Source organism: Streptomyces monticola (assembly GCF_042665355.1).
Taxonomy (GTDB): Bacteria; Actinomycetota; Actinomycetes; order Streptomycetales; family Streptomycetaceae; genus Streptomyces; species Streptomyces monticola.
Genome location: NZ_JBHTCF010000003.1, coordinates 1 through 113,525, shown reverse-complemented (window position 1 = coordinate 113,525; position 113,525 = coordinate 1). Strand labels below are relative to the sequence as shown.

Here is a 113,525-nt window from a genome sequence, read left to right as displayed (position 1 = left end):
CTGGCCGGGCTGGGCGTTCATGTGCGCCCCGGCGTCCCAGGCGCCGCTGAGCCGGGCGAGCACACGGCCCGCGGCGACATGGGCGTTGGCCTCCTGGCTGTTCGCCGCGTACGCGGGCAGCGCGTCGCCGTCGAGCAACCGCTGCCAGTACGCGGCCACTCGGCGGGTCGGCGCGTCCGTGAGCGAGACGTTCCAGGCCCCCTTGCGGGTCTCGAACCACTGGGCCCCTGCCTGCCAGGCCCAGGCGGAGAACTGGGTCCCGCCGTCGGTGGGGAAGTACGCGAGCCGGCGCCCCGGGGCCCTGCGGCGCACCGTCCTCGCGGTCTCGGCGAACTCCTCCCAGGTGGTGGGTACGTCGAGTCCGTAGCGGCGGAAGAGGTCGGCGCGGTAGTGCAGGACCATCGGCTCGATGTCGAGGGGCACCGTGTAGGTCCGGCCCTCGAAGGTCGTCAGGCCGAGAGCCTCCGGCAGGAGCCTGGCGCGCAGCCGGTCGCTCACGAGGCCGGTGAGGTCGCGGGCGACACCGTCGATGGCGAACTCCGGCACCTGCGGGTACTCGATGGTCGCGACGTCCGGCGCGTTGCCCGCACGGGCGGCGTTGCTGAGCTTGGCGTAGCCGCCCTGGAGCCCGGAGGGCACCTGCTCGAAGTCGACCTGGATCCGGTCATGGGTCCTGTTGAACGCGTCGACGACCTCCTGGCTGCCGCGCAGGGCGGACCAGAACGTGATGCGCGTGGTGCCGCCGTCCGCGGTGCGTGAGGCCGCGCCGCCGCTGCAGGCGCCGACCGCACCCGTCAGCGGCAGTGCCGCGAGCGCGGCGAGCACGGTACGACGGCTGCGTGAACGGTCGACTGAACGACCGCTTCGACTGCTGCGACTGCTGCGTTGACGGCTGCTTCGACGGCTGCTTCGACGTCGATCAGGCATGGAAGCCTCCCGGGGCTCTGGCCGAGACACGGGGAATCCTGATCGGCTGACCGGTCCGGGTCAATAGACCGATCAGAAGAAAGTGAAACGTTCAAACGCTCATGACTGTGAGGGAGTTGGCGGGGCGGGCGGAGTGAGGGGTCAGGGCTCCTCCGGCGGCGCGGGCGATGCGGCCGGGGCGGCCTCGGGTGAGGCGGGCTTCAAGGGTCGGGCCGAGCCCCGCACCTTCAGGCAGGGAAGCAGCTCGACCCGCCGCACCGGCGCCGGCTCCGCAGCATGGCGCGACGCGGACGCCGTCAGACGCCGCAGCAGCAACTCGGCGGCAGCCCGGCCTATTTCGGCCCGCGGCGGGGCCACGGCGGTCAGCGGCGGGCTGCCCAGGGCGGCGAGCACATCGTCGTACGCCACCACCGAGCAGTCCTGCGGCACGCGCACCCCGCCCTGCCGCAGCTCCTGCACCATCATCAGCGCGTCCACGTCCGCGTGCAGGACCGCGCCGGTGGCCCTGCGTTCGCGCAGCAGCGCCGCGAGGTCGAGTGGCGCGCCGCCCGGTGCCCCGTGCGCGCTGAGCGCCACGGTCCAGTCCTCGACCTCCGCCCGTGCGGCCGCGATCTCGGCGAACGCCGCCCGGATCGTGCGCCCCGTGGGGCTGTCGTCCCGGGCCGCGAGCACGATCCGCCGGTGCCCGAGCGACACCAGGTGCTCCACCGCCAGATGCGTGCCGTACCAGTGGTCGGTGCACACCGAGTCCACCGCGTGCAGCGCGCCGCCGCGCCGCGGCCGCCGCTCCATCAGGACGGTCGGCACATCGAGCCGCGCCAGCCAGTCGTAGTCCGCCTCCTCGGTCGCCGCCGTACGCCACCGGGGGGCGATGATCAGGCCACGCGCGCCGGCCGCCAACGCCCGCTCCACCAACGGCAGTTCGGCCCCCTTCACCTGCGGTGCGATATGCAGCGCGACCCGCATCCCGGCCTCTTCGAGCGCGATGCGCGCCCCGTGCAGCGTGTCGTAGAGATAGGTGTGCCGCTCCGGTACGACCAGGGCGACCGGATCGCCGTCCGTGGCCGTGCCGTCGGGCACGGCCCGTTCCCGGACCTGGTCGACCGGGCGGACCACGCCGTGGCCGCGCCGCACCTTGCCGTCCAGCGTGAGCTGTTCGACGTCGCGGCGCATCGTGACCGCCGAGACATCCAGTTCGGCGGAGAGATCGGACAGCCGGACCTCACCCCGCGTCTGCACCGCCGCCAGAATCCGCTGCCGCCTGAGCTCACCGGGCTCCCGCACGCTGCCGCCCCCTCACTTGGTCCCGCCCCGCACTGCCCACGGTGTGCGTTTGACCGCTTCGTATGAACGGTTCGGCCGCAGCTTAGCCAGGGGTGGAACGGGGGTCAGCCCAATTGCTCAAGCAGGACCGGGTTCCAGGGCGGCTTGAGGGGCACGACGAGCCGCACCGGACTTCCCCGAGCCGCCCGGCCACTGGCCATTTGCCGCTGGCCACTTGCCACTGCCGAAGAGATCAACTCCCTTCCCCCGTGGTCTTGTCCAGCCTTCCGCTCCCGCCTAAGGTCGTTCGGGAAAGCGCTTTCTACGTCTGCCTTCCACGCAGCGCGTGCCACGCAACGCGTCCCACGTACCGCGTTCCCCATCGCACAGAGGCCAAGGAGCGACCCTCATGCCCTCAGCGCCCCCGCCCCGCCTGCGTGCCGCCGTCGTCGGCACGGGTGCCATCGTCACCGGGAGCCATCTGCCCGCCCTGAGAGCGCACGCGGACGACATCGAACTCGTCGCCGCCGTCGACGTGGACGAGCAGCGGCTCGACGCCTTCCGCGCCGAGGCCGGCGAGGACGTCACCGGGTACCGGGACCTCGACGCCATGCTCACGACGGAGCGCCCCGACCTGGTCCTCATCGGCACCCCGCCCGCCCTGCACCGCAGCCAGACCGTGGCCGCCCTGGAGGCCGGCGCCTGGGTGCTGTGCGAGAAGCCGCTGTGCCTCTCGCTCGCCGAGTTCGACGAGATCGCCGCCGCTGAGGGCGCCGGAGGCGACGGCGCCGGGGGTGACGGCGACCGGGGCCCGTACGCCGCCGTCGTCTTCCAGCACCGCTACGGCTCCGGCGCCGTGCACGCCCGCCGGATGCTCACCGAGGAACTCGGCGCCCCGCTGGTCGCGCACTGCCAGACCACCTGGTACCGCGACAGCACCTATTACGCCGTGCCGTGGCGCGGCAAGTGGGCCACCGAGGGCGGCGGTCCCGCCATGGGACACGGCATCCACCAGATGGACCTGCTGCTGCATCTGCTCGGCGACTGGAGCGAGATCAGGGCCATGGCCGGGCGCCTGGTGCACGACGTCGAGAGCGAGGACGTGTCCACCGCGCTCGTCCGGTTCGCGGGCGGCACCCTCGCCACCGTCGTCAACAGCGTCGTCTCGCCCGACGAAGTGAGCCGTATCCGGATCGACTGCGCCGACGCCACCGTCGAGCTGACCCACCTCTACGGCCACACCAACGACGACTGGATCTACACCCCGGCCCCGCACACCGCTGCCGACGACGCCCGCACGCGCGCGTGGCGCACCCCGGCAGCCGATCTGCCCAGCTCGCACGCGGCCCAGCTCACCGGTCTCATCGCCGCGATGCGCGAGGGCGTACGTCCGCCGGGCAGCGGCCAGGACGCCCGCCGCACCCTGGAGTTGATCGCCGCGATGTACAAGTCCGCCTTCACCGGGCTGCCCGTACGCGCGGGTGAGATCGGGCCCGGCGACCCCTACTACACCGCGATGCACGGCGACCACCCCGACTGGGCACCCCGCACCCTCACCAAGGAGAGCCGATGAGCGCGCCCCTCACCGTCACGCACACCCACGGCGAGCGGATCGCGGTGGAAGCGGGCGGCGTGCAGCTGATGAGCTATGTCTACCGGCCCGACCCGGAGGCCTTCGAGGCGCGCAAGCCGTACGTCCACCCGCTGCGCACCCTCTCCGGCCACCTCGTCTCCGGCTACCGGCCGAACGACCACCGCTGGCACAAGGGCCTGCAGATGACGGCCAGTCATCTCTCGGGCCAGAACTTCTGGGGCGGCAACTGCTACCTCGGCCCCGAGCAGGGTTACCGGAAGGTGCCCGAGCGGGTCGGGTCGATGCGCCACGACGGCTTCGACACCATCGACACCGCCGCGGACCGGCTGCGCTTCGCCGAGCGGCTGACCTGGCTGGAGAACGGCGGCGCCGAATGGGCCCGCGAGCTGCGCACCGTCGAGGTGCACTCGGTGGACCCGGAGGAGGGCTCCTGGGCGCTCGACTGGTCCATCGAGCTGACCAACACCCGTGATCAGCCACTGCACTTCGGCTCGCCCACCACTGCGGGCCGTGAGATGGCCGGCTATACGGGGCTCCAGTGGCGCGGGCCGCGCGACTTCACCGGCGGCGATGTGTTCGGGCCCGACGGGCGCGGCGGTACGGCCGAGGCGGGCGCGGCGCAGCTGATGGGCACCCAGGCGCCCTGGCTGGCGTTCACCGCCGAGCACGACGACATCGACGCGCACAGCACCCTGCTGTTCGCGCACGCGCCCGAGAACTCCGGCGCCATCCATGACTCGCACTGGTTCGTGCGCTCCGAACCCATCCCGACCGTGGCGTTCTCCTGGGCCTTCTTCGAGGAGTTCGCGCTCGCGCCGGGGGAGAGCTTCGCGTACCGCTACCGGATCACGGTCGCCGACGGAGCCTGGGACCGCGACCGTGTCGAGACGTACCTCAAGTCGCACGGGTGGTGAGCCGCGGATGCCACAGGAGCGGCCGATGACGGGTGAGGGGCCGATGACGGGTGAGGGATCGACGACGGGTGAGGGGCCGGCGACGGGTGAGGGGCCGGCGACGGAGGAGGGGCCGATGACGGACGAATGGACGCCGGCACAGGAAAGCCTGCCCACCCCGCTGCCCGGCGCGGTCGGCCTGTCCCACATCAGCGCCTACGAATGGGAGGCGGCCGACGGCGTGTGCGGCGGCAGCCCGCACATCCACCTGGTCTGTACGGAGGCGTATGTCGTCACGGCCGGCCGCGGCGCCGTGCAGACCCTGACCCCTGACGGCTTCCGCGAGACGGACCTGGAGGCGGGCTCGGTGGCCTGGTTCACGCCCGGCACCGTGCACCGCATGATCCAGCGCGGCGGCCTGCGGATCACCGTCCTGATGCAGAACAGCGGCCTGCCCGAGGCCGGCGACGCGGTGTTCACCTTCCCTGCGCGGGTCCTCGAGGACCCGGGACGGTACGCCGCGGCGGCCACCCTGCCCGCGAAAGAGGGACCTGCCGCCGAAGCGGCCGCGCGGCGCCGCCGTGACCTCGCGGTGGAGGGATACATGGAGCTGCGCGAGGCCCTGGAGAAGGGCGACCCGCAGCCGCTGCACGCCTTCCACCGCGCAGCCGCCCGCCTCGTCGGGCCCAAGGTCGCGCAGTGGCAGGCCCTTTGGGAGGCGGGCGCCCTCGCCACGGCCCGCCGCACCGGGGCGCAGCTGACGGCGCTCGCGGCGGGCGACGCCGGGCATCTGGCCGGGGCCCGGGTCGAGACCGCGGCCCCGACCCGGCACGGCGGCTACGGCATGTGCGGGCGTCGCGAGGAGTACGAGATCCCGGGCGCGACGGTCCCCCTCGGGAGCTCCAAATAGGGGCGCCGTGTCAGTAGTTGTTGTCGCGCAGCGTCCTGCGCAGCGCCGCGTCGATGAGGCGTGCCGGGATCCTGCTGCCGCTCTGGCTGCGGGCGAGCTGTCCGGCCGTGGGGACCGTGTCCCGGTCCGGCCACGAGTCGGGCTCCCACAGCCTCGACCGGGAGAAGGCCCGCGAGCAGTGCGAGAAGAGTTCCTCCACCCTTACCTCGACGGCGAGTTGGGGGACCACGTCCTGCTGCGCGAGCCGGGGCAGGTAGGGGGCTTCGGTGACGATCCGTGCGCTGCCGTTGACGCGCACCGTGTCGCCGTAGCCCGGCACGACGAACAGCATTCCCACCCGGGGCCGTTGGAGGATGTTGCGGAACGCGTCGAGCCGCCGGTTGCCCTTGCGGTCGCCGAAGACGAGGGTCTGCTCGTCAAGGACGAGGACGCTGCCCGGGGGATCGCCGCGCGGCGACACATCGCAGGTGCCGTCGGCCGCGGAGGTGGCCAGGAGGAAGAACGGGCTGGCCTCGATGAAGCGCCTGGACTCCGGGTCGATACGGTCGATGTCCTTCTCGGCGACGACGCGCATGGGGGCGCGGACGATCTCCCGTAGCTCTGCCTCGCTGCGTATTTCTCTCGTCACAGGGGTTCCTCGGTTCGTGTGTCTCGCTGTCCACGGCCGGGCCTTGTCGTCGGCCGGGCGTTGTCCTCAGCCGGACCTTGTCCCCGGCCGGGCCCTGCCCTCAGCCGGGGCTCGGCCGGCCGTGGCGCCAGTAGCCGATGAAGGCGATGTCCGACTTCGGCACCTGGTGTTCGCGCACCAGGTGTCGGCGTATCCCGGTGGGGAGCGCGGCCTCTCCCGCCGCCCAGGTGTAGAAGGGCCGGCCGGTGGGCAGATCCGCCGCCTTCACAGCCGCCAGGGCGCGGGTGCCCGGTACCGACCCGTCCCCGTCGCGGGCCAGCCAGTGAATCCGCACGCCCTCCGGGCAGTTGACGTCCTCGCGGATGTCGGCGGTCTCCGGCACTTCGAGGAAGACCTCCGCGACGAGGGAGTCGGGGGCGTCGTCGAGGATGGACAGGATCGCGGGAACGGCGCTCTCCTCACCGACGAGCAGCTGCCAGGTGGCGTGCGGCGGCGGCAGATACATGGTGCCCAGGTCGAAGATCCCGGCCGGATCGCCCGGCTTGGCGCGGGCCGCCCAGGCCGAGGCCGGGCCCGCCGCGCCGTGCAGCGCGAACTCGATGTCCAGCTCGCACTGTTGGGGCCGAAGGCGGCGGACGGTGTAGTTGCGCACCCATGGCCTGCGCGACTTCGGCAGCAGCAACAGCTCCGCCATCCAGGCGTTGTTGGAGACGCTGGGCATCCGCAAGGTCTCCTGGCCCTCGCGCGGGAAGAACAGCCGTACGCCCTGGTCGTTGCCGGAATGCTCCAGCAGAGCGAGGTCGGGGCCGCCCAGGGTGATACGGGTGAAGTGCGGGCTGAGGGGCGTGGTGGCCCGCACTTCCAGGGTGATCATTCGCCGGGATTCCGGCAGCTTCACTTTGGGCAGCACGACGATGCCCTTCCGCTCGTTGTAGGCCGGGGGCTGGCTCATCAGCCCAGGTCACGGCACAATTATGAGCAATTACTCGCTTCGAGCGGTACTCGCTTTTGCCGCCTCGCACCAGGAGCCGCGATGACCTCGTCGAGACCGCCGCTGCACCCCCGTAAGCAGCCGAAACAGGTCCGCGCCGAACTCACCCGGCAGCGCATCCTCACCGCGGCTGCTCACGTTTTCGCGGACCACGGTTACGCCGCCGGCACCACCAACCGGATCGCCGAGCGCGCGGGAGTGTCCATCGGGTCGCTGTACCAGTACTACCCGAACAAGGACGCCATCCTCGTCGAGCTGGTGACCGCGCACCTCAGCGCCGGGATCTCCGTCACCGAACGCCACCGGGCCGGTGAACTCCCCTCCGCGGTGGGGGACATCATGCGCCTGTTCGTACGCGCCGCCATCGACAACCACCGGGACCACCCGGAGCTGCTGCGGGTACTCCTGGAGCAGGCGCCGCGAACTCCCCGCCTCCTGGAGATGATCCGTGAGTACGAGGAGGTGAGCGTGGCCTTCGTGCAGGAACTGATCGAGCAGCACCCAGGCATCCACGTCGGCGATCCCCGCACGGCCGCCCGTATCGTCGTCAGCTCGATCGAATTCCTCGTGCACGGCCTCATCGCCGCCCCCGACCCGGTCGATCTGCCGAGCTTCGAGGACGAGCTGGTCACGATGCTGACGCGCTATCTGACCGCGGGCCCCCTCTGACCGCGGGCCTTTCTGACCGCGGGCCCCCTCTGACCGCGGGTCCCGCCTGACCGCGGGCCCCGGGCGGCGGTCGCCCGGGGCCCGGTGGTCAGTTCGCCGCGTTGCCGCCGAACACCGGCTGGCCGGACGTCGATACGCCCACCGCCGTCGTCGACAGGGAACGCGCGCCGGCCGTCGTGATCCGCGTACCGTCCGAAGGCAGATAGGTGAGCGCGCCGTTGAAGCCGTTCTCACCGATGGCGCCGACGGTGAGGTCCGCCCTGCCGTCACCGGTGAGGTCGGTGAGCTTCATCTCCGCGCCGAAGTAGTCGTCCTTCTCGTCCGAGCCGGGCACGCCGGGCGTCGACTGGGCGAAGAACTGGGCGCCGGTGGTCGCCACGCCGCTCTCGGAGCCGTAAAGGACGCTCACCGAGCCGGTGTTGGTGACACCCGCCAGGTTCTCGCCCTCGCTGCCGACCACGATGTCCGTCCTGCCGTCGCCGTTGATGTCGCCGAGAGACAGCTCGCCTCCGAACCAGTCGCCGCGCTCGGAGCTGCCGGGGACGCCCGGGGAGTTCTGGTCGATGGCGGTCGCGGCGGCGGGCCCTGCCGCCGAGCCGTAGATGACATGGATCTTGCCGCCGGTGCCCGCCTCGGGGATGGACGGCGAGCCGTCTGTCGTCGGGTCCCAGTTCTGGCCGGTCACGATGTCGCCGTAGCCGTCGCCGTTGATGTCGCCGATCCCGGTGATGACGCCGCGCTTGAGCTCCTGCGCGCCGGAGACAGCGAGGCCGTTGTCCGTGCCGGGCACGTAGTAGTTGGTGTTCCAGCCGTATTCGCTGTCGGTCTCGTAGCCGTCCACGACGAGGTCCGTGCGCTTGTCGCCGTTGACGTCGCCCGCGGTGAGATTGAGGGGGCCCGTGGGGTCGCCGGACTGGATGTCGGGTGTGATGGTGTAGCGGCCGCCCGCGGTGCCGGAGGTGGAGATGCCGTCCTTGAAGACATGGATCCTGCTGGACGTGGAGCCGACGGCGAGATCCTCCGTTCCGTCCCCGTCGAAGTCACCGGCGGCCAGCGCGCGGCCCCACTTGTCGTGCGAGGAGGCGGCCGGGTCCTTCAGGGTGGTGCCGCCCCGCAGTCCGTTCGCCGAACCCCACATGAGGGTGACGGCGCCGCCGTCCTTGTCGCCGGACACGTCCTCGAGCTGGGCCGAGACCGCCAGGTCGTCGAAGCCGTCCCCGTTGAAGTCGCCGTACGCGCTCACCCAGCCGAAGGCGTCGTTGGTCTCGGCCGACCCGGGTATCCCGGCGCTCTCCTGGCTGACCGTCTTGCGGTGGGCGGAGTCGGCCCCGCTCGCCGAGCCGTACAGCGCGACGATCTGCCCGGCGCCCGTCTTGCCCGCGACGGTGGCGTTGCCCGCGGAGTAGGCGACATCGCCCATGCCGTCGTTGTTGAAGTCGGCGTCGCTGTGATGGACGGAGTCGGCGGCCGTCGCCGTCGAGGCGGCCGAGACGAACAGCCCGCCGGTCAGCGCGGCCACGGCCGCTGTGGCACCCGCGAGGCGGATACGTCTGGGGGACGGAGCGGGAACGCGCTTGTGCTTGGCCATGCTGAGGTCTCCTGCGGCAGGCGGTCACTGGGCTGCGAGTTGCCCGTGTTCACCCGGAGTTGTCCCGGGCGTCATGGGGCGGTCGGCGAACAGGAGACCCACAGGGCTGCGGCAGGGTTGTATGTGCCGTGAAGATTTCTTGTGCCTGCGGTGCCTTAGAGGTGCATCTGCGGTGCACTTGGTGTGCGCCGCGTGGATGCCTGACCCGGGTGCGTCCATACCCCGGGTCAGTCGCCGCCGCCCCCTCCGCAACTGCCGCAGCCGTGACCGTTTCCGCCTCCGGAGGCGATGTCGCAGCCTGAGTCGGCGTAGTGCTCGTCGAGTGCCTTGCCCATCCGTTCCAGGCTGCGGCCGAGCCGGGCCTGGGCGGGGACGGCGTCCGTGACATTGCGGCGCAGGGAACCGTCGGGGAGAGCGGGAGGGCCGTCGAAGACGTAGCCGGGAAGCGTGCCCGGGAACGGACGAGCAGCCCGTCGGTGAAGAGCCGGTCCCCGATCTCCTCGACCTCGGGACGGACGACCAGTTCGGCGATCACCGCGGTCACATGCCTGCTTCGCGGACACAGCTCGTTGAGCGCGTGCTCGACGGGGTGCCCGGCCCGGTTGTCGGCCCGAACCGGGGACACCGGGGACACCCGCGACACCCGCGACACCCGGACGGTGATGACGGCGCGCTCGTGCAGGGCGATCAGCGCGGCCTCGGCCACGCGCTGCGGCCCGCCTGCCAGATAGGCAGCGTCGTAAAGGGAGCGCCCAAGAATGTCCCGCATGAGAAATCCCCCCGCCTTCGGTATCCCCGGTACCTGTAGGGGAAGTTTCGGCCGCGTACGTGATCGTGAACCGTCGCAGGCTTCTTTCAGAGGAAGAATTGAGCTTCGGCGGCAAGTGGAATGTGCCCCACGAAATTCGGTGGGCCTGCGCCGCGGCGGCTGTTAGCGTGGACGACATGAAGGTCATGACGCATCCGAGCACCGCAGCCGCGCGAGCGACCAGCTCCCCGGTTGCCGCTGCCGCCTGACCTCATCCCTCCCGCCGGCGACCGGAAACGGATCGCCGGTGCCTGCGCCATACGAATTCTTCGTACCCCCCTCTGCGCCGGCGGTGCTTTCCGGTCCCCATGCGACCGAACCCGAAAGGCCACCGCCGTGAATTCCCTCACGAACTCGCACACCACCCCCTTCATGAGCACCGAGCAGACGATGCGTACCTTCACGGAGTTCTTCCGTGAGCGCGGACACCGTCCGCTCACCGGTACTTCGCTGCTGCTGCCGCCGCACGATCCGGTGCTGTTCACGACCTCAGGGATGCACCCGCTCACGCCCTACTTGGAGGGCCGGACTCATCCGCTCGGCCGCCGCCTCGTCAACGTGCAGCGCTGTCTGCGCACCACCGATCTCGACGAGGTCGGCGATTCCAGTCATCTGACCGTCTTCGAGATGCTCGGCTCCTGGTCCCTCGGCGACTACGGCCACCAGCAGAGCCTTCGCTGGGGATACGAACTGCTCCGTGACGGCTTCGGCATCCCGCAGCGGAAGCTGTACGTCACCGTCTTCGGCGGGGACGGCCAGGTCGGCCCCGACACCGAATCCCTGGACACATGGCGGGAGTCGGGCCTGCCCGTGGAGTGCACCCAGGAGGACAACTGGTGGTCCAACGGACCGACAGGACCGTGCGGCCCCGACTCCGAGATCTTCGTATGGACCAGGGACGGCACCCCGCGAGGCACCCCGACCACCGACCCGGGGTGGGTCGAGGTGTGGAACCACGTCAGCATGCGCTACCTCCGCCACGAGGACGGCTCCCTCGAAACCCTGGACCGGCCGAGCGTCGACACCGGCATGGGACTGGAACGGCTCGTCACCGTCCTGCAGCACCGCGAATCGGTCTACGGCACCGACCTGTTCGAGCCGTGGCTCCGGCACATCCCGCATCTGTGGGGGCCCCTCGACGAGCCCTCGCTGCGCCTTGTCTGCGACCACCTGAGGTCCGCCGTGGTCGTCACCGGCGACGGCATCCGCCCCTCCAACACCCGCAGGGGCTACGTCCTGCGCCGGCTCCTGCGCCGACTGCTCACCACCCTGTGGCGCGACGACCCCACGCGCACCCTGGGCGACTTCCCCGACGAGCTCATCACGCACACCCTGGACCACTTCCGCCAGCCAGGTGAGACCGGCACCGTGCGTGACGTACTCCTCCAAGAGGAGCGGCGTTTCTCCCAACTCCTCGACCGGGGGCGGCGCGTGCTGTCCCGGCGGCAGGGGCACGGTCCGCTGAGCGAGGACGAGTACGCCTATCTGCACGACACCCACGGTCTGCCGCGTGAGCTCGTGGCGGGACTGCTCGATGAGCGCCCGCGGTAGGTGCCGGGCGCGGGCCGTCTGCCGCCAGTGGTCGTGGGCCATGATCCGCCAGTAGCAGGGCCGGGGCCCGCTCGTAATACTCCGTTGCGAGCGGGTGCCAGGGCCCGGACAGTGGACCCATGACCGCGCCGAGCACCCCGGGCACCCCGCCACCGGGCCCGCCACCCTCGGGCCCGCCACCGAGCACGCCGTCACCGGGCAGCGCGCCGCCGCCCGGACTCACCGTGCGCCCGGCGGTGTTCGGCGACGCGCAGGCGGTGTGTGCGCTGATCAACGAGGTCGATCTGCTGGAAACCGGGCGCGCCGACACCGAACCGGCCGAGATCCAGGGTGACTTGAAGCATCCCGAGGTCGACCTGGAGCGCGACTCCTGGCTTCTGTACGACGGCGGCCGGCTGATCGCGTACGGCCTGGTGTGGGACGACTCGGGCGGCGAGCGCATCGACATGGACCACTACACGCTGCCCGGACACACTCAAGGCGTCCGCTACTTGTTCGACCTGATGGAGGCACGGGCGGGGGAGCGGGCGGCCGCCAACGGCGCGGCGCGGGCCGTCATCCATCTGCACCTCAACGCCGCACCCACCGTGGACCTGGACGTGCTGCGCGCCCGCGGCTGGCACCCGGTCCGCCGCTACAACGTGATGGACCGTCATATAGCGCCTGCCGACGACCCGTTGCCGCCGCCCCCGGCCGGTGTACGGCTGCGCACCTGCCTGGAAGAACCGGACCGCCGCCGCGCCCACGCCCTGCTCCAGGAGTCCTTCGCCGACCACTTCGACTTCCAGGCGCGCACCTACGAGCAGTGGCTGCACGACATCGACGGCGACCGTGTCGACTGGACACTGATCTGGATCGCCGCCGTGGCCGGACTCGGTGACGCCGCCGTCCTGCGGACGCACAACGACCGCCCCTCCATGGCCTGGATCAGCAACATCGGCGTGCTGCGCGAGGCCCGGGGCCGCGGCCTCGGCAGCTATCTGCTGCGGCACGCCTTCGGGCACCACGCGGCGCTCGGCCGCCACCGGATCGGTCTCGGCGTGGACACCGACAACAGCAGCGGCGCGCTCGCCCTGTACGAACGCCACGGCCTGACCCTCGACTACGCGGTCAGCACCTGGGAGTTGACCCGCCCCGTGTGACGGCGAGGGCGGGGGATGGGGGGACGGCGCCGGTCCTCAGTCCTTCGCCGGCCCCTGGAACGCCTTGTTCACACTGAGCAGCCCGCCGTCCACCCGCAGCGTCGTGCCCGTGATCCACGCCGCGTCCCGTGACGCGAGGAAGGCCACCGCTGCGGCGATGTCCTCGGGCTCACCGACCCGCCCCAGCGGATACAGGGCACTCACGGCGGCGAGTTGGTCCTCGCGCCCGGCCCAGGCGCCGGTGCGGACGGTGCCGGGGGCGACGAGATTGACGCGGACACCACGGGGTGCGGCGTGGTCGGCGAGCGTGCGGGTGAGCGAGGCGAGGCCCGCCTTGGCCGCGCTGTAGGCATGGTTGCTGAAGGACATCTCGCCGTTGACCGAGCCGACGCTCACGATGGCGCCGCGGCCCGAAGCGGCCAGATGCGGAAGTGCGGCGCGGGCGCACCGGAAGGCGCCGTTGAGGGTGATGTCGAGGTCGTGCTCCCAGACCTCGTCCGGCTCGTCCTCGAAGAGCGGGGTGTCGGGCGTGCAGGAGAAGGCGTTGTTCACGAGCACGTCGAGACAGCCGAAACGCTCCACGGCGTAGGCGACGGCCGCCTCCACCGCCGCGCGGGAAGCCACGTCGCACACCAGGCCCTCGGCTTCCGCGCCCCCGTCGCGCAGCTCGGCCGCCGTCCGTTCGGCCGCCGGGCCGTCCACATCGGTGAGCAGGACCCGCGCGCCCTCCTGCGCCAGCCGGCGGGCGGTGGCCGCGCCGATGCCGCGGGCCGCCCCGGTGATCAGTACCGCATGTCCTTCGAAGCGTCTCATCGCACCGAACGTAGTGGTCGTACGAGAAGTGGCGCCGGGCAATGCTGAAGAAGACGTACGACGCAGACGCCGCCCACGCTCACAGGCCGGACGCTCGGCAACAGGCCAGCCCCTCCGCGACAGGCCAGCCCCTCCGCGACAGGCCAGCCCCTCCGCGACAGGGCGGCCCCTCCGCGACAGGGCGGCCCCTCCGCGACAGGGCGGGCCCTCGGCAACAAGTCGGGCCCTCCGCAATAGGGCGGACCCTCGCTAAGGCGCGTCGTCGTCCTCCCAGGCGGACAGGTGGGCACGGACGTCGACGGCCACCTCGGGCAGGGGCCGCCCCAGGACGAAGGCGCGGGCCCGCATCCGGGCCAGGGCCTCCTCGATGGTGATCTCCAAGTGCTCGGCGAGCATGCCCACGGCCTGGTGGGTCGCGCCCCAGTGGGTGTCGAGGATGTCGGCGGGCTCCCAGGGCGGCAGCTCACCGTGGGACTGCGTGGCCTGGTAGACGTGCAGGAGTGCCATTCCCGCGGCACGCGCGGCCGCGAGCCCCTGCTGAACGGTCTCCTCGTCCGGTTCCAGCGGCTCAAGAAGCAGCAGATCGGTGGAGCCGACGGCGCGACGCGTGCCGAACTGCAGCGGGAACGCGTAGACCGCGCCGACCTCCGGCAGCTGCTCACGAGCGCTGATGCCGAACAGCGGCCAGCGGGACAGATCCCGGCTCATATCACCGACGATCACGGGGGAGTTGGTCTCCGCCGCAGTGACACACGGACCTTCGCCGAGGCCGAACTGCAGCTCTTCCAGCTTCAGGGCCGACGCGTCGGTGGCGCACAGCAGCTGACGGTGCGAGGTCTGCGTGAAGAGGGAGAGCGAGGCCCCGTCCACGGACAGCGCCTCGCACATGGCCCGGCACAGCCGCTGCGGCAGCTCGGCCGGATCACCCTCGGCAGCCTCGAGGACCGTCTGTGCGGCGGTGAATCCATCCACCATGAGGAGTGGACCCTCCTCTCGGCTCGTGCTCCGGGCACAAGCCGTGTATCCCGCCGCTGTCCAGGCAAACCGGGCCGCGCGAGGTCGGTGATGTCCGGTGCGTGGGCGGGTGATGTCAGGCCCGCGGGCCGGTGATGTTTGGTCCGCGAGCAGGGGGAGACGCGTTCCGGTGTCCCGGCCCTGGCCACGTCGTGGCGTCCCGCGCCGCCCGCCTTGCGGGCCCCTCAGGAGCGCGTCAGGGTCGAAGCACAGGACCCGAGGAGGAAGCCATGCCCATCGCGACGGTCAACCCGGCCACAGGCGAGAGGCTGCGGACATTCGATGCGCTGGGAGCCGCGGACGTCGAGCGGTGCGTGGCGGCGGCCGACGCCGCGTTCCAGACGTACCGCAGCACGTCCTACGCCGAGCGGAGCCGGCTCCTGAACCGCGCCGCGGACCTCCTCGACGAGGACACGCCGGACATCGCCCGCACCATGACCACCGAGATGGGCAAGCCCGTCAAGGCCGCCCGCGCGGAGGCGGCGAAGTGCGCCAAGACGATGCGGTGGTACGCGAAGCACGCCGAGGCCCTGCTCGCCGACGAGTCCCCCGACGCCGCCGACATCGAGGACGCCGGCGCCTCCCGGGCGTACGTCCGCTACCGCCCCCTCGGCCCGGTCCTCGCGGTGATGCCCTGGAACTTCCCGCTCTGGCAGGTGGTCCGCTTCGCCGCCCCCGCCCTGATGGCGGGCAACACCGCCCTCCTGAAGCACGCCTCCAACGTGCCGCAGACCGCCCTGTACCTGGAGGACCTCTTCCGCCGGGCCGGCTATCCGCAGGGCTGCTTCCAGACCCTGCTGATCGGCTCGGACGCCGTCGAGTCCCTCCTGCGCGACCGCCGGGTGGCCGCGGCCACCCTCACCGGCAGCGAGCCCGCGGGCCGCTCCGTGGCGTCGATCGCGGCCGACGAGATGAAGAAGACCGTCCTCGAACTGGGCGGCAGCGATCCCTATCTCGTCCTGCCGAGCGCCGACATCGAGCGGGCCGCCGCGACCGCGGTGACCGCCCGCGTCCAGAACGCCGGGCAGTCCTGTATCGCCGCCAAGCGCTTCATCGTCCACACGGACGTGTACGAGGAGTTCCGCGACCGCTTCGTCACGGGCATGCGCGGGCTCACGATCGGCGACCCGATGGAGGAGTCCACCGACGTGGGCCCGCTCTCCAGCGAACAGGGCCGCAGCGACCTGGAGGAACTCGTCGAGGACGCACTGAGCCAGGGCGCGACGGCACTGTGCGGCGGACAGCGGCCCAAGGACCTGGAGCGCGGCTGGTACTACGAGCCGACCGTGATCGCCGACGTCACCGACGCCATGCGGATCCACCGCGAGGAGACCTTCGGCCCCGTGGCCACCCTCTACCGCGTGGAGAGCCTCGACGAGGCCGTGACGCTCGCCAACGACACATCGTTCGGCCTGAGCTCGAACGTGTGGACCCGCAGCGACGAGGACGTGCGGCGGTGCGTGAGCGACCTGCAGGCGGGCGGTGTCTTCTTCAACGGCATGACGGCCTCCCACCCCGCGCTGCCCTTCGGCGGCGTCAAGCGGTCCGGCTACGGCCGGGAGCTGGCGGGCCACGGCATCAAGGAGTTCTGCAACGCCACGACCATCTGGCACGGCCCGGCCGACGGGAGCTGACGGGGCGGACAGACGCGCGCCCCGGCGCCCGGCCGCCAGGCCGGACACCGGGGCGGGGACCGTCGCCGCGGCCGGTCACCAGATGTGCACGCGCTCCTCGGGAGCGAGCCAGAGCCCGTCACCCTCCTTGGTGCCGAACGCCATGTGGAACTCGTCGAGATTGCGCACGATGTTGGCGCGGAACTCCGGCGGCGAGTGCGGGTCGATCGTGAGGTACTGCTGCTCCTGCTCCTTGCGCCGCTTGGTGCGCCAGCAGTACGCCCAGTTCATGAAGAGCCGCTGCGTACCGGTGAGGCCGCCGTGCTCGGGCAGCGGCTCACCGCCGAGGGAGATCAGGTACGCGGTGTGGCCGATGGTCAGGCCGCCCAGGTCACCGATGTTCTCGCCGACGGTGAGCGAGCCGTTGACGAACTCGCCCGGCAGATTGCGCGGCGAGAACGCGTCGTACTGCCTCACCAGAGCCTTGGACTTGGCCTCGAAGGCGCTCTTGTCGTCGGCCGTCCACCAGTCGTTGAGATTGCCCTGGCCGTCGTACTGCGCGCCCTGGTCGTCGAAGCCGTGCCCGATCTCGTGACCGATGACCGAGCCGATGCCGCCGTAGTTCTCGGCGGCGTCGGCGTCGGGGGAGAAGAACGGCTTCTGCAGGATGCCGGCGGGGAAGCAGATCTCGTTGGTGCCCGGGTTGTAGTACGCGTTGACGGTCTGCGGCAGCATCAGCCACTCGTCACGGTCGACCGGTGAACCGATCTTGGCGAGCTGCCGGTCGGACTCGAAGGCGGCCGCCGCGTGCGCGTTGCCGAGGAGATCGCCGGGGTCGGCCTCGAGCGCGGAGTAGTCCCGGAAGGTGTCCGGGTAGCCGATCTTGGGCCGGAACGTGGCGAGCTTCTCGTACGCCCGCTCCTTGGTCCCGTCGGTCATCCAGTCGAGACGGGCGATCGACTGCCGGTAGGCCTCCAGGAGGTTGTCGACCAGCTCGTCCATCATCGCCTTGGAGCTCGGCGGGAAGTGCCGCGCGACGTACTCCTTGCCCACGGCCTCGCCCATGGACCCCTCCACGAACGCGACGGCACGCTTCCAGCGCGGCCGCAGCTCGGGAGTGCCGTTGAGGATACGGCCGTAGAAGTCGAAGTTGTTCTGCACGAACTTGTCGTCCAGATACGGCGCACAGGACTGCAGGACCTGCACGAGCGCCCAGTCGCGCCACTGCTCGACCGGCGTCTCGGCCAGGACCGTGGACAGATGGGCGAGGTAGGACGGCTGGCGGACACAGGTCTGCGCGATGGTGGCGTCCGAACCGCCGAGCGCCGCCACATAGCCGTGCCAGTCGAACTCCGGGGCCAGCGCGACCAGATCGCCGAGGTCGGTGAGGTTGTACGTCTTCTGTACGTCCCGGGTCTCGGCGCGCTCCCAGTGGCCCTCGGCGAGGCGGGTCTCCAGGGCGAGCACGGACCGCGCGGCGGCCCCGGCCCCGGCGTGCTGGCCGAGGGTGAGCAGCTCGGTGAGGTAGCCCACGTACTTCTCACGGATCTCGGCGAACTTCTCGTCGCGGTAGTACGACTCGTCGGGCAGGCCGAGACCGCCCTGCACGATGTTGTAGAGGTAGCGGTCGGAATCACGGTCATCGGTGTCGATGTAGCTGCCGAAGAGCCCGGATCCGCCGATGCGCTCGAAGCGGCCGAGGAACGCCGCGAGCTCGCGGGTGTCCCGCAGGCCGAGGGCGGCGTCGATGAGGGGCCGCGCGGGGGCGAGCCCGTGCGCGGCGACGGCCGCCTCGTCCATGAACGAGGCGTACAGCGCGGCGATCTTCCGGGTGTCATCGGACACCGCGCCCTCCTCGGCCCCGGCCTCGGCCTGCGCCGTCAGGTCCTGGATGATCTCCCTGACCTGCTGCTCGGCCGTGTCGACCAGCTGCACGAAGGGGCCCCAGCTGGAGCGGTCGTCGGGGATCTTCTCGGTATCGAGCCAGCGGCCGTTCATATGGCCGAACAGGTCGTCCTGCGGCCGGATGTCAGGGTTCATGCCCGCACGGGCGTCGTCCAGAGTGCTCATCCCTGCACTTTAAGCCGGTACGTGGGCTGTATGCCGCCCCGGTGCGGGCCGCCCCTGAATCTCAGTCCCGGCCCGCCGCACCGCGGGCGTTCACGGGGTCGAAGGTGTCCCAGAACCGGCACTGGTGATCCGCGGCGAAGTCGGCCGACGCCACGGCGCCGGGCACGAAGCGCAGGACACGGTCACCCGCTGCTCCCGCTGCTCCCGCTGCTCCCGCCGCTCCGGGGGTCGCCTTCGGCATCGACGGCCAGTGCGGGGCCCCGTCGTGATTCGGGTTGCCGGTGTGGGCGAACCGCGTCCAGTAGCCGGTCAGCTGCCGGGACAGCTCCCGCTGCGGCCCGCCCCGCAGCAGATCCACGCCGTGCAGATCGAACAGCGACGGCAGCTCGGTGGCGTGGGCCGCGCCCTGCGGGACCTCGGGAACGCGCAACTGGTTGACGTCAGGGGCGTCCGGGTCGGCGAACTCGTACGGGTACACCGTCGTATGCGCGGCGAACTGCCGGTTGCCCGCCAGCGTCCGGCAGGCCCAGGACCGGTCCGTCGTCACCGTCGCCCAGGCAAGGCCCGCCGAGGGGTACTTCGACAGCGGGTACCGGGCCCCGACCTCGTCCGCCCTGTCCCCGAAGGCACGCCGCAGGAGCTCCGGGTAGGTCCGTGCCGTGATCAGCTTCGGGTCGAACGCCATGGCTCCGGCCACGAACGAACGCGCCTCGTCATGGTTGCCGCCGGAGATCACCGGCACCTTGGCGAACGCGCCCGTACGCAGCGCGGTGGCCGGATGCACCGGCAGCAGAGCGGTGCCGTGGGCGAGATGATCGGCGAACTGCTGTGTCTTCGGCAGCAGTTCGGCGACCGGCTTGGACCGCAGACAGGCCAGCTCCTCGCCCTCGGCGCACCCCAGCTCCCTGGCGGCCGCGAGCCCGTCGCCCTGCCCGCGCCGCAGCGGAACGTAGGGCGAGTGGGCCGGTGCGCCGGGGAACAGTCCGCCGGTGGGCCAGTCCAGACGGCAGGAGCCCGAGGAGATGACCGCCTTGTCGACGAGGCCTTCCGCCGCGGGCGACGTCAGCAGGGCACACGCGGACATGGCGCCGGCGGACTGGCCGAACACCGTGAGGTTGTCCGGGTCGCCCCCGAACGCTGCGGCGTTGCGCCGGGCCCACTTCAGGGTCGCGATCTGGTCGGCGAACCCGAAGTTGCCCGACCCCGGCAGACCGGGAAGCCCCAGATAGCCGAGGATCCCGAGGCGGTAGTTGACCGTGACGACGATGACGTCGCCCTGCTCGGCCATCCGCTCGGCGTTGTAGTCGCTGCCGCTGTCCCGGGTGAAGCCGCCGCCGTGCCACCACACCATCACCGGCAGCTTGGTGCCCGGCGCCTGTCTGCGCGGTGTCGTCACATCGAGAAAGAGACAGTCCTCGTTCGTCGACGGCTTCGCGCCCGGGGTGCTCTGCGGGCACTTGCTGCCGGACGCGGTCGCCTCGCGGACGCCGTCCCAGGGCTCCGGCGGCTGTGGCGGCGCCCAGCGCAGGGCACCGGTCGGCGGTTTCGCGTAGGGAACACCGAGGAACCGGCGGGCTTTGCCGGTGGCGACGCCGTGCAGCCGGCCGGAGTCGACGCGGACCGTCAGCGGCGCATCCGCGGGCCGCTCCCGCGCCGGCACCGCCGAGGAGGCGGTCGCGCAACCGGTCATGAGGAGAAGCGCGAGGACCGCGGCGGCGTACCTGGCTGTCGTGTTCACCCCGACACCGTCGGCGCCGCGCCCCCCGGGGCCGGGTCGACACGCCGTCCGGGCCCTCGAAGGGGCGAGCGCTCCTGGGTATCCGGGCGGGGTGTCCAGAATGCGTCCAGGAATCAACAGCGCAATATGTCACGGGAGTTGAGAGGATTGAACGGGCCATCAGTTGGTACTCACCTTTTGTGGGAACTCCAACTCCGGGATATGGCAACTCCAACTCCGGGATACCTGTGATGGCGGCGCCGCCGGCCCGGCCGACGCGGCCGACCACGAAGGAGACCGAGGCGGGACCGCTCGTTTCGCCGGTCAACTCGCACAATGAGTGGGACCCCCTGGAGGAGGTCGTCGTCGGGCGCCTGGACGGCGCGACGATTCCCTCCAGCCATCCGGTCGTGACCTGCAATATCCCGCCCTGGGCGGCGCGGCTGCAGGGGCTCGCCACCGGCCTTCGGTATCCGCGCAGGGTGATCGAGCCGGCCCAGCGCGAACTCGACGGATTCATCGGCCTCCTGCGGTCGCTCGGCATCACGGTCACACGCCCCGAGCCGGCCGAGCACCGGCAGCGTTTCAGCACCCCGGACTGGTCGTCACGGGGTTTCTGCAACACCTGCCCGCGGGACAGCATGCTCGTGATCGGCGACGAGATCATCGAAACGCCGATGGCATGGCCGTGCCGGTATTTCGAGACGCACTCCTATCGCCCGCTCCTGAAGGACTACTTCCGGCGTGGCGCCCGCTGGACGTCGGCACCGAAACCCCAGCTCACCGACGCGCTGTTCGAGAAGGATTTCCGTGTCCCCGAGGACGGCGAGCCCATGCGCTACGTCCTCACCGAGTTCGAGCCGGTATTCGACGCGGCGGATTTCGTACGCGCGGGACGCGACCTGTTCGTCACGCGGAGCAACGTCACCAACCGTATGGGTATCGAGTGGCTGCGCCGCCATCTCGGACGCGGCTATCGCATCCACGAGATCGAGAGCCGTTGCCGTACGCCGATGCACATCGACACGACTTTCGTCCTCCTAGCGCCCGGCAAGGTTCTGGTCAACCCGGAATACATCGACGTCGACCGCCTGCCTCAGGTCCTTGACTCCTGGGACGTACTGATCGCCCCCGAGCCCACTCCCATCGACGAGCGCCTGCTCAAGCTGACCTCGTTGTGCGGCAAGTGGCTCAGCATGAACATCCTGATGATCGACGAAACCCGGGTGATCGCGGAGCGGCACCACACCAACATGCTCCGGGCGCTGGAGAGTTGGGGTTTCGAACCGATCCCGTGCGACCTGCTGCACTACGCGCCTTTCGGTGGCTCGTTCCACTGCGCGACGCTCGACATCAGGCGTCGCGGCCCGCTCGAGTCGTACTTCCCGTGATCCGGCCTCCCGTGATCCGACCGGTTTCCCCGCCTTTCCCCGGACCTGACCGGCCCCCGTTCGCGGCCCCCGCTCCCGCTCCCGCGCCGCGGCCACCGCACCGCCCCGCCGGCGGTGTCAAGGGTGCGTGGAGCCGTCGGGTCCGAAGAAATCTCGGAGCCGAAAGCCACTGGCCAGGACCGCTCTTGCCGTCGTGAGCCCTTGTGTATACGAAAGGGGGTGGCATGGATCCGCCGATCCTGGATAGCGATCGGAGCAACCCAAGTGGCTCCGGCAGGCAGGGGTGGAGCCGGAGCCGACGTCAGAGCGCGATTCCCACCATGGAAGGGTTCCCCACCATCGTGCAATCGGTCCAAGAGTTCGGAGACAACCCCGTCGAGGTTCGCGAAACCGGGCACTACACAGAGGAGTACATACCCAGCTTCGTCGAGAAGTGGGACTCGCTCATCGATTGGGGGAAGAGGGCGGAGAGCGAGGGCACCTTCTTTATCGACCTGCTGCGCAAACGCGGAGTGAAAAGCGTGCTCGATGTGGCAACGGGCACCGGCTTCCACTCGGTGGGTCTCCTGGCGGCGGGATTCGAAACCGTCAGTGCCGACGGCAGCGCGGACATGCTGGCCATGGCCTTCGAGAACGGCATGGCACGGGGCGGTCACATCATGCGCGTCGTCCAGGCGGACTGGCGCTGGCTGAACCGGGATGTCCACGGTGAATACGACGCCATCGTCTGCCTCGGAAACTCCTTCACCCATCTCTTCTCGGAGCGAGACCGGCGCAAGGCACTTGCCGAGTTCTACGCGATGCTCAAGCACGACGGAATCCTCGTACTCGACCAGCGCAATTACGATGCGATTCTGGATGACGGCTACACGAGCAAGCACAGGTACTACTACTGCGGTGAAGATGTCACCGTGGAGCCGGAATACGTCGACGAGGGTCTGTGCCGTATGCGGTACGAATTCCCGGACGAGTCGATCTATCACCTCAACATGTTTCCGCTGCGGAAGGACTACACCCGGCGCCTCATGGCCGAGGTGGGATTCCAGCGGATTGACACCTACGGCGATTTCCAGCACACCTACCGCGGGGAACAGCCGGACTTCTTCGTGCATGTGGCGGAGAAGGAGTACCGCATCGAGGACGAGGAGGATACGCAGTACAGCGGCGCGGTCGGTACCGCCCGCAGCTACTACAACTCCTCCGACGCCGACACCTTCTACTCCACGGTGTGGGGCGGCGAGGACATCCACATCGGTCTCTACGAGCGGCCCGGCGAGCCCATCGCCGACGCCAGCCGCCGTACGGTCGAGCGGATGGCGGGCAAGCTCGACCTGACCGCGGAATCGGTCGTCGTCGACCTCGGCTCGGGATTCGGCGGCTCCGCCCGGCACCTGGCCGAGGCATACGGCTGCCGGGTGTTCGCCCTCAACCTCAGCGAAGTGGAGAACCGACGCCACCGGGAGCTCAACGCGGCGCGCGGGCTCAGCGACCGGATCGAGGTGGTGGACGGCTCCTTCGAGGACATCCCGTTCGCCGACGGCAAGGCCGATGTGGTCTGGTCCCAGGACGCCTTCCTGCACAGCGGCAACCGGGTGCGGGTCCTGGAGGAGGCCGCGCGGGTGCTGAAGCCCGGCGGCCGGCTGATCTTCACCGACCCGATGGCGGCGGACGGCTGCGATCCCGCGGTGCTGCAGCCGATCCTCGACCGCATCCACCTGGACGACATGGGCTCACCCGGCTTCTACACTGAAGCTCTCGCCCGGCTCGGCTTCACGCCCGCCGATCCCGCCGACGGCGGATTCGAAGAGCTCAGGGAGCACCTGGTGACCCACTACGCGCGGGTCCTCGAGGAGACCGAACACCAGGAGAGCAACGGCCTGGCCCGCAAGGTCAGTCACGACTACCTGATCCAGATGAAGAAGGGCCTCCGCCACTGGGTCGACGGCGGCCAGGACCGCCAACTCACCTGGGGCATCTTCCAGTTCGTACGCGACGGCAACAGCTGACCCCCGGCTGAGCCGCACGCCCCGGGGGCCGTTCGGGCCTCCGGGGCGCCGTCGTGCCGTCGCCTCGTCGCGAGTGTGGTGCAGGTCACACTGGTGGGTCGATGAGTGTCGTCGTCCTGCGCCGTCTACAGCTGTGACCGCCCCGCACGGGGGCGCGGACACGATGAGGTTGATGATGAGCGCGCACACCACCCCCGGATTCTCGTACACGATCACCCGCACACTGCAGGCCCCGGCCGACGCCGTCTGGGCCGCGTGGACGAACGCCGAGCAGTACGCCGAGTGGGCCTGGGCGAAGGAGGGTTCGGTTGAGATCGACGCCAGGACCGGCGGCGCATGGAAGTCCACGGTCGTCACCCCGGAAGGGGAATTCCCGCTGACCGGCAGCTACTTGGAGGTGGTGGACGGCGAACGCCTCGTCATGGGGATGGACATACCCGGCCGGGCCGAGCCCGAGGTCATGACCCTCACCCTCGACCGCCACGAGGGCGGCGGCACCGGCGTCACGGTCTCCCAGACCTGCGACACCGCGGAGGCGCGCGACCAGGCGGAGGAGGGCACGAACATGCTCCTCGACAGCCTGACGGAGTTCCTGGCCAAGCGCGTGTGACGGCGACGGGGCACCGTGGCGGGGAGCCGCGGCACGGCGGGGCGGCGGCGGTCCGCGCCGTGCCCGTGCGATCACCTAGGCTTCCACCCGGCATCGGCCCCGACCCAGGAGCGCACACTGTGTTCGACCTCGCACCGGAACACCCGTACCCCGACGGCCACCGTCCGGACGAGGCGCCCGCACCACACCCGCTCCTCGCGCCCGTGCTCGGCCTCCTGGGGGTCTGGCAGGGGCGAGGCGAGGGCGAGTACCCGACGATCGACGGGGACTTCACGTACGCACAAGAAGTCACCTTCAGCCATGACGGCCGCCCCTTCCTCCGCTACGAGGCGCGCGCCTGGCTGCTCGACGCCGACGACGCGCCGCTGCGCCCCTCGGCCCGGGAGAGCGGCTGGTGGCGGCTCCAGGCCGACGGCCGCGTGGAGGCGCTGATCACCCAGCCCACCGGCATCGCGGAGATCGCGGTCGGCCGGGCGGCCGAGGGCGCCGTCGACCTCTCCACCCACGAAGTGGCGCTCGCCCCGACGGCCAAGCAGGTCGACGCCACCCGCCGCCGCTACACCCTGGCCGAGGACGGAACCCTCACGTTCCTGCACGACCTCGCGGCGGTCGGTCAGCCGCTGCAGCACCATCTCGCGGCCCGGCTGCAACGCAAGCCCTAGCCGAGCCGCAAGGCCTAGACGGGCGGCAAGCCCCAGCCGAGCCGCAAGGCCTAGACGGGCGGCAAGCCCCAGCCGAGCCGCAAGGCCTAGACGGGCCGCCGGTCCGGCTGTTCGGCGGCAGGAGCGTCCGCGCCTGCCGCCGCCGCGCCGAGGTTCTGCGCTCCGCCTTCGATGGTCCACCCGCCGGCGAGGGGCATGAGGTCCCTGATGCGGACGCTCCTCAAGCCCTCGGGTGTGGGCAGGATGACCCGGATGTCCGGGTGGTAGTCGAAGAGCACCTGACGGTCGCGGCCGCACGGGTCGAAGACACCCCGGTCGCAGTTCCCCACGGCGACGATCGCCGAGAGCTCCCTGGCGCCGGACGCGCGCGCGTGGCCGAGCGCGACGAGCTCCGCGCAGGGGCCACCGGTGAAGTGGTAGACGTTGATGCCGCCGTAGATCCTGCCGTCGGCCGCTCTGACGGCTGCGCCCATGGTGTGTGCGCCGTCCTCCCCGTCGGTGTTCGCGTCGACAAGACGCTTGGCGAAGTCGATGAGTTCCAGGTCCTCGGATGTCAGTTCGCGACTCGGGATGTTCATGCGGCGCATGGTACGGCGCAGTCGAGCGGGTGGGATCGATGCCGGCCCGGTGCCCGTGCCGTTAAAGGCGTGCGGTGGCGGAAGAGGCGTAGTAGTGGTGGGGAGTCCGGAGATACAGCAGTTCTCAACGCCTTTTGGAGTCGCCCCGTGACCGTCCGCCGCGTCGTGCCCAACATCCAGTCGTCGGCCACGAAGGAGAGCCGCGCGTTCTACGACCTGCTCGGGTTCGAGGAGGCCATGAACCTCGGCTGGATCATCACGCTCGCCTCTCCGTCCACCCCGGGCGCGCAGATCAGCGTCATGACCGAGGACATGACGGGGCCGGTCGTCCCCGACATCAGCGTGGAAGTGGACGACGTGGACACGGTCTACACGGCCGTGCGGGACAGCGGCGCGGAGATCGTCCATCCCCTGCAGGACGAGGAGTGGGGAGTACGTCGCTTCTTCGTCCGCGACCCCAACGGCCGTGTGATCAACGTCTTGGGCCACCACTGACATGTCGGTGCCGTGCGGCGATCAGTAGCCGTAGATCATCCGGTAGGCGACCTCGGGAAGGAACTGGCCCGCCACGGAACCCGAGCCCACGCCGCAGTTCCCGTCGGACTCACCCGGTGTCTTCACCCACAGCAACATCTCGGCGCCGCCCCCGAGTCGGGATGGCGTGCCGATCTTCCTGCCCGCCGGGTTGCACCATTGCCCGTTGGATCCGTTGCCGTTGCGGCTGGTGTCGATCGTGTAGGGCTTGGTGTAGCCGTAGGCGGCCTTCAGCCTGGTGTTGATCGAGTCGCCGTAGGCGGTGTTCACGCCCGTCGTGTGGTAATTCGAGACGTTCAGCGAAAAGCCGTGGGCCCGGCTCGCACCGGCGTCGTTGAGATGCCGCGCCATCGTGTCGGCGCTGAGCCAGGCCGGGTTGCCGGCGTCCAAGTAGACCCAGGTGTTGGGAGCCTTCTGGTTGAACTGGGTGATGGCGTTGTTGAGCAGCGCGTTGCGTTCGGCGATCTGGGCCTGGGTCATACAGCTTGTGTCGCCGAGCGCGTCCGGCTCCAGGATGACGAGGGCGGGGCGGGCGCCGATGCCGTCGGCGAACGCGGCTATCCATGTGTTGTACGCACTGGGGGAACCGGCACCTCCACCGGAGTGCCCGCCGCAGATATCGCGGTTGGGGATGTTGTACGCGACCAGGACCGGAAGCTTGTCCACGGCGTCGGCGGAACCGACGAAGGCGCCGGTGGCTGTGCCTATGGTGCCGCTCCAGCTGCCGAACCAGCGGGCCATGGGCTTGTTGGCGATGTCGTCCTTGATGGCTGCGGCGCGCCCGTCGGAGGGATTGGCGGCGACCCAGGACGCGGGACTGGAACCGGGGTCGACATAGAACCCGCTGGTCATGGCCACGGGACTGTCGGCGTGGGCGACAGCCGGGGCTCCGAGCACCAGGGGAACTGCGAGCAGTAACGACAAGAGGGCACGGCGGTACCTGGGCATGGCGGACCTCGTCTCGGAGAGGGTGGGGGCAGACATGCGCCCGAGCCGGTCTAGCTGAAAGCGGCTCCGTTTGGGAGCGCTCCCAAATTGAAGCGGAATGCCGCGCGGTTGTGGGACATCGTGAAACCGGACCTCGAAGCTGTCAATACATGACGCGTGACTCGGAGTTCACAGCTTGTTGCCTTGAAGCGATGAAGGCTCAGTGGTCGGCTGTCGTGACCGCGGGTACGGGTTCTCGTTGAAAGAGCCGCAGCGACCGGCCCGCCGCGGCGGCACCATGAAACGAGCACAGCACCATGACCGCACAAGCCGCACAAGCCGCACAAGCCGCACCTCCGCAGCCGCGCAGCCTCGACGACGTTCCCGGCTGGTTCCACCCCGTCGACCAGGGGCTGTTCGCGGTGTTCCTCGAAGCCGCCGCGGCACAGCCGGGCGATGTCCTGGAGATGGGCTGCTATCTCGGCAAGTCGGCCATCGTCATGGGCCGCCATGTGTGCGCGGGCGAGGAGTTCACCGTGTGCGATCTCTTCGGTGACGAATCGTGCGGCCGCTACAGCCGGCGGGGCACTCACACGTACTACAGCAAGCGGCTGACCCGTGATGCGTTCGGCCAACTACCGTGCCTTTCACCGGCGTCCGCCCGCCATCGTGCAGGTCCGCACCACGGCCCTGGGTGATCTTCTCGAGCCGTCCTCGCACCGGTTCGTCCATATCGACGCTTCTCACATGTACGACGACGTGCGGGGCGATATCGACATCACGCGCCGGATCCTGCGCCCGGGCGGTGTCGTCGCGCTCGACGACTACCGCACCGAACGTGTGCCGGGTGTGGCCGCCGCCGTCCGGGAGGCGGTGTTCACCAAAGGGCTGCACCCCGTGTGCGTATCGGCGAACAATCTGTACGCCACCTGGGGAGCCGGTGACCCCTTGCGCGAGGCGGTCCGGCAGTGGGCCGATGGCCAGGAGGGCATGAAGGCCGTCAACGAGCGGATCGCCGGCGAGGTGATGGTGCGTGTCGCGGGTGGGCACACCGAACGCCGGTGCTTGGCACGGCAGTTGGCGCGCGAGCTGCTGCCCCGGCGCTCACCCATGCGCACAGCCGCCTGAGGCAACGTCGCTGAAGCGACGTCGGTGATGCAGTGCCGTTGATACAGAGAGGTTGGTGAAGAGAAGTTGATGCGGAGAAGTTGATGCAGCGACTCGGGTGGTCGTGCTCCCGTCACAGTTGCGCCGGGAGCACGAACAGCGCCCAAGTGGCGAGCGGTGCGACGACGGCCATCGACATGCCCCACTTCATCAGGGCGCCGAACACCCGGGGCCGTAGCTCCTCGGGGGCGTTGGCCGTGACCAGCGCGCCGCTGGTCGACAGTGGTGAGGAGTCCACCACGGACAAGGAGACGGCGAGAGCGATGATCAGACCCACCGCGGTCACCTGACCATCCATCAAGAACGGTACGGTCAGCGGGATCAGCGCCCCGAGGATGCCGGTCGTGGACGCGAACGCGGAGACCACGGCCCCGATCAGACAGATCAGCAGGGCACCCAGGAGCGGCGATCGGATGCTCGCGACGCTTTCGCCGAGCCAGTCGATCGTGCCCATGCGTTCCATGACACCGACGAAGGTGACGACTCCGCAGACGAGCAGCACGGTGGACCACGCGCACCGGTCGACGGCGCCTTTTGCCGTATCGGGGTCGACGAGCGTGAGCACGACGACCACGGCCGACCGCGCGGGGCGTATCACCCTCGACGGCCGGATCCACCGCGAACTGCCCCAGCTTGTCGCCGCGCACACCGAGGCCATCGCGGACGGGTTCCCCCGGCACTGGCGCCGCGCCGGCGGATACCGTCTGGACCGGCTCGCCCGCCCGGACGCGCCCTTCGACCTGGCGAAGTTCGTGGTCGGCTCCGAAGGCACCCTGGCCGTCACGACCAGGGCCCTCGTCGACCTCGTGCCGAAACCCGCCCGTACCGTCTTCGCCGTCGGCCACTTCACCTCGGTCGCCGGAGCCATCGAGGCCACGCAGGACGCGCTCGCCCTCGACCCGGCCGCCGTCGAGCTGATGGACCGTACGATCCTCGATCTGTCCCGGCAGAAAATCGAGTACGCCGCGCTGTCCACGGTCCTCGAAGGCGACCCCGACGCCCTCCTGTTCGTGTCGTTCACCGGCGATGACCAACGCGAACTCAGCGGCCGGTTCGAGCAGTTGGCTGCCCTGTGGCGGCGGCACGGACACGGCTACCACACTCTCAAGGCCGTCACCCCCGCCGACCGGGCCGCACTCCTCAAGGTCCGCAATTCGAGCCTCGGCCTGCCGATGGCGGCGAGCGAGGGCACCAAGCGGCCGCTCGCGTTCATCGAGGACACCGCCGTGGACCCGGCCCAGCTGCCCGCGTACACAGGGAAGTTGAAGAAAGTGCTCGACCGGCACGGCCTCACGGCGGGCTTCTACGGGCACTGCTCGGTGGGCTGTCTGCACATCCGCCCCTTCCTCGACGTCACCGACCCCGCGCAACGCGCGACGATGCGCGAAGTCGCCGACCCCGCGCAACGCGCGACGATGCGCGAAGTCGCCGGCGAGATCAAGGACCTGGTCGCGGAGTTCGGCGGCGCCAACTCCAGCGAGCACGGCGACGGACTGGCCCGCAGCGAGTTCAACCGGGAACTCTTCGGCGACGAGCTCTACGACGCCATGCGACGCGTGAAGGGCCTCTTCGACCCGGAGAACCGCCTCAACCCCGGCAAGATCGTCGACGCGCCCGCCATGACCGACCACCTGCGCGACGCGGCGCTGCCGCCCGCGCCCGGACTGCGGACCCGCCTTGACTTCCAGGTGGCTGATCCACCACCTCACCGCGACCACACCCCCGGACGCCCCCGTCACCGGCTGCGAACCCTCCTGCCTGATGACCCTGCGCGACGAACACCGTGCCCTCCTCCCGCACGACCCGGCCGGCCGGTCCGTCACCGACCGGGTCAGGCAGCTGGAGGAACTCCTCACCGAAGCCATCGACGAGCAACGCCTGCGACTGCGCCCCGACTCCTGGCTCAACGGCCGCACCCTGCTCTTCCACGGCCACTGCCACCAGAAGGCGGAGGTCGGCACCGCGGCGACGGTCGCGCTCCTTCGCCGGATCCCCGGCGTGGAGGTCGTCGAGCTGGACGCGGGGTGCTGCGGCATGGCGGGCTCGTTCGGCTTCGAGTCGGAGCACTACGACGTATCGATGACGGTGGGCGAGGACCGCCTCTTCCCCGCCGTACGAGCGGCCCCCGGCGACACCGTCGTCGTCGCCACCGGCGCCTCCTGCCGCCAGCAGATCCAGCACGGGACCGCCCGGTCCGCGTGGCATCCGGTGCGGCCGGTGCGCGAGGCGCTGCACTCCGCCTGAGGAGCGCAGGAGCAGCGGGGCCGCCAAGCAGCCTTGAGGAAGTCCGGTGGCCTTGGTCGTGCCCCAAAGGGGCGTGGGGAACTGCGCGACCAGCCACGACGCACCCGCAGATGACGCACCGGACTTCCCGCGGAGCGCTCACCCGTCGGCCAGTGGAAGCGCCGGGAACGTGTGGTTCTCCCAGAGCAGCCGGGAGGTCTCCTCCGGGTACGGGATGACAGCGGGCCGGGTACCGAGAGTGTCGAAGAGGCGGACGAGCCGCCGCTCGGTGTCGTACGCGGGCCAGCCGGGGTCACCGTGAGCGGCGAACGCCGTCCACGCGGTGCGGATCTGCGCGGACAGCGCCTCCGCCTCCGACGAATCTGCCTCGCCGATCAGCAGGGCGGGCTGCCCGCTGCCCAGGGTGCCGAAGACGAGCGGCACGTCGAGACCGTGGCAGGCGCCGAGGACGCCGCCCATCCCTGGGGCGGGCCAGGCCAGTTCGTAGACATGGGCCCGGCCGCCGCCGGCGAGCTGCGCCAGCGCGAGATGGAGGGACGGCATCCGGAACAGCCAGTCGGCATGGACCAGTTCGTACAGCTCCTCCGGGCTCGCGGCCGGGAAGGCGTCGCGGTAGCGCCGTTCGCCGTCCGGGCCGGGAGCGAGGGCGCGCAGCGCGGTCGTCGTCTGCTCCTGTGTCACCTGGCCGAGCAGACCGTCGATCAGGCTGAAGAGGCGGTGCTCGTCACGGGTGTGACCGACGAGGAGCCCGATGTCCCGGCCCGCCCCTGCGGCCAGCGCCTGCCAAGGGGTGACCGGCAGGACATCGCCGTCGACGACGGGGGAGAACGGGATCGGCCGATGCGTGATCCGGCCCCAACGTCCCTGCCACCGGCTCATGTTCGCGGCGACCGCGTCCCCGGCGGCCGGCAGCCGGGACGGGGCCACGGTGGACAAGTCGGCGACTGTGGGCCGTAGGTGCACCTCGCGGGCGCAGGCGGTGGCGATGTCGGCGGCCAGCTCGGGGGAGAAGAACGTACCCTGCACGCTCTGCGTGACGGCCCGGCGGAAGAGCCCCGCCGCCCGTGGCATGGCCGTCAGGGCGGCGACCGATCCGGCGCCCGCCGACTGGCCGAAGACCGTGACGTTGTCCGGGTCGCCGCCGAACGCCCGGATGTTGTCGCGCACCCACTGCAGAGCGGCGACCTGGTCGAGCAGGCCGCGGTTCGCGGGGGCACCTTCGATCTGCGCGAAACCCTCCACGCCGAGGCGGTAGTTGAACGTTACGAGGACCACGCGGTGCCCGGCCAGGCGGCCGCCGTCGTACTCCGGGAGGCCGGACATGCCGAAGACGTAGGCGCCACCGCAGATCCACACCAGCACGGGAAGCCCCGCTCCAGGGCCTGGCTCGGGCGACCAGACGTTGACCGTCAGCCAGTCGTCACCCGCCGCATCCCGCGCCAGCGTGTCCATGCCGAACGCGGCGGACTGCGGCGGCGGCGGTCCGTACGCCACCGCGGGCCGCACTCCGTCCCAGGCGTCCACCGGTCGCGGCGCCGCGAAACGCAGCGCACCGACCGGCGGCCCGGCGAACGGGATCCCCCGGAAGACCGCCCGCTCCGACTCCCAGCCGCCGCGCACGATCCCGGCCGCGGTACGGACTTCCGGCCCTGGCGAGCCTGCCTCGGTGACGGTCACCACAGCTTCCCCCTGGACGCATGACGGGACACCGCGCATCCTCCCGCCGCCCCCGGAAGCCGGGCCAACCCTTTTCCGGGCCACGGTCGGCATCCGGCCACGGTCGGCATCCGGCCACGGTCGGCATCCGGCCGCGCCGACATCCCGCCCAGGGCCGCCCCCGGGACGGCCGCATCCCGCCAGGGCCGGTCCCGGGACGGCCCGGATCCTGCCAAGGCCGGCCTCCGGCCACGGGCCCATGGGCCACGCCATGCGGCCCGCCGTAGGGACGTAGGTCCTTCGTATCGGGACCAAAGCGCGAAAGCCGATCTTGAAAGGCGTGTTGGGATCGGTGCTCCGCCCTTGTCCCCTCCCGAAGACGAGCCGCAGTTGAACAGCAGCGCCCCCACTCCGTCCACCGCGCCGTCGGCGGACACCGGCGACCACCGCAGGACCCGAAGCCGCGGCAGGTCCCGTCGCCGGGGTCTGTCACCGGCCGACCTGAGGGTGCCCGAGCGGATGGCCGTGGTGGTCCTCGTCCCGCTGATCGCCGCGCTCGTCCTCGCCGGTCTGCGCATCCACGACTCGTGGGCGACGGCGGGCCGCTACGGCGACATCCGCGGGATCGCCGACGCCAGCCGTTCCGCCTCGCACTTCACCCGCGCCCTCGCCGCCGAACGCGATCTGACGACCGACCCGCGCATGCGGGCCGCCGAGGGCGAGGACAAGCTCAGCCAGGCCCGCGCCACCACCGACACCCGCGCCGACGAGTTCCAGGAGCGGCTCGCCGCCCTGCCCGAGGGCACGGGCATGGACCGCCACCGCAGCGCCATCAAGGAGTCGCTCGGCGCCCTGCCCACTCTGCGTGCCGCCGCCGACAAGGGCGCCCCCGACCCGGAGATCGAAAAGGGCTACGGCGCACTGCTCGTCTCCGTCAGCGGTGTGCACAACCAGGTCGGCGGCATCGGCGAGAACGCCCAGTCCGCGGGCTGGACGCTGTACTCCATCGGCCTCAACAGCATGATGCTGACCAGCCAGCGCTCGATCATCGCCGGCGCCGAGAAGGCCGGCAAGGTGGATGCCGCGCAGCTCGGCGACATCGTGGCCTCACAGCTCGTACGCGACATCACCGGCAACGAGTTCTCGCTCTTCGCCGACGACGCCGAACGCACCCGCTACGAGAAGATCGCCGCCTCACCCCAGGCGCAGACCGTGCACAAGACCGTCGCGGCCCTGCAGGAGAACGGCGGCCAGAACCTCGCCAAGTCCCTGCCCAAGGGCTGGTACGGGGCCATGACCCAGGTCAGCGAGGAACTCGCCGCGGTACAGGACGCGGTCGAGCACCGGGTCATCAGCACCGCGGAGCACCAGCGCGACGAGGCCCGCGAGCAGATGTGGATCGACGCCGCGATCGCCGCCGCCATCCTCTTCGCCGCGGCCACCCTCGCCTACCTCACCTCGCGCCGCCTGGTGCGCGGCCTGCGCTCGCTGCGCTCCGCCGCCACCACCGTCGCGGACGAGCATCTGCCCGAGGTCACCCGGCATCTCACGCAGGGCACCGCGCTCCCCGCCGAGCTGGAGGGCCGGGTGCTCGGCGTCCGCTCGCGCGAGGAGATCGGCGACGTGGCGCGGGCGTTCGACCGCGTGTACCTGGAGGCGGTACGCCTCGGCCGCGCCCAGGCCGAGCTGCGCGAGGACGTCAACGCCATCTTCCGCAACCTCTCGCGCCGCAACCAGAACCTGGTCCAGCGCCAGCTGGCGCTGCTCACCCGGCTCGAATCGGACGAGCCCGACCCCCAGCAGCTGTCCCGCCTCTTCCATCTGGACCATCTCTCCACCCGCATCCGGCGCAACAGCGAGAACCTCCTCGTCCTCGCGGGCGCGGAGATCGGCAACCACCGCTCCGCGCCCCTGGACGCGCTCGCCCTGGTGCGCACGGCGGCATCCGAGATCGAGCAGTACGAACGGGTCGTGCACCGCTCGTTGCCCGATATCGCCGTCGCCGGCTACGCCGCCAACGACCTGGTGCACCTGACCGCCGAACTCCTCGACAACGCCGTGTCGTTCTCCAGTCCCGACACCCAGGTCACCGTGAGCGGCCAGCGGGTGCCCGACGGGCGCTTCCTCCTGGAGATCCGTGACCTCGGCATCGGCATGAACGAGGACCAGCTGCGCGCCGCGGACGACGTACTGCGGGCCGCCGACGGCACCGGTGTCGACGTCTCGGAGACCATGGGGCTCTACGTGGTCGGCACCCTGGCCCGCAAGCACGGCGTCGAGGTCCGCCTCCACCCCAACGCACCCTCGGGCCTGGTGGCCGCGGTCATCGTTCCGGCGGAGCTGCTCGCCGCACCCGAGCCGCGTCCGACGGCCGTCGCCGGCGCCACTGCCGTCGCCGGTGCCACTGCGGTGGTCGGCGATGACGGGCGGCACGCGAGGCGGGGACTGGCCGGACCGGCCCCGGCCGGACTGCCGCGCGGCGCCGAGGAGCCCGAGCCGTCACCCTCCCTTTCGCAGCAGCACCCGCAGCAGCACCTGGAGCCGCAGCCGGTGACGCAGCCGCACCAGCAGCCCCAGCCGCAGCCGGAGACGCTGCCACACCGGCAGCCGGAGCCGCAGGTACAGGTGCAGCCGCAGGCACAGCCGCAGTCAACTCCCCTCACCCACTCGGGACTTCCCGTCCGTACCCCGAAGGCCCGCAGTGGCCGGGTGGCGCAGTGGCCCGAGGGCGAGGCGCCCGCCAAGGAGTACGCCGGCGCTCCCGCGGGCCGGCCGAGCCCCGAGGAACTGCGCGAGCGCCTCAGCGGACTGCACGCGGGCATCGCCCACGCCTCGGGCCACGGCCACGGCCACGGTCGCGGCGACGGCGCCGCCTCGGGCTCCGGCTCCGGCTCCGGCTCCGGCGGTACGCAGGAGGAGAGCGCCCATGCATGAGCAGTACGCCCTGCCCCCGGCCGCGCCCGCCGCCCTGCCCCAGTCCGGCCGCGCCGTCGGTGAGTTCCGCTGGCTGCTGCAGCGCTTCCTGGACCAGACGCCCGGTCTGCTCGACGTGGCCGTGGTCTCGGCGGACGGGGTGCTCCTGGCCAGAGCGGCTCTGCCCGAGGCCCTCGCACCCGAGCTGACCTCGCCGATCGCCAGCGGCGTCGCGGCCCTCGCGTACACCGGCTCCGAACTGCTCGGCTCGACTCCCGTCCAGCGCACGGTCATCGAGATGCAGCACTGCGTCCTCATCGTCATGGCGGTGGGCGACGGATCCCTGCTCGCCGTGTCCGCCGACGCCGCCGTGGACCGGGCCGTACTCGGCTACGAAATGACGCGCCTGGTACGCCGCGTGGGCCAGGTCCTCACTCCCGCGCTGCGCACCACCCTGCGCGGCCAGGCCGACCGCACCACCGCCGGGACGGCTCCCGGGCTTCCCGCCGGATGAGCCCGATGCACTCCACGCCCCCCGCATCCCGGCACGGTGCGACCGCTGCGCCCGCGCACGGCGCCACCGCCGCCGCGGACGCCGTGCCGCTCGGTCCGCGCCCGTACACCCTGACCGGCGGCCGCACCGAAGGGCATGTCGCCCTGGCCGTCGAGGCCCTGGTCACCACGGCCGCCGGGCGCCCCGCGCACAGTGCCGCGCTGGCGCCCGAACACCATCTGATCCTGCACCGGTGCGCGGCGCCGGCCTCGGTGGCCGAGATCTCGGCGGCCCTGCGCGTGCCGCTCGGCGTGGCCCGGGTCCTCGTCTCCGACCTGGCCGTGCAGGGCCTGGTCGACGTCAACAACCCCGTGCCCGGGCAGCCCGGCACGGCACTTCTGGAAAGGGTCCTCGGTGGCCTCCGCCGTCTCTAGCGCCCCCGCCCGCAACGACTCCACGACCTCGGCGAAGATCGTCGTGGCAGGGGGCTTCGGGGTGGGCAAGACCACCCTGATCGGGGCGATATCCGAGATCACACCGCTGCGCACGGAGGCCGTGCTCACCTCCGCGTCCGAGGGCGTGGACGACCTGGCGCAGATCCCGGGCAAGCGCACCACCACGGTCGCCATGGACTTCGGGCGCATCGGCCTGGAAGGTGGCGGCCTGATCCTCTATCTCTTCGGTACGCCGGGCCAGGACCGTTTCTGGTTCATGTGGGACGACCTCGTACGCGGGGCACTCGGCGCCGTCGTCCTCGTCGACACCCGCCGGCTCGCCGACTCGTTCCCCGCCGTGGACTACTTCGAGAACAAGGGGCTGCCGTTCGTCGTGGCCCTCAACGCCTTCGACGGCCGCCAGGCCTACGAGGCCGCCGAGGTCCGCGAGGCGCTGCAGCTCGCTCCTCATGTGCCCGTCGTCACGGTGGACGCGCGCACGCGGCCCGGCGTGCAGGACACGCTGATCACCCTCGTCGAACACGCCCTGACCCGCTACTGCGAGGCCTGAGCGCCACCCCGGCCGCACCGGCCCGCCGTATCAACACCCCCGAGAAATCCGGAGGTTGCCCCGTGCTCTCTGTACCCCACCGGTCCGCGTCCCCTTCGACTTCCGCCGCGCGTCCCGTCGAGACGGCCACCCGCCTCGTCACCGACTTCTGCGCCCGTACCCCCGGAGCCGCCTTCGCCGTACTGCACTCGACGGAGGGACTCGTCCTGTCCGCGTCGGACGGAGTGCGCACCGACGACGCGGAGCGGCTGGCCGCACTCGCCGCCGGCCTCGGCGCCCTGACGCGCAGCGCGGCCGAGGCGTACGGCGGCGGCTGGGTGAACGCCACGACCGTCGACATGGGCCGCCACCACCTGTGCCTGATCCCGGTCGACGCGCGCGCGAGCCTGGTGTTCCTCGCGAACGAGCGGGGCGAGCCCGCACACGTCATGTACGAAGCGGCGCGCACCGCCCACGAATTGGCCCGACTCCTCGACGGCCCGGGGCAGGGCGACCTGTGCCGCCTGTTCCTCGGCACGTACTGAGTAACGTACGACTACGGGCGGGCGCATGATCCGTAGCGCGCGGCTAATGGCGTCTTAAGGCCGCCTTAGCAGGGTTCTCCGGGCTGGTACACGGCCCCGCCGGATCACTACGTTGACCGGCATGCCCCACCACGACACGAAGACCGGCACCCCAGCCGTACCCGCCACGTCCAGCCACCGGAAGAAGCGCAACCGGCTCGCTCTCACCGCGGCCGCCGCCGCCGTCGCGGCAGCCGGCTCCGCCGTCCTCATGTCCGCGGCGAGCGCGGAACGCGCAGGCGACGCCCCCGGGGCGGCCGCACCCACCGGCGGGGGAGAGGAGATCTGGCGGGGTGAACCCGAGCGTGGCACCGACGTGTTCGCGGGTCTCGACTGCGTACGGCCGGGAAAGGTCACCGCGCAGGACGACGCGTTTCTCTTCGACCGGCCCGCGGGCGTCAAACGCTGCGAGGCGCGCAGCGTCGCCGCCGACGGTGGCGACGACGAGGGCCGCCCCGAACTCGGCTACGGCTTCCACGAGGGCAGGACGTACCACCTGCACTGGAAGGTGAAGACCGACACCGCTGACGCGGGCACGGTCTTCCAGTGGAAGTCGCACCCCAACGCCCAGCAGAACTACCCGGTGCTGCTGAAGGTCGAGGACGGCCGGCTCAAGTTGTTCAAGGTGGCGCCGGGGGAGCAGTGGAACCTGGCGTGGAGCGCCCCGATGCCCGAGAACCAGTACAAGACCGTCGACCTGACCCTCACGACCGCACGCTCCGCCGACAAGGGCCGGGTCGCCCTGTCCGTCGACGGCACGCAGGTGGCCGCCTTCCCCTGGCGCACCTGGGACAGCCTCAACCGCCCCCAGTGGGGCACCTACGGCGCCGAGGTACAGGACAAGGCGGCGCGCGTGTGGCTCACGGATCTGCGCATCACGGAGAAGTAGCGCTGCCGCAGACGCCGCCAGGGGCCGGTTCGGACGCCGCCCGAAGCCGTCGCCCGGTGCTGCCTACCGGCCCTGACCAGGCACGGGTGGAACGATGGGGCGGCCGTCCCGCGGGCGGTTCCGGTTCCCCGAGCACCTCCAGGAGTCATGCAGTTGAGCGTCACCGTCCCCGCCCCGGGCTCCGTCTCCATCTGTCTGTTCACCGCCGATCTGAGGCTGCACGACAACCCGGTGCTGCACGCCGCACTGCGCTCCGGCGCCCAGGTGGTCCCGCTGTTCGTCCGGGACGACGGCGTCCGGGCGGCCGGGTTCGATGTGCCCAACCGGCGTGCGTTCCTCGCCGACTGTCTGGCCGACCTCGACGCCGGCCTTCGCGAACGCGGCGGCCGGCTCGTGCTGCGCTCCGGCGATGTGGTGGCCGAGGTCTGCTCGGTGGCCGCCGCGACCGGGGCCCGTGCGGTGCATCTGGCCGCGGGCGTCAGCGCGTACGCACGGCGACGGGAGGAGCGGCTGCGGACCGCGCTCGCCGCCGCCGGATGCGCGCTGGAAGTGCATGACGCGGTGGTCACCGTCGTGCCGCCCGGGGCCCAAGTGCCGCAGAAGAGCGATCACTTCGCGGTCTTCGCACCGTACTTCCGGCGCTGGCAGGACACGGGCGTACGGGAGGTGCTGCGCGCCCCGCGGGCCGTGTCCGTGCCCGAGGGCCTCGGCTCCGACGCCCTTCCCGACCGCCGGAAGACGGCGGGACTCTCGCCGGGCCTCGCGACGGGCGGTGAGCGCGAGGGCCGGCGCCGCCTCACCTCCTGGCTGCGCGGCGGCCTGGACGCCTACGAGGACGACGCCTCCGCGTTGGCGGGCGACGCCACCTCACGGCTTTCCCCGCATCTGCACTTCGGCACGCTGTCCGCGACGGAACTGTGCCACCGGGCCCGTGCGCACCCGGGCCCCGGCGGCGACGCCTTCGTGCGCCAGCTGGCCTGGCGGGACTTCCACCACCAGGTACTCGCCGCCCGCCCGCGGACGGCGAGCGCCGACTACCGCCCCCGCCACGACCGCTGGCGCCGCGACGAGAAGGAGGCACAGGCCTGGCGGGAGGGACGCACCGGCTATCCGGTGATCGACGCGGCGATGCGCCAGCTGGCGCACGAGGGCTGGATGCACGGGCGGGCCCGGATGCTGGCCGCGAGTTTCCTCTCCAAGACGCTCTATCTGGACTGGCGGATCGGCGCCCGGCACTTCCTCGATCTGCTGGTCGACGGAGACGTGGCCAACAACCAGCTCAACTGGCAGTGGGTGGCGGGCACCGGAACCGACACCCGCCCCAACCGGGTTCTCAACCCCGTCCTGCAGGGCAAGCGGCACGACCCGCAGGGCGCGTACGTACGCAGGTGGCTGCCCGAACTCGCCGGTCTTGGGGGATCCGCGGTCCACGAACCGTGGAAGCTCCCCGGCCCGGAGCGGGCCCGCTACGACTATCCGGACCCGCTCATCGAACTGCCCGACGCCGCTGCCCGGTTCAAACAGGCCCGCGGCCTCGCGTGACGGCTCGGGAGCGGCCCCGCACGGTCCCGCACTGCTCCGCTCTAGTCCGCGATATCGACATGCATGTTGAACTTCACCCCGCCGATTTTCACCAGGAGATCGCCCTGCACCTTGCGGGTGTCGAGGGTGTCGCCCTTGTTGCCCTTGCCCACGAGGGCCTTGTTCTGCGGAGGGAAGCTGTGGAAGCCGGTGAAGACGCTGTCGTCGTCGGCGAGCAGCGCCGCCTTGGCCCACTGCCTGCGCAGCTCGTTGTACGGCTCGGGGTCCATGGGCTTGCCGCCCAGGCCCAGATTGACCCGCTGCCCGGCGACGTACGCGTCGGCGCACTGCTGAAGGATGCTCTGGGTCAGCGACCCCTTGAACTCCTTGTCGGCGTCGAGTAACGCGAGGACACCGCTGGGATCGTCCTCGACTCTCTGCCGGCGCGCCTTTCTGGCGGCGGCCCGGCCGATCTCCTCCTGGTCGGAGTCGATGGTTTTGTGGGCCTGTTCGTACCCGTATTCCTTGTCCTGGGCGATCCGCAGCGTCGCGGCCCACTGGGACGGACTGATCCACTCCGGATCGAAGCCGATGGCCTCGCAGTACTCGTTGAGGTCGGCCTCGGCCTCTTCTTCGCTCTTGGCACAGGTGGACTTGGGCATCCGAACCCCCCTGATTCGAGCCGGCGGTGCCGCCGGGCCCATAACGTCCCATCCGCCACCGCCTCTGTCATCCGCGTACGACTGATCTACGCCCGCGCCTACGCCGGGAACTCGCCCGCGCCTACGCCGACAAGAGGTCCGCATACGAACACGAGGGCTGTGAGCGCCGCGTCGCCCTCACGCCGTCCAAGGCCGCAGCTTCTCGGGGTTGCGTACCGCCCAGAAGTGTCTGATCCGGTCGCCCGCGATATCGAACGCGATCACCGCCGTGGTGGTGCCGTCCAGCTGGAGCACCAGACCGGGCTGACCGTTGACCGTGCGCTCCAGGAGTGCCAGGTCCGGTGCCTGCCCGATGAGAGTGACCAGGTAGTGCGCGATCTGCTCGCCGCCCGCGATGGGGGGCGAGGCGCTGACCAGGCCGCCGCCGTCGGCGATACCTGTCGCGTCGGGGTCGAGGAGGCCGATGAGGGCGTCGATGTCCTTGGCCTCCCAGGCCTGTTTGAAGTGCCGGACGACGTCCGCGCGTTGGGCCGCCGGAGTCACGGGCGCGTCCGAGGCGCGCATCCGGCGGCGAGCCGATGACGCCAGCTGCCGGCATGCGGCGGGGGTCCGGCCGACGACCCCGGCCACTTCGGCGAACGAGTAGCGGAAGACATCGTGGAGGATGAACGCGACGCGCTCGGCCGGGGTCATGGACTCCAGCACGACGAGGAATGCCATGTTGACCGACTCGTCGAGAGTGACACGGTCGGCCGGGTCGGCCGTCATACCGCCGGACCGTCCGCCGGCCCACTCCGCTTGTGCAGGCAGCGGCTCCGGGATCCATTCGCCCACGTAACTCTCGCGCCGGGCCCGCGCCGAGCGGAGCAGGTCCAGGCAGATCCGGCCGGCGACCCGCGTCAGCCAGCCGCCGGGGGATGTAATGGCCTCACGCTGCTCGGGCGACATGGCGTACCAGCGGACGTAGGCCTCCTGCACGACGTCCTCGGCGTCGGCGAGGGAGCCGAGGAGCCGGTATGCGAGATTGATCAGCTGACGCCGCTCGCTCATGATCGCGCCCAGGGCTGGATCGAGCCTGCCGTCCACGTGCTCGGATGGGCTTTCCATGGTGTCGCCGCTCCCTTGGCCGCCGGCCGTGTCCGCCGGATCTCCCGTACCGGATCTCCCGTACCGGATCTCCCGTACCGGATCTGCCGTACCGGACCTTCCGTGACTGCTGTCACCAGTACGACGACACAGCCCCGCGGAATGTGACGTCGGCGCCCCGCCTCACATTTCTGAGCGCTGTCTCGTCGAACTGCCGGGACACAAACGATCCCGCGGACACCCGCCCCGCCAACGGGGCGCGTGCCCGCCGAGCGCACAAGGAGCACAGCATGGACGCGCGATTCGACTTCCACGGCAACCCGGTCGGGGCCGGGGCCCTCAAGCACATCGTCTCGGCGAGCAGGGTCATCAGGGACTCGCCGCTGCCGGCCACCACGCAGGAGCTGGTGGCGCTCCGCGTCAGCCAGATCAACGGCTGCGGATTCTGCGTCGACATGCACACCAAGGACGCCACGCACGCCGGGGAGAGCGCCCAGCGTCTCCACCTGGTCGCGGTCTGGCGGGAGGCCAAGGTCTTCACCGACGCCGAGCGGGCAGCCCTGGAGCTGGCGGAGGAGGGCACTCGGATCGCCGACGCGGCCGGTGGCGTCTCCGACGAGGTCTGGGCGAACGCGGCCAAGCACTACGACGAGGACCAGCTCGCCGCGCTGGTGTCGGTCATCGCCCTCCTCAACGCACTCAACCGCGTGAACGTCCTCGTCCAGCAGCCCGCGGGCGACTACAAGCCCGGCCAGTTCGGGTGACCGCGGCGCGATGGACGAAGGAAAGGACAAACGAAGGAAAGGGCATCCGAATGGTGACGCGAGTGCGCGTCCTGACCTTGAACGTATGGAACACGCGCGGTCCCGCCGCGGCCCGGCTCGCAGTGATCAACGCCGGGCTGCGGCGCCTTGAGCCGGATCTCGTCGCCTTCCAGGAAGTCCTGCCGGAGCAGCTGCCCGAGCTGACCGCGGGGACCGGCCTGCACGGCACCCACCAGTCACAGACGGCCGCGACGGCACCGCCGCACGCGGAGCGGTACGGCGGGACCGCGATCGCGACGCGATGGCCGCACCGCATCGTCGAAGTCCTCGACCAGCGCGCCATGGACGCCCCCGACCTCCCGTGGCTCACGCTGGCCGCACGGGTGTCGCTGCCCGGTCTCGGCGACGTACTCTTCCTTGCGCCCACGACGTCGTTCCGGCTCGACATGGAAGCGCAACGGGAGCGTCAGGTAAGGGCGTTGAGCGATCTTGACGCCCGGCACCGCACGGACCTGCCCACGGTCATGGCCGGTGATTTCAACGCGGCACCCGACTCTGCCGGTATCCGGTATCTCACCGGTCGGCAGTCGCTGTCGGGGCGCAGTACACACTTCCACGACGTATGGGAGGTCGCCGGGACAGGTCCCGGGTACACCTGGTGCGCCGACAATCCCAACGCCACCGAGGACATTGACTACTTGGTCCGCCAGCCCGGCTATCATCGGCGGTTCGACTACATCTTCGTCGGCTCACCGCATGCCCATCCCCGTGCCTTCGCCCGCGTCCGCCGCGCCGGACTCGCCTTCGACAAGCCGGTCGACGGCGTCTGGGCGAGCGACCACTACGGTGTCGTCGCCGATTTGGAGGTGGGGCTGCTCAGTACCGGGTAGCAGTGTGCGGGGGGCGGCCTCATAGGGTCGGGTCATGGTGACAGAATTCAGCGACGCGTTTCTCCTGGAGGCCGAACGGCACGCGGCTTGGGGCGCGGCCCAACTCGACTCCCTGACCGGGTTCCTGCCCGAAGGGCCGTGGACCGCCGACCTGCCGTCCTGCCTGTACCGGCAGGGAGAACTCGAGCTGCGCGTGGCCGTGCTCGGCACCTACGACATGGACGAGCAGTCCTGGATGTGGGGCTGGGCGAACCCGGGGCTGCAGGGCAGCGAAGTGGTCGCCCTGTCCGCCGCGGTCGAGCGGTACGGACGCTCGCACGGCATCGCCGAACTGACCGAGGGGGCGCTGCGGCTCTCCGGCTTCGAAGACCCGCGGCGTGCGGCGGAGATGCTCGCCTTCACCGGGATGGGGGTGGTCGATGCCCCCGGGTACATAGGGGTCCCCGCGGGACCGGCGACGCAGGTCTACTTCCTGCCCGACGACCCGCGGGTGCCGCGCTCCGGCCTCGATCCGGTCGCGCTGCCCCGGACGCTGCTCACCGGCGCGGGCCTGATCGGCCGCTCGGCGCGGCACGCGGTCGCCGGGTACTTCGACCACCACGGCGTGCCCCATCGCGTCGAGGGCGACCGGATCGTCGCCGATCTGCCGTACGGCAACACGGTCGAGGTGGCCTTCGACGCCGCCGGCCGGATCGCGAACGTGTCGGGCACGGCACGCCCCTGACAGCGAACTCCTCAGCCCCTCAGCCCTTCCCGGCTTCTCGGCGGGTGGCGTCGAGGAAGTCCAGGACCAGAGGTGAGGCGATGGCGCGGAACTCCTCGAAGTAGGCGTGCCGCGCACCCGGGATGAGATGCAGCCGGGCGCCGGGGATGCGCTCGGCGAGCAGCGGCGCGTTCGCTGCGGGATTGAGCAGGTCGTCGCTGCCGTGCAGCACCAGAGTGGGGGCCTGGACCCTGGGCAGCGCGTCCCAGGCGTCGTGCCCGTTGCTCGCGGTGAGATGGCCGCGCCGGGCATGAGGCAGCATGGCCGGATCGCCCACCGTGTTGTACGGGCCGGGGTGTCCGGCCAGCCAGGCGGGGGTGTACATCAGCTCGAGCAGCGCCTGGCGGACCTTGGCGGGCTCGGCCTGCGCCAGCGAGCGGCGTACGGCGTCGCTGCGCTCGACGCCGTGCCGGCCACCGGGTGAGGTGCAGCCGAGCACCAGCGCACGGACCCGCTCCGGATGGTGGGCGGCGAGTTCCTGTGCGACCCGCCCTCCCATCGACGTTCCGTACACATCCGCTCGTTCGATGCCGAGGCCGTCGAGTACGCAGACGACGTCCCGGGCGAACCGGCCCACGCTGTACGGGGTTTGTGGAGCGTCACTGTCACCCGTGCCGCGGTAGTCGAGCGTGATGGTCGTGTGGTCCGCGTGGAAGTCGTCGCGGACCTCGTCCCACCAGTGGTGGTTGTTGGCCTGCCCGGAGAGCAGCACCAGCGGGCTCCCGGCCCCTTGAACCTGACAGGCGATCCGGACCCCGTCCGGGGTCATGACGTACGGCATGCCGCCCATCCTTCCCGACGCTCCCGGCCCGAGCCGGGCAGGGGCGGGGGAAACGGAGGGCCCGCCATGGCAGGGCCCTCCGTCGAGGGCACGCCCCTCAGGCCGCGGGCGTGAAGCGATACGTGCCCGAGCCCACGGCGAAGACGGCACAACCCTCCTCCGCACGAAGGTACTTGGCGCCCGCGTCGCGCCCTGTGCGCTGCGGCGACCGCGTGGGAACCCACACTTCGGCGGTGGTGTTGGGCGGCACGGTCACGGTCAGACGCATGCCGTCCCCCTCCTGGCGCCAGTCCGTGGCGATGGGGCCGTGCACCGAGTCGAAGCGGGTCTTCGCCCGGGTCACACCGCCGCCCGGACGGGGCCGTACGAGGATCTTCTTGAAGCCGGGCGCGGCCGGGGCGATGCCCCCGATGTGGGCGTACATCCACTCGCCGACGGAGCCGTAGGCATAGTGGTTGAAGGAGTTCATGGCGGCGTCCTGGAAGGAGCCGTCCGGCTTGATGGAGTCCCAGCGCTCCCACATGGTGGTCGCCCCGCGGTCGATCTGGTAGCCCCAGCTGGGGAAGGTGCGCTGCATCAGGAGGCGGTAGGCGACATCGGTGTGCCCCGCCTCGGTCAGCATGGGCAGCAGCCGGGGCGTCCCCAGGAACCCGGTCGACAGATGCCACTCGCGGGACCGGACGAGCTCCACGAGCCGGTCGGCGGCGGGCCCGTGGTCCGCTTCGGTGAGCAGGTCCATGGACAGGGCCAGTACGTACGCCGTCTGCGTATCGCCCTTCACCCGGCCCCCGTTGGTGACGTACGCGGCACGGAAGGCGTCCCGCACGCTGTGGAACAGCTTCCGGTACGGCTCCGGATCCTTGCCGAGCGCCTCGGCGGTCCGCGCCACGAGATCGGCGCTGTGCGCGAAGTAGGCGGTTCCGATGGCGTCCTTGGGCGTCTCGTCCTGGACGTTGAGCCAGTCCCCGTACCCCTCGGCGGGCCGCAGGTAACCGCTGCTGTGCGCCTCCAGGTAGTCGAGCCACTTGAGCATCGCGGGCCAGGACTGCTCCAGGACCTGCCGGTCGCCGTACGCCTGGTACAGCGCCCACGGCACGGTCACCCCGGCATCGCCCCAGCCGGCGACGCCCTTGCCGACCGAGCCGATGAACGGCGCCACGTCGGTGAAGGCGCCGTCCTCGCCCTGACCGTCGCGCAGGTCGTACAGCCACTTGGTGAGGAACCGCGCCGACTCCATGGTGTAGGCGGCCGTCGGCGCGAACACATTGATGTCGCCTCGATGCCGCGATCGGGCTGCTGTCCGAGCGCCCCGACGCGGGCATGGCGGCCATCGCCGCCGCGGCCGGTGTGACCCGCCAGACCGTCTACGCCCATTTCGGCACCCGCGACGCACTGGTGGAGGCCGTGGCCGACCGCGTCACCGAAGAGGTGATGGCGGCGATGGACGCGGCCGAAGTCGAGGACGGGCCTGCCCTCGACGCGCTCCTGCGGCTTCGGGAGATCGGCTGGCGGCTCTTCGAGCGGCACCCCGTGCTGCTCCAGCTCGGTGCGGCCGCCGCCCCCGCCGCCGCACATGCCGAAGCCGACCGTGCCCGCCATGAGCCCGTCATGGACCGGCTGACCAGGCTGATCGAGAAGGGGCAGGCCGCGAGGGAGTTCGACCCCACCGCGCCCGCCGCCTGGCTGGTCGCGGCAGTGACCGCCCTGGGGGCATGCCGCCGGTGACGAGGCCGGAGCGGGCCGCTTGAGCGTGGACGAGGCGGCCGCCCAGCTGCGCTCGGCGACGCTCCGCCTGCTCAAGGCGTAGCGGGGTTGCCGCCGTTCGTCGCACAGCGGCGTACCGCACAGTCGCCTACCGTGCCGCCGAGCCCCTGGGCACCGCGCCCTTTGGGGGAGCGCGGCGAACCGCACCGCGCTTCCCCACAGCCGCCTGGACAGGGGTAGGGCAATCCTCAGGAACTCGTGGCGCAGGGCGGTCCTCAGGAGCTGGTGAGGATGACGAGTCGCTGCGTCGCCCGGGTCATCGCGACGTAGCGGTCGACCGCTCCCTCGATGCCCTCGCCGAAGGTCTCCGGGTCGACGAGGACGACCAGGTCGAATTCGAGGCCCTTCGACAGCTCCGGGGTCAGCGACCGTACGCGCGGCCGCGCCCGGAACCTGTCCTCCGCCATGTCGCCGTCACCGGCGCCGATGACGCAGGCGATCCCTTCGGCATGCGCGTCGAGCCAGGTGTCGAGGACCGAGTCGAGGTCCGCGAGGGAGCCGTGGACGACGGGAACGCCGTTGCTGCGCACGGAGGTCGGCACGTTGGCGTCGGGGAGCGCGGCCCTGATGACCGGCTCGGCTTCCGTCATCACCTCTTCCGGTGTCCGGTAGTTGATGCTCAGGGACGCCATGCTCACCCGGTCGAGACCGACCCGCCCGAGGCGCTCCTGCCACGACTCCGTGAATCCGTGCCTGGCCTGGGCGCGGTCACCGACGATGGTGAAGCTCCGGGACGGGCAGCGGAGCAGCAGCATCTGCCACTCGGCGTCGGTCAGTTCCTGCGCCTCGTCCACGACGACATGCGCGAACGGTCCCGCGAGCAGATCCGGATCGGCGCTCGGCAGTCCGGCCTCGTCGATGAGGCTGTCCTGCAGGTCCCGCCCGTGCAGCATCGTCACCGCGCCTTCGCCGTCGTCGTCGGCCTGGAGGATGCTCTCGATGACGCCCGCCATGCGCTCACGTTCGGCGGCGACGGCGGCCGCGTGCCGGCGCTTGCGCCGTGCCGCCGCCGGGTCGCCGAGGCGCTGCCGCGCGGCGTCCAGGAGCGGCAGATCGGACACCGTCCAGGCGTGGGCGTCCTCGCGCTGCAGCGCCCGCACCTCGTCGGGGCTCAGCCAGGGAGCGCACTTGCGCAGATAGGCGGGTACCGACCACAGGTCCCCGACGAGGTCGGTCGCCTCGAGCAGCGGCCACGCGCGGTTGAGGGCCGTGAGCAACTCCCTGTTCTGCAGCAGTGACTTGCGGAGCAGGGCGGGCGGGGCGTCGCCGTCGTGCTTGTCCATGAGGATCGTGAGCAGCTCCTCCAGGACCTGCTCTCGCGCTTCGTTGTGCGAGGTGCCCGGGTCCGGTGCGTCGAACGCCTCGGCCCAGTCGTCGGCGCTCAGCCAGATGTCGTTCCAGTGGGTCGTGACCGTCATGCCCTTGGCGGGCGGCTCCTCGTAGAACCTGACGGCGGGCTCGATGGCCTTCACGAGGTGTGCGGACGACTTCAGGCGGGCCACGTCCGGGTCGGTCTCGGGCGCCGCCGTGGCCCCCTCGGTGACGAGGTCCCGCAGGGTGCAGGTCTGCACACCCTCCTCTCCGAGGCTGGGGAGTACGTCGGCGACGTAGGCCAGATAGGGCCGGTGCGGACCGACGAACAGCACGCCGCCCCTGCGGTGGCCGAGACGGGGGTCGGAGTACAGGAGGTGCGCGGAGCGGTGCAGCGCGACGACGGTCTTGCCCGTACCGGGGCCGCCGTCGACGACGAGAGCGCCGCGCGAGCCCGCGCGGATGATGGCGTCCTGGTCGGCCTGGATGGTGCCGAGCACATCGCGCATCCGGGACGACCGGTTGCTGCCGAGGCTGGCGATGAAGGCGGACTGGTCGTCGAGCGCGGCATGGCCCTCGAAGCCGTCCGCGGTGAACACCTCGTCCCAGTAGTCGCTGATCAGGCCGTGGGTCCAGCGGTATCTGCGGCGGCTCGCCAGGCCCATCGGCCTGGCGTGGGTGGCGGCGAAGAACGGCTCGGCCGCGGGGGAGCGCCAGTCGACGAGGAGCCGGCGGCCCGAGCTGTCGGTGAGGCCGAGCCGTCCGATGTACACGGGCTCGGGGTCGTCATCGCCGACGATGTGCCCGAGGCACAGATCAAGGCCGAAGCGGCGCAGGGCGCGCAGACGGGCGGTCAGCCGGTGGACTTCCGTGTCCCGGTCCATGGCCTCCCGGCCTTTGCCGCCGGGCGCCTTGAGTTCGGCGTCGAGGGCGGCGGACAGCTCGGCGATGGTCTGTTCCAGGCTTTCGGCGATCGCCGCGAAGTGCTTTTCGTCGGCGGCGATCAGGGCCGGGTCCGCCTTGGCGGACAGGTGCTCGGGAAGGTTGAAGGCGCTGGTGTTCAGGGGGCTCACGGCAGCAGCTCCGATCTGAGGTCGCGTGGGGAAGGGGTGCGGCAATGCGCCTGGACCGGCGTGATGAACCTGGTGGCCATGACGGGCGACGCTCCGCTCGGCGTCGGCCCCGTCACCGTTGTCGGTCGAGGTCACCAGGGTGTGCTGGTTCGTGTGTTCAGTATCCCGGCTCGATGATCTTGTGCGGTTCCCGCGTACGGGCGGGCGGCCTCTCCCGGCTTCGCTCAGCCGGCCGAGCGAAGCGGCGCCTGTTGGTCCGCAGGTCCCACCATGGGTTCCATGTCCCCGCGCGACCCGTATGCCAACAAAAGCAAATGCACTGCGTGAATCTCCTATTTCTGCCGCTTCTGGCTGAGGTCGGCAATTCTGCAGCACGACGGGGGCCTTGCCGCAAGGCCCCCGGTGGGTTATAAATTGAGAGTGGCAAGGAGAGCGCTCCTTGCCTTTTCTGTTTTTGTGGCCAGGCTTTCCCGGCCCGCTGCCGTCGGGCCTTTCTCTCCTGCCCCCCCGCGAAGTGCCGTTTTCCCGTGATGTTCCCCGTGTTGTTCTCAGACGGACGGGTGCGGCTCCCCCGGCCGGAGCTTTCGGGCGAGCAGGCCGAGCAGCACGGCATTGACGAGGCCGGCCAGGGCCACGCCGACGGAGAAGATCAACGGGCTCAGCCAGGCCAGCGGGGAGTCCCACTCGGGGGCCGGTACGAGGAAGGCGAGGGTGCTGAGCGGCGCGGTCGTCATCCACGGCCAGATCGCGGCGAATCCCGGATCAGGCGCCACGTACGCGGCGTACAGAAAGAACCCCAGTGACGCCGCGACCACCGCGAGGTACCCGCGGGCGAGCCAGTTGTCCACCGCGGGCGCCAGCAGGGCCCTGATTCTCCGCAGGCGGGGGCGTGCAGAACGCTCCATGTCGGTTCCTTCCACTCGGAGTTCGGAGTTCGGGGTTCAGGGATCGCGGGACATCGGCTCACGCGTGCCGGGCGGTGCGCACATCGCGGACGTGGTGTGCCAGGGTGCCGAGCACGGCGGCGTTGACGAGGGCGCTCAACAGCAGCCAGGCGCCCCAGAAGGCGAGGGCGAGCGACTCGGTCACGGGGCCGCCCTCGGTGCCGGGACCGAAGGGAAAGACCATGCTCACGGCGGAGAGAGGCGCGGTGAGCAGCAGATACCCCGCGGCGATACCGCTCTCCGGGAAGACGGACGCGACCGTGACGGAGGCACCGAGGGCGGCCCAGTAACTCCGGGCGGCCCAGCTGTCCGTGGCAAGCGCGAGCAGCCGGCGCAGCCGCGGAAAGCGGCGCGGGCGTGCGGCGTTCGACATCGCGGGCCCCTTCGGATCGGTCCGTAAGTGATGGGGTCCACAGTGGACCGAAGGGTGCGCTCTGGCATGAGTACGCGTACTCATCGTGGGGCGGCGGAGCGGGGCGCCCTGGGTGGCAGAAGCCCGCACGGGGCGGGCACGCCCTCGGTGTCCGTCATGCGCCGTGCTGTCTCAACCTCCCTTTCCTGGCCGCTACTTGGCGAAGGTGGTGCGATAGGTCGTGGGGGAGACGCCCACGACGCGCTGGAAGTGGCGGCGCAGTGTGGTGGCCGTGCCCATGCCGACCGCTTCCGCGACGTGCTCGATGCTGTCGCCCGTGGTTTCGAGCAACTCCTGTGCACGCCAGACGCGTTGGATGATCAGCCACTGGTGCGGGCTGGTGCCGGTCACGGCGATGAACCGGCGGCTGAAGTGGCGTCGGCTCATGGCGGCCCGGCGGGCCAGCTGAGGGATGGTCAAGGGCTGGTCGAGGTGGTCCAGGGCCCAGTCGAGGAGGGAGGAGAGGCCGTTGCTGTCGTCGGCCGGATCCTCGTGGTCGTGCTGCGTCATGGGGGTCTCGATGAACTGCGCCTGCCCGCCCGCGCGGTGCGGCGCCACCACAAGGCGTCGCGCGAGGGTGTTGGCCAGCGCCGCGCCGTGCTCGGTGCGGACGATGTGGAGGCACAGGTCGATGCCGGCGGCCTGACCTGCCGCCGTGAGGAGGTCGTGGTCATCGATGTACAGGACGCCGGGGTCCACCTCGATGTCGGGATACTGCTGGGCCAGCCGCTGTGCGTACATCCAGTGCGTCGTCGCCCGGCGCCCGTTGAGCAGGCCCGCGGCGGCCAGGACGAAGGCCCCGGTGCAGATGGAGGCCACGCGTGCGCCGCGATCGTGGGCCTCGCGTACGGCCGCTACGAGGTCTGCCGGCGGGTGGTGCATGGCCGAGTCGCAGGCCGGCACGATCACGATGTCGGCCTGCGACAGCTCGTCGAGGCCGGAGACGGCTTCGGCGCGCAACCAGCCGCCGATACGGGCGTCGGGCGGTGCGCAGACGGTCAGCTCGTAGCCCGCGGCGACCGCATCGGGGTTGCCTGGCCCGAAGATCGCGCAAGGGATCCCCAGCTCGAACAGCGGCATGCCGTCGGTGACGGCGAGCGCGACGGTGGTCATGGCACAAACTGTACGACTCACGGCATTGTTGCCAGTGGACTCGGCCGATCTGCGGCGGCGAGGATCGATGGCATGACCGACCGAGTGGCTCAGGCATCGCACGGGAGCCGTCCGGGCTCTCCACGGCTGCCGGCCGGCCACGGCGACGGCCGTGCTTGGCCGGCGATCGCCGTGGGCGTCGCGGCCGTCGGCTGGGGGGCCAATCAGTTCGCGCCCCTGATGCTGATGTACCGCGCGGAGCTGGATGTGGCGAGTACCGGCGTGCAGGCGACCTACGCCCTCTATGCGCTCGGCCTCATCCCCGGGCTGTTGCTCGGCGGCCCGCTCTCCGACCGGTACGGGCGCCGTCGGGTGCTCGTACCCGCCCTGCTCGTCTCCGCGCTCGCCAGCGGACTGCTCATGCTCGCCGGATCGTCGGTGTCGTGGCTCTTCGTCGGGAGACCGGTCGCCGGTGCCGCCAGCGGCGCCGCCTTCAGCGCGGGTACCGCATGGATCAAGGAGCTCACCGTCATCCACGGCGGTCAGCATGCCCACGTGGGTGCCCAGCGGGCGACCGTCGCCATGACCGCGGGCTTCGCTGTCGGCCCGCTGGCCGCGGGAGTGGTGGCGCACTTCGCGCCGCATCCGGTCGTCAGCTCCTACCTCCCGCACGTGGTGCTGACCCTGGCGGCCGTGCCGTTCGTGCTCCGCACGCCGGAGACCCACCGGGGCGGCAGGGACCTCGTGCTCTGGTCGCGCCTGGGGCTGTCGAAGGCCGGTGCGCGCCGGTTCCGGCGCGTCGTCGCACCGCTGGCCCCATGGGTCTTCACCGCGTCGTCGATCGCGCTCGCCTACCTGCCGGGCCTGGTACGCGACCAACTCGGTGACGCCGCGCTGCTGTTCGGCGCCTTCGCGACCACGTTGACGATGTGCGCGGGCATCCTGGTCCAGCCGCTCGCCCGCCGCGTCACCCGTCCGGACCGGCCCTACCTCATCGCCACCGCGCTCGGCATCGTCGTCGTCGGCCTGGTGCTGGGCGCCGTGGCGGCGGCGAGCGACCAGTGGTGGCTCATCTTCCTCGCCTGTCTCGTGCTCGGCGCGGGCTACGGCTGCTGCCTGGTATGCGGGCTGATCGAGGTCGGGCACCTGGCCGGCGAGGAGAACCTCGGCAGGCTGACCGCCGTATTCCAGGCCCTCGCCTATCTCGGCTTCGCCGCGCCTTATCTCCTGGCGGTCTTCGAACCGGTGCTGTCCGTGCCGGTACTCCTGGTGATGGTCGCCGTGCCGGCACTGCTCACGCTCTTCTGGGTCTGCCGACAGGGTGCGGATGAATCCGTGACCGCATCGGTTCCGGAAAAGACTGTCACCTGAACCGGATCGCCGAGCCGTTCGTGAGGGACCGTGCTCATGTCCTACCGAGCAGAGCAGGTCGGCGCGTTCTCGTTCACTTCATCGTCACGACGACCTTGCCGGCCTTCGCGCGCCCCTTCTCGACGTATTCCATCGCCTCCCGGGTCTCCTCGAACGGGAAGACGCGGTCGACGACGGGGCGGATTCGTCCGGAGTCCACGAGCGGCGTGAGGTCGCGGAGTTGGGCGCCGTCGGCCTTCATGAACAGGAACGAGTACGTCACGCCGCGGCGCCTGGCACGGCGCCGGGTCCTGAAGCTCAGCGCGCTCATCGCGAGGCGCAGGACCGCGTTCGTGCCGAGCTCGCGGGCGAGGGCCGCGTCGGGAGGGCCGGCGACGCTGATGACCTTCCCGCCGGGCTTGAGTATCTGAAGGGACTTCTCCAGTGTTTCGCCGCCGAGGGTGTCCAGGACCACGTCGTACCCGTGCAGGACCGACTCGAAGTCCTGCTTTCGGTAGTCGACCACGACGTCCGCGCCCAGCTCCTTCACCAGGTCGACCTTGGCCGTGCTCGCGGTCGTGGCCACATACGCGCCCAGGTGCTTGGCGAGCTGGACGGCGAGGGTGCCGACGCCGCCGGAGCCCGCGTGGACGAGGACCCTCTGCCCCGGCTGCACCCGTGCCCGCTCGACCAGCGCCTGCCATGACGTCAGGGCCACCAGAGGGAGGGACGCGGCCTCGGCCATGGTGAGCGTCGCCGGCTTGGGCGCGACATCGTCCTGGTGGACGGCGATGAGTTCGGCGAACGTGCCGATACGGTCCTGGCCGGGCCGCGCATAGACCTCGTCGCCCACCGCGAACCGCGTCACGGCCGGACCGACCCGCACCACCACCCCGGCGAAGTCGTTGCCCAGGATCAGCGGGAGCCGGTAGGGCAGGATCGCCTTGAACTCCCCGTCCCGCAGCTTGAGGTCGAGCGGGTTGACGCTCGCCGCGTGGATCTGCACCAGGACGTCGTCGGCGCCCACCTCAGGGTCCGGCGCATCGGCGATGTGACCGCCGTCCTTGTCGCCGTACCGCTCGATTTTGAAGGCCCTCATCGTCGGCTCCGTTTCCGGTCTCTTTGCTCTGGTCGGTGTGCTGGTGTTCTGGTCTTCTTGTCCGGGTCTTCCCGTTCGGGAGGGACTGCTCCCCGCTGTACGAGCGGGGCCGCGCCGTCACGCCATCGGTACGGCCGGGGCGATGACACGGCCGGCGTCGCCTCCCTGGGCACCGGCCAGGGAGGCGACGACCGCCTCGTGGGGAACCCCGAGCGGCACCTCGCTGACCTCGGGCAGGCGGGCGAACAGCTCGGCGGTGAGGTCGACTTCCAGCGCGCCCAGGTAGCTGTCGAGCCGGCTGAGACCGCGCGGCCCGACGATCGGGGCGAGCGAGGTCGCGGCCCGTGCGGCCCGCTCCCGCACCCACGCCACCGGCACCTGGGGGCGGGCGTCACGCCGCTCTCCTCGGCCACCGCGAGAACGGTGTCGACGACGGCGGCCCTCTGGCCGGTGCTCTCCGTGTGGCTGACCTTCCCCGAATCGCTCAGGCGCCCCTCGGCGCTGCGCCGGTACTTCCCGGTGAGCGGTCCGCCGCCGAGCGGGGACCACAGGGCGGCGCCGAGCCCGGGGCTCTCGGCTGGAACGGGCTAAAGAGCGGCCAGGCTCTGCTTGACGTGCCGGGAGGCCTCGTCGGCGAGGATCTCGGGCAGTCCCGTCTCGATCCCGTGCAGGGCCTGCTCCGCGATGTCGGCGGGGTCGGCCTTCTGGTCGGCGGGAACGCCGTCGGCCATGTCGGTGTCCATCCATCCGACGTGCAGCGCCGAGACGGTGATGCCGCGTGGGCCCAGTTCCTCGCGGACGGCGTCGGTCTGGGCCCATGCCGCGGCCTTGGACGCCGCGTACGACCCGAGCCCGGCCGGGTGCATCCACGACAGCACGGACAGGACGTTGAGCACGGCGCCGCCGCCGTTGCCCTCGATGACCGGTGCGAAAGCCCGCGTCACGGCGAGCGGGCCGAAGAAGTTCGTCTCCATGTCCCGCCGGACCGCGTCCGGATCACTGGCCAGCAGCGAACCGGCGGCGGCGATCCCGGCGTTGTTGACCAGCAGCGTCGCGTCGGACGCGGTGCGGGCGGCGGCCCGTATCGACTCCTCGTCCGTCACGTCGAGCCGCAGCGGGGTCGCGCCGGGCAGATCCACTGTCTCGGGGCGGCGGGCCGCCGCGTACACCTTCGCTCCGCGCTCCACGAGCCGGGCGGCCAGATGCCGGCCGAACCCCCGGTTGGCGCCGGTGATCACTGCGACCGTGTCCTTCAGTTCCATGTCCGCTCCTGCTTCTGATTCCTGCCGCCATTAGATTTCGACTGCAATCTAAACTTGAGCATAGGATAGATGCCAGTCGACATCCAAATGGGAGGTGGCCGGTGGGCCGCGTATCGCAGGCGCAGGCGCAGGAGAACCGCAGGCGGGTGGTGGAAACCGCGTCCCGCCTTTTCCGGGAACAGGGCACCCACATCAGCGTCGCCGACCTGATGAAGGCGGCAGGTCTGACCCATGGCGGCTTCTACAAGCAGTTCGCCTCCAAGGAGGCGCTCGTCGACGAAGCCACCGCCCACGCTTTCGGCGAGCTCACCCGGCAGCGCGACGACGGGCTCGAGCAGCACGCGGGGCAGCGTGAGGCCGCCCAGCGGGCGCTGATCGACATCTACCTCTCCACCCGGCACCGCGACAGCGCCGGTGACGGGTGCCCCGCCGCCGCGCTCGCCGCCGACATGGCGCGCGAGCCCGAAGACCGCGAGGTCCGCCGTGTCTACACCGAGGGCGTGGGCGACTTCGCAGAGTGGCTCGACACCGGGGACGAGGACGGCATCACGCGGCTGTGCACCATGCTCGGCGCGCTCCTCCTCTCCCGGGCCACCAAGGGCTCCCCGCTCTCCGAGGAGATCCTCGCCGCCGCGCGTACGTCGCTGACGGCGGCCGACTGAGCGTCGAGTCGGAGTCGGGGCGGGGCCGCAACGGTGCCGGGAGGTGAGGCCGGGCCGAACTGCTCTCCGCGATATATGACCTATATGTGCTTAAAGTGGCGCCATGGGCAGCGACGATCTTCCCGCCCCCCGTCTCCTCATCGGCTGCAGCGAGGCCGTGACTCCTGAGCGCGCCCGTGAGCTGTGCCTCGCCGTGCTGCAGGCCGACCCCTTGATCGCCGTCACGGGGCCGGAACTCGCCGAGCGGGCTCGCACGGAACAACCGGACCTCATCCTCACGGCGGTGGACCTGCCCGAGGAGGACGGCTTCTCGGTGGTCCGCGGACTGCGACGGGACGGCGACACCGTGCCCGTCGTCTTTGTGACCTTCCGGGCCGCCCAGCACGACGTCATCAGTGGCTTCATCGCCGGCGCCGACGACTACATCGGCTGGCCCTTCGACACCACCGAGCTGCAGCTGCGGATCCGCGCGCTGCTGCGGCGCAGCCAGTGGGAGCGCGGGGCCAGGGCGGCCGCGACGGCGGATCCCCGCACGCCGGGAGCGCGCGGCGCGGCCGGTCCGCCGGTGCGCGGCGTCGGGGACATCGAGATGGACACCGCCACGCGCACCGTCACCCGGGCCGGTGCCCCGGTCGACCTCAGCCCCACCGAGTACGCCCTGCTCGGCTTCCTGATGGACCACCCACGGCAGGTCCTCAGCAGGGAGCAGCTGCGGGAGGCGGTCTGGGGCGGGCACGTCGGCCTCGAGACGGTGGAGACGTTCGTACGGTATCTGCGCCGCAAACTGGATCCGCTCGGGCCGCCCGCGATCCACACCCGTCGCGGGCACGGCTATGTCTTCGACCCGGACGCGGGCCAAGGTCCGGGCCCGCGGGCTCCGCAGCGGCGGGACTGACGCCCCACGCCTGCCGCCGTACGCCGGGACTTTCGGCGATTTTCCGGTGAGCTTCCCGGGAACTACACGGCACTCCTCCGCCTGAATCTCCGGGTTCGTCACGTGCCATTGAAGGACCGGCAAACGAGACGACGCGGCGATCGGAGGACAGGCATGGACGGGAACCGAGGGCGTGATCGCCGCTTTCCCGGCACCGCGGTCTGCGGCGGGGAGTGGGCGTCGGGCTACCCGGCGCGGTCCCGCCCCCTGCTCACCTGGGACCGGTCGATGACCGACGCGGCGGCCCGTGCCCGTGCGCGGCTGCGCCAGGAGCTCTCCGGTCACCCCGCGGGCGACCGCCTCGTGGAGCTGGTGCTCATTGCCGCCGGCGAACTGGTCGCCAACGCCCATGAGCACGCTCCCGGGCCCTACCAGCTGCGCCTCACGGCCGGCCCGGTCCCGCGGATCGAAGTCCTCGACCGGGGGTCGGGGCTGCCGCCGCGCGCGGTGGCGCGGGCCCGCACCGCCCAGGGCCTCGGGCTCGGCGTCGCGGGACGGGGCCGCGGACTGATCATGGTGCATCGCGCGACCGGGGGAGCCTGGGGCTCCAGGGCCGTCGCCGGCGGGCACAGCGTCTGGGCCGAGCTGGGCGGGCGCTGAGCCGCCGCCGACAGTCGCTTGCCGTATCCAGTCACCTTTGCCGCACCCGCACCCGCACCCGCCACCTTCCGCTGCGCGCCGGCAGTGCTTGCGCGGCCTCAGCCATCCGCTGACGCCTCACGCCGTCCGAACTCCCCGCAGGGGTCGGCATCGGCGCCGGACGAGGCCGGAAGCGGTTCCGGAAGTACCCGAACCCCCGAGAGGGAGACCATGACACTCGCCCATCCTGTACTGAGCGTAGTGGTGCCATTTCACAATGTGGACGCCTATCTCGCCGAGTGCCTGGAGTCGATCGCGCACCAGACGTTCCGGGATTTCGAGGTGCTCCTCGTGGACGACGGGTCCACGGACGGTTCCACCGGGATCGCCCAGGACTTCTGCCGCCGCGACCCCCGTTTCCGCTACGTCCGGCAGGACGCCCACGGGCCCGGTCACGCCCGCAACACGGGCCTCGCGGCCATGCATCCGCAGAGCGAGTTCCTCGCCTTCGCCGACGGTGACGACATCGTTCCGGCGCACGCCTACCGCCTGATGCTCGACACCCTCGCGCAGTCCGGCTCGGACTTCGTGTCCGGCAACGTGCGGATGATGAACAGCGCGAAGGTGTGGCAGTCGACGCTGCACCAGGTGCCCATGGCGAAGCGCCGGATCGGCACGCACATCACGCGGTTCGACGGCCTGATCTACGACCGCACCGTCTGGAACAAGGTCATCCGGCGCTCCTTCTGGGACGAGAGCGGCATCACCTTCCCCGAAGGCGTGCTCTATGAGGACTGCTGGGTGAACCTGGTCGCCCACCACAAGGCCCGCAAGGTCGATGTCATCACCGATCACATCTACGTGTGGCGGCGACGGGACGGCGCGGCCGCCCCCTCCATCACCCAGCGACTGGGCGAACTGGGCAATCTCCGGGACCGTGTCCTGGCCGTGCGGTCGGTGAGCCGCTTCCTGGCCGAGGACCCCGCGCGCGCCGCGGACAAGAAGAAGTACGACCTCGCCGTCCTCAAGTCCGATCTGATGCTGCACATGCGGCAGTTCCCCGACACGGACGAGAGCTATCGTGAACACTTTCTGACCTGGGCGAACGAGTTCCTGGACGAGGCGGACCCCGGCATTCTCGACCACCTTCAGGCCGCCGACCGGCTCAAGTGGCGCCTCGTGCGCGAGGGCAGCGCCGACGCCCTGCTCGAAGTCATCGAGTTCGAGCGCGAGGGCGGCCCGCTGCCGGTGCGCCGCCGACTGCGCAGCCACCTCGACTACCCCGTTCTCAGGGGCCGTTCGACCGGTCTCGGCAAGCGCGACCTCCGCGTGAAGGCGGAGCACACCCTCGCCTCGTATCTGACCGGGGCCGCCTGGGACGGCCACAAGCTGACCCTCAGCGGCTCCGCGTACATCCGTTTCCTGGACGCGAACCGCCGCCGTCACTCCGTGAAGGCCGTCGCTCTGCGCCATCCCGCTCAGCCGCGCCGCCGCAGTCTCATCACCCGGGCGAAGACGACCTACGCGCCCCAGGCGACGGAGCTGTCCCGGCAGAACCGCTACAACTACGACTGGGCCGGATTCGAGTGCGCCATCGACATCGAGCGCCTCAAGCGCAAGGGCCAGTGGAAGGAGGGCACTTGGAACGTCTCCACCGGTGTCTTCAGCCGCGGCCTGTTCCGGCACCGCGGTGTCAGCCGGGGCGGTACCGGCACCGGCGCCAACCCACCGTACCGCTATGTCGACAAGAACACCCGTGTCGTCCCGCTGTTCCATGAGGGACGGCTCAAGATCCGCGTCGAGCGGGTGCGCTGCCGCATCACCCGACACCGGCTCATGGGCGACCAGTTGGAACTCCGGGGCGTGTACCTGGGCCCCACCGTGCCCGCGGCGGGCACGTTCCGGGTCTCCGCCCTGACCGGCTCGGACCGCCACGACGCCAAAGTCTGGTTCACGCCCGGAGGCGAGGGCTGGTGCACCTTCGCCACCCGCATCCCGCTCGACCGCCTCGCCCCCGAGTCCCGCATCACCGGCGGTGGCACCGGCACCCGGTCCCTCGCAGGGGCGGGCGGCGGCTGGCAGACGACGCTGCACGTCAAGGGCCGCAAGGGCGCCCTGTACCCCGTCATGGCCGAAGGGGTGGCCGACGGCCGCTACCGGATGCCCGAGGCGCTGCAGAGCGACCGCGGTGACCGTGAACTCGTCGTGCACCGCAACGGCGCCGGCTATGCGGTGCTGTTCGAGCGCGCCGCCCTGCCCACGGTCCACTCGGCGTCCTGGTGGCAGGACGGCTCCCTGGAGATCATCGGCCGCTACCCGGCCCACGACGGCAGCCCCGGGACCCATCTGGTGCTGCGCTCCGGGGCGCACCGCACCGAGCATCCCGTGCCGCTGATGTGGGACGGGGACGAGTTCCGCGCCGTGGTCACCCCGGGTGCCATGAACAGCCTGGCGGGCAGCCTGCCGCTGGCGTCCGGTCGCTGGGACCTCGTCGTACGCCGCGACGACTCCGCGCGCGTGGCCAGTGAGGGCCGTGAAGGCCGTGCGCCGGACGTCATGCTGAAGCTGGAGCAGGACCTCGTCCACCGGTTCCCGCAGGAGACACAGCACGCCGGGCGCACCTACGAACTGCAGGCCCAGGGCTACGACCGGCTCTCGCTCCTGGTGCACTCCGCCATGCCCGTCGAGGCCCGCGGCCCGTACCGTCAGCGCCGTCTTCGCGAGGAGGTGTACGCCGCCGCGCGCACCGCGCCCACCCGCGCCGCCGTCCTGTACGACTCCTTCAAGGGCACGCAGTACTCGGACAGCCCGCGCGCCCTGCACGAGGAACTGGCGGGCCGGGGCGTCGAGTTGGAGCACCTGTGGGTGGTCCGTGACGACCAGGTCGCCGTGCCGCCGACGGCCCGCGCGGTCCGCCTCTGGTCACCCGAGTGGTACGAGGCCCTCGCCACCTGCAGGTACGTCGTCGCCAACAACCATCTGCCGCACTGGTTCCGCAAGCGCGAGGGCCAGATCGTCGTACAGACATGGCACGGCACCCCGCTGAAGAGACTCGCCCACGACCTGGATGTCATCCACTGCGCCGACCGGCGCTATCTGCGGAACGTGGACGCGGAAGTACCGAACTGGGACCTGCTCGTCTCACCCAACACCTTCTCCACCCCGATCCTGCGGCGCGCCTTCAAGTTCGAGGGCGAGACGGTGGAGTGCGGCTACCCCCGCAACGACCTGCTGTGCCGCGGTGATTCACAGGACCGGGCGCGGGAGGTGCGCGGCCGGCTCGGCATCGCCGCACACCAGCGCGTCGTCCTGTACGCCCCCACCTGGCGCGACGACCAGTACTACGCCCCGGGCCGGTACCGCTTCGACTTCCGCCTCGATGTGGCGGACCTGCGTGCACGCCTCGGCGACGACCATGTGCTCCTGGTGCGGCGCCATCCGAATGTGGTGGACCCGGTACCGGGCGCGGGCGACGGCTTCGTCCACGACGTCACCGCCCACCCCGACATGGCGGAGCTGCTCCTGATCGCGGATGTGCTGGTCACGGACTACTCGTCGCTCATGTTCGACTTCGCGAACACCGGCCGCCCGATGCTGTTCTTCACGTACGACCTCGACCACTACCGCGACACCCTGCGGGGCTTCTACTTCGACTTCGAGCGGAAGGCGCCGGGTCCGCTGCTTTCCACGTCGCGTGAACTCGTCTCCGCCATCGCCGACATCGACCGTGTCCGCACGGCGTACGCCGACCGCTATCGCGCGTTCCAGGAGCAGTTCTGCGACCTGGACGACGGTTTCGCCGCCGCCAGGCTCGCCGACCGGATGCTCACCGCGGGCGGCGACACCCTGCCCGTGCTGCCCACTCCCGCATCCGCGTCCGTTCCCGTGTCCGCGTCCGTTCCCGTATCCGTTCCCGTGTCCGCGTCGGCCGTCACGAGCCCGAAGGAGTCCGCGCATGTCTGAGGCACCGTCCCGGAACACCAGGAGCCAGTGGGGCAGGCGGCCCTTCACCGAAGGCATCGACACGTCGGGGGAGTTCCCCGTCGCATACCGCTTCAGCCATGCCCGCAACGGCAACCGCACGCTCTTCGTCGTCTTCGCGGACTTCTCCGCGCCGGGTGACTACGGCTTCTCGAACGGAGTCCTCGACGGTCTGCGCGCCAATGTGCTGTGGATCCGCGACCGCTTCGAGGGGCAGCGCAGCTATTACCTGTGCAAGGACATGGACTTCTCGCTCGCGGAGTCCGTGCACGCCCTCATCGCGAAGGTCGTGAAGGCCCTGGACCTCACCTACGACGACTGCGTGCTGTGGGGGAGTTCGAAGGGCGGCAGCGCGGCCCTGTACTTCGGCCTGCGCCACGGCTTCCGCAGCGTCGTCGCCTCAGCGCCCCAATTCGCCATCGGTACATGGGTGGATGAGCGGCATCCGGCGGCCGCCCGCTTCATGATGGGCGACGCGTACACGGAGCGGAACGTACGGGAACTGGACGCCGTACTCCCCGAACTGATCGCCGCGGAGCGGCACCGGAGCACCCATGTCTATCTGCTCTCGTCCCCGCAGGACGAGCAGTACAAGGTGCAGGTGAAGCCCTACCTGCAGCTGTTCAAGGCGTACGAGAACTTCAACTTCGTCTGCTGTGACTCACCGCTCGTCAGCCGCCACGACCAGGTGTCGATACGCAACCTGCCCACCCTCATGGGGGTTGCCGGACTCCTCGCGGACGGCATCGCCCCGCGCCTCGGTGTCGTGTGCACCGGCTATGAGCGGCCAGGCGGGGACACGAAGGGCATCGACGGCTACCTCGCGACGACATCGGTGGTCCGGGATTCCGTACGGGTGCCGAGTGTCCGGACGCCGGGGGTGCGGGGGCGCTTGCGCGGCGATGCGCAGGTGCGGCTCGAAGGTCATGCTCCGGGGGCGGTGCGTGTCAGTCTCTGGCGGGACGGGGCGTATCTGGCGTCGGCGCCGGTGAGCGCGGACGGGGCCTGGTCGTGGGTCTCCGGCGGGCCCTGGACTCCGGGGCGGCACACCGTCCGTCTCTTCGCCGTCGACGCCGCCGGGCACCAGTCCCGACGAGCGGATGCCGGCTTCACCGTGATGGACGTACCGGCCATGAAGCCGGACGTACCGGCCATGAAGCTGGACGTACCGGCCATGAAGAAGGAGTACGCCGATGTCTGAGACCGCCGCGGCCGGTGCGGGCTCGTGGGGAAAGCGCCCCTTCACCACCGGTATCGAAAGCTCCGGAGCCCATCCCGTCGAATTCCGCTTCAGCCCCGCGCGGAACGGAAACCGGCGCCTGTTCGTGGTCTTCGCGAACTTCGCGGCGCCGCAGGACTACGGCTTCTCCAACGGCGTCCTCGACGAGCTGGGGGCCAATGTGCTGTGGATCCGCGACCAGTTCGAGGGGCAGCGCAGCTATTACCTGTGCAAGGACATGGACTTCTCGCTGGAGCGGTCCGTCCAGGCGCTCATCGGGAACGTCATGAAGGCCCTTGACCTCACGCCGGACGACTGCACCCTGATGGGCGTCTCCAAGGGCGGCAGCGCGGCGCTGTACTTCGGTCTGACCTACGGCTACCGCGACGTCATCGCCATCGCCCCGCAGTTCGCCGTCGGGACGTATGTGCACGAGATCCATCCGAAGGTCGCGCGCTTCATGACGGGCGGGACACCGGCACCCGAGGCCGTGCGCAGGCTCGACGCCCTGCTGCCCGGAACGGTCCGCGCCACGGCGCACAAGGACACGAACGTCTACCTCGTATCGTCGGTGCAGGACGAGCAGTACACCACCCAAGTCGAGCCCTTCATCGGCCTGTTCGACGACTACGACAACTTCAACTTCATCCTCAGCGACTCACCCTTCATCGCCGACCACACCGAGGTGACCCGGCGCAACCTGCCGGCCGTGATGGGCATCGCAGCACTCCTCGCGGAGGGCGTCGCCCCGCGCCTGGGCCAGGTCCGCAACGGGTTCGAGGAACCCGGCCGTGACACCTCGGGCATCGACGCCTTCCTCACGTCGACGCCCCTGGTCCGCGAGGGCTTCCCCGCGCCCACGATCGTGGCCCCGGCACCGGGGCGGACGGTGTCCGACGGCGCGGCGATCCGCTTCGAAGGCACCGCTCCCGGCGCGGTGCGGGTGAGCCTCTGGGAGGACGGCACCTTCCTGGCGAACCGGCCGGTCGGCGCGGACGGCAGCTGGTCCTGGTCCCCGGCGACGCTCTGGGGCGAGGGCCCGCACACGGTCCGTGTCTACGCCGTTGACGCGCGGGGCCTGCAGTCCCCGCGCACGGCATGCGGCTTCCGGGTCGCGGCCGGGGCGGGAGCTGCCGCGCAGGCCGCGGCCGCGTAGCAACCGCAGGAAAGGGCCAGCGCCCGGCTTCGGGCCGCGATGTCCCGGCGTCCGCCCCGGAGTTGGGAGGATGACTCGGCGGCGTCGTGATCGCCGAAGCCGGGTGGGCGGGGTCAATGCCCCGGATCCCCATGCGTAGCCGTAGCCGTAGCGGCCTGCGGCTCAGCCGCGTTCGCGGAGGTACGCCTCCAGCTCGGCCGCCCCGGTCAGCATCGCCCGGCCGCGTGCGGACAGCCGGGCGCGCCAGTCGGTCAGTGCGGCCTCCAGGGGTTCGAGGCCGCCGGCCGCCCGGACCTGGGCGATCAACGGGGCGATCTGGTTCAGCAAGTAGCCGCCCCGTCTGAGCTGGTGGGCAAGGCGGATGTCCCGGACGTCGGCCTCGTCGTAGACGCGATACCCGGTCCGGGGATCGCGGCGCGGGCGCACCAGGCCGGCCTGCTCCCACTTGCGCAGCGTCGCGGGCCGGATGCCGAGCTGTGCCGCCAGCGGACCGATGAACGCGCCGCCGGACCCGGGCGCCGCGGAAGTCCCGGGCCCGGCCGCCTCCTTCGCCTTCTTCGTCTCCTTGGCCCCGCTCACCTCCTTGGCCCCGCTCACCTCCCTCGGCTCCAGATCGCGCAGGGCTCTCTCCACCGCCTGGAGGGTGCGGCGGTCGTCGAGGAGCTGGACGTGGCTCTCGTCGATGAGGCGGAGCGCCTCATCGGCCGCGCCCTCGTTCACCGCCCGCATGATCGCCGTCGCCGTCCGGTGACCGTGGCCGGGTGCCAGGGCGAGGAATGCGCGCAGGGCTCCCGCGTGCAGCGCGGTATAGGTGCGGTAGCCGTGGGGTGTGCGGCCGGCGGCCGGGAGGATGCCGGCTTCCTCGTAGTTCCTGACCGCCTGTGTGGACAGACCGTGCCCGCGCGCCAGATCAACCGGCCTGAGCTGACCACCGCTTTGAAGGTTTCGTCCCATGTTCCTGCTGCTATCGCGGAAAAGTTTCAACCGAAGGTTCAACGATACCGTTTAAGTCATGGCTACTGACAGCGACATCAAGAACTCCACCCATGCCGTTGAGGCCGCCGCCGTCATGAGACTGCTTCCGCACCGTCCGCGGGTGCTCGCCCTGGGCGAGCCCACCCACGGCGCGGACATACTGCTCGATGTCCGCAACCACCTCTTCCGGCAGCTCGTCGAGCAGGAGGGCTACCGGACGATCGCGATCGAGAGCGACTGCATGCGGGGCCTCATCGTGGACGACTACGTCACCTCGGGCACCGGCACTCTCGACGAAGTCATGGAGCACGGCTTCAGCCACGGCTTCGGGGCGTCCGACGCCAACCGCGAACTCGTGCGCTGGATGCGCGCCCACAACGACGGCAGGCCCGCGTCCGAACAGCTTCGCTTCGCCGGCTTCGACGGCCCGCTGGAGATCACCGGCGCCGCGAGCCCCCGGCAGGCCCTCACCGCACTTCACGCCTACCTGTCGGCCCGGGTGGACGAGGCCCTGCTGCCCTGCACGGCGGAGACACTCGACCGCCTGCTGGGCGCCGACGGCCGCTGGACCAACCCCGCCGCGATGATGGACCCGGCCCACTCCGCCGGGCGGTCGGCCGAGGCCAAGGAGCTGCGGCTGCTCGCCGACGATCTGGTGGCGCTGCTCGACGCGCAGACGCCGCAGCTGCTCACGCAGACCTCGCGGGACGACTGGGAGCGGGCGCGCCTGTACGGACGTACCGCCACCGGACTGCTGCGCTACCACTACTGGATGGCCGACACCTCACCGGCCCGTATGACGCGGCTGATCGGACTGCGGGACTCGATGATGGCCGACAACCTCCTGGCCGTCGCCGAACGGGACTTGACCCTGGTCCACGCCCACAACAGCCATCTCCAGCGCAACAAGAGCACCATGCGCATGTGGGACACCCCGCTCCTTGAATGGTGGAGCGCGGGCGCACTCGTGAACGCCCGCCTGGGGGAGCAGTACGGGGAGCAGTACGCCTTCCTGGCCACGGCACTCGGCACCATCCGGCACCAGGGCGTGGACACCCCGGCACCGGACACCCTCGAAGGGCTCCTCTACGCGCTCCCTGACGACCACTGCCTCGTCGACGTCCCCGGGTTGACCACCGCCCTCGGCGACACCCGGCCCGCACCTCGCGTATCCCCCTGGTTCGGCTACGCCCCGCTCGCCCCGGCGCATTTGTCGGCCACCGACGGAGTCGTCTTCGTCAAGGACGTCCCGCAGGCGCAGGGCTAGCGCCGCAGGACCAGCGCCGCAGGTGCACGGCCTGCACGGCCACCTCTCACAGCTCGATGTTCAAATGAACATCGGCATGTTCAAAATGAGTCATGGGTGTCGCCAATCGTTTGGACCTGACCCTGCGCTTGGTGCAGGGCTCCGACCGGGTTTCTGTTTCGGAGCTCTCCCATCGGCTCGGGGGCTCGGAGATGACCGTGCGCCGGGATCTGGACGCGCTGGAGCGTCAGGGCCTGGTGCGCAGGGTGCATGGCGGGGCGGTTGCCGTCCGCCCGCGCGAGGAAGGCGGAGGCTTCGCCGCCCGGGAGGGATGGCAGGCCGCCACCAAGGACCGCCTCGGCGCGGCCGTGGCCGCGATGGTGGAGCCCGGCTCCCGGGTGCTGCTCGACGCGGGCACGACGACCGTGCACGTGGCGGAACACCTGGCCGGACGCGCCCCGCTGACGGTCGCTGTGCTCAGCCTGCAGACGGCGATCGCTCTCGCGGACCGGCCGGGCATCGAACTCCTCGTCGTGGGCGGCCGGTCGAGGCCGGGTGAGCGCTCGATGGTGGGGCCACTGGCCTCCGTACGCTGGAGTCCCTGAGCTTCGACTGCTTCGTGATGTCCATCGGCGGCGTACACGCCGAACACGGCTGGTCGGAGTTCTCCCTGGACGACGCGGCCGTGAAGCAGGCGGGGCTCGCCCAGAGCGCGCGCACGGTCGCCGTCGCGGACGCCACCAAGCTCGGCGTCCGCGCCTTCAGCCAGGTCGCCCCGCTCGGCGCCGTGGACTGCTTCGTCACCGACGCCGCCGCCGAAGATCCGCAGACCCACCCCAAGGGGCCGCACACCCTCAAGGCCCTGCGGGACGCCGGCACCGAGACCCGTCCGGTCTGACATCGGTCACACGCCCCACACGCCCCACACGCCTCATGCGCCGAACCAAGGAGCACCTCTGTGAACCATGCCGCACGCGGGCTGATGATCCTCGTCGCCGGTCCCTACCGCTCGGGCACCGGTGACGACCCGCGCAAGCTCGAGGCGAACGTCCGGGCCATGAACGAGGCCGCCCTGGAGCTGTTCCGCGCCGGGCACCTCGGGGTCACCGGCGAGGCAATCGCGCTGCCGCTCCTCGAGACCGCCGGCAGCACCCGCCCAGGCGACCCGGCCTACGAGGAGCTCTTCCACCCCGTCGCCGAGCAGCTCCTCGCCCGCTGTGACGCGGTGCTGCGGATCGGCGGCCCCTCCGAGGGCGCCGACCGGATGACGGCCCGGGCCCGCGACTGGGGCAAGGCCGTCTACACCAGCCTCGACGCCGTCCCGGCCGCCCGGTGACCGCGGGCATCGACACCCCTGCCCGCCGCCGTCCGCCCCGTCCCCACCATCCGCATCCCAGGCCGGCGCGTCCGGAGACTCGGCGACCTGGCGCAGCGTACGGCCGCTGATCGCCGAGCGCGCCCGCCGTGGATCGGGCGTGCCGCCTCCGGTGCCGCGCCCGGACCCGGTGCGGACGAGCAGCCACGTCGGCTTCCCGGCGGAGCCGCCGCGCTTCTCCTCACGGCCGTGGAACTTGGTGAGCGCGTACTGGCCGCGCGGCTTGTCGCCGTGCAGCTCGAACGTGGCGTGGCCGTTCTCCAAGGCCTGTCCGAACGGCACCGGCCGGTTCTGCTTGTCATGGCTGTGCGGCAGGTACGTGCCGCGGTCCCAGACGATGACGGTCCCGCCGCCGTACTCGCCCTGGGGGATCACCCCCTCGAAGTCCCCGTATTCCAGGGGATGGTCCTCGGTGGGGAGGGCGAGCCGCTTGTCGTGCGGGTCGGTGGAGGGCCCCTTCGGCACCGACCAGGACTTGAGTACGCCGTCCACCTCCAGGCGGAAGTCGAAGTGCATGGTGCTCGCGTCGTGGATCTGCACCACGAAGGTGGGCTCGCCGTCTGTGGCGGAGGGGGCGGAGGCGGCCGACGCGGCTTCGTCCTTCGTCGCCCGCGCCGCACTCTCGCCGCTCGGCTCTTGCGTCCGGTCGAAGTGCCGTTTGTCGCGATAGGTCCGCAGTCTGTCCTTCTGGAGTCTGTCCTTCTGGCTCACGGCGCTCCCTTCCGCCGGCACCCCTCCGTCGGGGCCGCTGGTCCGGTGTGGCCGAGTACCCCTTGATTGAGCATCTCCCTGCTCGGCTCCATCGACTCCAGCGACGAGCAGCGGGACAAGCTCGAGACCGTCGTGGAAGACCGCCTGACAGGGCTGCGCTGAGCGCTCCGCGCGAAGTCCGGTACCCGGACCGGCAACACCGCACCCCCCGGCCCGTTCCGCCTAGTCGTCCCCGGCCTGCTCCGCCCGGCCGTCCCCGGCCCGTTCCGCCCGGCCGTCGCCGGTCTGCGGCGGCCGGGACGTGTCCGCCGGCCCGGCGCCGTGGATGTGGCGGGCGAGCAGGCGTCGGGCGGTGACGATGCCGTGCACGCGGGTGCCCTGCCTGTTCCGTTCGGCGACCACGAGCAGCGGGCTGCCGGCCCGGGTCAGTGTCAGCGTCGCCTTGGTGAGGGGGCAGTTGGGTGCCACCACCGGCGGTGCCGCACCGCCCGGCGGAAGGCAGTCGGCCACCCGCCGTCCGGCGAGGGCGTCGGCGGCGGCCAACGGCCCGATGAGCACGGCCAGATCGGGAACGTCCCAGACCTGATCGGGCAGCAACAACCGGAGGAACTCCGTGCCGCCGAGGAGCATGTGCGGCTCGCCGTAGCCGTCGACAGCGAGCACATACGGGTGTTCAAGCGCGGCCAGCAACCGGGCGGCGGCCAGTGCCTCGCTGTCGAGGGCGACGAGCGGGCACGGCTCCAGCAGATCGCGAGTGAGCATGAGGCCTCCGGATGGGTCGGCTCTTGTCCGCCTGCCAGACTTCCCGGCACGCCAAGAGGACAGATCGCGCCGACCTCCACGACGTCATCCTCACGCACCGGGGAAGCGCGCAGCACCCCATTCCCACCGACTTCACCACTACGCGCAGCGCTGTGAATGACGCGGCAGGGCCGGAGGTCACGCCTTGGTCCGCCTCTCGCGCCCCGCGGCCGCCGAACAGGTCACCGGCGCGTCAGTACGGCATCAAGAGCGCATAAAGACTGCCGGAAACCGGCAATGACGCAAGCTGCATGTGCGTGACAGCCTTCTTCTTGTCCACGGGGGACGAACCGGGGGATGCACGGGGATACGGAGAGAGCGGGAAACCGCAGCCGGAGATCCGGTCACGGGTTCCGGCAGAACGGGGGCGCGTTTCCCGCTCTCTCCTCCCGTCCGCCCCTCCACCCGTGGGCGGGGTACGCGAAAGCTGGCTGGTCGGGCACAGGGCAGCGACGCGTAACCTGACCTGAGAACGAATGCGGCCACGAGCCCGCCCACACGCGGGCCTCGCCCACATGTGGGCCGGCCCGACAGCGGACGCGCGATACAGCGGCCGCAGTGAACAACGGAAACAAGCACAGCAGCAGGAGTGGGGGAAGACGTGGCACGAGCGCGGGCACAAAGCGTGCGGAGAGCGGCTCAGGCCGTGGCATCGGGTGCCGATCCTCGGCAGTTGGCCGAGGAAGAGGTCCGGCGGCGCACCGGGGCCTATACCGGGAGCGGCCAGAGTCAGGGCCAGTACGACGGTGCCGGTGACGTGCGGGACGCGGTGCAGGAAGAGGGCATGGACCCGGCGGACTTCCCGGCCGCCCGCGAGCAGGGCGGCTCGATCGCCACCGTCATGACACAGAAGACCGTCTCGCTCGACGACGCCGGCGAGGCGCTCAACCGCAGCGAGCAGCAGCGCGAGGGCCGTGAGCAGGTGCACTCCATCTGCCCCATGGTGCTGCCCAAGGGACGCTCGTTCCTGAGCATGCTGCCGGTCCTGATGCTCCTCGTGCTCGGTGTGATCGGGACCGTCGCGGTCTCGGCGACGGACGACCAGCCGCTCACCAATCCGCTGTTCGGCCTCCACTACTGGGTCATCTCGCTGCTCGCCGTCGCCTTCGTCTGGTGGCGCCAGGGCATGGTCATGGTGCCGGACGGCTGCCAGGCCCTGATCACCCGCTTCGGGAAGCTGGAGAAGGTCGTCGGCCCCGGCCGGGTCATCCTGCTCAGCCCGTGGAAGCGGGTCTCGTACATCGTCAACACGACGCGCGAGTACCCCTTCAACGCGCCGGTGCGCGAGGCCCCGACCAAGGGTGGCGTGAAGGCCTCGATCGATCTGTTCATCCAGTTCCGGATCAGCGACCCGACCGAGTTCGTCTACACCCTCGGCGCCGTGCGCGGCTTCGAGGAGAAGCTCAGCAACGCCGTCAGCGAGACCATCCGCTCCCTCATCTACGAGCAGGAGGCCGCCGGCATCTACGACATGGTCGGCGAGGACACCGGACGACTCCTGGAGCAGCTGAACCAGCAGTTCCGCCCGGCCGTCGAGCTGACCAACGCCAACATCACGCACGCCGAACCGTCCGACCGCAACTACCGCATGGACCTGGCGGCCCCCGAAATGGTGCGCGTCGCCAAGGAGGCGTACACCCACGAGTACGCGCTGCAGCTGCGCAAGGAGCAGGACGAGGGCGATCTGAGCAAGGAACTGGCCACCAGCCAGGAGACGCTCTCCGCGATCCAGGCCGACATCGCCCAGTACCAGGCGCAGATGGACACCGCGGTGGAGCGCGAGACCAACCGCGCCCAGGCCCTGGCCCGCCAGCGCTATGTGCAGGCGGAGTCGGAGGCCAAGGCCAACGCCGCGCTCCTCGAGGCACAGGCCCTCGACATCCGCGCGGTCACCGCGGCCGAGGCACCGGAGATCCTCGAATACCGCTACCAGCAGCAGGTCCTCGACACCCTGGAGCAGGTCGCCGACCATCTGCCGCGCCTGGTGCGCATCGGCGGCTCGGCGGACGGCGACGGCGCCGCCGGAGTCGACTTCCTGCAGCTGGCCAAGGAGTTGGTGGGCGAGCGCGGCCTGGAGCTGTTCTCACCGCAGGACATGGCGGCCGTGCGGGCGCGGCTCGGCGAGGTCGCCGACCGGATCGCCGCACGCGAGACGGAGATCGGCGCGCTGCTCGAAGCCGTCGACACGGAGCGGCCCACCGTGCCCGCGGCACGGACCGAGGTCTCCGGCGACGTGCCCGCGGGCACGGGCGGCACCGCCGGCGACGACGACAACGGCGGCGGCACGCCCGTGGACATCGACACCGTGGAGGCCGGCCAGTGAGCACCGCGCGTAACCAGACCCGGTCGGTCATCTCCGAGAGAGTGGCCGCCTGGAGCGATATCGCCCAACTGCTGCGCGGCGGCGAGGCGGGCACCCTGATCCCCGTGATCATCCCTCGCCACCGGCGCAAGCTGTGGTGGATGCTGCCGCTGTGGCTCGGTGTCTTCGCCCTGCTCAGCGGTGTGATGCTGAGCCTGCGCGAGGGTGATTCCGGCGGTGTGTCCGAGGTCGCCTACGGCGCGCTCGCCACGGTGGCCTACATCGTCGGCGTCCTGCTGCTCATCGTCGGCGGCCTGTGGTGGTGGCGTTCCTCGATCGTCGAGATCGAGCAGGGCACCAACGGCGTACTGACCCGCTACGGCGCGGTCACCCGCACCCTGGACGCCGGCCGGCACTATCTGTGGCACCCGTGGTCGCGCGTGGACTTCGTGGTCGACGTCGCCACCGAAATCCCGTACTCGGCGCCGGTGATGGCCTGCCCGACGCAGGAGAACGTGCCGCTGCGGTCGATCGAGTTCTTCCTGAAGTTCCGTATCTCGGACGCCGTGCACTTCGTACGGACCATCGGCGCGGGCAACTTCGACCTGGTGCTCTCCAGCGCCGTCCAGGACGCCATCCGGCAGCGGGCCCGCCTCATCCGCACCGAGCGGGCGTACGACCTGCGCGGCTCGGACGTCGCCGATATGCAGGAGCTGCTCAACCGTCAGCTGTCCCGCTACGGCGTGCGCATCACCGGCTCCAACATCCCGGACGTGCAGCTTCCTGCGCAGTACCAGCAGCACTTGGCCACCCGTGAGCAGGTCGCCAAGGAGCGCACGGCATACGAGCAGGAGTGGGGTCTGACGCGCAAGCGCCGGATCGACCAGCTGGGCATGGACATCGAGCGGGCCAAGAAGGTGCGGGACGCCCGCATCGTCGAGGTGAAGGCCGCGCTCAACAAGGCCCGCGAGCAGGTCGCGCAGCTCCTCGAGGAGCAGGAGACCAACGCGCAGCGGGTGCGCTTCGAGATCGAGACGCGCGGCCGCAGCGGACTGATCTCCGCCGAGAACGAGGCCCGTGCGCAGCGGGCGCTCGCCATGGCCTACCGCGACAACCGCGCGGTGCTCCAGTACGAACTGGCCCGCCGCCGTCTCGAAGTGGGCGCCGAACTGGCCTCCAAGGCACCGCAGCCGGTGGTCGTCCGCACGGACGGCGGCAGCGACACCTCGGCCCTGTCGACGCTGCTCGCGGCCCAGCTGCTGCCGCGCCTCACGTCGGCGCCCGGCACGCTGCCCGCGCTGGACACCCGCTCTTTCGGTCAGGGCGGTGACTCCGGCCACGAGGGCTGAGGACGGCGCCGGACGCGGGCGGAGCAGCACCGGCTGCTCCGCCCGCGTCTTGCTGTGCCGGAGAGCTGGGCGGACGGCGTGCAGGACAGCTGTGCCGGACAGCCGTCGCGGACGAGTGACGACCGATGCGTATGGCTCGCGTCAATAGCCTGGAACTCCGCCTGCCGAGGGACGACGCTGGACTTCGGAAGTTCGGTGTGGAGCAAAAGGAGCGAGCCGTGCGCGCACGGGATCTGGCGATCGCCTACGAGTCGGTCGCCGTCGACAGCCAGGCCCTCGACGCGGCCCGGCTGATGGCCGAGCACAAGCTGCCCGGCCTGCTGGTGCTCGACGCCAATGGTGAGCCGAAGGCCATACTGCCGGCCTCACAGCTGGTCAAAGTCCTGGTCCCGGCCTACGTGGTGGAGGATCCGACCCTCGCGGCGGTCGTCGACGAGAAGCATGCCGACAAGCTGTGTGAGGCACTGGCCGGGCGGACCGTGGCCGACTGCCTGTCGAGCACTGCCGCCCGCCCGCCGATCGCCGCACCCGACGACACCGCACTGGAAGTCGCCGCCCTGATGGCCCAGGTGCGCAGCCCGCTGGTCGCGGTCGCCGAGAAGGACAAGGCGGGCACACATCTCCTCGGGGTGATCACGGCGTCCCATCTGCTGCACGAACTGCTCGGCGCCTCCTGAGCAAGAGGAAGAGGAAGGGGCCGTCGGGAAAGTGCGCGGGCCGGCGGCCGGTCAGCTCACAACGGGACGGCCCCTTGACCTGAAGTGCGATTGAGCTTCTAGCGTTCTCTCCGGTCGACCATCTGACGACGGGAGAACGCGCTCATGATCCTCGTGACCGGGGCCACCGGAAACACCGGCAGTGCGCTGCTGAAGGAACTGCACGCACACGGCGCCGGGCCGTTGCGAGGACTTACGCGCGCCGCCGCACGGGCCGCGTTCCCCGAGGGGGTCGAGGCCGTCGAGGGTGATCTCGCGGTACCCGAGTCGCGGAAGGCCGCTCTGCGGGGCGTGCGTTCGCTGTTCCTCGTGTCGGGCCTGGGGCCCGATGCCGAGATCATCGAGGCCACCCGGCGGGCGGGTGTGGAGCATGTGGTGCTGGTGTCGTCCATCACCGTCCGGACCCACCCGCACCTGGGCCCCGCCCGCGAGAAGCAGACGGTCGAGCGGCTGCTCCAGGACAGCGGCATGGCCTGGACGATCCTGCGGCCGACGCAGTTCGCCTCGAACGCCCTGATGTGGGCGGCGACGATCCGCGGGCACGAGACGGTACGCGCGCCGTACCCGGACACCGCACTGCCCACGATCCACCCCGCGGACATCGCCTCGGTGGCGCGGGTGGCGCTGACCGGACCGGGCCACCAGGGAAGGACGTACGCCCTGACCGGCCCCGCGCCTGTGTCGGCCCGGCAGCAGGTCGAGGCCATCGCGGCAGCCCTTGGCCGGGACATCCCCTTCGCAGAGATCAGCCGGCAGGAGGCCCATGCCCAGATGGTCGCGGTCTTCGGGGAAGAGGCCGCGGACGCGGTGCTCGACGTCACGGGCGGCGACGTCAACGACGAACTCCTCGCGGTGCGCGACACGGTCTTGCGGGTCACCGGCTCTCCGGCGCGGCCGTTTCGGCAGTGGGCCGCGGAGAATGCGGCTGCTTTCCGGGCCGATGAGGCGGACGCCCGCCACGCCGACGGGGACGAACGGTTGGCGCACTCCTGAAGACACAGCAAGACGGTCCCGGTACAGCCCCACGGGGGGAGGGCTGTACCGGGACCGAGACAACCGCCAGCGTACGCGGTGAACGGCGATGCCGCAGGCCGCACCGCGAACCCTGACCTGAATCTGATCTCGGCGGGGCACACCGGGGCGCCGTGAAGTGCGCACTCGCAGACCGTGACGCATACATGCCGCTGACGAGGGTGGCGCGGAATCACCGCATCACCTGCCCGTCCGGCCGATGTCCCATGGGGCAAGCCGGGAGCGGGAGCCGTCCGTGATCGCTTAATGTGGGTGGCTGTTCGACACAGGACAAAGTAAGGGGGACTGCGTGTTCAGCATGCGCAGTAGTGCAAGCAGGGGAGTGGCGGCAGCAGTGTTCGCCGTGGCACTCCTGGTCACGGGCGTCAGTGCCGGTCACGCCGGCGCCGCCACGGGGGAAGTGGGCGCCGAGCGGGCCACGTGCCGGGCCAAGGCGGTCTGTACCTACGGCAACACGGGATTCCGCGACGGGGTGCGGACGTACAGCTACGGCCGCGACAACTCCAAGTGCCGCGGCCACTCGTCGCGTTACGGCTGGACCGACAAGCGCGTCCTGTCCGTGATCAACCGTTCCGGCAAGACCTGGATCGGGCACAACAAGAGCTGGACGATTCAGCTCAAGATCAAGCCGCACAGCAAGTTCAAGAACAACATCCGCTGGAAGTCCACGCGTTACTGGTGCTGGAAGTAGCGGGAAGCAGCTGGAAGCAGTCGGGGCTGAGCGGCGGGGCGTGACCGGCCGGCTCAGCCGCCGACGGCCCAACGGGACCCGAACTTCGAGCCGCTGAAGGCCAGTTGCTTGAGCGCGGCCCCGGCCCGCCCGGTGACGTAGGCCTGCCGCAGGGTGTCGTCGCGCCGGGTGGACTGGGCCACGGCGTCCTTGCGTCCGAGGCTGACGCACCGTCCCACGTAGCGCGGCGAGTACGGCTCGGGCGCGTGGCCGTCGAGTACGCGGATCAGGCTGTCGACCGCGTGATCGGCCGACTGCCCGGCGGTCTGGCAGGCGAACCGGCTGCCGGGCACGCCCGCGCAGTCGCCCACCGCGAAGACCCGCCGGTCGGTGACGCTGCGCAGGCCGGCGTCGACGACTGTGCGCCCCTCGGCGTCGACCTCGAGGCCGCTGCGGGCCGCGAGCTCGGGGACGCCGGAAAGGATCGCCCACAGGGTGAGGTCGGAGGCGAAGGACGCCGCCGAGCGCAGCTGCACCTCGCCGTCGAACTCCCCGGTCCCGGCGGCCACTTCGGTGACTCCGTCGTCCACGATGTCGACCCCGAGCCGTTCGAGACCGGTCCGCGTCCGCTGCCGCGCCCCGTGGGTCAGGCCCTCGCCGACCGAAGTGCCGACGATCCGCACCCGTACGTCAGGCCTCGCCTCGGCGATCTCGGACGCCGTCTCCACACCGGTCGCGCCGCCTCCGATGACCGTGACGGTGCTGCCCGGGGCGAGTGCGGCGAGCACGCCGCGCGCCCGCTGTGCCCCCTCCCACGTGCCGACCGGGACCGTCCCCTCCATGGGCCGCACCGTGCTGCCCACGGCGAGGAAGACATAGTCGAAGTCGAGGCTCGTGCCGTCCTCGAGACCGACGATGCCGTCACCGACCTTGGTGACGCTGCCGATGTACGAGGTGATCCCGGCGCGCAGCATCGAGCCGAGCGGTGTCGCCGCGGAGTGCGTCCCGGCGATCTGCTGGTGCAGCCGTACGCGTTCCACGAACTCGGGGCGCGGGTTGACCACCGTGACCTCGGCGCCCTTCACCTTCTTGGACACCCGGTTCGCCGCATACGTACCTGCGTATCCGGCGCCCACCACTACTACCTTCATGACGACCTCCTGTCGCGGTGACTGCTCACACCCGAGACGAGAGGGCCCTGCCGTCTGTGACATCCGGCGAACGTGATCCGGGTCACGGGCAGTTGACGCCCCCTGCGGGCAGTCCGCAGAGAGGTTCTCGGAGTCAGTCGCTCATCGGGTGGATGGTGCGGCCGGGGAGTTCGACGCCGTCGCAGCCGCGCCGGTGTGCCTGGTCCTTGGTGAACGCGTTCAGGAGCGGGCGCAGTTGGGCCCCGGTCAGGTAGCGGTCCGTGACCTCGTTCTCTCGCATGTGGCTGTACGCCTGGAAGTTGGCCGACTCGTCGCCGCAGCGGGCGGTGGCCCGGCCCAGGTGCTCGGCCATCATGGGGCCGCGTGCGGTCAGGTCGTCCGGATAGTCCACGTTGGCCGCGAGCAGGGTCTCGAAGGGTTCGTCGGTCCAGTCGCCGTACCAGCCGTTGAATTCCACCGCTGTCCGGTCCTTGGCCGGGTCGATCAGGGCGCAGCTGGTGATGGGGGTGCCGGAGGTGGTGCGGGCCTGGACGGCCCAGGGTTTCCCGGACGGGTTCTCCGGCAGGCGGGTCCGGGTCAGCCAGCCGCAGGGTGTGCCGGCCGCGGCGGCGAGGGAGAGCGTGCGGTCCTCGGGGTGCGCGGTCTTCTCGGGCAGCGGCAGGGGCTTCGCGCCGCAACCCGAGCCGTCCGAGGCCGAGTTGGCCGCGGACACCGCGATCCGCAGCAGCGCGGGGTCGGGTGTCTCGCCGGTCGAGGGGCCGATGACCCTGGTCAGGAGCCGTCGCTTGCTTCCCTTCTCGTCCCGCCCGAGGCCGGGGCACTCCTGGAGGATGACCGGACCGAGATCGTCCTGGAAGCCCGGGACACCGGCCAGGAAGACGAAGTCCGGCTCGTGGGGAATGGTGAACGCCATGGCGAGTTCGCGGCGGACCTCCGCCGGGTCGGTCTGCGCCCTGACGGAGAGGACGAAGTGCCGGTCGTCCCTGTGGACGCTGCATTTCAGCGAGCCCGCTTCGAGGCTGACGTCATTGCGGCCCGGCTGCAGCCGTTCGTCGGGCAGCACATCGGCGAGGTCGGCCGCGGCGAGCGTGCCGTCGCACAAGGTGGCGGCGTACCACCACGGCTGCCACAGCGGTTTGGTCTCGTAGGTGACGAGCGCGAGCACGGCGAGGGCGGCCGCCGCCCAGGCGGTGGCCTTTCCGCTGGGGAGCCATCGCCGCCGTCGCGTCGTCTGTCGGACCGTGCCGGTGCCGGGCGCGGCTGTCGGACGTACGTCATCTGCGCCGGAACTCACCGGACTGCCCCCGTGGTTGGAACACCCTCGCGCGAGGGCCCCTGTAGAGAATCTTGGTCGATCGGATCCAGGTCAGCCTATTGACCGTGCCGAGGCGTTGACCAGGGGGATCTCGTGAAACTCAACGGTTGTCGGTGTCGGCCTCGGCCAGGGCGTCGTCGTCGGGCTCCGCGGCCTGCAGCACCCGGATGCCGTCCCCCGGATCCGCGTCGGGGCCGTCGGCGTCGGGCGAGTTGCCCGCCGTGCGGACCCCCATGACCGACGTCACCCGCCCGAACAGGGCCGAGGCCCGGCCCGGTTGGCGTACGTGAGTACGGGCGGTGGCACGACGGGAGTCCGCGGGGGAGGGGATCACCAGGGTGACGCGCTCCCGGTACACCTGCGCCAGCTCGGCGGCGAGCCGTTCGGCGAGCGCGTCGTCACCGCAGACCACCATGTGGGCGTCGGCGGAGGGGTGTTGGGACTCCGGGGACTGAGCGGGCTGCGGCAGAGAGGGCACGTGGACAGCCTGCCTGACGTGATCTTGTTCGGGAACGGTTTTCGCCGGATCGTTCGGCAGAGGGAATTCACCGGAAGCAGCCTCGCGGAGCTGGAGGAGCTCCTGACCCGCGGCGGGGTGGAGCACTGGGAGATCCAGTGGCCGGGGGCGGTCGCGGGGTGTGGCCCCAGGCCTCGCAGCCTGCCGGTGGCTGATCCGGGGCTGGTCCGGGGCTGGTCCGTGGCTGATCCGGTACGCGGGCGGAAATGCCTTCCCTGTCAGGGATGTTCGGCGCGAGGGTGGAGGGCATGACGGTGTACGAGGGACGCCCGCAGGCCGATGTGACCGAGAGGCTGGCGCAGCTGGCGGAGCTGCGGGCGGTGGCCGAGCGCAGCAGAGGGCGGGCAGCGGCCGACGAAGCGGCGGTGCTGGCCGCGGGCGTTCGGCTGCTGTGGGAGCAGATGCTGCAGCCGCTCGCCGCACGCGCTCTCATCCGGGACGTCGCCGTGCACTGCGGGGTCAGCGCCGACCGGCTGCGGGCGGCGCTGCACGACCGGCCCGGTTACCCGGCCCGGCGCTCCGAGCAGATGGCACGCGACCAGGCCCGTGGTGATGTCGATGCGCACCGCGCTGAGCAAACGGACCCGCTCCCGGCCCCGCGTCGGGCCCCGCGCCCGGTCCCGTCCCCGGCTCCGCGTCCGGTACCAGGACCGGTGGTCGGCGGCAGCTGACAGCCGGGAGCCGGGAGCGGGGGGCGGGGAGCGAGGGGCCGGGCCGCCGGAAGCCGGGCTGGTGGCCCTGGAGGCGGGTGGTGATCGAGCGGCGATACGCGATCGTTGTAAGCGCCACTTGTCTCGGAAGTGATCATTCCGGCAGCGTGTCCCCCATGGAACGACAGCAATGGAAGAAGATCTGGGTCGGCTCGGCCGGCAACATGGTCGAGTGGTTCGACTGGTTCGTCTACGCCAGCTTCTCGACGTATTTCGCGGCCTCCTTCTTCCCCAGCGGCAACCCGACCGCCCAGCTCATGAACACAGCGGGCATCTTCGCGGTCGGCTTCTTCATGCGGCCGGTCGGCGGCTGGCTGCTCGGCCGGGTGGGCGACCGCAAGGGCCGTAAGGCCGCGCTCACGCTGACCGTCAGCCTGATGTCGGCCTCGGCGGTCCTCATCGCGATCGCCCCGACGTACGGCGTCGCGGGCTACGGCGGCGCCGCGGTCCTGCTCATCGCCCGGCTCCTGCAGGGACTCTCGGTCGGCGGTGAGTACGCCGCCTCCGCGACCTATCTCACCGAGGCCTCCGACCCCAGCAGGCGCGGCTTCGCCTCCAGCTTCCAGTACGTGTCGATGACCGCGGGCCAGATTCTCGGCCTCGGCCTGCAGATCCTCCTGCAGCGCACCATGTCCGACGACGCCCTGCACAGCTGGGGCTGGCGCATCCCCTTCATCATCGGCGCGCTCGGTGCCGCGGTGATCTTCTATCTGCGCCGGAACATGCTGGAGACCGAGGTCTACGAGGAGTCCGCCGACGACACCGCGGCCGACGACAAGGGCACGATCAAGACGCTGCTGCAGCACAAGCGCGAGGCGTTCCTGGTGATCGCCCTGACGATGGGCGGCACGGTCGCGTACTACACGTACACGACCTACCTGACGAAGTACCTCTCCAACTCCGCGGGTCTGCCCAAGCAGACGGCCACGCTGGTGTCCTTCTGCGCCCTGATCGTCTTCGCCTGTCTGCAGCCGCTGGCGGGCATGCTCTCGGACCGTATCGGCCGCCGCCCGCTGCTGATCACCTTCGCGGTCGGCTCGACCTTCCTGACCGTCCCGATCATGACGCTGCTGCAGCACGCGGGCTCCTTCTGGCCCGCACTCGGCCTCTCCCTCCTGGCTCTCGTCGTGGTCACCGGGTACACCTCGATCAACGCCTGCGTGAAGGCCGAACTGTTCCCGACCGGCATCCGTGCGCTCGGCGTCGCGCTGCCGTACGCCATCGCCAACGCCCTCTTCGGCGGTACGGCCGAATATGTCGCCCTCTGGTTCAAGGACGGCGGCATCGAGTCCGGCTTCTACTGGTACGTGGCGGGCTGCGCCGCGGTCTCCCTGATCGTCTACCTGACGATGCGCGAGACGAAGGACCTCGACCTGAACAAGGTGGGCAAGAAGGCGGGCAAGGAGCAGGCTTCCGCGTCGTCCCAGGAGATCAGCCGCGTCGGCTGAGCCCCGGTCGGCGGTGGGCGGATCAGCGCAGGGTTCGGACGAACACATCCCCGATCAGGTTGGTGTCATCCGGCACCAGGCCGGGGTGGAAGGAGTCGAAGACGGCCGTCGACTCGTCCGCGCTCAGCGCCGCCCGCCCCACGGTGACGGGCTTGCCGTCCTGCCCCGGTGACAGCATCTCGTCGCGGCCGGTGCGCGGATCGCGCAGGATCAGCCCCAGCGTCCTGCGGTCCGCGTCGGCCGTGTTGAGGAGCAGCTTCGAACCGTCCACCGACAGATCCGACACCAGGACGAGATCGGTGGGGGAGCGGCCGTCGTGGCGCTGGAGTGTGCCGGTGCGCAGATCGCGGACGAAGGCGTTCCAGGACGTGCTGGAGTCGCCGTTCGGATCGGTGCCCGGGACCAGGTTGGTGGCCACCGAGTTGAAGCCGACCTTGGAGCCGTCCGCGCTCAGTACGGGGGCGATCGCCGACCTGTCGGCCGGGGCGCCGTCATGCGTGGCGTCGGCCTGTACGGTCCTGCCCGACACCCGGTCGTACACCAGGATGTCGCCCCGGTCGTCGTCGCTCGGCCCCGAATAGCCCTGCAGGTAGGCGACTTTGCGCCCGTCGGCGCTCATCGAGACCTGCTCGCACTGGTGCACGTCCTTCGCGCCGTCCGCGGGCGGGCTGACCCGCTGCGCCTTCTGCGTCCAGCGGTCCAGGACCATGAGCCGGCAGGCGTACGTGTCCTCGACGTCGCCGGCGGGCCGGGCGGCGAAGGCGACATACCGTCCGTTCGCGCTGACCGGGGCCACGCCGAACGACACCCGGTAGCCGTCGTCGAGGGTGGGCGCCAGGGGCTCGATGCGCCCGGTGCGCAGGTCCATGATGTGTACGGAGTTCCCGGCGGCGACCGACCATGAGTTGAAGGTCAAGTACCGTCCGGACTCGGACAGTTGTGGCGTCTGCGTCGACTTGCCCGGCACCACCACGCGCTGCAGCGGGGCGCCGGGAGCTGTGCGGTAGTAGATGCTGTTGCTGACGTCCGTGCCGCCCGGTACCAGGTTGTTCGCCGCCGACTGGAAGGCCACGACACGTCCGTCCGCGCTGACCACCGGTTGCACCGAGTGCCAGTTGCCGCCGGTGCCGTCGGGCGCCACACTGATCCGCTCGGTGCGCGGGACCGGGGCATCGGCCGCAGCCCCCGCCGTTCCGGCCGCCCCCGCGGGCCAGGCCGGCCACGTGAGGGCGGCTGCCAGGGCGGCGGTCAGCGCGACGCGTAAGCAGGGTCTCGTTCTCATCGGACGGCTCCCCCTTCGGACGAGCGACGGCGACGGCCGCCCTCGTACCCCCTTGCCCCCGCCCGTTGGCGGAGGACTTACGCGATGAAAGCGCGGAGGCGGTCGCGGGTCAATGCGTCTGAGGCCCATCTGCGGTGCGGCAGAGAGGTTTTGCCCACGGGACGACCGGCAGAGGGCCGCTGTGCCGTAGCGACGCGTGTTGTCAGGTTGGCGCCCCATGCTCGAAAAACTCTTCTGGTCCGTCGTCGGCATCGCGGTGCTCTTCGCCACCGCGGGTGCGCTGCTCTCCTACGGGGCCGTCCTGGACGGTGACACGACCGGCACTCTGGTCTCGATCGGCTTGGTGGCCGAGGTCCCCATGCTCGTGCTCTCGGTGTTCGTTTCCCGCAAGAAGAAGCGGGAGCGCCGCGCACGGTACGAGCGTATGTACCCGACCAGTGAGGCGGTGTGGCTGGTCGCCGACCGTGACGCCGTCCGCGCCGCCCGGGACGCCAAGGGCAACGCACACGCCATACGTACGCTGCGCAAGCAGGCCCCCGGCATCCCGCTGGCCGAGGCGGCAAAGCTGGTCCTGTTCCTCTGAGGGGCACTTCGGGGCCGGGGTGGCTAGGCTCATTGTGTGCAGTGGCATCAGATGCTCGGCTTCGTAGCCGCGGTCACACCCCTCACCTTGATTCCCGGCACCAGCTTCACCCTGGTCACGCAGCGCGTGATCGCCGGTTCGCGGGCTGATGGCGTGCTCGTCACTTTCGGTTCGGCGTGTGGGCTCTTCGTGCACGCGGCGTTCGCCGCGGCCGGGCTTTCGGCCCTGGTCATGTCGTCCGCACAGGCGTTGACGGTGGTGAAGATTCTGGGCGGCGGCTATCTCATCTGGCTCGGCGTGGCCACATGGCGCTCGGCGCGCCGGGACGCCGAAGCGCCGGTGCGGGCGCGATGGCGCCTGCCGTGGGCTCAACTGGGCGGCTTCGGGCAGGGGTTGTGGTCGAATGTCCTCAACCCGAAGGCGGCGTCGGTCTATCTCACCCTGGCGCCGCAGTTCCTCACGTCGAGCAGCCCGATTGCCCCGCAGATCGCGGCACTTGTGGCCGCGCACGTGGCCGTCGTCCTGGTCTGGCTGCTGTTCTGGACCTCGGTGGTCGACGCCGCACGCACGGCCATCGACACGCCCCGGTTCCGCCGCGGGGTGAGCCGCCTGGCGGGAGCTGTGCTGGTCGCGTTCGGGGTCAGGACCGTGACGGCGAGGTAGGGCCCGAACGGGCTCGGCCGGCCCGTAGTCGCCGGCAGGGAAGAGGGGAAGTGGGGAGGCGCGTGGCAGGTCGGGCCCGCTTGTGGGCGGTCTATTTCGCTCTCGCCGGGATCGCCGCGCTCGCGGGGTTCACCGCGGCCATCTGGCTGCCGCCGGAGCGGGCCGCCGCTGTCGCGGCGGGGGCCGCGGCCATCACGGCGCTGCCCGTCACACGAGTGTCGGCCCGCATCGACCGGGCCGCACAGGAACGCGAACTCGTGGCGGACAGCCTCTACGCGGTCGGCGCCGACGGCCGGCTGCCGCGTGTGCGTGATCTGGACGAGCCGCTCGCCCTCGGCGTGCACGCCGCCGAGTCCGTCATCCGTGACGGTGCGGAGGACCGCGTACCGCCGTTCGTGCGCCGCGACCGGGAAGACGACGTACACGCCGCCATCAGGCGCGGGGGATTCATCCTGATCGTCGGCGATTCCACGGCCGGCAAGACACGTCTCGCCTACGAGGCCCTTCGGAATCTGTGCCCGGGGCATGCGTTGGCGTCGCCCGCCCCCGCGGGGATCGCCGCGCTCCTGCCCGCCGTTCAGAGGGAGAAGCAGGTCGTCGTCTGGCTCGACGACCTGGAGCGGTATCTGGGCGGGCAAGGACTCACCCCTGCCCTGCTCGCCCGGCTGCTGGGTGACGGCTCACGCGAGGTGCTGGTGATGGCCACCATGCGTACGCACGAGCATCAGCAGTTCATCTCTCCTCCCTCCGACGCACCCGCGGATGAGCGGGCACAGCGAGAACGAACGGCCCGCGAACTGCTGCAGAGCGCGCGCACCATCCGGATCGACCGGCATTGGTCGGCCGCCGAACGGCGGCGTGCCGCTGACGCACAGGACCAACGCATCGTCCGCGCGGTGGATGACGAACGGTTCGGTATCGCGGAGACGCTGGCCTGCGGCCCCACCATGCTCGCGTCCTGGCACAACGCCTGGACACCCGGCGGACATCCGCGAGCCGCCGCTGTCCTGGCCGCGGCCGTGGACTGTCGGCGCGTGTCCATGCACGCCCCCTTGGCGGCGGCCGTTCTGGCGGACCTGCACGTCCGCTATCTGGAACAACGCGGCGGCAGCCGCCTGCGCCCCGAGTCTCTGGACGAGGCGTTCTCCTGGCTGTGCAGACCCGTGCACGGTGCCACGGGGAGTCTCCTGATCAACTCCGGCGACGGATACCAGGCATTCGACTACCTCCTGGATGTCCCGGGGCTGCAGCCCGTTCCGGAGGGGATGCCGGCCGACCTCGCGTCACATCTCGATCACCGCCAGGCCTATGACGTCGGCTTCGCGGTCGGCCGTCTCAAGCGCTGGGAGGAGGCCCATCGGATCCACCGCGCCGTCGTGGCCGAGCGCACCCGTTCGCTGGGCGCCGACCACCCCGATACCCTCGCCGGCCGCTACGAGATCGCCTTCGCCCTCTCCCGCCTCAGCCGCCCGGCCGAAGCGCTGACCGAGTTCACTCACGTCGCCCAGGTCAGGACGCGTGTGCTGGGCGCCGACCATGAAGACACACTCGCCGCCCGCCAAGAGGCCGGCTACGCGCTGGGTCAGCTGGGCCGCCGCGGCGAGGCGGAGCAGGTGTACACGTCGGTACTCGCAGCCCGTGAGCGGACGATGGGGCCCGATCACCCCAGTACCCTGCGCTGCCGCCACAATCTCGCCTTCACCCTGAGCACACTCGGACGTCTGGAGGATGCGCACCGCATGGCGCAGGAGGTGGCCGCCGACCGCACCCGGGTTCTGGGCGCCGACCACCTCGATACGCTCGCCACCCGTTACGAAGTGGCTTACCAGCTGGGCAAGTTGGGGCGCTGGGGGAAGGCGCTCCGTGCGTACCAGGAGCTCCTCGAGGACTATGTCCGGGTCGTCGGTCCCGATGATCCGAACGCCCTTGCCGTCCGCCACGAAGTGGCCGTCGGTCTCGGCCGGCTCGGGCGGAGTGCCGAAGCTCTGACGCGCTACCGAGCGCTGGCGGAGGACCGCACCCGCCTCCAGGGCCCCGACCACCCCGAGACCCTGCGCGCCCGCCACGGCGTGAGTGTCAATCTCGGAAGGCTCGACCGGTGGGGCGAGGCCCTCACCGAGGCTCGCGACGTCCTCTCCGTCAGGGAGCGCGTCTTCGGCGCCGGCCATCCCGACACGCTCATCAGCCGCCGCGAGGTCGCCGTGTGCCTGGGCTGGCTCGGCCGGTGGGCCGACGCCCTTCCCGAGTGCCGGCGGGTGGCCGAAGACCGGGAGCGGGTCCTCGGTCCCGACCACCCCGACGCACTCGCCAGTCGCAACGACTTGGTCCGCTGCCAGGAGATGCTGCACGAGTCGTCGATGAGATCGGACGAGGAGTGACCGCCGGGAAGGGCCCGCACGCCCGCGCCTGAGCCGGGGTCACCGCATCGAACGAGCACCAACGCCCCCTTCGCTGCAAGCCGTTGACCTGCCCTACTCTGGAGCCCCTGCACGCAGTGCCGCCGCGCGGTTCCGCTCAGTGCCGCGCAATCGATATCGGGGGGAGCGAACATGGATCCCGCAGCCATCGGGACCCGGCTCGCGTCGAGTGCCGTGGCGCCGCTCATCAAGAAGCTGTTCGTCGCCGACGGGCCGGGCGCGGGGCTTGTGGACCGGCCCGTGCGGGTGTCGCGGCTCGTGTCCTTCATGGGGGAGAAGCGCACCTTCACCGAGCGGGACATGCGCAAGCTCACCACGGAGCTGATCAAGCGGGCGCTCAAGGAGGCCGGGCCGTACGACCCGCCGCTGCCCGACGACGAGCAGCAGTTGGTGGCCGAGACCCTGATGCACACCCTGCATGTGCTCGGCGAGCTGGAGATGGATGACGTCCAGGCCGTACGCCTCGGACCTGCGGGGCTCGCGTGGCTGCTGCGCAAGGAGGCCAGACGGCCGCTGTTTCTGTCCGCGGACGCCCTGCACTTCCACAACGCCCTGCTCGAAGTGGCCTGTCTGCACATCCTGAACTTCTTCACGCAGCGGTCCACCTTCGTCGCGCGCACCCTCGTCACGCAGAGCCAGCAGCTGAGCGATCTCGTCGCCCGGGTCGACCTGCTGATCGAGCGCACTCCCGCGCAGTCCGCCGAGGACGCCGGGTTCGAGTGGCGCTACGCCCGGCACATCGAGCACAAGCACGGCCTCCTGACCATCTACGGAATCGACCTCAACCAGTCCCGCGAATGGCCCCTGGGCGCGGCGTACTTGAGCCTGGAGACGACGAGGACCGAGCGCCCGGCCACCGGAACCGGGCTTCCCGACGGCGGAGGCGGCGACAGCCATGCCCAAGGGGTCTGGCAGGTTCACTCCCAGCCCATCGAGCGTGCGCTCGCCGCACACGACCGGCTGCTCCTGCGCGGTGTCGCCGGCTCCGGCAAGACCACCCTGGTGCAGTGGCTCGCGGTGACCGCCGCCCGCCAGGACACCGGTGACGGGCGCCACTACCTCCTGGGACGCGTCCCCTTCGTACTGCCGCTGCGCACCCTCATCCGCAACACCGGGCCGGGCGCCGTACTGCCCACCCCCGACCGCTTCCTCGCCGCCGTCGGCTGCCCGCTGGCCGGGATGCAGCCCGGCGGCTGGGCGGAGCGGGTCCTGAGCGCGGGCCGGGCCCTCGTACTCGTCGACGGCATCGACGAAGTCCCGGCGCAGGAGCGCGAGCGCACCCGCCGCTGGCTGCACGAACTGCTCGGCGTCTTCCCCGGCAACCTCTGGCTCGTCACCTCACGGCCCTCCGCCGTACGCGAGGACTGGCTGGACGCGGAAGGCTTCACCGAGCTGGCCCTTTCGCCCATGAGCCGTAGCGACGTGGCGCAGTTCATAAGCCGTTGGCATACGGCCGCCGGAGCCGACGCCTCCCTCGAACGGGCCCTGCTGACCGCGATCCGCACCAAGCAGGAACTGGCCCGCCTGGCCACCAACCCCCTGATGTGCGGCCTGATCTGCGCGCTGCACCGCGAACGCCGCGGCTATCTGCCGCACGGACGCAAGGACCTCTATGACGCCGCCCTGTGGATGCTCCTGGAGCGCCGTGACCGCGAGCGCGATCTGCCCAGCGCACCCGACGGCATCCAGCTGACCCGCGAGCCCCAGATCCAGCTCCTGCAGAAACTCGCGTACTGGATGATCCGCAACGGCCGCTCCGAGATGTCCGAGGGCGTCGCCGTCGCCCTCATCGACGATGCGCTCGCCGCCATGCCGTACGTCGCAGAGCAGGGGACCGCCCAGGAGATCTGCCGCCATCTGCTGCTGCGCTCCGGCCTGTTGCGCGAACCGGGACCCGCCGCCCTGGACTTCATCCACCGCACCTTCCAGGACTACCTGGGCGCCAAGGCGGCGGTCGAAGAGCGTGACTTCGGACTCCTCGTCAACAACGCCCATCTCGACCAGTGGGAGGACGTCATCCGCATGGCGGTCGCCCACGCCCGCAAGGACGAGCGCGCCGACCTGCTCACCGCGCTCCTGGACCGCGGTGACCGGCGCGGCGCCCTGCTGTCCGCAGCCTGCCTCGAGGACGCCACCGAACTCGACCCCGCGGTCCGCGCCCGCGTCAAGGAACACACGGCGGCGCTGCTTCCGCCCCAGGACCACCAGGTGATGGGAGACCTGATCGAGGTCGGACCCATCGTCCTCGGGCTGCTCCCCGGGCCCGACGAGCTCACCGCCGAAGAGGCGCGCCGGGTCGTCCAGACCGCGAGCCTCATCGGAACCGACGCCGCGATCCCCGTCCTGGCCCGCTTCCGCGACCACCCGGACGTCGACGTGCGCCAGCAACTCGTATGGGCCTGGCACCGGCTCGACACCGCCGTGTTCGCCGAGGAGGTCATCGCGCACCTCGACGAGACCGGCGTCTACTACACGGTGACGAACCGTCGCGAGCTCGACACCCTGCGCGCGCTCGGCGGACGTGCGCGGATCCAGGTCTCCGCCTCGTTCACACCGGAGGAACTGACCGCCGGCCTCATCACCGAGCGCGTGACCCATCTGTGGCTCGAACACGAGCCGGAGTACGGCGTGGAATGGCTCGGCACCCTGCCGAACCTGGTGCGGGTGACCGTGGAACGCACGCTGCTCACCGGCCCGCAGGAGATCCGGCAGGCGGTCCCGGAACATGTCGAGGTGGTGCGTACCCGCTGAGGCGCCGTTCTAGGGTCGGGACATGCTGATCGAACATCGAGGCAAGAAGCCGGTGGTCCCCGCGTCCGCCTACGTCGCCCCTTCGGCCGTCCTGTGCGGAGCGGTCGTCCTGGGGGAGCGGGCCCGCGTGCTGCACGGCGCCGTACTCACCGCGGAGGACGGGGAGGTACGCACCGGCGCCGAAGTGGTGGTCATGGAGCACGCCCTCGTGCGCGGCCGGGCCGGGCACCCCGCGCTCCTTGGCGACTCCGTGCTGATCGGTCCGCACGCCCACGTCAACGGGGCCGTCGTGGAGGACGAGGTGTTCGTGGCGACCGGGGCGTCCCTCTTCCCCGGCTCCGTGGCCGGTGCCCGCTCCGAGCTGCGCATCAACAGCGTGCTGCACGTCAACTCGACGCTGCGCCCGGACACCGTCGTACCCATCGGCTGGATCGCGGCCGGCGACCCGGCCGAGCTGTTCTCGCCCGACCGGCACGACGAACTGTGGGAGAAGCAGCGGGACCTCGACTTCCCCGGCACGGTCTACGGCGTTCCGCGCGGCACTGCGATGCGTACCGTGATGGCCCGCCAAGCCGATTTCTATGGGGCGCACTTCGACGACCGGCTGCTTGAGGAGTGAGGAATCGGGGATCTCTGATCCCTGATTCCTGATCCCCGCTCCGTGGTTTCCAATTCTTCACATGCGTGGCCGACAAGTAATTCGCCGGTGAACAGTTCAGATCAGAGATGGCGTAGCCGTGCCGCCGTGCCGTGCCCGATGAGCAGGTAGATCACCGCCGGCAGACCGTAATTGAGGAGGACGCGGAGGCCCGCCGTCTCCGTGGTGAAGATGTCCTGCGACCAGCCGGCCAGCCAGTCCGCGACGCCCCGCACGAACTCGACGAAGACGTTCGCCTGGTTGGCTTCGAGCAGGTAGAGCAGGATCCACAGACCGAGGAAGCCCGCGGCGACATCGGCGATGGTGTGGATGACCAGGGCGGACTTCCTCGCGGCTGAGCCGTCCGCGGGGCGGGCGGAGCGGTACTGGCCATCAGGGTGGGGCTGATGGCCGGGATGGGGGTAAGGGCCGGGGCCGGGCATGTGGCCACCCTGGGGGTGATCGGCTTGGTGGTGCTGGGGGAAGGGCCTGGGGTCGCTCACTGAAATCCCAATCCGGCGCGCACAACGCCTCGAAGGCATGGAGGAGCGGCCACGGACGAAGTTCCCCATTCGGTGAATTCCCGGCCGTGGCCGAATGCGGGTGCTCCATGTCGCACCCGCACGTACCTCTGCGCCACCCGGGAAGGGAGTGTTACGCAGTCCCCTGGATATGCCCGGAATGGGCGACGACGAGAATTCCCGGGCGCACTGGGCCCACTGTCGAGTTGCTGTGGAATTTCCACCGGAATTCGGCCGAGGCGGCGGCACAGGCCGTGGTCACCGCCGCCCGGCCGTGAAGTCGACCGTACGGGCGAGCAGTTGAGCGACGTCCGGGCGGTTCCGATGGGGATGGAGTTGCTGACGCAGTGTGGTGACGTGGCGCTGGACGCGGGAGGAGTGGAGCTGGGCGCGATGGTCGAGGAAGGTGCCCCAGTGCTCGCAGGCGGCTGCCAGGTGACCGAGCCGCAGGAGTGTCTCAGCGAGCCGGGCGTGGGTCAGGGTGAGGGACCGGCGCTCATCCGTGGCGCGCTCGCGCAGTGAGGCCTGGAAGGAGTCGATGGCGGCGGGCAGGTCGCCCAGGGCGCCGAGTGCCCGGGCCCGCTGATAGTGCAGGGCGGCGGCCGGATACGAAGTGAAGCGGCCCGCGGGGGAGGTGGACCTGCTGTGCAGCGCCTCAGCTGTCAGCAGGGCCTTGAAGGCGGCCTTGGGCGTCCCGTACCTGGCCTCGGAGACCCTCCCCGTCGTCGTGGCCGGCCAGCCCGTGGACGAGGACCACACGGTCTCCGCGCTGACAGCGGCGGCGGAGTGCCGGCGCGTGCTGCGCGCACACGGCCTTCCCGTGGACATGGCCTGGGTGCCCCTGGAGACGGCGGGCCACTGGTGCGTCATCACCGTGACCGCGGACTGGAGACAGCGGTTCGGCCCCGCCGCGCAGGAACTCACCCGTGAGATCGCGGAGACCGTCCTTGCCACCCGGTTCGGCCGGTGGATGGCCCGGGTGATCGTCCTGGACGACGACATCGACCCGACGGATCTCGCCGAAGTCGTCTGGGCGTTCGCCACCCGCGGCCATCCACGCGACGGACGGCTCACGTTCGAGGACATGCCCCTGCTGCCCCTGATGATCTGCTACACGGCCGCGGAGCGGATGACGGCCACCGGCCCCAAGCTCGCCCACAACTGCCTGCTGCCCGAACCCGGCCCACAGCGCCCCCGCCGCTGCTCGTTCGCCCACAACTACCCGCCGGAGGTGCGCCGACGGGTGCGGGAGTGGTGGGGTGAGAGCGGGGGCGGCGGCTGATGCAGGCACAGCTGCGCGGTCGTGCCCGAGGGCTGACGGGGCCTCCGGTCAACGCCCCCGCACCAGCGCCCAGAGGCTCAGCGCGAAGCCGCCGGCGGCGATTCCCCCGTGGATGCCGACCCGGAGCACCCAGATCCTGACCCTGGAAATACGGGGGAACTCGGCGCGGTGCTCCACGTGGTTGTCCTCGATGAGACCGGACAGGTTCAGCCCCGGGCGACGCAGGCCCACCTCATGGCGCAGCCGGTCGGGGAGGCCGGAGTGCACGGCCCAGCGCTCCCCGTACTTCGTACCGGCCACAGCCCCGAAGGCACCCAGGACGAACATCGGCACCGTCACCACGAGCGAGGACGTACCCAGGGCTCCGTCCTGCGCCAGGAAGCCGAGGCCGGCCGCGGCGACCAGAATCACGACGTGGGTCAGGGTGGCGCGCTGGTTCTCCATCTGGCGGGCCTCGTCGCGATGCCCCTTCCACAGCTCGAGCAGGACATCCGTGTCGTCTGCCATCCCCGCCCCCTCGCCCGGGCCCCGGAACGGCGCCGGGACAACCGTCCCCAGCGTGACCGGAGTCGGGGCGGCGGGCGCGAGGTATCCGGGAACTCCTGGCGAGGACCGGTGACTTCGCCCGCCCCGCCCTGCGGAGTCAGCCGTTCGGCCGCCGCTCGTCGAAGCTCGCGAAGTACGCGGCGGCCATGTCCTCGTCGGCGTGGCCCTGTGCGGCCGCGCGTTCCATCCGGGCGGCGCTCGCGGCGGCCACGTCCAGGCGGATGCCGTTCGCCTCACCGGCCTCGACGATGAGACGGGCGTCCTTGGCCGCGGTGCCGACCGCGAACTGGGGCGGGGAGAGCCGGTCCTCCAGGACGAGCGCCGACTTGGCGTGCAGATAGCCCATGTCGAGCGGGCCGCCGGCGATCGCGTCGAAGAAGCGCTGTACGTCCACACCGAGCGCCTGGGACAGGGCGAGGACTTCGCCCGCCGCGGCAGTGGCCGCCAGAACCCAGCTGTTGGCCACCAGTTTCAGCCGGGTCGCCGTGCCCGCCGCGCCGTCCTCACCGGTCCACACCGTACGGCCGCCGACCGCGTCGAAGACGGGGGTCACCCGCTCGCGCTGTGCGGTGGGGCCGGCGGCCAGGACGAGGAGCAGGCCGGACTCGGCCGGCTGGCGGGTGCCGAGGACCGGGGCGTCGTAGAAGACGAGGTCGTGTGCGCGGGCGAAGTCGGCGAGGTCGACGATCGCCTCGATGCCGGCGGTCGTCGACTGTACCCACGCGGTCCCCGGGCGCAGGGCGGGGGCGGCCTGTCGCATGACGTCCAGGGCCGCGGGACCGTCGTACAGCATGGTCAGGACGACATCGGCGTCCTGTACGGCCTCGGCGGGGCTGTCGGCGACGATCACGCCGTCGGCGGCCAGCGGCTCCGCCTTGGCCCGGCTCCGGTTCCAGGCGCGGACCGTGTGTCCGGCCCCGGCGAGGTTGCGGGCCATCGCGGCGCCCATGATGCCGGTGCCCAGGACACTCACGGTGAGTTCGTCGTTCATCGCGTCGTTCATCGCGTCAACTTATCTGTTCCATACGGCGCCTTGGGCCCGGGGGTGCGGTGGCGACCTGGGGAAACACGTCACCACGGGTGAAAATCATGATCCGTCTATATAGATGCCCGGCTATCGTTCATGAGTCAAGTCCCGTGCATACACCGGGAGTTCACATAGGCGAGCTTCGATCCGAAGTGTCCGAACGGCGCGCGCTGCGCACCTCATCCAGATGGCCGGAAGTCTCCGGCAGACACGAGGATCGAGAGTCACGTGAACATTCCCACTTCGTTGCGCCGGGCCAGGACCGCGCTGGCCGTGACGGCGGCGGTGATGCTGGCGGCGAGTGCGTGCGGCGGTGCCGACGCGGGCTCGAACGACGACAGCGGTGACAAGCTGTCGGGGAGCGTGAAGGTCGACGGTTCGAGCACGGTGGCGCCGCTGTCCACGGCCGCCGCCCAGCTGTTCCAGCAGCAGAACGCCGGAGTCAGGGTCACCGTCGGCACGTCGGGGACGGGCGGTGGCTTCGAGAAGTTCTGTGCCGGCGAGACCGATATCTCCGATGCCTCGCGCGCCATCAAGGACGAGGAGAAGGCGGCCTGCGAGAAGAAGGGCATCAAGTACGAGGAGTTCCAGATCGCCAATGACGGTCTGTCCGTCGTGATCAGCAAGGACAACGACTTCGCCGAGTGCCTGACCGTCGAGCAGCTGGCGAAGATCTGGGAGCCCGGCTCCAAGGTGAACAACTGGAACCAGGTCGACCCCAAGTTCCCCAGCCAGAAGCTCGAACTCTTCGGCGCGGGCACCGACTCGGGCACCTTCGACTACTTCACCGAGGCCATCAACGGCGAAGAGGGCAAATCACGTACGGACTACTCGCCGAGCGAGGACGACAACGTCACGGTGCAGGGAGTCTCCGGCTCCAAGGGCGGCATGGGCTACTTCGGGCTCTCCTACTACGAGGAGAACAAGGACAAGCTGAAGGTGCTGAAGATCGACGGCGGTGACGGCTGTGTGGAGCCGAGCACGAAGACGGTGCAGGACGGCACGTACAAGCCGCTGTCCCGGCCCCTGTTCATCTACCCGAAGGCCGCATCCCTGGAGAAGAAGCAGGTCGAGGCGTTCGTCGAGTTCTATGTCGAGAACCACGCCGACATCGCGGAGAAGTCCCTCTTCGTGCCGCTCAACTCCGAGCAGGAGAACGAGCTGAAGAAGGGCCTGGAGAACCTCAAGGCGCAGCACAAGTCATGAGTTCACCGGCTGCCGGGCGGCGGGCCGCTTCAGGAAGCCCGGGCTTCCTGAAGCGGTCGCAGCCACGCAACGGCGAGAAGGCCATCAAGGTCCTCCTGGTGGCCGCCTCCCTGGTCTCGGTGCTGACCACGGTCGGCATCGTCATCGCGCTGATCCCTCCGGCCGCCGAGTTCTTCTCGCGGGTGAACTTCGGCGACTTCATCACCGGCACGGAGTGGTCGCCGCTGTTCAAGCCGCCGCACTTCGGTGTGCTGCCGCTGGTCGGCGGCACACTGATGGTCACGCTCATCGCGCTGCTCGTGGCGGTGCCGCTGGGCCTGGGCGCGGCGGTCTACCTGAGCGAGTACGCCAACCGCCGTGTGCGGGCGTTCTTCAAGCCGGTGCTCGAGGTGCTCGCGGGCATTCCCACCGTCGTCTACGGCTTCTTCGCGCTCAAGGCCATCACCCCGCTGCTGCAGGACATCTGGCCGGGTGGGAACGGCCCGCAGGTCTTCAACGCGCTGGCGGCGGGATTTGTGATGGGCGTCATGATCATCCCGACGATCGCCTCGCTCGCCGAGGACTCGATGAGCGCCGTACCCCACGCGCTGCGCGACGGCGCCTTCGCCCTGGGCTCCTCGCGGATGCAGGTCTCCACGCGTGTGGTGTTCCCGGCCGCGCTGTCCGGGATCGTCGCCGCCATCGTCCTCGGCATCTCCCGGGCGCTCGGCGAGACGATGATCGTGGCCATCGCCGCGGGCGGCCGGCCCAATCTGTCCTTCGACCCGCTCGAAGGCATGCAGACCATGACCGCCTTCATCGCGGCGGCCGGCATCGGTGACCTGCCCACCGGGTCCACGGGATACCAGACCATCTTCGCGGTCGGCGCGCTGCTCTTCGCGATGACCCTGGTGATGAACCTGGTCAGCATCCGCCTGGTGCGCAAGTACCGGGAGGTGTACGAGTGATGAGTTCCAAAGTCGTCGAGCGGGACCCGGTCATGGGCGTACCCGGTGCGCCCAGGCTCAGGGGGAGCGGCACGCCGTTGCGGGAGCGCTTCTTCCATCTGGCCCTTTGGGCATCCCTGGCCGTCGGTGTCGTGTTCCTCGCCTCCCTTCTCGCGTACGTCGTCATCGAAGGATGGCCACGCCTGGACTCGCGTATCTGGTCGAACTTCCCCGACATCATCGACCCGGCCGGCGCGGGCGCCCAGTCGGCGGTCATGGGCACCATCTGGGTGATCGGCTTCACCGCGCTGTACTGCCTGCCCACCGGCATTCTCACCGCGATCTACCTGGAGGAGTACGCCGATCCGAACCGGTGGTGGAACCGCGCCGTCGAGATCAACATCCAGAACCTGGCGGCGGTCCCGTCGATCGTCTACGGCATCCTCGGACTCGGCATCATCTCCCGCGGCCTGGGCTTCGGCCAGACCGTGCTGACCGCCTCGCTCACCCTGTCCCTGCTCGTCCTGCCCGTGGTGATCATCTCCTCTCGGGAGGCGATCAGGGCGGTGCCGCAGTCCATCCGCCAGGCGTCCCTGGCCCTCGGCGCCACCCAGTGGCAGACCATCTGGCGCCAGGTGCTTCCGGCGGCCGTTCCGGGCATGGCCACCGGCTCGATCCTCGCCTTGTCGAGGGCGATCGGCGAGGCGGCTCCGCTGCTGCTGCTCGGCGGGCTGACCTTCATCACCTTCAACCCGACCGGTGTGGAAAGCCAGTTCACGGTCCTGCCCATCCAGATCTTCAACTGGATCAGCCAGTCACGGGCCGAGTTCGTCGCCCTGGCCTCCGCCGCGATCGTCATCCTCCTGGCGATCCTCCTGGCGATGAACTCCCTGGCGATCTGGCTGCGCAACCGCTACTCCCGCAGCTGGTGACCGCCGGCCATGACCTCCATGACCCCCACAACTGATCGACACGACACACCAGTTACTCATGCGCAGGAGACCGCCATGACTTCAGAACCCGACTCCACCGGCGGCACCCGCACCCCGCAGGTCGCCTTCCGTGCGGCCCGGTCCCTGAGCAGCCCGGTGTTCGACATCGGCGGCCTGTCGGTCCACTACGGCGGCCACGAAGCCGTCCGGGACGTCAACCTGTCCATCGGGCAGCGCCAGATCACCGCGATGATCGGCCCGTCCGGCTGCGGCAAGTCCACCGTCCTGCGCTGCTTCAACCGCATGAACGACCTCATCCCGAGCGCCCGGGTGACCGGGAAGATCCGCTACCACAACGAAGACCTGTACGGCCGTGAGGTGGACCCCATCGAGGTGCGGCGCCGCATCGGCATGGTCTTCCAGAAGCCCAACCCGTTCCCCAAGTCGATCTACGACAACATCGCGTACGGGCCCAGGGTCGGCGGCTTCAAGGGCAACCTCGACGACCTGGTGGAGCAGACCCTCACCCATGCCGCGCTGTGGGACGAGGTCAAGGACAAGCTCAAGACCTCGGCGCTCGCCCTGTCCGGCGGCCAGCAGCAACGCCTGTGCATCGCCCGCACCATCGCGGTGTCACCGGAGGTGATCCTGATGGACGAGCCATGCTCGGCGCTTGACCCGATCGCCACCGCGAAGATCGAGGACCTCATGGAGCAGCTGGCGCAGGAGTTCACGATCATCGTGGTCACGCACAACATGCAGCAGGCGGCGCGGGTGTCGCACCGCACCGCCTTCTTCACCGCCGACGTCGACGACAAAGGCGCACGCCACGGCCGTCTCGTCGAGTACGACGAGACGGCTCATCTCTTCTCCAACCCCTCCGACCAGCGCACCGAGGACTACATCTCCGGTCGCTTCGGCTGAGCGTCCCTGAAGTCCGAGGTCCGTCCCTTTGCGCGGTTCACGTGAAGGAGCTCCCCGGGTGACACCCGACCCACGGCGGCCACCGGTCACCGCCGCGAGCGGTTCCGACGGCCCCGCAGGTGGCACGAGCGCGGATCTGGTCCTTGCCGAGCCCGACGAGGAGCTGGCCGCGAGGACGGCCGCGCGGTTCGCGGCCGCGGGCGTGACGACCCTGGTCTGCCACGACGGTGCCGAAGCGCTTCTCCAGATCGGTGCCCACCACCCCCGTATGGTCCTGCTCGGCGCACCCCTGCCCGTCGTCGGCGCCGCGCGGGTCACCGAGCTGATCGCCAAACTTCATCCGGTGCCGGTCCTCGTGGGCGCAGGCCCCGGCGGTGCCCACGAGGCCACGGCGGCCCTGGCCAAGGGCGCAGTCGCCCTTGTCGCCCGGCCCTACCGCGCCGCGGAGATCCTGCCACTGTTCAGCGGCGGCACCGCGCCCGCGGAGCCGGAACAGACGCTGGTGGTGGGGGACATCGAACTCGACGCCGCGGGATTCCATGTCCATGTACGAGGCCGCCCCCTGCACTTGCCGGTCCGTGAGTTCCTGCTCCTGCGCTACCTGATGGAACGCCCCAACAGGGTCGTGAGCCGCCAGGAACTGAGCCGTGCGCTGTGGGGCACGGACAAGCCGGACAGCAACACCCTGACCGTGCACATCCGCCGGGTGCGCAACAGACTCCGGGAAGGCGTCGGGAGCCGCTGCACCATCGACGCCATCCGCGGTCTGGGCTACCGCCTCGAATGCGGCCCGACCGCCCGCACGGGAGCCCCGGCGGCATCGATCCGCCCGGCCCCGCAGAGGTAGGTGCGGCCGCCGGTCCCGGCAGATGGTTGCCCGAAGGAGGGTGAACGGTGAGTGAACAGTGGCTCGTGTGATCCCTGGCCATGGCTTGGCCGATCAACCCGGACCTTATGGTGAACAGATGAGCGTCATTGCAGAGGATGTGCCGCAGACGGCGGCGGACGAGACGGAGACGTGTACGCCGCACCTCGCCTGCCATCTCATCGACCGGGGCGAGGCCGAACGCCTGGCGGGCATGCTCAAGGCCATCGCCGACCCCACCCGGCTGCAGATCCTGCGGCTCATCGAGGGCTCGCCAGCCGGTGAGGCGTGCGTCTGCGATCTGACCGCCTGCCTCAACTTCCGCCAGCCGACCGTGAGTCACCATCTGAAGGTCATGACCGAAGCGGGGCTCCTTGACCGCGAACGGCGCGGCACCTGGGCCTGGTTCTCGGTCAACCAGGACGGAGTGCGCCGGCTGCGGGAGATTCTCGACCTCAGCGAGAACTGACCGTCCCGAGGGGCGGCGGTGCGGTCGAGCCGCGGACGACGAGTTCGGGCTCGAAGAGCAGCTCACCGGGGTGGGTCTGGGTGCCCTGGATCCGGGCGCACAGCAGGTCGACCGCCGCGCGTCCCATCGCCTCGATGGGCTGTCGCACCGTGGACAGCGGCGGCTCCGTGCAGGTCATGAAGGCCGAGTCGTCGAATCCGACGACCGACAGGTCGGAGGGGACGGTCAGGCCCCGGCGGCGGGCCGCCCTGATCGCCCCGAGGGCGAGCGGATCGCTGGCGCACACGATGCCGGTGACCCCGCGCCCCAGGAGACGTGCGGCGGCGGCCTGGCCGCCTTCGAGGGAGAAGATCGACCGCTCCACGTACTCGTCGGCCAGCTCCGTGCCCGCGTCCTTCGCGACCTTCCGGGCGGCGTCCAGCTTGCGCCGGGACGGCACGTGGTCGGAGGGGCCGAGCAGCAGACCGATCCGCTCGTGCCCGAGCGAGGCGAGATGGCGCCATGACTGTTCGACGGCGACGGAGTCGTCGCACGCGACACAGGGGAAGTCGAGGCCCTCTATCGACGCGTTGATGAGGACGACCGGGATCTGCCGCTCCGCCAGTCGGTGGTAGTGGTCGTGCGGTGCGTCGGACTCAGCGAAGAAGCCGCCCGCGAACACCACGCCGGAGACGTGCTGTTGGAGCAGCAGATCGACGTAGTCGGCCTCGGAGACACCGCCCCTGGTCTGGGTGCACAGCACGGGTGTGAGTCCCTGCTGGGCGAGCGCGCCCCCGATGACTTCGGCGAACGCGGGGAAGATCGGGTTCTGCAGCTCCGGCAGCACGAGGCCGACGAGCCGGGCGCGCTCGCCGCGCAGTTGTGTCGGCCGCTCGTATCCGAGGACATCAAGGGCCGTCAGTACGGATTGTCGTGTCGCTGCGGAGACACCGGGTTTGTCATTGAGGACACGGCTGACCGTTGCCTCGCTGACTCCGACCTTCTTCGCCACCTGAGCAAGTCGTCGTGTCATATACGCAAGAGTAGCGCAAGAACCGCAAGCCAGTTACGGCCGGGCTTTCATTCCAGCCACCCTGGTTATGTGTGCGCGGACTCGTCTCGCCGGCCTCCAACTGGGTGGCAGGGAACCGGTCTTGGCGTCAGTGGCCTCCCACCGGTGCACGCAAGCCCTCAATGAGGGCACGCAAGCCCTTAGTGATCGAGGGCGGGCATCCCGTCCGGTGCCGGGCAGATCCTGCTCCCTGTGTGATCGAAGACGTAGAGCCGCTCCAGGTCGACGAGGAGCGGCACTTGGGCGCCGGCCCGTACCCGTTCCTGGGGCGTGGACCGGAGAACCAGGTCGGCGGTGACCGTCGTTCGGCGTTCGTGCGGGCTGTCGGCGGGGGCGGGGGCGGGGTGAGGGGCCGGGGCGGCGGACAGCAGCGGTGCGTGAGGGGACAGGGCGGCCGCCGCGCGGTCCTTCACCCGGCCGAAGCGGCGCTTGCGCGGCCCGCTCGTGAGCCGGCCTTCCGCGCGGGGGCGCGAGGCTTCCAGATCCGGTACGACGGCGGGCCGCGACCCGGTGTTCACATGCACCAGCGCCTCGTGCCCCTGGTATTCGACGTGCTCCACGGTGCCGGTCAGCGCCGCCTCGCGGGGGCGCGCCCGGCCCGGTGGCGCGATCCGGATGTCCTCGGGGCGCAGGCCGACGATGATTCGCCGCCCTTGCTGGATGCGCAGGAGCTGGTGGTCAACGCTCAACGGCTGTGGGAGCAACAGGCGTTGGCGGCCGAGATGCAGTGCCATCGGGCCGTCGAGCGGAGCGTGCACGACCCCGTCGAGGAGGTTGATGCGCGGAGTGCCGACGAAGGCCGCCACGAAGACATTCGCCGGCCGGGCGTAGAGGTCCTGCGGTGGGCTCAGCTGCTGCAGGACGCCGTCGCGCAGGACCGCCACGCGGTCCCCGAGCGACATCGCCTCCGACTGATCATGCGTCACATAGAGGGTGGTGGCGTCCAGTTCGGCCGATATGCGGGAGATCTCGGTACGCAGGTGGTGGCGGAGCCTGGCGTCGAGGCTGGCCAGTGGCTCGTCGAGAAGGAAGACCGAGGGGCGCCGAGAAATCGCCCGGCCCATGGCCACGCGCTGTCGCTCGCCGCCCGACAACTGGCCGGGCAGCCGCTCGAGCAGGTCCTCGATGGCGAGCATGCGCGCGGTCGCCTCCACCGCCGGGTCGTGGTCGGCCGCCGGGTCCCGCAACGACAGGGGGAAGCCGATGTTCTCGCGCGAGGTCATGGTCGGGTAGAGGGCGAAGTTCTGGAACACCATGCTCATGTCGCGCTCCCGGGGGAGCAGTGAGTTGGCGTGCTCGCCGCCGAGGAACAGCTCGCCCTCGGTGATGTCCTCCAGGCCCGCGATCATGCGCAGGACCGTGGACTTGCCGCACCCCGAAGGGCCGAGGAGCACCAGGAACTCGCCCGGTTCGACGGTGAACGAGACCTGCCGCACGGCGTAGGAGTCACCGTATTTCTTGCTCACATCTCGCAGCTCGATGGCGCGACTCATGGACATCCGCCTGAAGTTGAAGGAGTGCGGTGGACCATAAGCAGCCATGTCCGGACCCGCAAGATGTAGGTCAGGAAATTGCTCAACTCCATTGTGAAAATCCATGATGAAGGTGTCTCATTGCGGTCATGAGTATTGCCGCGAGCATCCTGTTCGTTCACGCCCACCCCGATGACGAGTCGCTCGGCACCGGTCTGTCCCTGGCGTACTACGCGGGAGGGCGGACGGCAGGGGGACAGGCCCGACGTCACGGTGGTGGTCGACGCACGGGGAAGCTCCAACTCCCGGGGTGAACTGCGCGCCCTGGCGGCCCGGTTGGGTATCGAGCCGAGCGCGTTTCATGGGCCGGACGGCCGATGTGCCGGCCGCCCTGTGCGCGGCGTCCGTCTTCGCGCTGCCGTCCCGCGCGGAGGGCTGGGGGCTCGCCCTCACCGAGGTCATGGCGCACGGCCTCGCGCCCGTCGTCTTCGACTGTTCCGCCGGAGTGCGGCACCTGGTCGAGGACGAGAACAGCGGGCTGCACGCGCCACCCGGGGACACCGTGGCGTTCGCCGCCGCGCTGCGCCGGCTCATGGCCGACGAAGCCCTGCGCAGGCGCCTGGGCGAGGCCGCCCGCCGCTCCGCCCTCCGCTACGAACCCCAGGGCGTGATCGACCGGCGGGAGGCACTCTTCACGTTCCTGCACCGCTGAGGCTTCACGTTCCTGCACTGCCGAGGTCCGTCGCGGCAGGCGCGGGCCCGCAGGCTCACCCCGCAGGCCCGCGTTCGGCCGGCTGGGGGACGTCCTCCGGGAAGGTGCAGGTGCTGAGGGCGGGGTTGAAGTGCAAGCCCTCCGGACACCACTGGACGACCGGCATGCCTCCGCTGCACTCGTAGTAGACGGCCTTGTCCTCGGAGTCGGGCAGGAACACCGGATACGGGCCGTCCACCTGCGGGCACACCCCCACGGGCTCCCCGGCCGGCGCCGGTGCCGCCCGACTGCCCGCGTCCCCCGCCGCCGCTTGTGCGGGCACCGCCGCACCAAGGGCCGGCACGGCCCCGGCTGCTGCGACCGCCATCGTCCTGCGCAGACCACGCCTGCGTACGGGTTCATGACTCATGGCACGCTCTCCTCACGTTGCTGGGATGGACGGGTGGATGGACGACGCGCCGGGTAACCAGGCCCGCCCGTGCGCACGCGGCGATGCCCCGTCACCACTCGTACGAGCGATCCACTCTCGGCCACGGGCGGCACGCGAAAGCCCCGGCCGTCCCTGATCGGGACGGCCGGGGCCGGGCCATGCGCTGCCTGCACCTCCTTACGCGCGGGGACTCCTACCTGCGGGGGTTCTCACGCGCGGTGACCCTTACGCGGTCGCTCAGGGCTGGATGTTGATTTTGAACGTGGACGTGGTGTTCTTGATGTCCTGTGCGTTGTCGCTCATCTTCAGGTTGTGGAAGGTGACTTCGCCCACCGCGGGGCCCTGTCCCTGCTCGGGCATCTCATTGGCCCACAGACCGAATCCCGACTTGTAGTCGAATGCGTCGCCGCTCTTCTTCGCTCCCGTGATGGTGATGTCCCGCAGAATCGTGTCCTTGATGGGGAACTGCGGCTGCCCGCCCACGTAGTTCGTCTGGAACATGATTCCGTGGTACGTCGGGTCGGTGATGTCGACGTTGTTGATGCGGATTCCCTGGAAGACCTTCGAGGCGGAGAAGAGCCAGATTCCGGGGAAGGTCTGACCGTTCCAGAAGTGGCCGCCCGCACGCTCGATGGAGATGTTCTCCAGTGTGGTGGGATCGGTGCCGAAGCCGTTCATCGGGTAGCCGAAGTCCAGGGAACTGACCGTGATTCCGGAGTAGACCAGGGTGTCGGCGATCCGGATGTTGCGGAAGGTGTTGTTGTAGCCGCCGTAGACGGCGATGCCCGCCGCACGCCAGGTCAGGGTCGTGGTGAGGTTCTCGTAGACGTTGTTCTTCATGTCCGCGCCGCCGGCGTCGATCGCGGAGAAGAGCGCGAAGCTGTCGTCGCCCGTGGCTCGCGCGTCATTGTTCGAGACGAGGTTGTCCGTACTGCCGTTGGTCATGTTGATGCCGTCGGCGAACATATTGCGGATACGCGAGTTCTTGATGGTCATGCTGTCCGTGTTGGCGCCCCAGTACAGGCACACCATGTGTTCGTTCCAGATGTCGTCGATGGTGATGCCGGAGACGTTCTGGAAGTCGAATACCTTTCCGGGACCGTCGATGCGGGACGTGTAGTTGCCGAAGTAGGCGAAGCCGGTGAAGGCAGAACCCTTCGCGCTCGCTTCGGCACGGAATCCGATGTCCGTGTTCTGCTGGGACTTCGGGGCGTGGAACCGGGTGTACCAGGGCCCGGCTCCCACCACCTTCACCGCCTTTCCGTAGACCTGGAACTTGCTGGACGTCTCGTAGTCGCCCGGCGGCAGATAGACGCCGGTCAACTTCCCTGTGGTGTCCATCCGGACCTTGTCCAGGGCGTTCTGCACGTCCTGGTGGCCGAATCCGGCGGGTACGGCGTATGCCGCCGCGTCGGGGTTGTCCTTGGGCGCGACCTTCTCCAGGTCGATGAAGTCGATCGCGTACTTGGAGGTGTTGGCGTTGTCCTTCTGCAGCTTGATCTTGCTGCCGGCCTTCACCGTCTCGCCGAGGAGCAGCTGCGCCTCGTCGTAGATGTGCCGGGCCGGGCCGTCGCCCGGCGAGTTGCCGGGGGAGGCCTCCGCGCCGTACAGCCAGGCGTACTTGGAGGTCAGGTCGATGGCCTTGCGGAAGGCGCCGTCGACGTACACGTTCAGGGTCGCGCTGGTGCCGCCGCCGCCCGGAGCGTCCGGTATGGAGAAGCGGGTGACCAGGGTGTTGGTGTCCTGCTTGGCGGTGAACTCCACGGAGGCACCAGTGGAGTCGAGGGTGACGGCCTTGCGGCCCGAGGCCTCGCCCGCCACGTCGCCGATGGTGCGGTTGGGGCCGACGGTCTTCGCGCCGCCGGCGAGTACGGCGTCCTCGGCCTCGTAGGTGTCGTAGGGCATGTCGGCGCCGCGGCCGACGTACAGCGACCTGGTGCTGGTGTTGTTCTCACGCTTGACCGGCAGCTCGTTGGCGTCGTCGGCGATCACGGTCCTGACCGTGTACTTGCCGTTTGCCGCCGTCCAGGTGCCGAGCTTGACCGGCGCCGTGGTGTCACCCGCGCCGATGGTGCCGGTGTGTGTGCCGGTCAGGGTCTTCACCGCGGTGCCCTGGGCGTTGAGTACCGTCAGCGTGATGCCGTGCCCGCCGGACGCCGACGCCTGGGTGCCCTGGTTCTTGATCGCGACGCTGAACGTGACCTCCTTCCCTGCGGCGGGTGCGGACGGTGTCCAGCTGACCGGGGAAGCGAGCAGGTCGGACGACTCAATGGGCTTGATGACCAAAGGACTTGTGCTGGTGTGGGTGTTGTTGCTCTCGTCCTCCTCGATCACGTCGTTCTTCTCGTCGACGACGGCGCTGAACGGGTACGAGCCCGCGGCCTTCGCCCCGGTCTTCGCGCTCACCGTGGCCGACTCCCCGGCACCGAGCGCGCCGACGGCCGCGGTGGCCACCTTGTCGTCGCCGAGCCGGAAGGTGACATCGGTGGCCGCGGACGCCTCGCTGCCGCGGTTGTGCACGGTCGCGCCGAGCGTCAGCTCATCGCTCTCCACCGGCGCCGTGGGGGAGTGGGTGATCTTGGTGACCTCCAGGTCGGGGTTGGGTGCCGCCTTGCCCATGACCTGGAACTCGGCGACCTGTCCCGCCGTGGCCCCGCTGTTCGCGGTGAAGCTGAGGCGCACGTCGGCGGCGCGGGCCGAGACCGGGATGGTGACGGTGTTCTGGTTGCCCGACGGACTGAAGGAGTACTCCTTGCCCGCCACCAGGGAGGTGAAGTCGGCGGCCTTCTGCTCCCGGCCGAGCACCTGCACGGTCTGGGTGCGCGGGCTCCAGCCGGGGTCGGGATTCAGCTTGATGACGACCGCGTCGACATCCGCGTTGGCGCCGAGCTTGACGGTCAGGGTGTTGGGATAGCTGCCCGCGGCGCCCTCCCAGTAGGTGGAGACCTGGCCGTCGTTGGCGTTCTCGGCGACATAGGTGTGGATCACCGAGGAAGCGGTGATCGGCTTGCCCGCCGCCAGATCGGCGTTGCCGCCGCCCGGCCGGGTCACGGTGTTGCTGGGCGCCGAGACATTGCCCGCGGCGTCGCGGGCCCGGACGTAGTAGGAGACGGTGGCGCTCGCGGCCCGCGTGTCGGTGTACGTCGTGACGTCACCGGCGACGGACTTGAGCAGATTGCCGTCGGCGTACACGTCGTACGCGGTGACCTTCACATTGTCCGTGGAGGCACCCCAGTTCAGCTTGATCTCACCGCTGGAGGGCTGCGTGTAGGCCAGCTCAGCGGGGGCGGTCGGGGCCTGTGTGTCCCCCGAATCGCCCTTGCGGGTCACCGAGTTGCTGTTCGCTGAGGCATTGCCCGCGGCGTCACGGGCGCGGACGTGATACGTGACGGTCGCGCTCGCCGGCTGCGTGTCCGTGTACGTGCGCACATCACCGGCGACGCTGGTGCGCAGCTCGCCGTTGGCGTACACGTCGTAGGCGGTCACGCCCTTGTCGTCGGTGGCGGCCTCCCAGGTGAGCTTGATCTGCCCGGGAACGCTCTCGGTGCAGGCGAGGTTCTTGGGCGCGGTGGGCGCCTGCGTGTCGCCGCCCGCCGGGCCGTAGATCTCCAGCTCGGACAACTGACCCGCGGGCTGTGCCGAGTTGGCGCTGATCAGGACGCGTACATAGCGGGTGGTGGCGGTGTCGAAGGAGAGGGTCGCGGAGTGCTCGGAAGCCGCGTTGAAGGTGTACTCCTTCGACGCGCTCAGATCGGTGAAGTCCGTGCCGTTCTCGCTGCCCTGGATCTTCAGGGTCTGGATGCGGGTGCCCCAGCCGCCGGGCAGACGAAGGGCGACCTCGTTGACGCGCACCGAGGTGCCGAGGTCGGCCTGGATCCACTGCGGCAACTTGCCGTTCTCGCTCTCCCAGTAGCTGGCGCGGTTGCCGTCGTTGGCGTTGGCGGCGACATAGGTCTGGGTGTGGCTGCTCGCCGTGAGCGTCTTGCCGAGTGCCAGGTTCGGCGAGGCGCCGGCGGCGGCGTGCACCTGCAGCTCGGCCAGCTGTGCCGCCGGCCAGCCGCTGTTGGCGGTGATGTGCAGGCGTACGTAACGGGTCTGCGCGGCCGGGAAGCGCACCGACACCGTGTTGCCGCTGCCGGGTTCGAAGGAGTGGGCGGCCGAGGCGGCGAGGGTGCTGAAGCCGGCGCCGTCCGCGCTGCCCTGCACGGACAGGCTCTGCTTGCGGGCCTCCCAGGCCGGCGGCAGCTTCAGGACCACCTCGTCGACGCGGACGCTGCGGCCGAGGTCGACCTGTACCCACTGCGGGAAGTCGGAACCCGAACTCTCCCAGTACGTGGCCTGGTTGCCGTCCGTGATGTTCCCGGCGCCGTACTCGCCCTTGCTGCTGCTGGCCTTGGCGGGCTTGCCCGCGGCGAGGTCGGGGCCGCCCGCGGCGGTCGCCGACAGGGCGGGCAGGCCGAGCAGGAGCAGGGTGGCGACAAGCCCGGCGGCGATGGACCGCCATTTCCAGCGAGGTCTTCGTGCGATGCCCGTTGCGGCTCTGGTGCGTCTCATGGCTCTGGGAGCTCCCTCACTCACTCTGGTGATGCGCAGGTTTTCGCGCTGAGAAGTAGGAGAGTTGCAGAGAAGTGTTGAGTTGACTACGCCCAGAACGGAAGTTGTGGCCGCGCCCGCCCTCGTCGGTGTTCGGTGCCCACGGCGCTTGCGCTTGACCGCTCCTCCTGCGGAGTTCCAAGGCCCCTTCTGGTGCGGCCTGGTGGGAGCCGCACCCTCTCGCGGCCCGGCTATCGAGTTTTTGCAATGTATGCGCGAGATATTGTGCTCTGCTGTCGCTGGTGGTTGAGTGTGCGCCGCACCCGGCACCCATAGCACCGCGGCGGAGCCGACTGTGCCCGTCAGCGCCGCTCCCGTGCTGCTCACGCAGTGCGGAACCGCGCCTTTCAGCACGACCCGGAGGGGGTCTTCCGATGTCATCCACGAGCAGCCGCTTGCTCGCACTCGCCACCGTCACCGTTCTTGCGCTCGTCACGTCGACTGCTTGCGGCACAAGCAGCGACGGAGCCGAGGAGGACTCCGGTGGCAAGGTGAAGCTCGACGTCAACGGGCAGCCGCCCAAGACCCAGGCCTTCGAGCGCAAGCTCTTCGACAAGCACGTCAAGCAGTTCGAGAAGGCCAACCCGGACATCGACGTGGTGCCCCACGAGGGCTTCATGGACCCGAAGACCTTCAACGCGAAGCTGGCCGGCGGCAAGTTGGAGGACGTCTTCTACGTCTACTTCACCGACACCCGGTCCCTGATCGAGAAGAGACAGGCCGCGGACATCACGGATGCCATCAAGGACATGCCGCATCGCGGTGACATCCAGGACCAGTTGATGAAGATCTTTCAGGACGGCCAGGGACGCCAGTTCGGCCTGCCGACGGCGAACTACTCGATGGGCCTGCTCTACAACCGCGCGCTGTTCAAGAAGGCCGGGCTCGACCCCAACAAGGCGCCGCAGTCCTGGGCGGACGTCCGCGAGGCCGCCAAGAGGATCGCCGCGCTCGGCGGCAACACCGTCGGCTACGCCGATCTGTCCAAGAACAACCAGGGCGGCTGGCACTTCACGTCCGAGCTGTACTCACGCGGCGGCAAGATCGCCGAGGGGAACGGGGACAAGTGGCAGGCGGCGTTCAACACCGCCGAGGGCAGGGCCACCCTCCAGGATCTGCACGACATGCGCTGGAAGGACAACTCGATGGGCAGCAAGCAGCTGCTCCAGGTCGAGGACGTCCAACGGATGATGGGCGCGGGCAAGCTCGGCATGTATGTCTCGGCGGCCGACAACATCACCGTGATCGCCAAGCAGTTCGGCGGCAAGTACGCGGACTACGGCCTCGCCCCCGTACCGGACGCCAAGGGCACCCTGCTCGGCGGCGAGGGCTACATGATCAACCCCAAGGCCTCGCCGGAGAAGATCAAGGCCGGCGTCAAGTGGCTCCAGTGGAAGTTCCTCAACCCGGACGTCATCGAGCAGAACGTCACCGACAACGTCAAGGACAAGCTCCCGGTCGGCCTTCCGATGCCCCCCACACCGGACATCTGGAAGGGCTCGGTGCGCGACAAGATCGAGCAGATCAAGGAGAAGAACGCCAACGTGCCGACCGAGAACTACCAGGCCTTCATGGACGCCGCGCCCAAGGTGCCCGGCGTGATCGAACCGCCGAAGGCCCAGGAGGTCTACGCGGTGCTCGACTCCGCGATGCAGGCCGTCCTCACCAAGAAGGACGCCGACATCGACGCGCTTCTCGACGACGCCGAGAAGAAGGTCAACGCGATCTACAACGCCTCCTGATGAGCATGTCCCTGAAGACTCCTCCCCGGCACGCCGCCCCGCCCCCGCTGCTCCCGGTCCCCGGGAAGCGGCGGGCGGCCCGGCGCCGTGCACTGCGCGAGCACATGACGGCGTACGGATTCCTCTGCGCCGCAGTGGTCATCTTCGCGCTGTTCTCGTGGTGGCCGATCGTCCGCAATGTGATCCTCGGCTTCCAGCACGTCAATTTCGCCACCGGCAACACCTGGGCCGGCTTCGCCAACTTCGAGAAGCTGTTCAGCGACCCGCTGTTCCTCACCGCCTGGAAGAACACCGGCCTGTTCACCCTGTACGCGCTGGTGCTCGGCTTCGCGGTGCCGTTCCTGACGGCGGTGCTCCTCAATGAATTCCGGCACGCACGGGCGTACTTCCGGGTCCTGGTCTATCTCCCGGTGATGCTGCCGCCCGTGGTGGTGGCGCTGATGTGGAAGTGGTTCTACGACCCGGGCCCCGGCCTGTTCAACGAGATTCTGCGCTCCCTGAGCCTGCCGACCCCGGCCTGGCTGGACTCCTCGGCCACCTCGCTGATCTCCCTGGTCATCGTGTCGACCTGGGCGAACATGGGCACCACGACCCTGATCTATCTGGCCGCACTCCAGACCATCCCCGGCGAGCTGTACGAGGCCGCGGAACTGGACGGGGCCGGCCTGTGGCAACGCCTGCGCCATGTCACCATCCCGCAGACCCGGTTCGTGCTCCTGGTTCTGCTGCTGCTCCAGATCGTCGCCACGATGCAGGTGTTCACCGAGCCGTACGTGATGACCGGCGGCGGCCCCGAGGACTCCACGGTCACCGTGATGTTCCTGGTCTACCGCTATGCCTTCGTCTACAACGACTTCGGCACCGCCAGCGCACTGAGCCTGATGCTCCTGCTCGTCCTGGGCGCCTTCTCCGCCCTCTATCTGCGGGTCACCCGCGCTTCGAAGGAGTGAGAGAAGGATGTCCGCCTCGATGCGCACCCTCGTACGCCCGGCCGTCCTGAAGACCCGCAAAGGCCGGCTGATCTACTGGTCGGTGCTCGCCGTCGCCCTGGCGCTGTTCACGGTGGCCTTCATCGTCCCGATGTACTGGGCGGCGACCGGCGCCATGAAGTCGTCCACGGAACTGGCGCAGAACCCGCCCACGTACATCCCCGAGACCTGGCACCCGGAGAACTACGCCAAGGCCTGGCGCGAGATGGACCTGGCCGGCTACTTCCTCAACACGGTCGTCCTCGCCGGCGGGGCCTGGCTGGTGCAACTGGCGGTGCAGGTACCGGCCGCCTACGCCCTGTCGAAACTGCGCCCGCGGTTCGGGAACCTGGTGCTCGGCCTGATGCTCCTGACCCTGATGATGCCCGCCACCGCACTCCTCGTGCCGGTCTACCTCACGGTCGTCGACGTCCCCCTGTTCAACCGCAACCTGATCAACAGCCCCAGCGCGGTCTGGCTCCCGGCCGCCGCCAACGCCTTCAACATCTACATCCTGAAGAACTTCTTCGACCGCATCCCCGACGAACTCCTCGACGCGGCGAAGATGGACGGCGCCGGACCGCTGACGACCATGTGGCGCGTGGTGCTGCCACTGTCCCGGCCGATCCTCGCCGTGGTCTCCATCCTCTCCATCGTCACGGCCTGGAAGGACTTCCTCTGGCCGCTTCTCGTCCTGCCGGACCCGGCGCAGCAGCCGCTGAGCGTGTTCCTGCAGCGAGTCGCGTCGGACACCCCGCTCAACAGTCTGGTGGCCGGACTCGTGATGGCCTCACTGCCGCTGATCGCGCTCTTCCTGGTCTTCCAGCGCCAGATCATCGCCGGGCTGAGCGCCGGCAGTCTCAAGGGATGAGCCGCAGCCGGTAACCCCGCCGCCGCACGTCCCCAGGTCCGTACGCGACTCGTACGAAAGGACTCCCTCTTGTCCAGCACGGAGTGGTGGCGCAGCGCTGCCATTTATCAGGTGTACGTCCGCTCCTTCGCCGACGGCGACGGCGACGGCACCGGCGATCTGGCCGGCGTCCGGGCCCGGCTGCCCTATCTGGCCGAACTCGGCGTGGACGCACTGTGGTTCACCCCGTGGTACCTCTCGCCGCTCGCGGACGGCGGCTACGACGTCGCCGACTACCGCACCATCGACCCGGCGTTCGGCACCCTCGGCGAGGCCGAGAAGCTGATCGCCGAGGCCCAGGAGCTGGGCCTGCGCTGCATCGTGGACATCGTCCCGAACCACGTCTCCGACCAGCACGAGTGGTTCAAGGCGGCCCTTGCGGCGGGGCCCGGCTCCCCGGAGCGGGAACTCTTCCACTTCCGGCCGTACTCGCAGGAGCCGCCCAACGACTGGGTCGGCGAGTTCGGCGGGGTCCCGTGGTCGCGTACCGAGGACGGCGAGTGGTATCTCCACCTCTTCGCGCCCGAGCAGCCCGACCTCAACTGGAACCACCCCAAGGTCCGCCAGGAACACGAGGACGTGCTGCGGTTCTGGTTCGAGCGCGGCGCGGCCGGCGTCCGGATCGACTCCGCGGCGCTGCTCGCCAAGGCCGAGGGACTGCCCCCGATCGACCCCGCAAGCCCGCATCCCTTCCACGACCGGCCCGAACTCCACGACATCTACCGCTCCTGGCGGCGGATCGCCGAGGAGTACGGCGCCGCGCTGATCGGCGAGATCTGGCTGCCGGACGCGGAACGCTTCGCCCGCTATCTGCGCCCCGACGAACTGCACACGGCCTTCAACTTCGACTTCCTGTCCCGCCCTTGGGACCCGGCAGAGCTGTGGGAGTCGATCGAACGCACCCTGACCACCCACGCCCCGGTCGGCGCGCCCGCCACCTGGGTCCTGGCCAACCACGACGTGACCCGTACGGTCACCCGCTACGGCCGGGCCGACGACACCGGCTTCGCCTTCGACCGCAAGCGCTTCGGGGTCCCCACCGATCTGGAGCTCGGCACCCGCAGGGCGCGGGCCGCCGCCCTGCTCACCCTGGCGCTGCCCGGCTCCGTCTATCTCTACCAAGGTGAGGAACTGGGCCTTCCCGAGGCCGAGATCCCCCGGGAGCTGATCCAGGACCCGATGCACGCACGCTCCGGCGGTATCGACCCCGGCCGGGACGGCTGCCGGGTGCCGCTGCCCTGGGACGGGGCCCCGGAGCCGAGCTGGCTGCCCGCGCCGCCCGATTGGGCCGGGTACGCCGCCGAACGGCAGCTGCACGACGCCGACTCGATGCTTTCCCTGTACCGCACGGCACTGCGGCTGCGGCGCTCTCTGGGCGACGCGGGACCGCTGCGCCGACTGCGCGCGGACGAGCCACGGGTGCTCTCCTTCGCGCGCACTTCCGAGCAGGACGGCACCACGTGGATCTGTCTGGTCAACTTCGGGCCCGACGACGTGGCGCTGCCTTCGGACACCGAACTCCTGTTGGCCAGCGGCCCTATCTCCCCGCGGGGTGGCCTGCCACAGGATACGGCGGTCTGGCTGCGGGCCTGAGGGCCCGCAGCCGGGCTTCCCCCCCCCACTTCCCCCCACGGAAGGGAATGTCATGCGCACAACAATTCATCGCGCCGGTCGTCGTACCGGCGCGTGGCGTACGGCCCTGGCCGCGATGCTCGGCGCGGGTCTGCTCCTCACCAGCTGGCAGGTGGTGTCGGCCCAGCCGGGTGAGGACCCGGGACCTCTTGCCCTGCGTCTCACCGGTGAGGGCGCGGACCGTGCCCAGGACGGCGATCCGGGCACCTATGCGAAGGGAAGCAGCAAGGGCTGGGTCACCGCCGACCTCGGCGAGACCCGGCGACTCGACCGGGCCGAGGTCCGGCTGCCCGGAGCGGCCCAGACCGTCCGCCTCGAAGGCTCCACCAACGGAAAGGACTTCAGCGAGCTCTCCGGCATCAAGGCCCGCAGGGGCAAGGTCACCTTCGCTCTGAACGGCGCCGCGGTCCGTCATCTGCGGGTCAGCGGCGCCAAGAGAGTGGGCGAACTCACCGTCCACGCGGCACGCTCCGGCGACACCGCATCCCCCGAGGTCCCGGCCGGTACGGCGCTCAAGGGCGGCACGCTCAGCTGGCAGCGGGCCGAGGGCGCCACCGCGTACGACGTGTACGCCGACGGTGAGCTCAGAGCCAGCCTCCCGGCCAAGAAGCTGTCCTGGAAGGACACTTCGGCCGCGGGGCCGGACGCGGAGAAGAGCAGCTACTCGGTGCGGGCCCGGGACGCGGCGGGCAACCAGTCCGCCGACAGCCCCGCCGCAGGCCGTACGGTCGACGCCGGGTCGAAGGCGGGCGCCAAGGCCGCGTTCACCCCGCCCAAGAGCGGCGCGGCACTCGCGCGGAAGCGCACCGCCCAGGCCACGGGCGGTGAGCGGGCCAAGGCCGGTGCACGGGCCAAGGCCGGTGCACGGGCCGCGGGCGGCGCCGACATGCCGTACACCACCGTCGAGGCCGAATCCGCCACCGCGGGCGGCGGCGCGCAGGTGGCCGGGCCCAACCGGAAGATCGGGGACGTGGCCGGAGAAGCGTCGGGGCGCAAGGCTGTGACGCTCAACGAGACCGGCCAGTATGTGGAGTTCACCGCCCCGGCCGAGACCAACACCCTGGTCACCCGGTTCTCGATCCCGGACGGTGACAACGCCACGCTCAACGTCTACGTGGACGGCGAGCAGACCAAGGCGTTCGACCTGACCTCCAAGTACGCCTGGCTGTACGGCCCGGAGGCACAGCCGGGCAACGACCCGGGCGCGGGCCCGCCCCGGCACATCTACGACGAGGCCCGCCTCGATCTGGGCAGCACCGTCCCGGCAGGCGCCAAGATCAGGCTCCAGAAGGACGGCGACAACTCCTCTAAGTACGCGATCGACTTCGTGGACTTCGAGAAGGCCGCGGCCGCACCCAACCCCGACCCGGACGCGTACGTGGAGCCTGCGGGCACCAGCCACCAGAACGTCCAGGACGCCCTGGACAAGGCACGGATGGACACCACCGGGAAGATCGAGGGCGTCTATCTGCCGGCCGGTGACTACGAGACGAGCAGCAAGTTCCAGGTGTACGGCAAGCCGGTGAAGGTGATCGGCGCCGGGCCGTGGTTCACACGCTTCCACGCCCCCTCGGGGCAGGAGAACACCGACATCGGCTTCCGGGCCGACCAGGGTGCCAACGGCTCGGTCTTCTCGGGCTTCGCGTACTTCGGTAACTACACCTCGCGTATCGACGGACCCGGCAAGGTCTTCGACTTCCAGAACGTCTCCGGCATGACCATCGAGAACATCTGGGCCGAGCACATGGTCTGTCTCTACTGGGGCGCCAACACGGACAAGATGACGCTCAAGAACAACCGCATCCGCAACACCTTCGCCGACGGCGTCAACATGACCAACGGCTCCGCCGACAACCTCGTCGCCGACAGCGAGACCCGCGGCACCGGCGACGACGCGTTCGCGCTGTTCTCTGCGACCGACGCGGGCGGCGGCGAGCAGACCGGCAACGTCTACGAGAACCTCACCGCCAAGGTCACCTGGCGCGCGGCGGGCCTCGCGGTGTACGGCGGCCGCCTGAACACCTTCCGCAACATCCATATCGCCGACACCCTGGTCTACTCCGGTATCACCGTCTCCTCGCTGGACTTCGGCTACCCGATGAACGGCTTCGGGCCCGATCCGACGAACTTCCAGGACATCACCATCGACCGGGCCGGCGGTCACTTCTGGAACGGGCAGACCTTCCCCGGCATCTGGATGTTCTCCGCGTCGAAGCCGTTCCGGGCCATCCGGGTGGACAACGTGAACATCACCGATCCGACCTACCACGGCGTCATGTTCCAGACGAACTACGTGGGCGGTCAGGCGCAGAACCCGGTGGAGGACACGGTCCTGTCGAACATCACGATCTCCGGCGCGCAGAAGTCCGGTGACGAGTTCGACAAGAAGTCCGGCTTCGGTATCTGGGCCAACGAGATGCCCGAGCAGGGACAGGGCCCGGCGGTCGGTGAGGCCACCTTCAAGGGGCTCACGCTCAAGGACAACGCCGAGGACATCCACAACACCACCTCCACATTCAAGATCAACGTGGAGTGAGCCGCCCCACCAGCCAACCAATCCCTCACCCCCCCACGGAATTGAGGACCCCCATGAGCCGCATGAGACGGAAGCAAACAAGCCAGGAGCGAGGTGCCGCGCACCGAAGCCCACGGAGCAGGCGCGTCATGGCCATGGCGCTCGGCGCCGGCCTGGCCGCGTCGGTGCTCCTGCCCATGGCCGCCAACGCCACCGGCGGCGGGTCCGACGACAGCGCCGGCGCCGGTGACAAGAAGACGTCCGCACGCGCCACCGCGGCGGAACGCGGCGCGGCCGTGCCGTACGCCGAGTACGAGGCGGAGGACGGCACCTACGAGGGCACGCTCCTCGAGGCCGAGCCCGAGCGTCCGTTCGGGCACACCAACTTCGCCACGGAGTCCTCGGGCCGCAAGTCGGTACGCCTCAACTCGGCTGGTCAGTATGTGGAGTTCACGTCGAAGAGCGCGTCCAACTCGATCGTGGTACGCAACTCCATCCCGGACGCTGCGGGCGGCGGCGGTCAGGAGAAGACGCTGAGCCTGTACGCGGACGGAAAGTTCGTGCAGAAGATCAAGCTGTCGTCCAAGCACAGCTGGCTGTACGGCAACACCGACCAGCCGGAGGGCCTGACCAACACCCCGGGCGGCGACGCGCGACGCCTCTTCGACGAATCGCACGCCCTGCTCAAGGAGTCCTACCCGGAGGGCACCAAGTTCCGTCTGCAGCGCGATGAGGGCGACGACGCGGAGTACTACGTCGTCGACCTGGTCGATCTGGAGCAGGTGGCCCCACCGGCGGAGAAGCCGGCCGACTGCACGTCGATCACCGAGTACGGGGCGGTCCCCGACGACGGGAAGGACGACACGACCGCGATCCAGAAGGCGGTGACCGCCGACCAGAACGGCACCATCGAGTGCGTGTGGATTCCGGCAGGACAGTGGCGCCAGGAGCAGAAGATCCTCACCGACGACCCCCAGGACAGGGGCGATTACAACCAGGTGGGGATCAAGGACGTCA

Annotated in this window: 99 protein-coding genes and 5 pseudogenes (1 of these 104 running past the window's edge); 64 read left to right on the top strand and 40 right to left on the bottom strand. The window is 70.3% G+C overall.

Translation table 11 applies throughout. From position 1 onward, the window contains the following. Nucleotides 1-825: the 5' portion of an ABC transporter substrate-binding protein gene (locus ACFQVC_RS08905; protein WP_381828613.1), read on the bottom strand. 477 nt of this gene lie to the left of the window's left edge; only the first 825 of its 1,302 coding nucleotides appear in the window; the start codon lies at nucleotides 823-825; the stop codon falls past the left edge of the window. Between the two features lie 14 nt (nucleotides 826-839). On the opposite strand from ACFQVC_RS08905, the gene ACFQVC_RS08900 reads away from it, so the two are divergent. Continuing rightward, a complete protein-coding gene (locus ACFQVC_RS08900; protein ID WP_381828610.1) occupies nucleotides 840-977 on the top strand; it encodes a hypothetical protein in 138 nt (45 codons plus the stop codon). Nucleotides 978-1,068: 91 nt separating this feature from the next. Here ACFQVC_RS08900 and ACFQVC_RS08895 read toward each other — a convergent pair whose 3' ends face one another. Then, a complete protein-coding gene (locus tag ACFQVC_RS08895; protein WP_381828607.1) occupies nucleotides 1,069-2,211 on the bottom strand; it encodes a substrate-binding domain-containing protein in 1,143 nt (380 codons plus the stop codon). Nucleotides 2,212-2,599: 388 nt separating this feature from the next. Here ACFQVC_RS08895 and ACFQVC_RS08890 point away from each other — a divergent pair, with 388 nt between their 5' ends. From ACFQVC_RS08890 to ACFQVC_RS08880, 3 genes are all read left to right on the top strand, one after another. After that, on the top strand, nucleotides 2,600-3,763 hold the full coding sequence (locus ACFQVC_RS08890) for a Gfo/Idh/MocA family protein (RefSeq protein WP_381828604.1): 1,164 nt from the start codon (nucleotides 2,600-2,602) through the stop codon (nucleotides 3,761-3,763). Then, nucleotides 3,760-4,698, top strand: a complete 939-nt coding sequence (locus ACFQVC_RS08885) for a DUF6807 domain-containing protein (protein ID WP_381828601.1) — start codon at nucleotides 3,760-3,762, stop codon at nucleotides 4,696-4,698. The genes ACFQVC_RS08890 and ACFQVC_RS08885 overlap by 4 nt, the downstream gene beginning before the upstream one ends. 115 nt (nucleotides 4,699-4,813) lie before the next feature. Beyond that, nucleotides 4,814-5,587, top strand: coding sequence for a cupin (locus tag ACFQVC_RS08880; RefSeq protein ID WP_381828598.1), 774 nt, complete (start codon nucleotides 4,814-4,816; stop codon nucleotides 5,585-5,587). A 10-nt stretch (nucleotides 5,588-5,597) separates the two neighbouring features. Here ACFQVC_RS08880 and ACFQVC_RS08875 read toward each other — a convergent pair whose 3' ends face one another. Next, nucleotides 5,598-6,215 carry an MSMEG_1061 family FMN-dependent PPOX-type flavoprotein gene (locus ACFQVC_RS08875; RefSeq protein WP_381828595.1) on the bottom strand — a complete coding sequence of 206 codons (618 nt, stop codon included), beginning with the start codon at nucleotides 6,213-6,215 and terminating at the stop codon, nucleotides 5,598-5,600. A 100-nt stretch (nucleotides 6,216-6,315) separates the two neighbouring features. Continuing rightward, a complete protein-coding gene (locus tag ACFQVC_RS08870; RefSeq protein WP_381829512.1) occupies nucleotides 6,316-7,089 on the bottom strand; it encodes a siderophore-interacting protein in 774 nt (257 codons plus the stop codon). Between the two features lie 159 nt (nucleotides 7,090-7,248). On the opposite strand from ACFQVC_RS08870, the gene ACFQVC_RS08865 reads away from it, so the two are divergent. Further along, nucleotides 7,249-7,875 (top strand): TetR/AcrR family transcriptional regulator, encoded by a 627-nt coding sequence (locus tag ACFQVC_RS08865; RefSeq protein WP_381828592.1) that lies wholly within the window; start codon nucleotides 7,249-7,251, stop codon nucleotides 7,873-7,875. 88 nt (nucleotides 7,876-7,963) lie between these two features. Here the strand turns inward: ACFQVC_RS08865 and ACFQVC_RS08860 are convergent, their stop codons facing one another. Together ACFQVC_RS08860 and ACFQVC_RS08855 are read right to left on the bottom strand one after the other, a co-directional pair. After that, nucleotides 7,964-9,463, bottom strand: coding sequence for an FG-GAP and VCBS repeat-containing protein (locus ACFQVC_RS08860; protein ID WP_381828589.1), 1,500 nt, complete (start codon nucleotides 9,461-9,463; stop codon nucleotides 7,964-7,966). Between the two features lie 49 nt (nucleotides 9,464-9,512). Further along, nucleotides 9,513-10,232: a TIGR04222 domain-containing membrane protein gene (locus tag ACFQVC_RS08855; RefSeq protein ID WP_381828586.1), complete on the bottom strand. Its 720-nt coding sequence runs from the start codon at nucleotides 10,230-10,232 to the stop codon at nucleotides 9,513-9,515. Between the two features lie 411 nt (nucleotides 10,233-10,643). On the opposite strand from ACFQVC_RS08855, the gene ACFQVC_RS08850 reads away from it, so the two are divergent. Together ACFQVC_RS08850 and ACFQVC_RS08845 are read left to right on the top strand one after the other, a co-directional pair. Beyond that, nucleotides 10,644-11,822 carry an alanine--tRNA ligase-related protein gene (locus tag ACFQVC_RS08850; protein WP_381828583.1) on the top strand — a complete coding sequence of 393 codons (1,179 nt, stop codon included), beginning with the start codon at nucleotides 10,644-10,646 and terminating at the stop codon, nucleotides 11,820-11,822. A gap of 119 nt (nucleotides 11,823-11,941) precedes the next feature. Beyond that, nucleotides 11,942-12,964, top strand: coding sequence for a GNAT family N-acetyltransferase (locus ACFQVC_RS08845; RefSeq protein WP_381828580.1), 1,023 nt, complete (start codon nucleotides 11,942-11,944; stop codon nucleotides 12,962-12,964). 36 nt (nucleotides 12,965-13,000) lie between these two features. Here ACFQVC_RS08845 and ACFQVC_RS08840 read toward each other — a convergent pair whose 3' ends face one another. Continuing rightward, nucleotides 13,001-13,777 (bottom strand): SDR family NAD(P)-dependent oxidoreductase, encoded by a 777-nt coding sequence (locus tag ACFQVC_RS08840; protein WP_381828577.1) that lies wholly within the window; start codon nucleotides 13,775-13,777, stop codon nucleotides 13,001-13,003. A 249-nt stretch (nucleotides 13,778-14,026) separates the two neighbouring features. Further along, nucleotides 14,027-14,752, bottom strand: coding sequence for a GAF domain-containing protein (locus tag ACFQVC_RS08835; RefSeq protein WP_381828574.1), 726 nt, complete (start codon nucleotides 14,750-14,752; stop codon nucleotides 14,027-14,029). 269 nt (nucleotides 14,753-15,021) lie between these two features. Between ACFQVC_RS08835 and ACFQVC_RS08830 the strand changes: the two genes are divergently transcribed. Continuing rightward, nucleotides 15,022-16,425: an NADP-dependent succinic semialdehyde dehydrogenase gene (locus ACFQVC_RS08830; protein ID WP_381828571.1), complete on the top strand. Its 1,404-nt coding sequence runs from the start codon at nucleotides 15,022-15,024 to the stop codon at nucleotides 16,423-16,425. 75 nt (nucleotides 16,426-16,500) lie between these two features. Here ACFQVC_RS08830 and ACFQVC_RS08825 read toward each other — a convergent pair whose 3' ends face one another. Together ACFQVC_RS08825 and ACFQVC_RS08820 are read right to left on the bottom strand one after the other, a co-directional pair. Next, nucleotides 16,501-18,474, bottom strand: a complete 1,974-nt coding sequence (locus ACFQVC_RS08825) for a M13 family metallopeptidase (protein WP_381828568.1) — start codon at nucleotides 18,472-18,474, stop codon at nucleotides 16,501-16,503. Between the two features lie 61 nt (nucleotides 18,475-18,535). Further along, entirely contained in the window at nucleotides 18,536-20,212 is a 1,677-nt protein-coding gene (locus ACFQVC_RS08820; protein ID WP_381828565.1) for a carboxylesterase/lipase family protein, read from the bottom strand. 230 nt (nucleotides 20,213-20,442) lie between these two features. Here ACFQVC_RS08820 and ACFQVC_RS08815 point away from each other — a divergent pair, with 230 nt between their 5' ends. The 4 genes from ACFQVC_RS08815 (at nucleotide 20,443) to ACFQVC_RS08800 (ending at nucleotide 24,860) form a co-directional block, all read left to right on the top strand. After that, on the top strand, nucleotides 20,443-21,582 hold the full coding sequence (locus ACFQVC_RS08815) for an amidinotransferase (RefSeq protein ID WP_381828562.1): 1,140 nt from the start codon (nucleotides 20,443-20,445) through the stop codon (nucleotides 21,580-21,582). A gap of 341 nt (nucleotides 21,583-21,923) precedes the next feature. Next, complete coding sequence (locus ACFQVC_RS08810) at nucleotides 21,924-23,588, top strand: glycine/sarcosine N-methyltransferase (protein ID WP_381828559.1); 1,665 nt, start codon at nucleotides 21,924-21,926, stop codon at nucleotides 23,586-23,588. 172 nt (nucleotides 23,589-23,760) lie between these two features. Then, nucleotides 23,761-24,198, top strand: a complete 438-nt coding sequence (locus ACFQVC_RS08805; RefSeq protein ID WP_381828556.1) for an SRPBCC family protein — start codon at nucleotides 23,761-23,763, stop codon at nucleotides 24,196-24,198. Between the two features lie 119 nt (nucleotides 24,199-24,317). Continuing rightward, nucleotides 24,318-24,860: a heme-binding beta-barrel domain-containing protein gene (locus ACFQVC_RS08800; RefSeq protein WP_381828553.1), complete on the top strand. Its 543-nt coding sequence runs from the start codon at nucleotides 24,318-24,320 to the stop codon at nucleotides 24,858-24,860. An 86-nt stretch (nucleotides 24,861-24,946) separates the two neighbouring features. Here the strand turns inward: ACFQVC_RS08800 and ACFQVC_RS08795 are convergent, their stop codons facing one another. Beyond that, nucleotides 24,947-25,438 carry a cytidine deaminase family protein gene (locus ACFQVC_RS08795; RefSeq protein ID WP_381828550.1) on the bottom strand — a complete coding sequence of 164 codons (492 nt, stop codon included), beginning with the start codon at nucleotides 25,436-25,438 and terminating at the stop codon, nucleotides 24,947-24,949. A 147-nt stretch (nucleotides 25,439-25,585) separates the two neighbouring features. Here ACFQVC_RS08795 and ACFQVC_RS08790 point away from each other — a divergent pair, with 147 nt between their 5' ends. Further along, the gene (locus tag ACFQVC_RS08790; protein WP_381828547.1) at nucleotides 25,586-25,933 is read left to right on the top strand and encodes a VOC family protein; all 348 of its coding nucleotides are present in this window, start codon (nucleotides 25,586-25,588) and stop codon (nucleotides 25,931-25,933) included. Nucleotides 25,934-25,954: 21 nt separating this feature from the next. Here ACFQVC_RS08790 and ACFQVC_RS08785 read toward each other — a convergent pair whose 3' ends face one another. Beyond that, on the bottom strand, nucleotides 25,955-26,920 hold the full coding sequence (locus ACFQVC_RS08785) for a glycoside hydrolase family 6 protein (RefSeq protein ID WP_381828544.1): 966 nt from the start codon (nucleotides 26,918-26,920) through the stop codon (nucleotides 25,955-25,957). Between the two features lie 296 nt (nucleotides 26,921-27,216). Between ACFQVC_RS08785 and ACFQVC_RS08780 the strand changes: the two genes are divergently transcribed. Together ACFQVC_RS08780 and ACFQVC_RS08775 are read left to right on the top strand one after the other, a co-directional pair. Continuing rightward, on the top strand, nucleotides 27,217-27,597 hold the full coding sequence (locus ACFQVC_RS08780) for a hypothetical protein (RefSeq protein WP_381828541.1): 381 nt from the start codon (nucleotides 27,217-27,219) through the stop codon (nucleotides 27,595-27,597). Further along, nucleotides 27,521-28,027 (top strand): class I SAM-dependent methyltransferase, encoded by a 507-nt coding sequence (locus ACFQVC_RS08775; RefSeq protein WP_381828538.1) that lies wholly within the window; start codon nucleotides 27,521-27,523, stop codon nucleotides 28,025-28,027. The genes ACFQVC_RS08780 and ACFQVC_RS08775 overlap by 77 nt, the downstream gene beginning before the upstream one ends. Before the next feature lie 112 nt (nucleotides 28,028-28,139). On the opposite strand, the gene ACFQVC_RS08770 is transcribed toward ACFQVC_RS08775, so the two are convergent. Beyond that, nucleotides 28,140-28,664: an SLC13 family permease gene (locus ACFQVC_RS08770; protein WP_381828535.1), complete on the bottom strand. Its 525-nt coding sequence runs from the start codon at nucleotides 28,662-28,664 to the stop codon at nucleotides 28,140-28,142. Between ACFQVC_RS08770 and ACFQVC_RS08765 the strand changes: the two are divergent. Continuing rightward, nucleotides 28,570-29,610 (top strand): annotated as a pseudogene (locus ACFQVC_RS08765) (FAD-binding oxidoreductase); the annotation flags it as partial. The gene ACFQVC_RS08770 and the pseudogene ACFQVC_RS08765 sit on opposite strands and share 95 nt — an antisense overlap. Nucleotides 29,611-29,743: 133 nt before the next feature. Beyond that, complete coding sequence (locus ACFQVC_RS08760) at nucleotides 29,744-30,310, top strand: heterodisulfide reductase-related iron-sulfur binding cluster (protein WP_381828532.1); 567 nt, start codon at nucleotides 29,744-29,746, stop codon at nucleotides 30,308-30,310. Nucleotides 30,311-30,448: 138 nt separating this feature from the next. Here ACFQVC_RS08760 and ACFQVC_RS08755 read toward each other — a convergent pair whose 3' ends face one another. Then, nucleotides 30,449-31,987 (bottom strand): carboxylesterase/lipase family protein, encoded by a 1,539-nt coding sequence (locus ACFQVC_RS08755; protein ID WP_381828529.1) that lies wholly within the window; start codon nucleotides 31,985-31,987, stop codon nucleotides 30,449-30,451. Between the two features lie 342 nt (nucleotides 31,988-32,329). Here ACFQVC_RS08755 and ACFQVC_RS08750 point away from each other — a divergent pair, with 342 nt between their 5' ends. From ACFQVC_RS08750 to ACFQVC_RS08720, 7 genes are all read left to right on the top strand, one after another. Then, entirely contained in the window at nucleotides 32,330-34,900 is a 2,571-nt protein-coding gene (locus tag ACFQVC_RS08750; protein ID WP_381828526.1) for a sensor histidine kinase, read from the top strand. Next, nucleotides 34,893-35,393 carry a roadblock/LC7 domain-containing protein gene (locus ACFQVC_RS08745; protein WP_381828523.1) on the top strand — a complete coding sequence of 167 codons (501 nt, stop codon included), beginning with the start codon at nucleotides 34,893-34,895 and terminating at the stop codon, nucleotides 35,391-35,393. Before ACFQVC_RS08750 ends, ACFQVC_RS08745 begins: the two co-directional genes overlap by 8 nt. Nucleotides 35,394-35,398: 5 nt before the next feature. Beyond that, nucleotides 35,399-35,806, top strand: coding sequence for a DUF742 domain-containing protein (locus ACFQVC_RS08740; RefSeq protein WP_381828520.1), 408 nt, complete (start codon nucleotides 35,399-35,401; stop codon nucleotides 35,804-35,806). After that, nucleotides 35,787-36,377 (top strand): GTP-binding protein, encoded by a 591-nt coding sequence (locus tag ACFQVC_RS08735; protein ID WP_381828517.1) that lies wholly within the window; start codon nucleotides 35,787-35,789, stop codon nucleotides 36,375-36,377. Before ACFQVC_RS08740 ends, ACFQVC_RS08735 begins: the two co-directional genes overlap by 20 nt. Nucleotides 36,378-36,439: 62 nt before the next feature. Further along, on the top strand, nucleotides 36,440-36,901 hold the full coding sequence (locus ACFQVC_RS08730; RefSeq protein ID WP_381828514.1) for a roadblock/LC7 domain-containing protein: 462 nt from the start codon (nucleotides 36,440-36,442) through the stop codon (nucleotides 36,899-36,901). Nucleotides 36,902-37,022: 121 nt separating this feature from the next. Next, entirely contained in the window at nucleotides 37,023-37,829 is an 807-nt protein-coding gene (locus ACFQVC_RS08725; protein WP_381828511.1) for a hypothetical protein, read from the top strand. Nucleotides 37,830-37,982: 153 nt separating this feature from the next. Next, nucleotides 37,983-39,371: a cryptochrome/photolyase family protein gene (locus ACFQVC_RS08720; protein WP_381828508.1), complete on the top strand. Its 1,389-nt coding sequence runs from the start codon at nucleotides 37,983-37,985 to the stop codon at nucleotides 39,369-39,371. Nucleotides 39,372-39,412: 41 nt separating this feature from the next. Here the strand turns inward: ACFQVC_RS08720 and ACFQVC_RS08715 are convergent, their stop codons facing one another. Together ACFQVC_RS08715 and sigJ are read right to left on the bottom strand one after the other, a co-directional pair. Further along, nucleotides 39,413-40,012: a hypothetical protein gene (locus tag ACFQVC_RS08715; RefSeq protein ID WP_381828505.1), complete on the bottom strand. Its 600-nt coding sequence runs from the start codon at nucleotides 40,010-40,012 to the stop codon at nucleotides 39,413-39,415. Nucleotides 40,013-40,189: 177 nt separating this feature from the next. After that, the gene (gene sigJ / locus ACFQVC_RS08710; protein WP_381828502.1) at nucleotides 40,190-41,119 is read right to left on the bottom strand and encodes an RNA polymerase sigma factor SigJ; all 930 of its coding nucleotides are present in this window, start codon (nucleotides 41,117-41,119) and stop codon (nucleotides 40,190-40,192) included. Between the two features lie 269 nt (nucleotides 41,120-41,388). On the opposite strand from sigJ, the gene ACFQVC_RS08705 reads away from it, so the two are divergent. From ACFQVC_RS08705 to ACFQVC_RS08695, 3 genes are read left to right on the top strand one after another with little or no spacing between them, the layout of a single operon-like run. Further along, nucleotides 41,389-41,862: a carboxymuconolactone decarboxylase family protein gene (locus tag ACFQVC_RS08705; protein WP_381828499.1), complete on the top strand. Its 474-nt coding sequence runs from the start codon at nucleotides 41,389-41,391 to the stop codon at nucleotides 41,860-41,862. Between the two features lie 50 nt (nucleotides 41,863-41,912). Then, nucleotides 41,913-42,752, top strand: coding sequence for an endonuclease/exonuclease/phosphatase family protein (locus ACFQVC_RS08700; protein ID WP_381828497.1), 840 nt, complete (start codon nucleotides 41,913-41,915; stop codon nucleotides 42,750-42,752). Between the two features lie 34 nt (nucleotides 42,753-42,786). Then, nucleotides 42,787-43,476: a DUF6882 domain-containing protein gene (locus ACFQVC_RS08695; protein ID WP_381828495.1), complete on the top strand. Its 690-nt coding sequence runs from the start codon at nucleotides 42,787-42,789 to the stop codon at nucleotides 43,474-43,476. 19 nt (nucleotides 43,477-43,495) lie between these two features. Here the strand turns inward: ACFQVC_RS08695 and ACFQVC_RS08690 are convergent, their stop codons facing one another. Both ACFQVC_RS08690 and ACFQVC_RS08685 read right to left on the bottom strand, forming a co-directional pair. Next, on the bottom strand, nucleotides 43,496-44,296 hold the full coding sequence (locus tag ACFQVC_RS08690) for an alpha/beta fold hydrolase (RefSeq protein ID WP_381828492.1): 801 nt from the start codon (nucleotides 44,294-44,296) through the stop codon (nucleotides 43,496-43,498). Nucleotides 44,297-44,393: 97 nt separating this feature from the next. Next, a pseudogene (locus tag ACFQVC_RS08685) lies at nucleotides 44,394-45,572 on the bottom strand (alpha-L-rhamnosidase-related protein); the annotation flags it as partial. 44 nt (nucleotides 45,573-45,616) lie between these two features. Between ACFQVC_RS08685 and ACFQVC_RS08680 the strand changes: the two are divergent. After that, entirely contained in the window at nucleotides 45,617-46,021 is a 405-nt protein-coding gene (locus ACFQVC_RS08680) for a TetR/AcrR family transcriptional regulator (RefSeq protein ID WP_381828489.1), read from the top strand. Nucleotides 46,022-46,275: 254 nt separating this feature from the next. On the opposite strand, the gene helR is transcribed toward ACFQVC_RS08680, so the two are convergent. The 4 genes from helR to ACFQVC_RS08660 all read right to left on the bottom strand — a co-directional run bounded on the left by helR (nucleotide 46,276) and on the right by ACFQVC_RS08660 (nucleotide 50,913). Then, complete coding sequence (helR, locus tag ACFQVC_RS08675) at nucleotides 46,276-48,444, bottom strand: RNA polymerase recycling motor ATPase HelR (protein ID WP_381828487.1); 2,169 nt, start codon at nucleotides 48,442-48,444, stop codon at nucleotides 46,276-46,278. Nucleotides 48,445-48,992: 548 nt separating this feature from the next. Beyond that, complete coding sequence (locus ACFQVC_RS08670) at nucleotides 48,993-49,349, bottom strand: SCO4225 family membrane protein (protein ID WP_381828484.1); 357 nt, start codon at nucleotides 49,347-49,349, stop codon at nucleotides 48,993-48,995. A 58-nt stretch (nucleotides 49,350-49,407) separates the two neighbouring features. Continuing rightward, nucleotides 49,408-49,761 (bottom strand): SCO4225 family membrane protein, encoded by a 354-nt coding sequence (locus tag ACFQVC_RS08665; protein ID WP_381828481.1) that lies wholly within the window; start codon nucleotides 49,759-49,761, stop codon nucleotides 49,408-49,410. Between the two features lie 192 nt (nucleotides 49,762-49,953). Then, nucleotides 49,954-50,913, bottom strand: coding sequence for a helix-turn-helix domain-containing protein (locus ACFQVC_RS08660; protein WP_381828478.1), 960 nt, complete (start codon nucleotides 50,911-50,913; stop codon nucleotides 49,954-49,956). A 72-nt stretch (nucleotides 50,914-50,985) separates the two neighbouring features. On the opposite strand from ACFQVC_RS08660, the gene ACFQVC_RS08655 reads away from it, so the two are divergent. Further along, nucleotides 50,986-52,263: an MFS transporter gene (locus ACFQVC_RS08655; RefSeq protein ID WP_381828475.1), complete on the top strand. Its 1,278-nt coding sequence runs from the start codon at nucleotides 50,986-50,988 to the stop codon at nucleotides 52,261-52,263. Between the two features lie 73 nt (nucleotides 52,264-52,336). Here ACFQVC_RS08655 and ACFQVC_RS08650 read toward each other — a convergent pair whose 3' ends face one another. The 3 genes from ACFQVC_RS08650 to ACFQVC_RS08640 all read right to left on the bottom strand — a co-directional run bounded on the left by ACFQVC_RS08650 (nucleotide 52,337) and on the right by ACFQVC_RS08640 (nucleotide 54,603). Further along, nucleotides 52,337-53,341 (bottom strand): NADP-dependent oxidoreductase, encoded by a 1,005-nt coding sequence (locus ACFQVC_RS08650; RefSeq protein WP_381828472.1) that lies wholly within the window; start codon nucleotides 53,339-53,341, stop codon nucleotides 52,337-52,339. Between the two features lie 117 nt (nucleotides 53,342-53,458). After that, nucleotides 53,459-53,713, bottom strand: coding sequence for a hypothetical protein (locus ACFQVC_RS08645; protein WP_381828470.1), 255 nt, complete (start codon nucleotides 53,711-53,713; stop codon nucleotides 53,459-53,461). Nucleotides 53,714-53,928: 215 nt separating this feature from the next. Further along, nucleotides 53,929-54,603, bottom strand: coding sequence for an SDR family oxidoreductase (locus ACFQVC_RS08640; RefSeq protein ID WP_381828467.1), 675 nt, complete (start codon nucleotides 54,601-54,603; stop codon nucleotides 53,929-53,931). 101 nt (nucleotides 54,604-54,704) lie between these two features. On the opposite strand from ACFQVC_RS08640, the gene ACFQVC_RS08635 reads away from it, so the two are divergent. The 6 genes from ACFQVC_RS08635 to ACFQVC_RS08610 all read left to right on the top strand — a co-directional run bounded on the left by ACFQVC_RS08635 (nucleotide 54,705) and on the right by ACFQVC_RS08610 (nucleotide 63,134). Further along, nucleotides 54,705-55,265, top strand: a complete 561-nt coding sequence (locus tag ACFQVC_RS08635; RefSeq protein ID WP_381828465.1) for a TetR/AcrR family transcriptional regulator — start codon at nucleotides 54,705-54,707, stop codon at nucleotides 55,263-55,265. Nucleotides 55,266-55,368: 103 nt separating this feature from the next. Next, nucleotides 55,369-56,160: a response regulator transcription factor gene (locus tag ACFQVC_RS08630; protein ID WP_381828462.1), complete on the top strand. Its 792-nt coding sequence runs from the start codon at nucleotides 55,369-55,371 to the stop codon at nucleotides 56,158-56,160. A 153-nt stretch (nucleotides 56,161-56,313) separates the two neighbouring features. After that, nucleotides 56,314-56,799: an ATP-binding protein gene (locus ACFQVC_RS08625; RefSeq protein ID WP_381828459.1), complete on the top strand. Its 486-nt coding sequence runs from the start codon at nucleotides 56,314-56,316 to the stop codon at nucleotides 56,797-56,799. 240 nt (nucleotides 56,800-57,039) lie between these two features. After that, a complete protein-coding gene (locus tag ACFQVC_RS08620) occupies nucleotides 57,040-60,741 on the top strand; it encodes a bifunctional glycosyltransferase/CDP-glycerol:glycerophosphate glycerophosphotransferase (RefSeq protein WP_381828456.1) in 3,702 nt (1,233 codons plus the stop codon). Further along, nucleotides 60,734-61,960, top strand: coding sequence for a hypothetical protein (locus ACFQVC_RS08615; RefSeq protein WP_381828453.1), 1,227 nt, complete (start codon nucleotides 60,734-60,736; stop codon nucleotides 61,958-61,960). The genes ACFQVC_RS08620 and ACFQVC_RS08615 overlap by 8 nt, the downstream gene beginning before the upstream one ends. Further along, nucleotides 61,953-63,134: an Ig-like domain-containing protein gene (locus ACFQVC_RS08610; protein WP_381828450.1), complete on the top strand. Its 1,182-nt coding sequence runs from the start codon at nucleotides 61,953-61,955 to the stop codon at nucleotides 63,132-63,134. Before ACFQVC_RS08615 ends, ACFQVC_RS08610 begins: the two co-directional genes overlap by 8 nt. A gap of 162 nt (nucleotides 63,135-63,296) precedes the next feature. Here the strand turns inward: ACFQVC_RS08610 and ACFQVC_RS08605 are convergent, their stop codons facing one another. Then, nucleotides 63,297-64,088, bottom strand: a complete 792-nt coding sequence (locus tag ACFQVC_RS08605) for a TioE family transcriptional regulator (protein ID WP_381828447.1) — start codon at nucleotides 64,086-64,088, stop codon at nucleotides 63,297-63,299. A gap of 58 nt (nucleotides 64,089-64,146) precedes the next feature. On the opposite strand from ACFQVC_RS08605, the gene ACFQVC_RS08600 reads away from it, so the two are divergent. From ACFQVC_RS08600 to ACFQVC_RS08590, 3 genes and pseudogenes are all read left to right on the top strand, one after another. Next, nucleotides 64,147-65,376, top strand: a complete 1,230-nt coding sequence (locus ACFQVC_RS08600) for an erythromycin esterase family protein (RefSeq protein WP_381828444.1) — start codon at nucleotides 64,147-64,149, stop codon at nucleotides 65,374-65,376. A gap of 92 nt (nucleotides 65,377-65,468) precedes the next feature. Next, nucleotides 65,469-66,253, top strand: a pseudogene (locus ACFQVC_RS08595) (DeoR/GlpR family DNA-binding transcription regulator). Nucleotides 66,254-66,337: 84 nt separating this feature from the next. Continuing rightward, on the top strand, nucleotides 66,338-66,691 hold the full coding sequence (locus ACFQVC_RS08590; protein ID WP_381829510.1) for a DUF4406 domain-containing protein: 354 nt from the start codon (nucleotides 66,338-66,340) through the stop codon (nucleotides 66,689-66,691). A 54-nt stretch (nucleotides 66,692-66,745) separates the two neighbouring features. On the opposite strand, the pseudogene ACFQVC_RS08585 reads toward ACFQVC_RS08590, so the two are convergent. Together ACFQVC_RS08585 and ACFQVC_RS08580 are read right to left on the bottom strand one after the other, a co-directional pair. Continuing rightward, nucleotides 66,746-67,441: pseudogene (locus ACFQVC_RS08585) on the bottom strand (DNA polymerase ligase N-terminal domain-containing protein); the annotation flags it as partial. Nucleotides 67,442-67,663: 222 nt separating this feature from the next. After that, nucleotides 67,664-68,203, bottom strand: coding sequence for a CBS domain-containing protein (locus tag ACFQVC_RS08580; protein ID WP_381828441.1), 540 nt, complete (start codon nucleotides 68,201-68,203; stop codon nucleotides 67,664-67,666). Between the two features lie 640 nt (nucleotides 68,204-68,843). Between ACFQVC_RS08580 and ACFQVC_RS08575 the strand changes: the two genes are divergently transcribed. From ACFQVC_RS08575 to ACFQVC_RS08555, 5 genes are all read left to right on the top strand, one after another. Continuing rightward, nucleotides 68,844-70,565, top strand: coding sequence for an SPFH domain-containing protein (locus ACFQVC_RS08575; protein ID WP_381828438.1), 1,722 nt, complete (start codon nucleotides 68,844-68,846; stop codon nucleotides 70,563-70,565). Further along, nucleotides 70,562-71,893, top strand: coding sequence for an SPFH domain-containing protein (locus ACFQVC_RS08570; RefSeq protein WP_381828436.1), 1,332 nt, complete (start codon nucleotides 70,562-70,564; stop codon nucleotides 71,891-71,893). Before ACFQVC_RS08575 ends, ACFQVC_RS08570 begins: the two co-directional genes overlap by 4 nt. Before the next feature lie 218 nt (nucleotides 71,894-72,111). After that, a complete protein-coding gene (locus ACFQVC_RS08565) occupies nucleotides 72,112-72,570 on the top strand; it encodes a CBS domain-containing protein (RefSeq protein ID WP_381828433.1) in 459 nt (152 codons plus the stop codon). A gap of 144 nt (nucleotides 72,571-72,714) precedes the next feature. Next, nucleotides 72,715-73,602: an NAD(P)H-binding protein gene (locus ACFQVC_RS08560; RefSeq protein ID WP_381828431.1), complete on the top strand. Its 888-nt coding sequence runs from the start codon at nucleotides 72,715-72,717 to the stop codon at nucleotides 73,600-73,602. A gap of 361 nt (nucleotides 73,603-73,963) precedes the next feature. Beyond that, complete coding sequence (locus ACFQVC_RS08555) at nucleotides 73,964-74,332, top strand: hypothetical protein (protein ID WP_381828428.1); 369 nt, start codon at nucleotides 73,964-73,966, stop codon at nucleotides 74,330-74,332. Nucleotides 74,333-74,385: 53 nt separating this feature from the next. Here the strand turns inward: ACFQVC_RS08555 and ACFQVC_RS08550 are convergent, their stop codons facing one another. The 3 genes from ACFQVC_RS08550 to ACFQVC_RS08540 all read right to left on the bottom strand — a co-directional run bounded on the left by ACFQVC_RS08550 (nucleotide 74,386) and on the right by ACFQVC_RS08540 (nucleotide 77,255). Beyond that, a complete protein-coding gene (locus ACFQVC_RS08550) occupies nucleotides 74,386-75,462 on the bottom strand; it encodes an NAD(P)/FAD-dependent oxidoreductase (protein WP_381828425.1) in 1,077 nt (358 codons plus the stop codon). A gap of 133 nt (nucleotides 75,463-75,595) precedes the next feature. Continuing rightward, a complete protein-coding gene (locus ACFQVC_RS08545; protein WP_381828422.1) occupies nucleotides 75,596-76,756 on the bottom strand; it encodes a hypothetical protein in 1,161 nt (386 codons plus the stop codon). A 121-nt stretch (nucleotides 76,757-76,877) separates the two neighbouring features. Beyond that, on the bottom strand, nucleotides 76,878-77,255 hold the full coding sequence (locus ACFQVC_RS08540; RefSeq protein WP_381828420.1) for a hypothetical protein: 378 nt from the start codon (nucleotides 77,253-77,255) through the stop codon (nucleotides 76,878-76,880). A 245-nt stretch (nucleotides 77,256-77,500) separates the two neighbouring features. Between ACFQVC_RS08540 and ACFQVC_RS08535 the strand changes: the two genes are divergently transcribed. Next, complete coding sequence (locus ACFQVC_RS08535) at nucleotides 77,501-77,965, top strand: hypothetical protein (RefSeq protein WP_381828417.1); 465 nt, start codon at nucleotides 77,501-77,503, stop codon at nucleotides 77,963-77,965. 155 nt (nucleotides 77,966-78,120) lie between these two features. Continuing rightward, complete coding sequence (locus tag ACFQVC_RS08530; protein WP_381828414.1) at nucleotides 78,121-79,452, top strand: MFS transporter; 1,332 nt, start codon at nucleotides 78,121-78,123, stop codon at nucleotides 79,450-79,452. 22 nt (nucleotides 79,453-79,474) lie between these two features. On the opposite strand, the gene ACFQVC_RS08525 is transcribed toward ACFQVC_RS08530, so the two are convergent. After that, the gene (locus ACFQVC_RS08525; protein WP_381828412.1) at nucleotides 79,475-80,593 is read right to left on the bottom strand and encodes a TolB family protein; all 1,119 of its coding nucleotides are present in this window, start codon (nucleotides 80,591-80,593) and stop codon (nucleotides 79,475-79,477) included. Between the two features lie 358 nt (nucleotides 80,594-80,951). Between ACFQVC_RS08525 and ACFQVC_RS08520 the strand changes: the two genes are divergently transcribed. From ACFQVC_RS08520 to ACFQVC_RS08500, 5 genes are all read left to right on the top strand, one after another. After that, nucleotides 80,952-81,317 (top strand): hypothetical protein, encoded by a 366-nt coding sequence (locus ACFQVC_RS08520; protein WP_381828409.1) that lies wholly within the window; start codon nucleotides 80,952-80,954, stop codon nucleotides 81,315-81,317. Nucleotides 81,318-81,353: 36 nt separating this feature from the next. Continuing rightward, a complete protein-coding gene (locus ACFQVC_RS08515) occupies nucleotides 81,354-81,980 on the top strand; it encodes a LysE family translocator (RefSeq protein WP_381828406.1) in 627 nt (208 codons plus the stop codon). Between the two features lie 62 nt (nucleotides 81,981-82,042). Beyond that, nucleotides 82,043-84,358 (top strand): tetratricopeptide repeat protein, encoded by a 2,316-nt coding sequence (locus ACFQVC_RS08510; protein WP_381828404.1) that lies wholly within the window; start codon nucleotides 82,043-82,045, stop codon nucleotides 84,356-84,358. 171 nt (nucleotides 84,359-84,529) lie between these two features. After that, a complete protein-coding gene (locus ACFQVC_RS08505; protein ID WP_381828401.1) occupies nucleotides 84,530-87,148 on the top strand; it encodes an NACHT domain-containing protein in 2,619 nt (872 codons plus the stop codon). 22 nt (nucleotides 87,149-87,170) lie between these two features. Then, nucleotides 87,171-87,767: a gamma carbonic anhydrase family protein gene (locus ACFQVC_RS08500; protein WP_381828398.1), complete on the top strand. Its 597-nt coding sequence runs from the start codon at nucleotides 87,171-87,173 to the stop codon at nucleotides 87,765-87,767. A 101-nt stretch (nucleotides 87,768-87,868) separates the two neighbouring features. Here ACFQVC_RS08500 and ACFQVC_RS08495 read toward each other — a convergent pair whose 3' ends face one another. Then, nucleotides 87,869-88,228 carry a hypothetical protein gene (locus ACFQVC_RS08495; RefSeq protein WP_381828395.1) on the bottom strand — a complete coding sequence of 120 codons (360 nt, stop codon included), beginning with the start codon at nucleotides 88,226-88,228 and terminating at the stop codon, nucleotides 87,869-87,871. A gap of 336 nt (nucleotides 88,229-88,564) precedes the next feature. Next, nucleotides 88,565-89,065 carry a hypothetical protein gene (locus tag ACFQVC_RS08490; RefSeq protein WP_381828393.1) on the bottom strand — a complete coding sequence of 167 codons (501 nt, stop codon included), beginning with the start codon at nucleotides 89,063-89,065 and terminating at the stop codon, nucleotides 88,565-88,567. On the opposite strand from ACFQVC_RS08490, the gene ACFQVC_RS08485 reads away from it, so the two are divergent. Beyond that, nucleotides 89,034-89,588, top strand: coding sequence for a hypothetical protein (locus tag ACFQVC_RS08485; protein ID WP_381828391.1), 555 nt, complete (start codon nucleotides 89,034-89,036; stop codon nucleotides 89,586-89,588). The two genes, ACFQVC_RS08490 and ACFQVC_RS08485, sit on opposite strands and share 32 nt — an antisense overlap. A 48-nt stretch (nucleotides 89,589-89,636) precedes the next feature. Here ACFQVC_RS08485 and ACFQVC_RS08480 read toward each other — a convergent pair whose 3' ends face one another. Together ACFQVC_RS08480 and ACFQVC_RS08475 are read right to left on the bottom strand one after the other, a co-directional pair. Next, the gene (locus ACFQVC_RS08480; RefSeq protein WP_381828389.1) at nucleotides 89,637-90,095 is read right to left on the bottom strand and encodes a hypothetical protein; all 459 of its coding nucleotides are present in this window, start codon (nucleotides 90,093-90,095) and stop codon (nucleotides 89,637-89,639) included. A 136-nt stretch (nucleotides 90,096-90,231) separates the two neighbouring features. Then, nucleotides 90,232-91,125 carry an NAD(P)-dependent oxidoreductase gene (locus ACFQVC_RS08475; protein WP_381829508.1) on the bottom strand — a complete coding sequence of 298 codons (894 nt, stop codon included), beginning with the start codon at nucleotides 91,123-91,125 and terminating at the stop codon, nucleotides 90,232-90,234. A gap of 264 nt (nucleotides 91,126-91,389) precedes the next feature. Here ACFQVC_RS08475 and ACFQVC_RS08470 point away from each other — a divergent pair, with 264 nt between their 5' ends. The 6 genes from ACFQVC_RS08470 to ACFQVC_RS08445 all read left to right on the top strand — a co-directional run bounded on the left by ACFQVC_RS08470 (nucleotide 91,390) and on the right by ACFQVC_RS08445 (nucleotide 96,483). After that, nucleotides 91,390-92,367 (top strand): PstS family phosphate ABC transporter substrate-binding protein, encoded by a 978-nt coding sequence (locus tag ACFQVC_RS08470; RefSeq protein WP_381828386.1) that lies wholly within the window; start codon nucleotides 91,390-91,392, stop codon nucleotides 92,365-92,367. Next, nucleotides 92,364-93,314 (top strand): phosphate ABC transporter permease subunit PstC, encoded by a 951-nt coding sequence (pstC, locus tag ACFQVC_RS08465; RefSeq protein ID WP_381828383.1) that lies wholly within the window; start codon nucleotides 92,364-92,366, stop codon nucleotides 93,312-93,314. Before ACFQVC_RS08470 ends, pstC begins: the two co-directional genes overlap by 4 nt. Next, a complete protein-coding gene (pstA, locus tag ACFQVC_RS08460) occupies nucleotides 93,314-94,225 on the top strand; it encodes a phosphate ABC transporter permease PstA (RefSeq protein ID WP_381828381.1) in 912 nt (303 codons plus the stop codon). The genes pstC and pstA overlap by 1 nt, the downstream gene beginning before the upstream one ends. A 75-nt stretch (nucleotides 94,226-94,300) precedes the next feature. Further along, a complete protein-coding gene (gene pstB / locus ACFQVC_RS08455) occupies nucleotides 94,301-95,149 on the top strand; it encodes a phosphate ABC transporter ATP-binding protein PstB (protein WP_381828378.1) in 849 nt (282 codons plus the stop codon). Between the two features lie 58 nt (nucleotides 95,150-95,207). Beyond that, complete coding sequence (locus ACFQVC_RS08450) at nucleotides 95,208-95,996, top strand: winged helix-turn-helix transcriptional regulator (RefSeq protein WP_381828376.1); 789 nt, start codon at nucleotides 95,208-95,210, stop codon at nucleotides 95,994-95,996. Between the two features lie 118 nt (nucleotides 95,997-96,114). Beyond that, a complete protein-coding gene (locus tag ACFQVC_RS08445; RefSeq protein ID WP_381828373.1) occupies nucleotides 96,115-96,483 on the top strand; it encodes an ArsR/SmtB family transcription factor in 369 nt (122 codons plus the stop codon). On the opposite strand, the gene ACFQVC_RS08440 is transcribed toward ACFQVC_RS08445, so the two are convergent. Both ACFQVC_RS08440 and ACFQVC_RS08435 read right to left on the bottom strand, forming a co-directional pair. Continuing rightward, nucleotides 96,470-97,495 (bottom strand): LacI family DNA-binding transcriptional regulator, encoded by a 1,026-nt coding sequence (locus ACFQVC_RS08440; protein ID WP_381828370.1) that lies wholly within the window; start codon nucleotides 97,493-97,495, stop codon nucleotides 96,470-96,472. The two genes, ACFQVC_RS08445 and ACFQVC_RS08440, sit on opposite strands and share 14 nt — an antisense overlap. 179 nt (nucleotides 97,496-97,674) lie before the next feature. Further along, nucleotides 97,675-99,027, bottom strand: coding sequence for an ABC transporter ATP-binding protein (locus ACFQVC_RS08435; RefSeq protein ID WP_381829507.1), 1,353 nt, complete (start codon nucleotides 99,025-99,027; stop codon nucleotides 97,675-97,677). A gap of 289 nt (nucleotides 99,028-99,316) precedes the next feature. Here ACFQVC_RS08435 and ACFQVC_RS08430 point away from each other — a divergent pair, with 289 nt between their 5' ends. Further along, the gene (locus ACFQVC_RS08430; protein WP_381828368.1) at nucleotides 99,317-99,718 is read left to right on the top strand and encodes a glycosyltransferase; all 402 of its coding nucleotides are present in this window, start codon (nucleotides 99,317-99,319) and stop codon (nucleotides 99,716-99,718) included. A gap of 55 nt (nucleotides 99,719-99,773) precedes the next feature. On the opposite strand, the gene ACFQVC_RS08425 is transcribed toward ACFQVC_RS08430, so the two are convergent. Next, nucleotides 99,774-100,127 carry a chitin binding peritrophin-A domain-containing protein gene (locus ACFQVC_RS08425; RefSeq protein WP_381828366.1) on the bottom strand — a complete coding sequence of 118 codons (354 nt, stop codon included), beginning with the start codon at nucleotides 100,125-100,127 and terminating at the stop codon, nucleotides 99,774-99,776. 258 nt (nucleotides 100,128-100,385) lie between these two features. Continuing rightward, entirely contained in the window at nucleotides 100,386-104,702 is a 4,317-nt protein-coding gene (locus ACFQVC_RS08420) for a discoidin domain-containing protein (RefSeq protein WP_381828364.1), read from the bottom strand. A 413-nt stretch (nucleotides 104,703-105,115) separates the two neighbouring features. On the opposite strand from ACFQVC_RS08420, the gene ACFQVC_RS08415 reads away from it, so the two are divergent. From ACFQVC_RS08415 to ACFQVC_RS08390, 6 genes and pseudogenes are all read left to right on the top strand, one after another. Continuing rightward, a complete protein-coding gene (locus tag ACFQVC_RS08415) occupies nucleotides 105,116-106,483 on the top strand; it encodes an ABC transporter substrate-binding protein (protein WP_381828361.1) in 1,368 nt (455 codons plus the stop codon). Next, complete coding sequence (locus ACFQVC_RS08410; RefSeq protein ID WP_381828358.1) at nucleotides 106,483-107,433, top strand: carbohydrate ABC transporter permease; 951 nt, start codon at nucleotides 106,483-106,485, stop codon at nucleotides 107,431-107,433. Before ACFQVC_RS08415 ends, ACFQVC_RS08410 begins: the two co-directional genes overlap by 1 nt. A 7-nt stretch (nucleotides 107,434-107,440) precedes the next feature. After that, complete coding sequence (locus ACFQVC_RS08405; protein ID WP_381828355.1) at nucleotides 107,441-108,322, top strand: carbohydrate ABC transporter permease; 882 nt, start codon at nucleotides 107,441-107,443, stop codon at nucleotides 108,320-108,322. Between the two features lie 69 nt (nucleotides 108,323-108,391). Next, on the top strand, nucleotides 108,392-109,954 hold the full coding sequence (locus ACFQVC_RS08400; protein ID WP_381828353.1) for an alpha-amylase family glycosyl hydrolase: 1,563 nt from the start codon (nucleotides 108,392-108,394) through the stop codon (nucleotides 109,952-109,954). Between the two features lie 916 nt (nucleotides 109,955-110,870). Continuing rightward, a pseudogene (locus ACFQVC_RS08395) lies at nucleotides 110,871-112,529 on the top strand (glycosyl hydrolase); the annotation flags it as partial. Between the two features lie 128 nt (nucleotides 112,530-112,657). Then, a partial coding sequence (locus ACFQVC_RS08390) for a glycosyl hydrolase family 28-related protein (protein WP_381828350.1) occupies nucleotides 112,658-113,525 on the top strand: 868 nt, incomplete at its 3' end.

Excerpts from the sequence above, each read along its gene's own strand:
- ACFQVC_RS08815 (WP_381828562.1), top strand. The coding sequence starts at position 20,443 with ATGGCGGCGCCGCCGGCCCGGCCGACGCGGCCGACCACGAAGGAGACC.
- ACFQVC_RS08495 (WP_381828395.1), bottom strand. The coding sequence starts at position 88,228 with ATGCCCGGCCCCGGCCCTTACCCCCATCCCGGCCATCAGCCCCACCCT.
- ACFQVC_RS08530 (WP_381828414.1), top strand. The coding sequence starts at position 78,121 with ATGGAACGACAGCAATGGAAGAAGATCTGGGTCGGCTCGGCCGGCAAC.
- ACFQVC_RS08625 (WP_381828459.1), top strand. The coding sequence starts at position 56,314 with ATGGACGGGAACCGAGGGCGTGATCGCCGCTTTCCCGGCACCGCGGTC.
- pstC (WP_381828383.1), top strand. The coding sequence starts at position 92,364 with ATGAGTTCACCGGCTGCCGGGCGGCGGGCCGCTTCAGGAAGCCCGGGC.
- ACFQVC_RS08605 (WP_381828447.1), bottom strand. The coding sequence starts at position 64,088 with ATGGGACGAAACCTTCAAAGCGGTGGTCAGCTCAGGCCGGTTGATCTG.
- ACFQVC_RS08865 (WP_381828592.1), top strand. The coding sequence starts at position 7,249 with ATGACCTCGTCGAGACCGCCGCTGCACCCCCGTAAGCAGCCGAAACAG.
- ACFQVC_RS08890 (WP_381828604.1), top strand. The coding sequence starts at position 2,600 with ATGCCCTCAGCGCCCCCGCCCCGCCTGCGTGCCGCCGTCGTCGGCACG.
- ACFQVC_RS08580 (WP_381828441.1), bottom strand. The coding sequence starts at position 68,203 with ATGCTCACTCGCGATCTGCTGGAGCCGTGCCCGCTCGTCGCCCTCGAC.
- ACFQVC_RS08425 (WP_381828366.1), bottom strand. The coding sequence starts at position 100,127 with ATGAGTCATGAACCCGTACGCAGGCGTGGTCTGCGCAGGACGATGGCG.
- ACFQVC_RS08440 (WP_381828370.1), bottom strand. The coding sequence starts at position 97,495 with ATGACACGACGACTTGCTCAGGTGGCGAAGAAGGTCGGAGTCAGCGAG.
- ACFQVC_RS08480 (WP_381828389.1), bottom strand. The coding sequence starts at position 90,095 with ATGGCAGACGACACGGATGTCCTGCTCGAGCTGTGGAAGGGGCATCGC.
- ACFQVC_RS08640 (WP_381828467.1), bottom strand. The coding sequence starts at position 54,603 with ATGGAACTGAAGGACACGGTCGCAGTGATCACCGGCGCCAACCGGGGG.
- pstB (WP_381828378.1), top strand. The coding sequence starts at position 94,301 with ATGACTTCAGAACCCGACTCCACCGGCGGCACCCGCACCCCGCAGGTC.
- ACFQVC_RS08560 (WP_381828431.1), top strand. The coding sequence starts at position 72,715 with ATGATCCTCGTGACCGGGGCCACCGGAAACACCGGCAGTGCGCTGCTG.
- ACFQVC_RS08475 (WP_381829508.1), bottom strand. The coding sequence starts at position 91,125 with ATGAACGACGAACTCACCGTGAGTGTCCTGGGCACCGGCATCATGGGC.
- ACFQVC_RS08690 (WP_381828492.1), bottom strand. The coding sequence starts at position 44,296 with ATGCCGTACGTCATGACCCCGGACGGGGTCCGGATCGCCTGTCAGGTT.
- ACFQVC_RS08845 (WP_381828580.1), top strand. The coding sequence starts at position 11,942 with ATGACCGCGCCGAGCACCCCGGGCACCCCGCCACCGGGCCCGCCACCC.
- ACFQVC_RS08435 (WP_381829507.1), bottom strand. The coding sequence starts at position 99,027 with ATGAGTCGCGCCATCGAGCTGCGAGATGTGAGCAAGAAATACGGTGAC.
- ACFQVC_RS08775 (WP_381828538.1), top strand. The coding sequence starts at position 27,521 with ATGCGTTCGGCCAACTACCGTGCCTTTCACCGGCGTCCGCCCGCCATC.
- ACFQVC_RS08725 (WP_381828511.1), top strand. The coding sequence starts at position 37,023 with ATGCCCCACCACGACACGAAGACCGGCACCCCAGCCGTACCCGCCACG.
- ACFQVC_RS08655 (WP_381828475.1), top strand. The coding sequence starts at position 50,986 with ATGACCGACCGAGTGGCTCAGGCATCGCACGGGAGCCGTCCGGGCTCT.
- ACFQVC_RS08550 (WP_381828425.1), bottom strand. The coding sequence starts at position 75,462 with ATGAAGGTAGTAGTGGTGGGCGCCGGATACGCAGGTACGTATGCGGCG.
- ACFQVC_RS08660 (WP_381828478.1), bottom strand. The coding sequence starts at position 50,913 with ATGACCACCGTCGCGCTCGCCGTCACCGACGGCATGCCGCTGTTCGAG.
- pstA (WP_381828381.1), top strand. The coding sequence starts at position 93,314 with ATGAGTTCCAAAGTCGTCGAGCGGGACCCGGTCATGGGCGTACCCGGT.
- ACFQVC_RS08445 (WP_381828373.1), top strand. The coding sequence starts at position 96,115 with ATGAGCGTCATTGCAGAGGATGTGCCGCAGACGGCGGCGGACGAGACG.
- ACFQVC_RS08745 (WP_381828523.1), top strand. The coding sequence starts at position 34,893 with ATGCATGAGCAGTACGCCCTGCCCCCGGCCGCGCCCGCCGCCCTGCCC.
- ACFQVC_RS08500 (WP_381828398.1), top strand. The coding sequence starts at position 87,171 with ATGCTGATCGAACATCGAGGCAAGAAGCCGGTGGTCCCCGCGTCCGCC.
- ACFQVC_RS08860 (WP_381828589.1), bottom strand. The coding sequence starts at position 9,463 with ATGGCCAAGCACAAGCGCGTTCCCGCTCCGTCCCCCAGACGTATCCGC.
- ACFQVC_RS08825 (WP_381828568.1), bottom strand. The coding sequence starts at position 18,474 with ATGAGCACTCTGGACGACGCCCGTGCGGGCATGAACCCTGACATCCGG.
- ACFQVC_RS08740 (WP_381828520.1), top strand. The coding sequence starts at position 35,399 with ATGCACTCCACGCCCCCCGCATCCCGGCACGGTGCGACCGCTGCGCCC.
- ACFQVC_RS08420 (WP_381828364.1), bottom strand. The coding sequence starts at position 104,702 with ATGAGACGCACCAGAGCCGCAACGGGCATCGCACGAAGACCTCGCTGG.
- ACFQVC_RS08850 (WP_381828583.1), top strand. The coding sequence starts at position 10,644 with ATGAGCACCGAGCAGACGATGCGTACCTTCACGGAGTTCTTCCGTGAG.
- ACFQVC_RS08880 (WP_381828598.1), top strand. The coding sequence starts at position 4,814 with ATGACGGACGAATGGACGCCGGCACAGGAAAGCCTGCCCACCCCGCTG.
- ACFQVC_RS08630 (WP_381828462.1), top strand. The coding sequence starts at position 55,369 with ATGGGCAGCGACGATCTTCCCGCCCCCCGTCTCCTCATCGGCTGCAGC.
- ACFQVC_RS08830 (WP_381828571.1), top strand. The coding sequence starts at position 15,022 with ATGCCCATCGCGACGGTCAACCCGGCCACAGGCGAGAGGCTGCGGACA.
- ACFQVC_RS08780 (WP_381828541.1), top strand. The coding sequence starts at position 27,217 with ATGACCGCACAAGCCGCACAAGCCGCACAAGCCGCACCTCCGCAGCCG.
- ACFQVC_RS08670 (WP_381828484.1), bottom strand. The coding sequence starts at position 49,349 with ATGGAGCGTTCTGCACGCCCCCGCCTGCGGAGAATCAGGGCCCTGCTG.
- ACFQVC_RS08610 (WP_381828450.1), top strand. The coding sequence starts at position 61,953 with ATGTCTGAGACCGCCGCGGCCGGTGCGGGCTCGTGGGGAAAGCGCCCC.
- ACFQVC_RS08805 (WP_381828556.1), top strand. The coding sequence starts at position 23,761 with ATGATGAGCGCGCACACCACCCCCGGATTCTCGTACACGATCACCCGC.
- ACFQVC_RS08695 (WP_381828495.1), top strand. The coding sequence starts at position 42,787 with ATGGTGACAGAATTCAGCGACGCGTTTCTCCTGGAGGCCGAACGGCAC.
- ACFQVC_RS08410 (WP_381828358.1), top strand. The coding sequence starts at position 106,483 with ATGAGCATGTCCCTGAAGACTCCTCCCCGGCACGCCGCCCCGCCCCCG.
- ACFQVC_RS08415 (WP_381828361.1), top strand. The coding sequence starts at position 105,116 with ATGTCATCCACGAGCAGCCGCTTGCTCGCACTCGCCACCGTCACCGTT.
- ACFQVC_RS08700 (WP_381828497.1), top strand. The coding sequence starts at position 41,913 with ATGGTGACGCGAGTGCGCGTCCTGACCTTGAACGTATGGAACACGCGC.
- ACFQVC_RS08665 (WP_381828481.1), bottom strand. The coding sequence starts at position 49,761 with ATGTCGAACGCCGCACGCCCGCGCCGCTTTCCGCGGCTGCGCCGGCTG.
- ACFQVC_RS08650 (WP_381828472.1), bottom strand. The coding sequence starts at position 53,341 with ATGAGGGCCTTCAAAATCGAGCGGTACGGCGACAAGGACGGCGGTCAC.
- ACFQVC_RS08785 (WP_381828544.1), bottom strand. The coding sequence starts at position 26,920 with ATGCCCAGGTACCGCCGTGCCCTCTTGTCGTTACTGCTCGCAGTTCCC.
- ACFQVC_RS08835 (WP_381828574.1), bottom strand. The coding sequence starts at position 14,752 with ATGGTGGATGGATTCACCGCCGCACAGACGGTCCTCGAGGCTGCCGAG.
- ACFQVC_RS08615 (WP_381828453.1), top strand. The coding sequence starts at position 60,734 with ATGTCTGAGGCACCGTCCCGGAACACCAGGAGCCAGTGGGGCAGGCGG.
- ACFQVC_RS08535 (WP_381828417.1), top strand. The coding sequence starts at position 77,501 with ATGCCTTCCCTGTCAGGGATGTTCGGCGCGAGGGTGGAGGGCATGACG.
- ACFQVC_RS08715 (WP_381828505.1), bottom strand. The coding sequence starts at position 40,012 with ATGCCCAAGTCCACCTGTGCCAAGAGCGAAGAAGAGGCCGAGGCCGAC.
- ACFQVC_RS08680 (WP_381828489.1), top strand. The coding sequence starts at position 45,617 with ATGGCGGCCATCGCCGCCGCGGCCGGTGTGACCCGCCAGACCGTCTAC.
- ACFQVC_RS08795 (WP_381828550.1), bottom strand. The coding sequence starts at position 25,438 with ATGAACATCCCGAGTCGCGAACTGACATCCGAGGACCTGGAACTCATC.
- ACFQVC_RS08590 (WP_381829510.1), top strand. The coding sequence starts at position 66,338 with ATGATCCTCGTCGCCGGTCCCTACCGCTCGGGCACCGGTGACGACCCG.
- ACFQVC_RS08520 (WP_381828409.1), top strand. The coding sequence starts at position 80,952 with ATGCTCGAAAAACTCTTCTGGTCCGTCGTCGGCATCGCGGTGCTCTTC.
- ACFQVC_RS08840 (WP_381828577.1), bottom strand. The coding sequence starts at position 13,777 with ATGAGACGCTTCGAAGGACATGCGGTACTGATCACCGGGGCGGCCCGC.
- ACFQVC_RS08885 (WP_381828601.1), top strand. The coding sequence starts at position 3,760 with ATGAGCGCGCCCCTCACCGTCACGCACACCCACGGCGAGCGGATCGCG.
- ACFQVC_RS08600 (WP_381828444.1), top strand. The coding sequence starts at position 64,147 with ATGGCTACTGACAGCGACATCAAGAACTCCACCCATGCCGTTGAGGCC.
- ACFQVC_RS08870 (WP_381829512.1), bottom strand. The coding sequence starts at position 7,089 with ATGATCACCCTGGAAGTGCGGGCCACCACGCCCCTCAGCCCGCACTTC.
- sigJ (WP_381828502.1), bottom strand. The coding sequence starts at position 41,119 with ATGGAAAGCCCATCCGAGCACGTGGACGGCAGGCTCGATCCAGCCCTG.
- ACFQVC_RS08505 (WP_381828401.1), top strand. The coding sequence starts at position 84,530 with ATGGATCCCGCAGCCATCGGGACCCGGCTCGCGTCGAGTGCCGTGGCG.
- ACFQVC_RS08705 (WP_381828499.1), top strand. The coding sequence starts at position 41,389 with ATGGACGCGCGATTCGACTTCCACGGCAACCCGGTCGGGGCCGGGGCC.
- ACFQVC_RS08405 (WP_381828355.1), top strand. The coding sequence starts at position 107,441 with ATGTCCGCCTCGATGCGCACCCTCGTACGCCCGGCCGTCCTGAAGACC.
- ACFQVC_RS08855 (WP_381828586.1), bottom strand. The coding sequence starts at position 10,232 with ATGCGGGACATTCTTGGGCGCTCCCTTTACGACGCTGCCTATCTGGCA.